Source organism: Paraburkholderia caledonica, assembly GCF_000383275.1.
In the GTDB taxonomy this organism is placed as follows: Bacteria; Pseudomonadota; Gammaproteobacteria; order Burkholderiales; family Burkholderiaceae; genus Paraburkholderia; species Paraburkholderia caledonica.
Map to the genome: position 1 here is coordinate 286,501 of NZ_KB911040.1, position 113,925 is coordinate 400,425.

Genomic DNA, 113,925 nt, shown 5'->3' on the forward strand with positions numbered 1-113,925 from the left:
TGTTGATCGAAAAGCCCACCATGCTCATGACCGCGAACGTGCCCAACAGCACCACCGGAACTGCGATGGTCGGGATCAGCGTGGCGCGCAGGTTCTGCAGGAACAGGTACATGACCAGGAACACCAGCACGATACCTTCGAGCAGTGTCTTGACCACTTCCTCGATCGACAGACGCACGAACGGCGTGGTGTCGTACGGATACTGGACGACCAGACCGTGCGGGAAGTACTTCGACAGTTCGGCGACCTTCGCTCGCACTGCCTTCGCCGTTGCGAGCGCATTCGCGCCGGTGGCGAGCTGGATACCGAAGCCGGCGGTAGGCTGCCCGTTGTACTTGGTGTCGAAGTTGTAGTTTTCGCCACCGAGCTCGACGCGCGCGACGTCCTTGATACGGACCTGCGAACCGTCGGGATTGACCTTCAGCAGCACGTTGCCGAACTGTTCAGGCGTATTGAGCAGCGTCGCTTCCGTGATGGTCGCCTGCAACACCTGCCCCGGCACCGACGGCGTGCCGCCGAGCGAGCCGCCGGCAACCTGTACGTTCTGCGCCTGCAGCGCGGTCTGCACGTCTACGGGAGTCAGGCCGAAGTTGGTCAGCTTGTTCGCGTCGAGCCAGATTCGCATTGCGTACTGCGAGCCGAACAGCGTGACCGTGCCCACGCCGTCGATACGGCTGACCGGGTCCTGAATGTTCGACGCCACGTAGTTCGCGAGGTCGTACTTGTTCATGCTGCCGTCTTCGGACACGAACGCCATGACCAGCAGGAAGCTGCTGCTCGACTTCGTGACCTTCGTACCCAGCTGCTGAACCGCTTGCGGCAGCAACGGAGTAGCGAGCTGCAGCTTGTTCTGCACCTGCACCTGCGCGATGTCAGGATTGGTGCCGGCCGCGAACGTCAGCGTGATGGTTGCGGTACCCGAGTCGTCCGAAGTGGACGACAGGTACAGCAAGTGGTCAAGACCACTCATCTGCTGCTCGATCACCTGCGTGACGGTGTTTTCCACCGTCTTCGCCGAAGCGCCCGGATACGTTGCGCTGATCTGCACAGCCGGCGGCGCGATGGTCGGATATTGCGCGATCGGCAATGTGAACACCGACGCGATACCCGCGAGCATCAAAATGATGGCGATCACCCATGCAAAAATCGGGCGATCAATGAAGAACTTTGCCATGTGGCGGGCTCCCTGTTATTACGCGCCCGATGCAGCGGAGGCAGGTTGAGCCGTCTGCGCACTGCCGCTGGCGGCCGGCGCACCTTGAGCGGCTGCGCCGGAGGCGGGTGTAGCGGGAAGTTGCGCGGCGACGGTCTTGACCTGCATGCCCGGTTTCGCCTTGTCGGTGCCCTGCACGATCACGCGGTCGCCGGGTTTCAGGCCGCTCTCGACCACCCAGTTCGAACCGTACGTGCCCGAGGTGACGAGCTGACGCAACGCGACCTTGTTGTCCTCACCGACGACGAGCGCAGTAGGCTGACCTTTCTGGTCGTGGGTGATACCGACTTGCGGCACGACGAGCGCGTTCTCGTTCACGCCTTCCTCGATCTTCGCGCGCACGAACATGCCCGGCAGCAGCACCTTGTCCTTGTTCTGGAAGATCGCGCGGACCGTGACGGAGCCCGTGCCCTGGTCGACCGTCACGTCGGTGAACTGCAGCTTGCCCTTTTCGGAATACGTACGGCCGTCTTCCAGAATCAGCGAAACCTTCGCGGCGTCTGGGCCGTTCGTCTTGAGACGCCCTTCCTGCATCTGGCGGCGCAACTTCAGACCTTCGAGGCTCGACTGCGTCAGGTCGACGTAGACCGGATCGAGTTGCTGCACGGTGGCGAGCAGGGTCGCGGCGCTCGCCTGAACATAAGCGCCCGGCGTGACTTGCGACACGCCGATCTGGCCCGTCACGGGCGAGGTCACGTCGGTATAGCCCAGGTTGATCTGCGCCGTCTCGACCGCGGCCTTGCCGGCGGCGACGTCGGCGGCAGCCTGGCCTTGCGCGGCTACTGCGTTGTCATAGTCCTGCTTGCTGACCGCGTTGGCGGCAACCAGCACCTTGAAGCGGCTTGCCTGCGCCGTGGTGGACGCGAGGTTGGCCTGCGCCTTGGCGAGCGTCGCCTTCGCGTTGTTCAGCGTGGCGATGTACGGCGCCGGATCGATCTTGTACAGGCGCTGGCCAGCCTTGACCTGGCCGCCTTCGGTGAATTCGCGGCGCAGCACGATGCCGTCCACCCGCGCGCGCACTTGCGCGACGAGGAAAGCACTGGTGCGGCCCGGTAATTCAGTGACGACAGGTACGGTAGTCGGCTGGACTGTGACGACGCCGACTTCGGGCGTCTGTTGCGGCGGGGCAGATTGTTTTGGTCCGCATGCTGCCAGCAATATGGCAGCCGTCGCGGCACTGATTAAGCGGAATGGAACCCGTTCGACGCGCATGGAGCGACCTCTGTCTATGACTGAGAATGAAAAAGTGCGCGCATCCCTACCCCGGGGACGACGGCGCACACATGCGTCTTGCGACGCTCGACCGAAAGCCCATGGTTGCCGGCAACAGTTGCGAGGCAACCTGAACCAAATGCGCCATACCGGGAAATGCCGCACCGCGCCGCCCGTTGAAGCACGGCGCGTAAGCGTTTTGAAGACAACAGTGACGGATATTAACCGGTCGTCACAGCTTGGGCTATCCGATCGTGGGGTGCTATTATATATACATTCACGAATGGATGTAAAAGTGCGTTACTTCTCTTGCGGGGCGGGGACCCGGAAGAAAGCTTCGCCAAACAGTTCAGGGCAAACGGATTGTCATCGAGCGTACTTAAAAAGGCTCGGGAAAACCCGCAATCAGGGCAAGTTATACAAATATGGTCAGAAGAACCAAAGAAGAAGCGCTGGAGACGCGCAACAGCATCCTCGACGCAGCCGAACGGGTCTTCTTCGAAAAGGGTGTTTCGCGCACTTCGCTCGCCGACATCGCACAGGCGGCCGGGGTCACGCGCGGCGCCATTTATTGGCATTTTTCCCACAAGAGCGATCTGTTCACCGAGATGTTCGACCGCGTGCTGCTGCCGCTGGACGAACTCAAGGCCGCGTCGCTGGACCCGAACGAGCCCGATCCGCTTGGGCGGTTGATGGAGATCTGCATCGTCTGTGTGCGCGATACCGCGACCGATCAGCGACGCCGTCGCGTGTTCGACATTCTGTTTCTGAAGTGCGAGCTGGTCGAAGAGATGGGACCGGTCATGGTCCGCTATCAGACCAATATGCGCGAGGCGCTGATCAAGATAGAAGGCGGCTTGCGCAACGCAATCTCGAAAGGGCAATTGCCGGAAGATCTCGATACGAAGCTCGCTGCTGCCATGGTGCATGCGTTCGTCGGCGGATCGCTGCGCGACATGCTGTTTCTACCCGATGCCACGGATTTCACCGCGCTCGGCGAGCGGATGGTTGAAGGCATTTTCGACGCATTGCGTCTGAGTCCGGCGCTGCGCAAGTCGACGTGACGCGGCGGCTGCGGGCGGCGCACGCGGTGTAGTTTGCGGCCGACTGAGCAGTGGCCGTCGTTGCCGCGGTTGTCGGCAAACTTCCCATTTCGCAAACGGCCGCGCCCGCCCTCGCAGCGCTCGTTGTCACGCTGGACCAGCGTTGGACCGCCATACGCCGCGGCCTGCAAAACGCGACCCTCGACTCGCGGCCTTTCAGCCGCGTCCCTCACGCCAGCATCAGCGATTCCGGCTGCGCGCCTTCTGATTCGACGCATAAATGTTGCCGCGCTCTAACGGCACTCCGCTACTGACGGCGGCAAGCCATTCGTCGGTGCTCGCCACCGCCGCAAAGCGCGATTGCAGCACCACACTGAATACGCGATGAATCTCTTCCGCGCTCGCAAAGCCCGCGCTGTTTTCATACGGCACGGAGCCGGTTGCATCGTGCAGGAATTCGACGGCGAGGCCCGCGTGGACCGCATGATTGATGGTGGATGCGTCGCAGTTATGCGTCATGTAACCCACGACCGTCACCGTGTCGATTTGCCGTGCTGTCAGCCAGTCGGCGAGGTCCGTGCCGGTGAACGCGCTCGGCAGCGACTTTTCCACATAATGATCGCGCTCACGGGAAGCGACCACCGGGTGCAGTTCGGCTCCCTCGCTCCGGCGCGCGAACAGCGGCGAAGTGGCCGGCGCGAAGTTCTGCACGATTACCACCGGCACGCCGGCGGTGCGCGCGGCGTCGATCGCGCGTCCAATGTTGGCTAGCGAGCTTTGGACGTCCGGATACTCGATCGGCAGATTGCCCGTTACGTATTCGTTCTGCACATCGATGACAATCAACGCACGGCGTGGTGTGGTCATGGCAAGACTCCTGTGAAAGATTGATGAGGTCGCGCGCCACAGCCCCGCGAGCTTCAGGCAAGCGAGGCCGCCGCGATGACGCATTGTTCGCCTACCGCCGTTTTGCCAACAGCGGCCCGATTGACAATCTTCGCTAGAATCGGGCCATCGTCGTCGCTCTCATAAGGTGCCTGACTCATGGCTACACCTGCAGCCTTTCCCGCTCCGGCCGCCGCAAAGCCCGGCGCACAGCGGTCGCACATCGTCGCCGTGATCGCGTTCGACCGCATCAGCCCATTCCACCTTTCCGTGCCATGCGTGGTGTTCGGCGAGGACCGCAGCGGCGCCGGCGTTCCCGGCTTCGACTTCCGCGTGTGCGCAGCCGAAACCGGCCCGCTGACGACGACCGCAGGATTCTCCATTGCCGTGACTCACGGACTCGAAGCGCTCGCCGAAGCCGACACGATCATCGTGCCTAGCTGGCGCGATCCCGCGGAGCCGCCGCCAGCCGCTTTGCTCGACGCACTGCGCGCGGCGCACGCACGCGGCGCGCAACTCGTCGGTCTATGCCTCGGCGCGTTCGTGCTGGCTGCCGCCGGCATTCTCGACGACCGCCCGGCCTCCACGCATTGGGCATGGGCTGACGACTTCGCGGCCCGTTACCCGCGTGTCCGGCTCGATCGCGACGTGCTTTATGTCGACGACGGGAACGTGCTGACATCGGCGGGCACGGCTGCCGGCCTCGATTGCTGTTTACATGTGCTGCGCAAGATGTGCGGCGCCGAGGTGGCGAACTTCGTCGCGCGGCGGCTCGTCGTATCGCCGCACCGGCAAGGCGGCCAGGCGCAATACATCCAGCAGCCGCTGCCGCCGAACGTCCGCGAAGACCGGCTCTCGGGTCTGCTCGATTGGGTGTGCGGCAACCTCGACGCGCCGCACACGCTCGACAGCCTCGCGGCGCGCGCGCTGATGAGCCGGCGCACCTTCACGCGGCGCTTCAGGCTCGCCACCGGCACGACCGTCGGCGCGTGGCTGCTCGCACAACGGCTCACGCGCGCGCAGCAGTTGCTGGAGAGTTCGGATCAGTCGGTGGAAGCGATTGCGGGCATCGCCGGGTTCGGGTCGGCGGCGTCACTGCGTCAGCATTTCGCCGACGCCTTTCGGACCTCGCCCTCGGCATGGCGAAGAGAATTTCGCGGCGCATGAAATACCGCGCCCACGCAATTGCCGCGTGACACGCACGCTACGAACGAAGAAAACGCCGCGTGACACATTGAAAGCGAAGCATGGCATCGACGTCGCGAAGCAACGCAGGGTGACAAGCGACGCGCTTTCGTAGTCGGTCACCGCGAATTCGTAGTCGCGCGCGCACGACACTCGACCCTACAGACTGCGCAACCGTTCCGCGCGCCGGTCGAGGCATGAAGAACAGCGAGAGCGCCGTCAGTGCTCGCTGATCCAGCGCGCTACATACAGCAGAAGCGCAACGAGAAAAATCATCGCAGCCCATGCCCAGTTCGGCATGGCATGCGGCGTCGGCTCGGGGTGCGAGACGCCGTGCGACACGCTGGCAGCGCGTCCGGCGAGCGGGTTGCCATGTTCGGCGCGGGTGCGACGCGAAACACCGCTCAGCGTGATAGGCCGCAAAAATACATGCTGACGACGCGCCGCCGAACCGCGCGCGCGGTTCGGTCCCTGCCCGTGCTTCGCACGCACGACCGCGCTGAATTCGGCGAAGAAATCGTCGGCGAGATGATGAAGCGCGTTTTCGAGCTGACGCGTGGGCAGTTCAGCGAGCGGCCCCGACGACGTCGCCCAGATCGTGTAGTCGATCCGCGTGCCGCGCTCCCTGCTGCCGAGCGCGCCCTCTTCCGCGCGCAGACGCACTTCGATTTGTCCGCGCAGTGAGCCGATACCTTCGGCGCGCGCCTTGAAATTGATCGTGCGGCGCTCCGCGTCGGCAGGGCCGGAATCTTGGCCCGCGACGTGCGCGCGTGCTTCGTAACGCGCACGCAGTGGCCCGAGTGGCACCGTCATAGCCAGCGCGTATTCGCCGTGCGAAAGGCGCGTGAACGACTCGCAGTTATCGAGGCTGGCGCGCAGGAGCGCGAGGTCTTGCAACGCGTCCCAGACATCGGACGGCGCAAGTGGAATCCGTAACGCGTCGTTCAGTTCCATCCCAGCCTCCGACAGACGCGCGACAGCGGATCAGGACGTCTGATCGATGCGGTCGACGCGCGATGAGTAAAACGCGAGATATCCCTGGATCGGGGCTGCCTGTTCGAATGGCGTCTCGTAAGTCCATACGGCGTTTTCGATCAAGCCGTCTTCGGTGCGCAGGTGGTAGTACGATGCGTCGCCCTTGAACGGACAGTGCGACGTGTGCGTGGAGCGTTCGAGCCGCGCCATGTTCACGTCGTCACGCGGGAAATAGAAAACGTCGGGCAGACCGGTTTCGGCGAGCGTGAGCGCCGCGTGCGTGTCGGCCATCGTCACGCCGCCATGAATCACCCGCACCCGGTGATGATTGCCCGTTATCGTAATGGCGTGCCCGCCGGAGGGTTTGTCCGGGTTTGCGTGAGGTGTCAAGGCATCGCTCATGTCTCGGCTCCATGAAAGTGTGCGGTCGTGCATACAGCAAAGCCACGGGACAGGCCCGTGGCTTCATTATCGGTCAAAGTCCTCGCGATTGCGCGGCCTCCGTGCTGCATGCCCGACAAGCCCCGGGTTTACTGCGTGTTCCAGTAGAACGCCGCTTTCGCCGTGCCCTTTGCGGGCACCGTCAATGCCTTCGACTGGTCGCGGTCCTTGTAGGTCGCATGCACCGTGTAGCGCCCCGGGCGCAGCCTCACGAGCATGTAGGGCCCGCGCGACGCGGTGCTCAACACCTCGCCGTTATGCGCGTCGACAATCCGCACGTGGACGTCGGCCAAGTAGTCCGAGCCCGGTCCGGTAAAGCGCAGCGACAACGGCCATTGGCTTTGCGCCTGCTGCAGTGCCTTGGACTCGTCCAGACCGACGCCGCCCGAGACGAACGACACGTCACCTTGTTGCTGGATTTGCGGCAGACCTCCGCCGTTGGCGTTGCCTGCGCTCGTCTGGTCGGCGGTGGTGCCGCCGGTTACTTCGCTCGCCTGCTGCGCGTATGCGCCGCCCGCCAGACCGAGAGTGAGCGCCACGCTGGCCGCGGCGGCTACGATCTTTCGCTGAGTGCGTTGGTTCTTCATCGGTTTGCTCCTTATTGACGTCCTTATCCGTTACCCGTCGATGGGACCGGATTCAACGTGGATGCAACTGCCGTGCCACGCGGCCGCTCGACAGCACGGCGAATCGCCCGCTTCGCACGTCGCACGCCGCAAAGCGCCCGGTTTGCGGCTTCCGGTACAGAAAGAAAAATGCCGGTCTGTCTGCAGTAAGTGCAAACAGACCGGCAAGCGTTACTCGATGCTCTTCATCGATCAGTCATGACTGACCGGACGTCGATCAACCCAGATCGACCGGCACGAAAATCTGCGCGTTGTCGCGCTGGATCAGCAACGCGATGCTATTGCCCGCGCCGGAGACCATCTGCTTCAACTGATCGACGCTCGTCACCGGCCGGCCGTTGACGGCGAGAATGACGTCGCCCGGTTGAATACCCGCGCTTTCTGCCGCGCCGCCCGACTGCTGCACGAGAAGACCGTGCGAGATCGAAGCACTGCTCTTTTCTTCCGGCGTCAGCGGACGCACGGCCACGCCCAGACGGCCTTGCAACTGCGCGGGCTGATCGGTTTTGTCCGAGGCCAGCTTTGCGTCCGACAACGAGCCGATCGTCACCTTCAGATCCTTCGTGCCCTTGTCACGCCACACCTGCACGGTGGCCGTGCTGCCGGGCGCGAGCCCTGCCACCTGTGAAGGCAGCGCCGACGAATCGCCCACCGGATCGCCGTTCACCGACAGAATCACGTCTCCCGGCTGCAACCCCGCCTTCGCGGCAGGCCCATCCGGATCGACCGAGCTGACGAGCGCGCCTTGCGGCTTCTGCATGCCGAACGAATTTGCCAGCGTCTGATTCATGCTTTGCACCGCGACGCCCAGGCGCCCACGGCTCACGTGACCCGTCTTGACGATGTCGTCCTTGACCTTGATCGCTTCATTGATCGGGATTGCGAACGAAAGCCCCTGGAAGCCGCCGGTCTGCGAGTAGATCATGGAGTTGATGCCGATCACCTCGCCTTGCAGATTGAACAGCGGCCCGCCGGAATTGCCGGGATTCACCGGCACGTCGGTCTGAATGAACGGCGTGTAGTTTTCGTTCGGCAGGGAACGCGATTTCGCGCTGATGATGCCGGAGGTCACCGTATTGTCGAAGCCGTACGGCGAGCCGATGGCGACCACCCATTGACCGACCTTGCTCTGACGCGGATCGCCGATCTTCACTGTCGGCAGACTGCTTGCGTCGATCTTCAGGACGGCGACGTCCGACTGCTTGTCGGCGCCGATCACCTTGGCTTTGAACTCGCGCTTGTCGGTCAGCCTCACAGTGACGACGTTTGCGCCGTCCACCACATGCGCGTTGGTCAGGATATAACCGTCGCTGCTGACGATAAACCCTGAACCGAGGCTCGCGCTCGACTCGTCGGGCGCATCGCCGCCGTCGCCGCCCTGCATGCCCGGCGCGCCGCCAAAGAAGTGCTTGTAGAACTGGTAGAACGGGTCGCTCGGATCGATCGGCAACTGATTGCCGCCGCTCATGCCGCCATTGCCGCCATTACTGCGCAGTGCCGCGCGCTTCACGACGTGCTTTGCACTGATGTTGACTACCGCCGGTCCGTACGTTTCGACGAGACCGGAGAAATCGGGAATGCCGGTTTTCGCGGCGGCTTCGGCAGGCATCATGGCCGCTTGCGCCGGTGAGATGACCTGGGGCGCGGGCACGTCGCGATGGCCCGCCACATAGCCGGCGGAAAGCGCAACGGCGACAGCCGCTGCAACAGCGCTGCGAGACAAGGTTTTCGCGTTCATCGTGTACTCCTGACTGGAGAAAGAAATTCGGATGTCAGGAAGCGTACGGGGCATCGCTTAAAAGAGTCTTAAGCAGCGACAGATCGTGTTTTGGCCTTCTTTTCAGGGTTTTTCCGCACCATGCAAATTGAAAGCATTGGTTCAGAAGCGCACGGTAACCTCAAGGCCGCCGGCCGGCGATTCGTCGAGCGACACCGTAGCGTGGTGTTGCGTCGCGATTCGCCGGACGATCGCAAGGCCGAGTCCGCTGCCGGCCACATCGGTACGCACGCGATTCTCGCCGGCGCCCGCACGATAGAAACGGTCGAAGACACGCTCGCGTTCGGCAGGCTCGATGCCGGGCCCGCTGTCGGCGATACGCACGACCGGATGACCCTGTTCGACATGCAGGCTCACGTCGACGCGCCCGCCTCGCGGCGTGTACTTGGTCGCGTTATCCACGAGATTGTTGAACATGACGCGCAGCGACTCGGGATCGCCGATCACGGTAGCCGCTTCGCTCGCCTCGATGCCGAGGTCCACGCCACGATTTTCAGCCAGCGGCGCATAGGTCACCACGCAGTCCTGCAGCAACGAGCGCAAGTCGACGGCCTCGGTCGCGCCGAGGCCGTCCGGTTCCGAGCGCGCGAGTGCGAGCAGTTGCTCGGCAAGGCGTGTCGCGCGCGTCACACCCGCTTGCAGGTCGGCGAGCGCTTCGCTGCGCGCCGCGTCGTCTTTCGCGCGCGCCACCAGTTGCGATTGAATCTGCACGGCGGCAAGCGGCGTGCGCAGTTCGTGCGCGGCGTCGGCGACGAACGCCTTCTGGATATCGAGCGCGGTGGCGAGCCGCTGCAACAGCCCGTTCAACGCGCGCACGAGCGGCTGCACTTCGAGCGGCAGGCGCTGATCGGGCAACGGATCGAGCGCCTCGGGATGACGCGCATCGAGCGCGCTCGTCACGCGCCGCAGCGGGCGCAACCCGCGTCCGATGATCACCCACACTGCGAGCCCGAGCGCCGGCAGCAGCACGATCAACGGCCACAACGTGCGCAACGCGACGTCGGCGGCAAGGCGGTTGCGCACCGACAGCGGCTGCGCCAACTGCACGACGTTATCGCCGACGATCGCCCCGTACACGCGCCAGTCGCCGCGATCCGTATGCTCGGTCGTGAAGCCCAGTTCAGCGCGCGGCGCGAGCGGCGCGCGAGGACGCGAGTAGTACATCAGCACGCCGTTGCGATTCCAGATCTGCAGCACGATGCCTTCGTCGCCGGTATCGCGCGAGCCGAGCACTTGTGAGAACGGTTCGGACGGCAGGGCCGCGGCGATCTGCTCCAACTGGTAGTCGAACAGTTCATTCGCTTCGGCAAGCGCCTGGCGGTAAATCAGCCAGCCCGCCACGCCGACGCCGAGTAACACGAGCGCAAGCAGCCACACCAGCAATTGACGGCGGATCGAACGCATCGGCTCAGGCTTCCTTGGCAATCATGTAGCCAAGGCCACGCACGTTGCGGATCAGGTCCGCGCCGAGCTTCTTGCGCAGCGCGTGAATGTAGACCTCGACTGTATTGCTGCCGATCTCCTCGCCCCAGCCGTACATTTTTTCTTCCAGCTGACTCTTCGAGAGGACGGCGCCGGGCCGGGCGAGCAGCGCTTCGAGCAGCGCAAACTCTCGCGCCGACAAGGCCACTGGCGCACCGTCGAGCGTGACCTGATGCGACGCGGGATCGAGCGTCAGATTGGCGTGGCGGATTGTCGAGTCGCTGCGGCCCGACTGGCGACGGATCAGTGCACGCATACGCGCGCCGAGTTCGTCGAGATCGAATGGCTTGACGAGGTAATCGTCCGCGCCGGCGTCGAGACCCTTCACGCGGTCGGCTACCGCGTCGCGCGCCGTGACGATCAGCACCGGCAAAGCGTGGCCGCGCGCGCGCAGCGTGCGCAATACGTCCAGACCGTCGCGCTTGGGCAGCCCGAGGTCGAGCAACACGAGGTCGTAGGGCTGGCTGCCCGCCGCGCTGAGCGCCGCTTCGCCGTCTTCCACCCAGTCGACCGCGAAGCCTTCGCCGCGCAGCGCCTTGCGGACGCCCTCGGCGATCATCCGGTCGTCTTCGACTAGCAAGATGCGCATGGTCCCGTTTCCTCAACATTCGATGATGCCGCATTCTAGCGCCCGCTCTGCGCGTGCGCGCCGTGTGGCGCTTTTTTCACCGCAGCGCGGCGGCATGTCACTACAATGGGCGCTTTGCGTCGCGCGGCGGTTTCGGGCTTGAGTCACGTAGTACGCGAGCAATGCGCGCCAGCTCGAATGCCTCAACGCCGCATGCGCAATGACGAACCCGCCGACGCGCTGCGAACCTTCGTGCGGCGCATCTCCACTGCTTTGAATCGCCGCGTGCTGCACGCCCTGACATTTTGCTTTCTCGCCCGTCCATGACGCACGCTTTCCTGTCTTTCGCCGCACGCCATCTTCATCGAGCGGCGCTGCGCTCGCGCTTAACGTCGTCGTTCATCGCACCCTTGTCCGCCTGCTGTGGTTCCGCCGCGCCGCGCCGCGCGGCGTCGCACGCGAGCGCATGGCTGCTCGTCTGTGCCGCGCTCGCCGGCGGCGCGTCGCTGCCGCTTGCTGCGCAGGCGCGCGTCAAGGCGGCCCATCCGAGCGTCAACGTCAGCACCGTGTTGCCGCAATCGGTGATGATCGGCTTGCAGCGCGCGCACGTGCCGTTGTCGTCGATCAGCGTGGTCATCGAAAAAGTCGGCGATCGCACGCCGATCGTCGCGCTGAATGCGGGCAAGCCGATGATGCCCGCCTCGACGATGAAGCTCGTCACCACCTACTCTGGTCTGTCGATTCTCGGCCCCGACTACCGCTGGCGCACCAACGCGTACGCCGACGGCACAGTCGACGCCAACGGCGTGCTGCATGGCAATCTGTACATTCAAGGTACGGGCGACCCGAAGCTCGTGCCCGAAGAACTCATCGACCTCGTGCAGAAGATCCACAAGGCGGGGATTCGCGGCATAGACGGCGCACTGGTGCTCGACAAGCGCTACTTCGATCCGTCGACGCGCGATCTGCCGCCGTTCGACGACGACGCGAGCGCGCCGTATAACGTCGGGCCCGACCCGCTGCTGTACGCATTCAAATCGCTGTCGTTCACGTTGACGCCTTCATCGGACGGCACCGTCACCATCGACGTACTGCCCGCGCTTGCACAGTTGCAGATCGAGAATCAGATGCGCGCGGTCAACGGCCCGTGCCGCGGCGAAGCGGCATCCGTGTCGCCCACCGTCACGCCGACGCCGAACGGCACGCTCGTCGCATCGTTCGCCGGCGACTATTCGGTGCGCTGCGGTCCGCGCACCGTCAACGTCGCGGTGCTGGACCACTCGGCGTTCTTCGCGGGCGGCTTCCTTGCTTTGTGGCAGCAGACGGGCGGCACCTTCAGCGGCGCGACGCGTGAAGGTGCCGTGCCCGTCGGCGCAAAACTCGTGGCCACGCATCAGGGGCCGGTGTTGTCGGATATCGTTCGCGACATCAACAAGTTCAGCAATAACACCATGGCGCGCAACCTGTTCCTGTCGATCGGAGCGGCCGAAGAAAAAGGGCCCGCGACGCCCGCCAAGTCCGCCCGCGCGATCGAGGCGTTCCTGCGGCGTGACAGCATCGACATGGAATATCTGACGCTCGACAACGGCTCGGGCCTCTCGCGCGAGGAGCACATCACCGCGCTGTCGCTCGCCGACCTGCTGCAACGCGCCAACGCGAGCCCTGTCGCCCAGGTGTTCGTGCAGTCGCTGCCCATTGCCGGTGTCGACGGCACCATGCGCAACCGGCTGACCAACCAGGGCGCGGGCGGTAACGCGCAAATCAAGACCGGCACCTTGCGCGACGTGCGGGCGATCGCCGGCTACGTGGCATCGGCGGACGGCAACAGCTACGTGGTGGTGAGCTTCATCAACGATCCGCACTCCGAGGCCGCGCGGGCAGCGCACGACGCGCTGCTCGAATGGGTGTATCAGGGACCGAGCTCTGGCTTCAGCAAGATCTCGGCGCCTGCCGCGGAATCGGCCGGCGTGACACCGCATGGCAAGCCCAGGAAAAACCCGCGCAAGCGCGAAGCGCATTGAGGATTCCTTCTAGCGAAGGCGGCGCGCGGTGAGACCTTAAGCGTGTACGCTGTCGAGCAGTGTTCGAGACGCGCTGCACGCTCGCACAGCAACACGACAAAACACCGCGGCATATCACGCGGCGACAAGGGACCACGGAGGAAGACACCATGCAATTCGACGCCGAATTGCTGCTGCTCGCCATGGCGCCAGTCTTTCTCGCATGTATCGGCTGGGAGGCGTGGCACCTGCGGCGAACGCGCCCCGGCGCGCGGCTCTATAGCTGGCGCGATACGCTGTGCAACGCAGCGCTCGCGCTCATGCAGCAAGCCGCCGACAAGCTCGCCTGGCTTGCGATCATCCCGGTCTATGCGTTCTTCTACGATCACTACCGCGTCTACACGTGGCACGCAGGCTGGCTTTCGTTTGCAGTGCTGTTCGTCGCGCAGGATCTGCTCTACTACGTGTTTCACCGTTGCAGCCACCGCGTGCGATGGCTGTGGGCCGCGCATGTCGTGCACCACTCGTCGGCACGGATGAATTTCTCGACCGCGTTCCGCCAGAGCCTGATGTATCCGGTGGCTGGCATGTGGCTCTTCTGGATTCCGCTCGCCGTACTCGGGTTTCCGCCGCAGCAGATCGTCGCTATTGTGCTGATCAACCTGGGCTTCCAGTTTTTCGTGCATACGCAGGCGATCGGTAAATTCGGCAGCAAGCTCGGCTGGCTCGAGTACGTATTCAACACGCCGTCGATTCACCGCGTGCATCACGCGCGCAATGACCGCTATATCGACCGCAACTACGCTGGCGTGCTCGTGGTGTGGGACCGGCTGTTCGGCAGCTACGTCGACGAGGACCCGCGCGAGCCGCCCGTGTACGGCATCGTGGAGCCGCTCGACACGTATAACCCGCTGAAGGTGACGTTCCACGAATGGGCGTCGATGGCGCGCGACTTCGCGAGCGTGCACGGCGCGCGCAACAAGCTGCGTGCACTTTTCGCACCGCCCGCGTGGGCGGCCGACTATCACGCGCGCAGCAGCGGCGGCTCAACGGCCACGCTTGCGCGCGCAACCATCGACGATAACAACGATACGGCCGCGTTTTCCGCACGACGCAGACCGTAGAAGATTCTGTAAGCTGTCGTCACGCCGCCGACGCGGTGGACGCGGCCTGCAATATATGGCGCAAGGGCCAAACATACGAGGAGATGTAGTCAACATGAAGCACACAGCATCGAGGAAACAGCATTGGTTGCGCCTCTCGCAAACCGCCATCGCGAGCGCGGCGTTTGCGCTGCTCGCCGCGTGCGGCGGTGGCAGCGACAATAACAACAACGCCAGCAGCACGCCTGCGGGCGGCGTCAAGTTGCAAGTCGTTTCGTTCGGCGACAGCCTCTCAGACGCCGGCACCTATTCGCCGGTGATTCAGGGCAGCTTCGGCGGCGGCCGCTTCACGACCAATCCGGGCGAAGTGTGGACGCAGAAAGTGGCCGAGTATTACGGCGACACCTTGAAGCCGGCATACCTCGGCGGCTTTGGCCAGCCGCTGGTCGCAACGGGCGGCTACGGTTATGCGCAGGGCGGCTCGGACGTCGTCAATGCTCAAGGCAAAGGCTGGGCGCCTAACAACATGGCGGCCACGACGGTGCCCATCGTGACCCAGGTCGCGAATTACCTCGGTGCCCATTCGAGCTTCAACCCGAATCAGCTCGTGCTCGTGAACGGTGGAGCGAACGACATCTTCCAGTTCGCGGAAAACACCGCTAACCTGACCGCGCTCGGCACCGCGCTACAGACGCAATACCCGCTGCTCGTGCAGGCAGGCAAGCTGCCGAACACGCAGGCAGGCCAGGTCGCGTTCATCGTCGGCTATCTGCAGCAGCTGTCTAACCCGCAGGTCGCTCAGGCCGCCGCCCAACTGGCCGCGCAAGTCAAAACCATTGTTGGCGCGGGTGCGACCCACGTGGTGGTCTCGACTGTGCCCGACATCGGCAATACGCCGCTAGGCGTTGCGTCCAACGCGAAGACACCGGGCTCCGCCGCGCTGCTGTCGGGAATCGCCGCCGCGTATAACTATCTCTTCGTTCAGAACCTCACGGCGCTCGGCCTCGTGGGCACGGGCAAAGTGATCGTGGTCGATGCGTTCGCGTGGCAGGATCAGCAGTTGCCGAACTACAAGGCGCTCGGCTTCACGGTGTCCAACACCGACACTGCGTGCAACCTGAGCGCGATGCAGGCCAACGCAACGGCCTACGCCCGAGCCAATCCCGCCGCGACGAACGGCCTGACTCCGGAGCAGTACGGCAGCCAGTTCGCCTCTTCGCTGTTCTGCTCGCCGCAAACCTACACGGTGGCCGGCGCCGACCAGACCTACATGTTCGCGGACACGGTCCACCCGAGCACGCACATGCACGCGTTGTTCGCGCAGTATGTCCAGCAGCAGATCGCGGCGACCGGGCTCGGTAAATAAGTGGAGTTTGGGAGACCGCGCGTGACGCGGTCTTTAGCTGCGAACGTTGGAATGCGAAACGCCTGGCTGATCGACTGTGTGAGCGTGTCGATTGCAGCCAGGCGTTTTCTTATTGCGCGCTTCTCCGCTACTTCGGAGCACGGCGCGGGATGCGAGAGTTCAGGCGTGGCTTTGCGCTTCGAACGCCGCTGCCGCGCGGCCCAGGCGGTCGTTCACGGCGATCCATTCGATCGTATCCGGCAACTTCTCGATCAAGATGCGCGTGACGTCCGCACGATCGAGCGCCCGCAGCAAGCCGTAAAGCTCGCGTGCATACACGTGCGGATCTTCCGGGGCCGCAATGAAATGCACGCCTTCGGCGTCGGCCCAATGCCCCGCACGCGAAGCGCGGGCAACCAGCGCAACGCGCTCGCCCGGCTCGCGGGCGGCCAGCACCGGCTCCAGCGCGGTGAACGACAACAGCGCCAACGGCGTGCGAGGCGCGTAGTGCGCCTTCAGCGTTCCGGACGCGCGCGGCGCCGTTGCGTCGGAGCCGTCGGGAAGGCGCGGCGCTTCACCGAGCACGTCGGCGATATCTTGCGGCGTGACGCGGCCCGGTCGCAGCAAAGCGGGAAAACCACGCGACAAATCGACGATTGTCGATTCGATGCCGACGTCGGACGCGCCGCCGTCGAGCACATGAATCGCGCTGCCGAACTCCTCGCGAACATGTTGTGCGGTGGTCGGACTCACGTGCCCAAAGCGATTCGCCGAGGGCGCCGCGACGCCGCCATGTCCGTCGCGCAACGCGCTGAACGCCTGCAGCAACGCTTGCGCTACGGGATGCGAAGGACAGCGCAGTCCGACCGAATCCTGCCCGCCGCTGACCGCCGAGGGTATGCGCGCGGCGCGCTTCAGGATGAGCGTGAGCGGCCCAGGCCAGAACGCGTCGATCAAACGCTGCGCTTCCTGAGGCAAATGCTCGACCCAGTAGTGCGGATCGCCTTGCGGAGCCAGATGCACGATCACCGGATGATTCGCCGGCCGGCCCTTCGCCGCATAAATGCGAGCCACCGCGTCTGGGTTCTCCGCGTCGCCGCCGAGCCCATAGACCGTCTCCGTAGGAAACGCGACGAGGCCGCCTGCGTCGAGCAGCGCCGCGGCGTGCTCGATTTGCGCGACGCTCACGGGCAGCGCATTGGCGGCGTCTGCGCCGGGTTGGGCGGGTTGCTGTTGATCGGGCATGGCTTGCGCGTCAGCTCGTGGCGATGTGCAGCAGCCGCGCGCAGTCGCGCCCCGCCGTGCGTGCTTCTTCGAGCGTCGCAGCCGTGAAATTCACATGGCCCATCTTGCGGCCGCAACGGGCCTCTTCCTTGCCGTACAGATGCAAACGCGCCGCCGGCATCGCCGCGACCTCGTGCCATGGCGGCGTGACCGACGCGCCCTTCGGGCCGTCCGGGAACCAGACGTCGCCGAGAATGTTCAGCATGACTGCCGGCGAATGCTGACGGGTGTCGCCAAGCGGCATACCGGTCATTGCACGTACCTGTTGTTCGAACTGGCTGGTCGCGCAGGCGTCGACGGTGTAATGCCCGGAGTTGTGCGGACGCGGCGCCATTTCATTGGCCACGAGCGAGCCGTCTTCGAGGATGAAGAATTCGACACACAGCACGCCGACATAGCCGAGCTTGTCCGCGATTTGAAGCGCGGCTTGTTGCGCCTGCTCGACGAGTGTGGCGCTTGCGTCCGGCGCCGGAACGATGGTGTGCGACAGCACGCCGTCGCGATGCGTGTTTTGCGCGAGCGGGTACACCACCGAAGCGCCGCTCGCCGCGCGCGCGATCAGCGCGGAAACTTCGAACTTCAGCGGCAAGCGCTTTTCCAGCACGCACGGCACGCCGGCGAGCGACGCATACGCCTCGCGCACTTCGGCGGCATTGCGCACGCGAACCTGGCCCTTGCCGTCATAACCCATGCGAGCCGTTTTGAGGATGCCGGGCAGCACGGCTTCGAGCTTCGCATCGTCAAGCGCGGCGAGCGCGTCCGACGATTCGATCACCACGTGCGGTGCGACCGTCACGCCCGACGACGCGATAAAGCGCTTCTCGGCAATGCGATCCTGAGCCACGGCGACGCATCGGCCGGCCGGGCTCACGAACGTGGTCTTTGCGAGGAAGTCGAGGCTCGCGGCCGGCACGTTCTCGAATTCGGTGGACACCGCCGCGCATAGCCGGGCGAGTTCGGTCAGCGACGCTTCATCGTCGTAGGCCGCGCGCAGATGGCGGTCGGCGACCGAGCCGGCCGGGCTGCTTTCATCCGGATCGAGCACGGCGACGCGATAGCCCATTGCCTGAGCGGCAAAGCAGAACATGCGGCCGAGCTGGCCGCCACCAACCATGCCGAGCCATGCGCCGGGCAAAATCGGTGAAACCGGTGTGTTGTCTGGGTTCATCTTAGTGGTCGGTCGCGACCGGGTGTGCCTGCAGTCCTGCAACTCCTGCAATGGCAACCGTCCGGCCGGTGGGTCTGACAGGGGACTTCGTGTATCAATCGAGCCGTTACTGAGGCCGTTTTCAGCAGGTGCATCGGCCCATTTCCCGGCGCGCGCTTACAGCGCCGGCAATACCATTGCGTGGGCCGCTTCGTTCTGGCGCACGCGGAACGCCGCAAGCTTCTCGGCATATTCGCCGCTCGTGCCGCTCAGGATCGAGACCGCGAACAGCGCCGCATTCGCCGCGCCCGCTTCGCCGATCGCAAACGTGGCGACGGGCACGCCTTTCGGCATCTGCACGATCGAGTGCAACGAGTCGACACCCTTCAGATACTTGCTCGCCACCGGCACGCCGAGCACCGGCACCGTGGTCTTGGCCGCCAGCATGCCCGGCAGATGCGCCGCGCCGCCCGCGCCCGCGATGATCGCCCGGATACCGCGCTCGCGCGCGCTTTCAGCATAGGCGAACATTTCGTCCGGCATGCGGTGCGCGGAGACGACCTTTGCCTCGTAGGGCACGCCGAATTCCTGCAGGATCGCGACGGCGTTCTTCATTACTTCCCAGTCGGAACTGGAGCCCATCAACACGCCGATAACCGGCGCGCCATGCGTGTGGGCGGTCTGTGCTTCACTCATCTTGCGGCTTCCTTTTCTCGAACGGCGCGGATCTGGTCAGCCGAGCTTCTGCCCGGTCAGGCGTTCGAGCGCTTCCTGGTATTTCTCGCCCGTCTTCTGGATAACGTCGTCCGGCAGCTTCGGCGCGGGCGGCTCTTTCGCCCAGTCCTGCGTTTCCAGCCAGTCGCGCACGAACTGCTTGTCGAACGACGGCGGATTGGTGCCGACCTGATACTGGTCGGCCGGCCAGAAGCGCGACGAATCGGCGGTGAGCGCCTCGTCCATCAGGTACAGCTTGCCGTGGTTGTCCAGACCGAACTCGAACTTCGTGTCGGCGATGATGATGCCGCGCGTGGCGGCGTAATCCGCAGCTTCCTTGTACAGCCTGATCGAAATGTCGCGGATCGTGGCCGACAGTTCGGTGCCGATGCGACGCTCCATGTCGTTGTACGTGATGTTTTCGTCGTGATGGCCCATCTCGGCCTTGGCTGCCGGCGTGAAGATCGGCTCAGGCAGTTTCTGCGCGTTTTGCAGACCAGCCGGCAATTCGACGCCACACACCGAACCCGTGGCCTGGTAATCTTTCCAGCCGCTGCCGGCCAGATAGCCGCGCACCACGGCTTCAACGAGGATCGGCTCGAGGCGCTTCACGACGACCGCGCGGCCCTTGACCTGCTCGACTTCGTCCGCCGCCACCACCGATTCCGGCGCCACGCCGGTCAGGTGATTCGGCACCACGTGCTTGAGCTTTTCGAACCAGAAGTTCGCCATTTCGTTGAGCACGCGCCCCTTATTCGGAATCGGCTCGCCCATGATGACGTCGAACGCCGACAGACGGTCGGTCGTGACGATCAGCAACTGGTCGTTGCCCACTGCATAGTTGTCGCGGACTTTTCCGCGGCCGAGCAGCGGCAGCGAGCGGAGCGTGGATTCGTAGAGGGTAGACATCGTCGTGGTTCGCTAAAAGTAAGGCAAAAAGTGTGACCGGAACAAAAGGGAAACGCCGTTCCCCGGATGATGCGGGAACGGCGATCTAACGACAACCTGGCCGGACGGCCAGGTGTAGAGCCTGCGCTAACGCAAATACCGCTTAGCGGACGACCTGCGCAAGCTCGCCCGACTTGTACTTCTCCGCGATTTTATCAAGCGAAACGGGCTTGATCTTGCCAGCCTGGCCTTCGCAGCCGAATTGCGTGTAGCGCTCGATACAGATCTTCATCGCAGCTTCACGCGCCGGCTTCAGGTAATCGCGCGGATCGAACTTGCCCGGATTGGTCGCCATGTAGCGGCGAATTGCGCCGGTGATCGCGAGACGCAGGTCGGTGTCGATGTTGACCTTTCGCACGCCGTGCTTGATGCCTTCCTGGATTTCCTCGACCGGCACGCCGTAGGTTTCCTTCATGTCGCCGCCGAATTCGCGGATTTCCGCGAGCAGTTCCTGCGGCACCGACGACGAACCGTGCATCACGAGGTGCGTGTTCGGAATGCGCTGGTGAATTTCCTTGATGCGCTGGATCGACAGAATGTCGCCCGTCGGCTTCTTGCTGAACTTGTATGCGCCGTGCGACGTGCCGATTGCGATTGCGAGCGCGTCGCACTGCGTCAGCTTGACGAAGTCGGCGGCCTGCTCAGGATCGGTCAGCAATTGCTCGCGGGTCATGGTGCCTTCCGCGCCGTGGCCGTCTTCCTTGTCGCCCTTCATGGTTTCCAGCGAGCCGAGCACGCCGAGTTCCGCTTCGACCGTCACGCCGATCGAATGCGCGGCTTCCACGACCTTGCGGGATACGTCGACGTTGTACTCGTACGAAGCGACCGTCTTGCCGTCGGCTTCGAGCGAGCCGTCCATCATCACGCTCGTGAAGCCGCTGCGGATCGCCGCCATACAGACCGCCGGCGACTGGCCGTGATCCTGGTGCATCACGACGGGAATGTGCGGATAGGACTCGACCGCTGCTTCGATCAGATGGCGCAGGAACGCTTCGCCCGCGTACTTACGCGCGCCAGCGGAAGCCTGCATGATGACCGGCGCATTGACCTTGTCGGCCGCCGCCATGATCGCCTGCACCTGCTCCAAGTTGTTCACGTTGAATGCCGGAAGGCCGTAGCCGTTTTCAGCGGCGTGGTCCAGCAGTTGACGCATTGATACGAGAGGCATGCTGTAACTCCTTAGATTGAAACGAATTCTTGTGCCGCCGGCATCTTGTGGGCGATCTTGTGTCGAAGCAAGCTGCATACCCGTGCGCACCCGTTCATTCACGCCACGCACGCAATCGCGGCGGGTGCACCGCCTCTCGCGGGGCCTGATAACCTGCTTCGTTCGATCCAGCCAGTACCGGTCATGCGAATCTGTCGATCGGAGTTCGCGCTTTAGCGCGTTACTCCGATCCCGTGCAAAGCTGTCGACCAGAGTCACGCTTTAGCGCGTTACTCCGGTCCCATGCAAAGCTGTCGACCAGAGTTCGCGCTTTAGCGCGTTACTCCGGTCCCATTCAGGGCGGTCGACCGGAGCGGGTGCAACCACTCACCCCGGTCCGCCGGGCATGCGATCAATACGGCTCGCCGACCCGCACGATCTTCAGCGTGTTCGTGCCGCCGGCCTGCCCCATCGGCTCGCCGACAGTCAGCACGACCATGTCGCCACGCGACGCGTACCCCTTGCTGACCACCGTCTCCAACGCCTGTTGCAACGCGGTGTCGCGGTCGGTGTTGGTGTCCAGATGCAGCGACGTCACGTTGCGGTACAGCGCCATTGCCCGCTCGCTGCCGACCCGCGGCGTGAGCGCGAAGATCGGCACGTGCGTCCAGTGACGCGACATCCACAGCGCGGTCGAACCCGATTCGGTCAACGCGACGATCGCCTTCGCGCCAAGGTGGAACGCCGTGAAGAGCGCGCCCATGGCGATCGACTGGTCGATGCGCGTAAACGTGCGATCGAGGAAATCCCGGTCCAGCTCCGACTGCTCGGACTTCTCGGCTTCGACGCAGATCGCGGCCATTGTCTCGATGGTCTGCACCGGATACTTGCCCGCAGCCGATTCCGCCGACAGCATCACCGCGTCCGTACCGTCCAGGACCGCATTCGCGACGTCCGACACTTCGGCGCGGGTCGGCACCGGCGCGTAGATCATCGACTCCATCATCTGCGTCGCGGTGATCACGAATTTGTTCGACTCGCGCGCCATACGAATCATCCGCTTTTGCAGCGCGGGGACTGCGGCATTCCCCACTTCCACGGCGAGATCGCCGCGCGCAACCATGATGCCGTCAGATGCGTCAAGAATGCCTTGCAGCGCAGGAATGGCTTCGGCGCGCTCGATCTTGGCGATCATCTTCGGCTTGATGCCGTAAGGTGCGCCGGCGATGTTCGCCAGCTGGCGAGCCATTTCCATGTCCGTCGCGTTCTTCGGGAACGACACCGCGACAAAATCGACGCCGAGCGACATGGCCGTGCGGATGTCTTCCATGTCCTTGGCGGTCAGCGCGGGCGCCGACAGACCGCCGCCCTGGCGGTTGATGCCCTTGTTGTTGGACAGGTCGCCGCCGATCTTCACGATCGTATGAATCTCGTTGCCGATCACGCGCTGAACGTTCAGCACGATCAGGCCGTCGTTGAGCAGCAGCACGTCGCCCGGCTTCAGGTCGCGCGGCAAGTCCTTGTAGTCGAGACCGGCGCGCTCCTGGTTGCCGAGCTCGCAGTCGGCGTCGAGGATGAACGGCTCACCCGCGACGAGCGAAACCTTGCCGTTTTCGAATTTGCCGACCCGGATCTTCGGGCCTTGCAGGTCCGCCATGATGGCGACCTCGCGGCCCGCCTGGCGAGCCGCCTCGCGCACGAATTCGGCGCGCTGGCGGTGGTCGTCGGCCGTGCCGTGCGAGAAATTGAGCCGCACCACGTCGGCGCCTGCCTGAATCATTTGCAGCAGGATCTCCGGCGTGCTGGAAGCCGGTCCGATGGTAGCGACAATCTTGGTGGCGCGATGCATGAGTCTCCTCGTCTGGATGGGATCGCTGGAAAGAGCGCTGCGAGTCGGATGCGGAGGCTGCGCACCGAAAGATGCTGCCAGGGGCTGCGCGCCGGTTGAAACCAGCGTCGCTTTATGGGGTGAAGCAGTGTTGGAAACCAGCACGCGAGGCGCCGGTGAGGGAGCGGGCGCGACTTGCGGATCGGGGAGCTCTGCTGGCAGGCCGGCCGATTCGCTAGCCTGGTCGCCGTCCAATCCCGCGGTGTCGCCTGCAGTGGTCGGCTCCGCGAGCTCGGGAGAAGTCCCGGATGTTTCTGGATGACTGTCAGCGTGTGCGGCTTCGCCGACAGCCGCAACCGCGGCGGCAACCGTGTCGGCAAGCGCCGACTCCGGGGTCGCCGTTGTCGCCGTTGCCACGTCGGAGCGCGTGGCGCGCTCCCCTGCCGCTGCTGTTGCGGTGTCGCGCGGCTTGCCGCGCTGACCGTCCGCTTTTGCAGATTTCGACGTTGGTGAGCGCGTCGCCACGTTAAGCCCGCGATTCCAGTACTTCAACGGCAGGCAGCTTCTTGCCTTCGAGGAACTCGAGGAAGGCGCCGCCGCCCGTCGAGATATAGCTCACCTTGTCGTGGATGCCGTACTTGGCAATCGCGGCAAGCGTATCGCCGCCGCCCGCAATCGAGAACGCGGACGATCTCGCGATGGCGTCGGCCAATGTCTTCGTGCCATTGCCGAACTGGTCGAATTCGAACACGCCGACCGGGCCGTTCCACACGATGGTGCCTGCTTTTTCCAGTTGCGCAGCGAGCGCCTGCGCAGTTTCCGGTCCGATGTCGAGGATCAGGTCGTCGTCTTCGACATCGGCGACGGCCTTGATTTCCGCTTTGGCGGTCGGCGAGAACTCTTTGGCGGTGACCACGTCGGTGGGGATCGGCACCGATGCGCCGCGTGCTTTCGCCGCGTCGATAATCGCCTTGGCCTCGTTCACCAGATCCGCTTCCGCCAGCGACTTGCCGATCTTCAGACCGGCCGCCAGCATGAACGTGTTGGCGATGCCGCCGCCCACGATCAACTGATCGACCTTCTCGGCCAGCGACTTCAGAATGGTCAGCTTGGTGGACACCTTCGAGCCCGCGACGATCGCAACGAGCGGACGCTTCGGCGCGCCGAGCGCCTTGCCGAGCGCTTCCAGCTCGGCGGCGAGCAGCGGGCCGGCGCAAGCGATCGGCGCATATTTCGCGATGCCGTGCGTGGTGGCTTCGGCGCGATGCGCGGTGCCGAACGCGTCGTTCACGTAGATGTCGCAGAGCTTCGCCATTTTCTGCGCGAGCTCGTCGGAGTCTTTCTTTTCGCCCTTGTTGACGCGGCAGTTCTCCAACAGCACAACCTCGCCCGGCGCGACGTTCACGCCGTTTTCCACCCAGTTCGCGACGAGTGGCACGTCGCGGCCAAGCAGTTCGGCGAAACGCTTTGCAACCGGCGCGAGAGAATCTTCGGGCTTGAAATCACCTTCGGTCGGACGTCCCAGGTGCGACGTGACCATCACGGCCGCGCCAGCGTCGAGCGCTGCCTTGACGGCCGGCACGGAGGCGCGGATGCGGGTGTCTTCGGTGATGTTGCCTTGATCGTCCTGCGGCACGTTCAGATCGGCGCGGATGAACACCCGTTTGCCGGACAGCTTGCCTTCGGCGATCAGATCGGAGAGACGCAATACCTTGTTCATGGGCGTTTGTGTGCGAGTTGATGAGAAGGCGGTGGCGGACGTCGCTCAGGGCTTTGGGCGCGGTGAACTCCAGCGCGTCGGCACGGCGGCTCCACAAAGTCGGGGGCCGGCGGCAAGGCCGCGGCGCAGGCGCCAGGCATCGGCGCGATCATCCCGGAAAGGGGCATTTTAACTGATCCGAACTGCCTTCTGACCCGCGAACAGGCGAATGTCCCGCATTTGGACGGCGCGCCGCATACCGCAGCGCAGCATCGGCCGCACGGGTGTTACAAGAAGAGCCGCAACATCGTGAACACCACCATTCCGACGACGATCGTACCGAGCATGGTGCGGCGCCACAAAAACCACCCGAGGCCGGCAAGCGTCGCATAGAACTCGTGGTTGGACGGCGCAAACGACAGGCCCTCGGGCGTTGCCAGTACGTCGGGCAGCACCACCGCTGCAAGCGCTGCGGCAGGCGCATAGCGCAGCATGCGCTGAACGCGCGCGGGCAAAACCGTGCGCTCGCCGCCGATTAGAAACATCGCGCGTGTCACCGCGGTGACGATGGTCATGCCGATAATTGCCAGCCAGATTTCCGTGGATGTCACCGCGAATCTCCCGCGCCGCCGCGAATGCGCCGTAAATCGGCGCGCTCGACCATCAGATCGGCAGCACTGCCCGCGATAATCGCCGCGATCACCGCGAGCGGCAGCGCGAGCCGGTACGGAAGATCGAACGCGAGAAGCGAGACGACGCCCGCGATGCCGACCGCCACCAGTGTGGAGCGGGTCGCGATTGCCGCCACCATGATTGGCAGCAGCGCAAGCGTGCCGGCGAGCGCCAGGCCCCAGTTGTCGGGAATCAGGCTCGCGAGCAGGATGCCCGCGATCGACGCGACCTGCCACGACAGCCAGCTGCTCACCGCCATGCCCCAGAAGTACGCCTCCTTGCCGGGCACGTAGCCGGTCGGGAAGTTCTTCTTTACGAACAGCAGATAGATCACGTCGCCGTTGAAGTAGCCAAGCGAGATGCGCCGCCACATCGACAGATAGGAAAAATGCGGCGCGAGGCCGACGCTGAAGATCACGAAACGCATGTTGACCATGGCGGCCGTGAGCAGCACGGTCCAGACCGGCAGCTTGGCGGCGAGAAGCGGCAGCACCGCCAACTGCGACGAACCGGCGTAGCACAGCAGCGACATGGCAAGCGCCTGCGGCAGCGTGAGCACGGACTTGCTCATTGCGATGCCGGTGACGAGACCCCACGAGCAGATCGCCATGAGCGTTGGCGAATAGTCGCGAGCGCCTTCACGGAAGGCACGGCGATCGATATCTGACAGACGAGCGAGCATGAGGCGAAAAAGCGCCGGCGCAGGTGGCCGCGATGAGGGAAATGGGCGCCAGGTCGTCAAGCACCCGCTGGCGCGTCCGGATGTGAATTATGCGTGTGCCGAATTATAGCGCCCGAAGTGCGTCCAAATGCCCGTTCCGTGTGCAAAAGACGCTAAAATGACGCTCTTCGCCGCACCCCACCGGAAGCCGCCGGCAAGTACCGGCGTTCCCGCCCCCTCGGGGGCCTGACGCGAGGCGACGGGCCTGGGGGCTCAGATAAACACGCACCTGCTGGAGAATCGTATGTCAATGGCCGACCGCGACGGCAAGATCTGGATGGATGGCAAGCTGATCGACTGGCGCGATGCCAAGATCCACGTGCTGACCCACACGCTGCATTACGGCATGGGCGTTTTCGAAGGCGTGCGCGCCTACAAAACAGCAGACGGCGGCACCGCGATTTTCCGTTTGCAGGAACACACCAAGCGTCTGCTGAACTCGGCCAAGATTTTCCAGATGGACGTGCCGTTCGACCACGAAACGCTCGCCGCCGCGCAGCGCGAGGTGGTCCGCGAGAACAAGCTCGAGTCGTGCTACCTGCGCCCCATCATCTGGGTCGGCTCGGAAAAGCTCGGCGTCTCGGCCAAGGGCAACACCATCCACGTGGCGATCGCGGCGTGGCCGTGGGGCGCTTACCTCGGCGAAGACGGCATTGCCAAGGGCATTCGCGTAAAGACTTCGTCGTTCACGCGGCATCATGTGAATGTGTCGATGGTCCGCGCGAAGGCGTCGGGCTGGTACGTGAACTCGATTCTCGCCAACCAGGAAGCCATCGCCGACGGCTACGACGAAGCGCTGCTGCTCGACGTCGACGGTTACGTGTCGGAAGGCTCCGGCGAAAACTTCTTCCTCGTGAACAACGGCAAGCTGTACACGCCGGACCTGTCGTCGTGCCTCGACGGCATCACGCGCGACACGGTCATCACGCTCGCCCGCGACATGGGCATTCCGGTCATTGAAAAGCGCATTACCCGCGACGAGGTCTATACCTGCGACGAAGCGTTCTTCACCGGCACCGCCGCGGAAGTCACGCCGATCCGTGAACTGGACAACCGCACGATCGGCGCGGGCGCGCGCGGCCCGATCACGGAGAAGCTGCAGTCGGGCTTCTTCGATATCGTCAACGGCAAGAGCGAGAAGTACGCGCACTGGCTGACCAAGATCTAACGCGCGCCGCACCTGGTTTCGGGCCGCCTTCGTTTGACGACGGTCCGGGACGGCGCGCCGCACGCACCCTGCATACAACGAGAAAGTCTCATGAGCGATATCAAGGAAATGCCGCTGGTCGAACTGACGGCAAAAGACCTCCCGGCGTACTGCCCGAATCCGGCCATGCCGCGCTGGAGCGCGCATCCCCGCGTCTTTATCGACGTCACGCACGGCGAAGCGCGCTGCCCCTATTGCAGCACCCGTTACAAGCTGCGCGACGGCGAAGTCATCAAGGGCCACTAAAGCTCGCGCTCTGACTCGCTCGTCTGCGGCGTTATGTGCGAAGTTGCCTGTCATTGCCTGTCCGACTGATCGCGTGAATTTGCAACGCGCGGTGTCGCGAGACTCTGCCTTGCATGCGTTGCCTCGGCGCGTTGCTTTCCGTTGCGCTCCATTGGCAGCGCGTTCGAGGCAACGCGAGCAGGCGGGCACGCAGGAAGGCAGCCAAGCGGCATGACAGCTATGACGGCATCGCGGCGCCTCGCTGACGGCTTCTCCTTTCACTTTTACCTATCCGAAGCGCCACGCGCATCGCGCGCGGCGCTTCGTTTCGACACCGGACAATCACTCTGATGCGTCGCGCGTTGGTTATCGCACCGAACTGGATCGGTGACGCATTGATGGCGCAGCCGCTGTTTGCGCGCCTCGTGAAACTGCATCCGCGCATCGCCATCGACGCGGTCGCGCCCTCCTGGGTCGCGCCCGTGCTCGAACGCATGCCGGAAATCCATGATGTCTACGCGACCGACCTCGCGCACGGCAAGCTGCAGATGCTGCGCCGCTGGCAACTCGCGAGCGACTTGCGCGACGTCGGCTACGACGCGGCGTACGTGTTGCCGAACTCGTTCAAGTCGGCGCTGATTCCGTGGATGGCGGGCATCCGCTTGCGGATCGGCTATACCGGCGAAAGCCGTTTCGGCCTGCTGAACGTGCGTCACGCGAATCCGCGCAAAGACGAGCGTCCGCCGATGGTCCGGCATTACGCCGCCCTCGCCTATGCTCCCGGCGCCAAAATCCCCGACGACCTGCCAATGCCGCGGCTCGACGCCGACCCGAACGAAGCGTCGCGCGTGTCGGCGCGCTTTAACCTCGACACGCGCGTGCCGCTGCTCGTGTTCTGTCCCGGCGCCGAGTACGGTCCGGCCAAACGCTGGCCGCCCGAGCATTTCGCGGCGCTCGCGCAAATGGTCGGACAGTCGTTCCCCTACACGCAGATCGTCGCGCTCGGCTCGCCGAAAGACGCGCCGCTTGCGCAGGCGATTGCCGAGAAAGCGCCCAACGTGCGCAATCTGTGCGGACAGACGGCGCTCGGCGAAGCATGTGCGCTGATCGCGCGAGCCAACGCGGTCGTCACGAACGATTCCGGGTTGATGCACGTCGCCGCGGCGCTGCGCCGGCCGCTCGTGGCCGTCTACGGTTCAACGGATCCGCGCCACACGCCGCCCTTGTCGGAGCTTGCGAAGGTACAATGGCTTCATCTCGAATGCAGCCCCTGTTTTCAGCGCGAGTGTCCGCTTGGTCATCTGAACTGTCTGAAGCAGTTGAGCGCCGAGCAGGTTTTCGGCGATCTGCGCGGCATGTTGCTCGCGCATCGCTGAGCCGGCTGACACTCGTACGCAGCACTCGCACGCAACACCGCACGCCCCTGAGCGCGTCGCGTCATGTTCACGCCTTGCGGCGCGGGCATTCTGGCGCCCGGGGCGATTGTCCGGTGCGCCGGACTGTCCCGCTGACCGCTGCCCTGCAACCGCGCGCCGCGCACAAGAGACTGACGAGCCATGCCACGTTTTGCCCATATCTTCGAAGCTGCCGCCGATACCCTCAACGCCTATTACCAGGCTGTCGCCGAGGTCAATATCGACAGCCTCATGGGCCTGTGGATCGATGAAGAGTTCGTGAGCTGCATCTGTGCAGACGGCTCGCATCTGCATGGCCTCGACAGCATTCGGGCCGGCTTGCAGATCCAGCTCGAAGCCGCGCCGGTCTCGATCGAGCCGCTCGATATCCGCGTGTACGACAGCCTGGGCACCGTCGTCTACGCGATCGCGGAAGCGCATCGCCCGGTCGATCCGAAAGCCTTGCCTGCAATGGTCTTCACCACCTACGTGATGGTTCACGAACGCGGCGAGTGGCGCATCGCGCACATTCACGCGAGCCCTATGCCGAACGAAGCAGCCAGCCAGTTCGCTACGAAGATGCGACATGGCCAAGGGTCGCTCCACTGACGCGCGGTCGGCAGCGCCGCACTCTCGCTCCACGGCCGGCATGAGCACGCCCCGCAGCAAGTCCTCGTCGGGAACGATGCAAGACGGATCCACGTCTTCGGGCGTGACGCGCGCCGAAGCTGCCGTCGAGGCAGCCATCGACCTGCTCTACCGCGCACCGCTCTGGCTGCCGAACAAACATGTGCAGACTATCGTGCCGTCGCTGTTTGCCCGGCGTCCGGCGGTGGCGTTTCGCCGTGAACGCTGGGATACGCCTGACGGCGATTTCATCGACGTCGACTGGGTCGTGCACGGCAGCGAGCCGCGCCCGACGCTTGCAACGGATACGGCAGCCGCAATTCCGGCCGACGACGCACCGTTGCTCGTTCTGTTCCACGGCCTGGAAGGCAGTTCGGCATCGCACTACGCATCCACGTTGATGGCGGCCGCACGCGAGTACGGCTGGCACGGCGTAGTACCGCATTTCCGCAGTTGCAGCGGCACGCTGAATCGCTTGCCGCGCTTTTATCATCTTGCCGATAGCAACGAAGTCGATTGGGTCCTGCGACGCCTGCGCGCTGTGCATCGCGGGCCGATCGCCGCGGCGGGCGTCTCGCTCGGCGGCAACGTGCTGCTGCGCTGGCTCGGCGAGCAGCGCGAGGACGCGGCGTCGATCGTCTCCGCCGCCGCCGCGATCTCCACGCCGATCGACGTGCACGCTGGCGGTCGAGCGTTGTCGCAGGGCTTCGGGCTCGTCTATACGCGCAACTTCCTGAAGACGCTCAAGCTGAAAGCTTCGCAGAAACTCGTGCAATTTCCGGGTCTTTTCGACCGCGACGCGATGCTTGCAAGCCGCACGATGTACGAGTTCGACAATGTCGTCACCGCGCCGCTGCACGGCTTTCGCAATACTGACCACTATTGGAGCGCGGCAACCACGCGACCGTTGTTGCCGCACATTCAGGTGCCCACGCTCGTGCTGAACGCGCGCAACGATCCGTTCCTGCCGGCCGAGGCGTTGCCGTCGCGGCATGAGGTGTCGGCGGCGGTGGAACTGGATCAGCCGCGGCACGGCGGCCACGCGGGCTTCATGACCGGACCGTTTCCGGGCCGCATCGACTGGTTGTCGCGGCGCGTGCTCGGCTACCTGGAGCAGCACGTCGATCATGGATGACATCGTCAAGCAGGCGTTGGCCAAGTGGCCGAACGTACCGAGTTGCACCGGCTGGCTGATGCTCGACCGGCGCGGCAACTGGCGTATGCGCGACGACGCCGCGCAGGCGAGCGGTTCGTCGGGCGTGCCGATCCGTCACGAGGCGTTGCTCGGCTTCATCAACCGCAATTACGAGCGCGACGAACGCGGGCAATGGTTCTTTCAGAACGGTCCGCAGCGCGTATATGTGGAGCTCGGCTACACGCCCTGGGTCGTGCGCCTGATAGTCGAACCCGACGGCACGCTGGCGCTGAAAGATCAGGCAGGCAACGATTTCGAGCCGTCGGCGGTATTGGCCGACGACGAAGGCAGCATTCTGTTCGCCGACACCTCCGCGCAGCCGCGAGTCGCCGTGTTGCACGATCACGATCTCGAAGTTTTCGCGGATCACGCAGTGCTCGCCGAAGAGTCGCTGAGCGGCGAATTTCACTGGAACGGCGGCGTGAAGCTGTCGCTGGAGCCCGTGCGTCGGGCGGATGTTGCGTCGCGCTTCGACTTTGTCCAAAGTCCGGCGACGAACGCTTGAGGCAGAACCCTTCGGCAATCCGCCGTGCAACTCGTGCGGCTCACGCGCGCACATTCAATTGACAGCCGCGCCTCTCACCATGCTCGCGTAGCGCGGAACCGCTCAACCCGCGCCTAGCCCTTCTCGTCGAGCCGCTCTTCCTGGTAGCGCTTCTCCATCTCATGCAGTCTGGCGTCGACGGTCGCGAGGTCGTAATAGCCGATCGTCTTCATATCGCGCGCGTCCTTCAGTTGCCGGATCGCCGACGGCCACGCGCCTTCGAGCGCAAACTTTTCGGCGAGCGCCCGGCGCCGCGTGAGCGCGTCGCCAGTCCCCACGCTTGCCTGCGCGAGATACAACCACCATGTGGGCTGATCGGGCTGCGCCTGCGTCTCTTTCTGCGCTAGCGCCTGGGCTTCGGTAAATCGCCGCAACGTCAGCAGCGTGCGTATGTGCATGTCGATAGCGGCATGCGACTGTGGCCAGCGCTTTTGCGCGAGGTCGGCGAGACGGACGGCTTCGTCGTCATGGCCCGCGCGCCGCGCAATGTCGGCGGCCAGCACGTCGAGGTTCGGCGAACTGCGGGCGGCGTCGCTGGTCGCCTGTGTGACCGCGGCAAACGCTGCGCGCGACGACGCCAGCGAAGCCGCCGCGTCGTCATAACGTTCGAGCAGCATCTGGCCGAACGCAATGCCGTACCAGTTAGCCGCGATGTTCAGCGCGGTGCGGTCCTCGATCTCCGAGCGCATCCGCGAGATCTCGTCCGCGTACTCGCTGCGGGAACGGTCCTGCAACAGACGCGCTCGCGCACGCACGAACCCGTATTCGGCGGCCTGATGCGGCTGACGGTAAGGCGCGCGGCGAGCGCGGTCCTCCATGTCGGCGATCCGCTCGCCGGTCAGCGGATGGGTGCGCGCATACGCCGGTATGCCGGTGTCGCTCATTGCCGCGCGGTCGAGCCGGCCGAAAAACGTAATCATCGAATACGGATCGTAGCCTGCGCCGGCGAGCAGGAGAAAGCCGACGCGGTCGGCTTCGTGCTCGGCGGATCGGGAGAAACGCAACTGGTTGTCGACGGCATAAGCCTGGCCGCCGAACGCGATCGCGCTGCCCAGGTCGCCGCTGTGCGCGAGCACGCCCGCGAGAACGCCGAACAGCATGCTGGCGAGCGCGGCGTAGGTGCTGCGCTCACCGGCGGTGATCATCCGCGAGATATGGCGCTGAAGGACGTGCCCCATTTCGTGACCGAGCACGGACGCGAGTTCAGACTCGGTTTGCGTGGCGACAATCAGCCCCGTGTTCACACCGATGAAACCGCCCGGCAGCGAGAAGGCGTTGATCTGCGTGTCGCGCACCGCGAACAGATCGAAGTCCGGGCGATAGCCGCCGATATAGAGCGCGTTGGCCGCCGCGGCGAGCTTCGCGGCGACTGAGTTGAGATAGTCGCGTACCAGCCAGTCGTCGAGATAGTCGGGGTCCCGGCGCAAGTCGCGCATGACGCGTTCGCCGAGCTTGCGCTCCGCCGGCGGCGTAAGCGAGCCCGAGCCGCCGCTGCCGAGGTCGGGTAGTTGCTGCGCGGCAATCGGCGCGCGCCAGCCGTCGTTGCTTCCGCCACCGGTCGAATTGCCGGCGCCGCGGTTCAAACCAAAATTGCCGGAAAAGCGGCTTTCCGCGCCGCCGTACACGCCGAACACGCCTTGGGCGATCTCAGGCGGCACCATCGGATTGGAGTAAGACTCCACCGGCCCGCTGACGAGCGGCGGCTCGGCGGACTGGGTGACGACAGGCGCGACGCCGGAGGCGGCCCGCGCTTGTGCGAACGCCTCGGGCGGCGCTGCAAGCGCGACACACAGCAACGCAGCAAGGAACCGGTTCGGACGCATTGCGAGTTCGTATGACGGAATCGGAAAGCGACGCCCTTCGCTCAGGGACAAGCAGTCTAAGATAAGCGGGCACGCCGCAATTGTAATCAGCCGTTGCGCGGATCCGTCCCGTTCGTGCAAGCCAGACGTCCGCGCTGCACTGCTATGATAGGCGCCCTCTGAAGGAGCCAACCATGCCTGAACTCACTCATTTCGACGCTGCCGGCGACGCGCACATGGTGGACGTCGGCGGCAAGCAGGAGACGAAGCGCATTGCCATCGCACGCGGTTCGATCCGCATGCTGCCGGAAACCTTCGCATTGATCCGCGACGGCAACGCCAAAAAGGGCGACGTGATCGGCGTAGCGCGCATTGCCGCGATCCAGGGCTCGAAGCGCACCGCCGACCTGATCCCGCTGTGTCATCCGCTTGCCCTCACGCGCGTCAAAGTGGATTTCGAACTCGACGACACGCTGCCGGGCGTGCATTGCACCGTGCAGGTCGAGACGCTGGGCAGAACCGGAGTTGAGATGGAGGCACTCACCGCCGTGCAGGTTGGGCTGCTGACGGTGTACGACATGTGCAAGGCGGTGGATCGCGGAATGACGATCACCGATGTGCGGGTGCTTGAGAAGCACGGCGGGAAGTCGGGGGATTGGGTGGCGGGCTGAATACCCACTCACGTCGTCCCCTCTTCGACTCAACTTAAAACGACAGCGCGGCTCAATCCTCCTCGCTGTCGTCGTCCGGCGCGACGTCGCCCGACGGCATGCCATAACGCTTGACCAGTTCGGCCTTGAAGCCGGCGAGCGTCTTCTGCTCATCGCAGAGCTGGTACAGGTAGCTCAATTGCGACGGCCAGTCCTTCAACTCCTGCGCGAAGATTTTGAGCCGCTCAACGGTGTCGAATGCCGCGGCCGTATCGCCGCTCAACGCCTGCAGCACCGCATAACGACGCAGCACGGTTTCGCCGGGCAACAGCGCCATCGCTTGGCGGTGCATCGCGAGCTTGCGTTGCAGATCCGTCGAATCCATCGGCAACAGCGTGGCCATACCGTATTCGCCCCATGCCTGGAACAGGAACGACGGATCGGCGCGATATTGTTCGGCCGGACGCGAGCCGTAATACAGCACCTCAGCGCGCGCGTAATCGCGATAAACCGGATACAGCGCAGCAATGCCACCGAACACGACCACCGCAAACGCGCCGAACGACAAGCGCGCGGGCACGAGACGCAGCGGGCGTGTCTCCAGCAGGCCGAACACGAACATGGCAGGCAGCAGGAAGAACATGTACTGCTGCGGATATTCCACGAGCGCATGCATGACGAGCACGCCGATCAGCGCGATGCCGAAAACACGCGCGGCGCTCTGCGGAGCGCGCACTACGCGCACCAGCCACGTAACGAGACCGAACAGCACGATCGCGAGGCCGATCAAGCCCGTCTTCGCGAGCAGGTCGATAAAAATGTCGTGTGAATTGTTGGCGATCTCGACGCCGCCGAGGGTCTTCGCGAACTGATACTGATAACTCGGAAACTCGCCCCAACCGACGCCCATCAGCGGATGAGTCCGAAACATCGTCCAGCCGTATTTCCAAAGTGCGAGCCGCGGCGCGATCTGGCCGGCATCTTTGAAGCGATCCGCCGCGGACTGCCCCAGCTCTAGGTGATAGCGCACGTTGGCCCATCGAATCAGCGCGTTGACGACAAAGAACATCACCCCCAACGCGATCGGAATAACCCACTGACGATGACTGCGGCGCAATTGCGGCTCGGCGCGAGTCTGCGCAAACGCCATCCAGAAACCGGCTACCACGATCACGCCCATTTGCAGCCACGGTCCGCGCGAGACGGTCAGCGCGAGTCCGACTGCGAATAGCGTCGACACCAATGCCCAGATGGCGACGGCGATCCGGCGCGTCTGGACGAGAAACAGTGCGCCCGCCATCGCGAACGCGATATAAGTGGCGAGGTGATTCGCCTGCGCCATGTTGCCGAACGGCCGACGCTCGACGGTCACGTTGTACGCGACGACCAGCGGCGATACTCGCGCCTCGAGATGAAAAAGCTGAATGACCTGGCAGAACACCGCGTAAAGACCGCCGACAACCAGCGCTGAGGCGGCCCACCGGAGCGCCGTCTCATTGAGCTTCGCGCGTACGAAACCGTAGCCCGCATGTGTCGCCATGAAAGCGGCGAGCAGAAAGCCGCCGCCGAGCCAGTTCATCGACGGCTGGGAGACCGGCAACACCGCCGACTGAGCGACCAGCAGCAAGCCGAACAGCAACGGCACGAGTGCGACGACAGGGGACGCAAAGGCGATACGCGGCCGCGAACTCGCGATCAGGAAGACGACGCCCGCGCCCACCAACAGGTACAGCGCGAGCGCGGTGAACTCCGCGTAGAACGTCGGAATCGGATAGGTATGGTTGACGACTGCATAGGGCAGCACCAACGCGAAAGCCAATAGAACGAGAGACAGGTAGCGCGCGAATGGGGTGGGCATCGAATAAGCGGTGGGCGTCAGCAACCGGCGCACTATACAAAAAAATCCTTGTGCTGTGCGCCGGCCCAGCCGAAATATCCCGAAAATCAGCGATTTACGCTCGAACCGCCCGCCATGCGCCCGTCCGTTGCATTACGTGCGGCACTCGGGCGGTGCAAGGTTCGACGACAGCGTAGGCGCGTTGACAGGACTCGGTCCCGCGCCTGGCGCCGGCAAAGACGAAGCCGTTTTACCGCCAGCGAAGCATTCCCACGCGAGCGCGCCTGCCTGCACCGAACCCTTTGTCAGCGCAACGCGTGCGGTGGGTGCATCGACGTTGTCGGGCACCGACGGTACGAGCGTGATCGTGTTGGAGCCGGACGGAGCCACACGTGTCGTGAAGGCGACGGTGATCTGACCCGTGTCGTCGTCGACATGGACGGACTCGACGTTGCGCGTCGCGGGCGGCGACGCATAGCCGCCGCTAAACGCGTTGCCGCTCGCCGCGTTTTCCGATACGGCGAGTCTCGCCGACGCCGCAAGCGACAAGCCCTCGCCGACACGGCTGCGCGCCAGATAGTCCTGATACGCGGGAATCGCGTAGGCCGCGATCACGCCGACAATCGCAAGCACGATCATCAGTTCGATCAGCGTAAAACCGAGACCGAGGCGCCGGCACGCGCGCGCAAATGTAGACGACCAGCGTGCTCGCGTGAGCCGCGACTGTGAGATCAGCGCGGACTGGGAATATGGGGAATAAGGCAAAGTGACGATCATCGGCAGGCTCCTGATACGAAAAACGCCTGCCCCACGGATCGGGAACAGGCGCTTCCATCGTAGCGAGCGACGCTCGTGTCACCCAGTCGGCCGAATGGCTAATGTTGAGCCGCCGCGCGATTCGCGTTGCGACGCTTGATCAGGTAGCCAAGGATCACGACGAACAGCGCACCGGCAATGCTCATCCCATATTCGGCTACCGGCGTATCGAGGACCGGCCAACGGTCGCCTGCCGGATCGTTGATGATAAGACCGCCCGCGATCCACCCGAGCAACGCAGCGCCGAGTGTAATCACGATCGGGTAACGGTCCAGCAGCTTCAGCACCAACTGGCTGCCCCACACGATCAACGGAATGCTCACCACCAACCCGAAAATCACGAGCGCGAGGCGATGCTGCGGGTCGGCGGCCTCGGCCGCGCCCGCAATGGCGATCACGTTGTCGAGACTCATGACGGCATCCGCGACGATGATCGTCTTGATTGCCGAGATCAGCTTGTCAGCGGGCTTCACGTTCTCGTGCGCGTCGTGCGCCGGCGCCATCAGGCGAACGCCGATCCACAACAGCAACAGCCCCCCCGCGAACTTCAGCAACGGCACGTCGAGCAGCGCGACCGCGAATGCAATCAATACGACACGCAACAGGATGGCGCCCGCCGTGCCCCACAGCACGCCCTTCGTGCGCTGGGCTGGCGGCAGATTGCGGCAGGCAAGCGCGATCACGACGGCGTTGTCGCCACCCAGCAGGATGTCTATGACGATGATCTGAATGACTGCGCCCCAATGGAGCGTGGCGAGGAACTCGAACATGAGCGAAAGGATAGAAGGGAACGGGAAGCGCGGCCAATAAAAAAGCGGAGGAGTGTTTAACTCCCCCGCTCTTGAAACCGCACGCTAACGAAAGGATCTCGTAAGCGTATCAAAAAAGGCGCTCTAACTGGGCGCCAGTTTCGATTTACAGCATGGCCTTCAGAAGACGCGCCATTTCCGACGGGTTCTTCGTGACCTTGATGCCGCATGCGTCCATGATTTCCAGCTTCGCTTCGGCCGTATCGGCACCGCCCGAGATCAGCGCGCCAGCGTGGCCCATGCGCTTGCCCGGAGGCGCCGTCACACCGGCGATAAAGCCAACCACCGGCTTCTTCATGTTGCCCTTGATCCACTCGGCCGCGTTCGCTTCGTCCGGACCGCCGATCTCGCCGATCATGATGACGGCGTCCGTTTCCGGATCGTCGTTGAACATCTTCATGACGTCGATGTGCTTCAGACCGTTGATCGGGTCGCCGCCGATGCCGACTGCCGACGACTGACCGAGGCCGATCGCCGTCAACTGGCCAACTGCTTCATACGTCAGCGTGCCCGAACGCGACACGACGCCGATGCGGCCCTTGCGGTGGATGTGGCCCGGCATGATGCCGATCTTCAGCTCGTCCGGCGTGATCGTGCCCGGGCAGTTCGGTCCGAGCAGCAGCGTCTTGCGGTTTTCGCGACGCATGCGGTCCTTGATCTCGATCATGTCGCGCACGGGAATGCCTTCCGTGATACAGATTGCGAGATCCAGGTCGGCTTCGACTGCTTCCCAGATTGCGGCAGCAGCGCCCGCCGGCGGCACGTAAATCACCGACACGGTCGCGCCCGTTTCAGCCTTGGCTTCAGCGACGCTCGCGTAGATAGGAATGCCTTCGAAGTCTTCACCGGCACGCTTCGGGTTCACGCCGGCAACGTACGCTTCGCGGCCGTTTGCGTATTCACGGCAAGCACGCGTGTGGAACTGACCGGTTTTGCCGGTGATGCCCTGCGTGATGACCTTGGTGTCTTTGTTAATCAGAATCGACATGTATTGACCTCTGTTCGTTTGGCGTCGCGCGGGAGCGCCACTGGACGACACGTTCGCCGCCAGCGTCGCTCGCGCGATGCCATTCGTAATCCTGGTTAATCCTGGTAAACGCGCTGTGGACTAGGCTTACGCCTTGCCCGAAGCGGCCGCGACGACCTTCTGAGCCGCTTCTTCCATGCTGTCAGCCGCGATGATCGGCAGACCGGATTCAGCGAGCATCTTCTTGCCCAGGTCTTCGTTCGTGCCCTTCATGCGGACCACGAGCGGCACCTTCAGCGACACGGCCTTCGACGCCGCGATCACGCCTTCCGCGATCACGTCGCAGCGCATGATGCCGCCGAAGATGTTGACCAGAATCGCGGTCAGGTTCGGGTTCTTCAGCATGATCTTGAACGCTTCCGTGACCTTCTCCGTCGTGGCGCCACCACCCACGTCGAGGAAGTTCGCCGGTTCGCCGCCGAACAGCTTGATGGTGTCCATCGTTGCCATTGCGAGGCCCGCGCCGTTCACCAGACAGCCGATGTTGCCGTCGAGCGAGATGTACGCCAGATCGAACTTCGACGCTTCGACTTCAGCCGGATCTTCTTCGTCCAGATCGCGATACGCGACGATTTCCGGATGACGGAACAGTGCGTTCGAATCGAAGTTGAATTTCGCGTCGAGCGCGATGACCTTGCCGTCGCCCGTCAGGATCAGCGGGTTGATTTCGGCGAGCGATGCGTCGGTTTCCCAGAATGCCTTGTAGAGGCCTTGCAGGATCGCGCGCGCTTGCGGTATCGATGCGTCGGGCACGCCGATTTTCTTCGCGAGGTCGTCAGCTTCGGCGTCCTTCAGGCCCGTCGACGGATCGACCGCAACCTTGTGGATCAGCTCGGGCGTCTTTTCCGCGACTTCTTCGACGTCCATGCCGCCTTCGCTCGATGCCATCACGACGATCTTCTGCGAAACACGATCGATCACGAGGCCGACATACAGTTCCTTCTTGATGTCCGCGCCTTCTTCGATCAACAGGCGATTCACCTTCTGGCCTTCCGGACCAGTCTGGTGCGTGACGAGTTGCATGCCGAGGATCTGGTTCGAGTATTCGCGAACCTGTTCCAGCGACTTGGCAACCTTCACGCCGCCACCCTTGCCACGGCCACCCGCGTGGATCTGAGCCTTCACGACCCAAACCGGGCCGCCGAGCTCTTCCGCGGCCTTGACCGCATCATCCACCGAGAAGACCGGCTTGCCGCGCGGTACCGCGACGCCGAATTTCCGCAGGATTTCCTTACCCTGGTACTCGTGAATCTTCATGCGTGATTCCCTTCAGTCTGAGAGTTGGATTGAACTTCGTTTCCGCTACCGTCCAACATGCCGGGCGCATTGCCCCTGCCTTCTTGGCGGGCCGCCCCGTTGTCTGGCGATGCCGGGCGGTCAGCTGGGCGTGGCGCATAGCCATACCAGCGCGGGTAAAACTTCTGCACTGCCTCCCCGTCGAAACGCAGCGCCTGGCAGCGTCCCAACTGGAATGGCGGTTTGTCGCTTAAACGTTCGGCGGTACCGTCGGCCGACTCATTTTCTGAACTGGCGCTCGCGCCTGCCGCCTTGTCACCGGTATCCCACACGTCGCCGGCGAACGCCTGGATAGCAGCGGTCGGCAGGATCGCGCACAACTCGGTGAGATGTGTGCAACCAGCCGTGCCGGCCAGCAAACGGGCAGCATCGCGACGGAAGTTGTGAAGGAGATTGAGCCCGATGAGGGCACGATAGGCAGGATTGCTGGCTTGGCATAGCCCGGGATAGGGCACCCAGTCGGACGACGCCTCGGCGTCGACGACATTGAGCTTGCGATCGATGGTGATGCGAAGCCAGAGTTCATGGATCGGTTGACCATTGGGCCGGACGCCCGACGCAAGCGCCACATCGCGTGGCTTTTCGTCGGTCAAGCACGCTTCCACATCCCACAGGCCATCGGCTCGCTCAAAAGCTTCCGCTCTGATTGCGCGGCGATGGCGCAATTGACGGGGCACTGGCGAGGAAAGCGGCATGCGGAAAGGAAAGGCCGAATTGGAAAACGCGTGAATTTTAGCATACTGGGTATTTGAGACAGCCCCGAATGCGGCGAAACGGCCTGCAGGCCGCCCAGAGCCGGTTTCGTGCTCGACGACCCTGTGCGCGCGGTCGCGGACTACGCCCCAGCTTGCGCCTATTCACCGCTCCATTCTTCGTCGATGCCCTTGAGGATTTTGCCGATCGTGGCGCCCGAGAAACCGCGCGATGCAAGAAAACGCGCCTGCTTCGCGCGCTCGGCCGATGTCTGCGGAAGTTCGCCGAACTTCTTGCGCCACACCGCTCGGGCGCGCGCAAGCTCCGTTTCGCGCAATTGGGCGCTCGCCTCTTCGACTAGCGTTTGGTCGACAGAATGCTGCTTCAATTCGCCGACGATCCGGCTCGTGCCCATTCGCGACGACCGGCGATGAATCAGACTTTCGGTGAAACGCGAATCGGACAGCCAGTTCTCGGCTTCCAGCGTATCGAGCAGCGTATCGAGCGAGTCGTTCTCTTCGACGAACGGCTTCAGCTTACGGGCAAGTTCGCTGCGGCTATATTCGCGACGAGACAGATAGCCGAGCGCGCGCCCCTTAAGCGAACGTGCGGGACGCTGGGATTTCTTCGCTTCGTTTTGTCCGGACTTCGCGTCGGCGGATGCTCGGCGTGAGTCACGTGAGCGGCTGTACGTGGGCTCGGTAGCCGTGGCATTTCCTGCAGTCTCGAATGGGTCCGAGAAATCTGCGGAATTTGGGCTAGCAGGCGGTTTTTGGAACTGGGCGCGCCGCGGGCCACGGCCAGCAGCGCGATCATGCGCGTCGAACGATTCGGACGGATCGACCGAATCGTTCTCGTCATTACGCGGGCCGCCCGCATTGCGTCCGGTATCGGACAGTGGCCGGCCCTTGCGTATCACGTAATGGTTACTCTTCTTCGCCCGCGACTTCTGCGCCCGCGCCGGTCACCGCTTCAGCCATTGCATTCACGCCGAGCGATTCGCGGATACGGTTCTCGATTTCACGAGCAATGTCCGGATTCTCGCGCAGGAATTCGCGCGCGTTGTCCTTACCCTGGCCGATACGCTCACCGTTATAGCTGTACCACGCGCCGGCCTTGTCGACGATCTTGGCTTGCACGCCCAAGTCGATGACTTCGCCCTGACGCGAAATACCCTCGCCATACAGGATGTCGAAAATCGCCTCGCGGAACGGTGGGGACACCTTGTTCTTGACCACCTTCACGCGGGTTTCGTTGCCAATCACTTCGTCGTTCTTCTTGATCGAACCAATGCGGCGAATATCCAGACGCACCGACGCGTAGAACTTCAGCGCGTTACCACCCGTAGTGGTTTCCGGGTTGCCGAACATCACGCCGATCTTCATGCGGATCTGGTTAATGAAGATCACGAGGCAGTTCGTGCGCTTGATCGTGCCGGTGAGTTTGCGCAGCGCCTGCGACATGAGACGCGCTTGCAGACCCGGCAGCGAATCGCCCATTTCGCCTTCAATTTCAGCCTTCGGCACGAGCGCCGCGACCGAGTCGATCACGATCATGTCGATCGAGCCCGAACGCACCAGTGCGTCGGCAATTTCCAGCGCCTGTTCACCCGTGTCCGGTTGCGAAACCAGCAGGTCGTTCACGTTCACGCCGAGCTTGCCCGCGTACTGGATGTCCAGCGCGTGTTCCGCGTCGATAAACGCTGCCGTGCCGCCCAGCTTTTGCATTTCAGCAATAACTTGCAGCGTCAACGTGGTTTTACCCGACGACTCCGGACCGTAAATTTCAACCACGCGGCCACGCGGCAAACCGCCGACGCCAAGTGCGATGTCGAGGCCGAGCGATCCCGTTGAAACGACCTGGATGTCTTCGACTACCTCACCTGCGCCGAGCCGCATGACCGACCCTTTGCCGAACTGCTTTTCGATCTGCGCGAGGGCGGCAGCGAGTGCCTTGCTCTTTTCAGCAGTCAGTCCAGCCGAGCCTTTCTTGCTTTCTTCCATGAATCGTCCTTTGCTATGATGAACGGCGTCTGAGGCAGATGTGCGGCCCACCTTTTGAAGGACAGCACACGAAACCCAGACACTGTATAAAAAAACAGTGGTTTTGGCAAGCGCGATTCTCATGCGAACGCGCATGTTTACCGCCGCGCTGCCCAAACCACCCACAATGATTTTCGGAGACCGCTGTGCGCCGCGGGGACACCCGAGGTGCCGGCCAAGCCTTGAGCTGGCGCACCATGCGAATTCTGATTGCCGAAGACGACAGCATACTCGCGGACGGTCTGGTTCGATCACTCCGCCAATCGGCCTATGCTGTCGATCACGTGAAGAGCGGCGTCGAGGCCGACACCGCGCTATCGATGCAAAGTTTCGACCTGCTGATTCTCGATCTCGGCCTGCCGCGCATGTCCGGACTCGAGGTGCTACGCCGCTTGCGCGCCCGCAACTCCAATCTGCCCGTACTGATCCTGACCGCCGCAGACAGCGTCGACGAACGGGTCAAAGGCCTCGATCTGGGCGCCGACGACTACATGGCCAAGCCATTCGCGCTCAACGAACTCGAAGCGCGTGTGCGCGCGCTGACGCGGCGCGGTGCGGGCGGCGGCCCGACGGTCGTGCGGCACGGTTCGCTGTCTTTCGACCAGGTGGGCCGGATCGCCTATATCAACGAGCAGGTGATCGAGCTTTCGGCGCGTGAACTCGGACTGCTCGAAGTACTGCTGCAGCGAATCGGGCGTCTCGTTTCGAAGGAGCAACTCGTCGATCATCTGTGCGAATGGGGTGAGGAAGTCAGCAACAACGCGATCGAGGTGTACGTGCACCGGCTGCGCAAGAAAATCGAGCCGAGCGGCGTACGCATCATTACCGTGCGCGGGCTCGGTTACTGTCTCGAGAAGGCGGTCGCGCCCGCAAACCTCAATACGACTGCCGCCGCGTCCGCGCCCGCCGAGCCCGAACCCGAGCCGCCTTCTTCGCCTTCGTCGCCGCAGTCAGACGGGATGCCGGCGAGCCACCACTACAAATAGAGCACACCCATGTCCGCACGCGCCGATCGCGCGACGGCCCGCGCGGCGGATCTCGACGAGGCGCGCGACGAGCGCTACGCCAATCCGTTCGCTCCGCCCGACGAAACCGAAGCCGCCGCCGAGGCCCGCCCGCGCTCGCTATTCGGCGAAATTCTCGACTGGATGCTCGCGCCGCTGTTGCTGCTGTGGCCGATGAGTCTCGCGGTGACGTATCTGGTCGCCAAGTCGATCGCGAACGGACCGTTCGACCGCGCGCTCGAAACCGATGCCTATGTGCTCGCGCGCCAGATCCACCCGGTCAACGGCGTGGCCGAACTGACGCTGCCCGACTCCACACGCGACTTTTTGCGCACGGACAACGTCGACAGTGTTTTCTATCAGGTGCTCGGCACACGAGGTGAACTGGTGGCCGGCGAGCGCGACATGCCGCTGCCGCACGAAGAAGACCGGCCGCAACCGGGGCTCGTCGCATTTCGCGACGACATGCTGCGCGGCAACGACATCCGCGTGGCTTATACGACGGTCGAGTTTCCGCAGACGCCCGGCGCGGAGCCCGTGCTCGTGCAGGTCGCCGAGACGCTCGACAAACGCAGTCAGCTTGCCAACGACATCATCAAAGGCGTGATCCTGCCGCAGTTCGTGATCCTGCCGCTCGCCATCCTGCTCGTGTGGTTCGGCCTGTCGCGTGGTCTCGCGCCGCTGCACGCATTGCAGGCGCATATCCGCGCGCGGCGCCCCGACGACCTGTCGCCGCTGGAAGCGCGTCGCGCGCCTCCGGAAATCGAGCCGCTCGTCACGTCGTTCAACGATCTGCTGACGCGCCTCGAACAGAACATGGAATTGCAGAAGCGCTTCATCGCCGACGCCGCGCATCAGATGAAAACGCCGCTTGCCGGCCTGCGGACCCAGGCGGAGCTGGCGTTGCGGCAGGACGCGTCGGCGGAAGTGCATCGCTCCCTCGAGCAGATTGCGACGAGTTCGGAACACGCCGCCCGCCTCGTCACGCAGTTGCTGGCGCTCGCTCGCGCGGAAAACCGCATGTCCGGACAGATTTTCACGCCGGTGGAAGTGACAGAAGTGGCCCGCAACGCCGTGCGCGACTGGGTGCAGGCCGCGTTCGCCAAACAAATGGATCTCGGCTACGAAGCGCCGGACGAGCCCGTCGAAGTCGAAGGCAATCCCGTCATGCTGCGCGAAATGTTGTCGAATCTCATCGACAACGCCATTCGCTACACGCCGGCGGGCGGCCGCATCACGGTCAGGGTGCGGCACGAGAAAGCCGCGCGGCTCGTGCATCTGGAAGTGGAAGATACAGGCCTCGGCATTCCAGTGGCCGAACGTTCGCGAGTGATCGAGCGGTTCTACCGGATTCTCGGCCGTGAGGGCGACGGCAGCGGCCTCGGGCTTGCGATCGTTCGCGAGATCGCGACGATGCACGGCGGCGAGCTGACTATCGACGACAACGTCTATCAAAACTCCCCGCGGCTCGCAGGCACGCTCGTACGTGTCAGTTTGCATGTGCTGGAACGGGGCAGGACTTACCCTAACGCGAACTGACCGCGACGGGCGCCAGATAGCTAGATAGGCGGCGTTCATGCCACGCGAAGCGACGTTGCATGCCAGTTGACGGATGTTCTCGACATTCCGCCGGCGCATCAAAAGCTGCGGCAGCAGCCGTTCATGTCAGAAGGCCGTAAGTTTTCACTCCAATAATCGGTTGCACGGGAACGCCGCGGGCCGGCGCACCGCGTGCATATCAATATTGGAGACGACATATGGCTACCGTTGGCGGACACATTTCGCCCGTGCCCATGACGCGCGATGAGAAGCGGGTGATCTTCGCATCGTCGCTAGGTACGGTTTTCGAGTGGTACGACTTCTATCTGGCCGGTTCGCTCGCGGCCTTCATCAGCAAGAGCTTTTTCTCGGGCGTCAATCCGACTGCGGGCTTCATCTTCACGCTGCTCAGTTTCGCCGCGGGCTTTGCAGTCCGGCCGTTCGGTGCGGTGGTGTTCGGACGGCTCGGCGATATGGTCGGCCGCAAGTACACGTTCCTCGTCACGATCGTGATCATGGGTCTGTCGACCTTCCTGGTCGGCTTCCTGCCCGGCTATGCGGCGATCGGCATTGCTTCGCCGGTGATTTTCATCGCGATGCGCATGCTGCAAGGCCTCGCACTCGGCGGCGAATATGGCGGCGCTGCAACCTATGTGGCCGAACACGCGCCGCCGGGACGTCGCGGCTTCTACACCGCGTGGATCCAGACGACTGCCACGCTCGGCCTGTTCCTCTCGCTGCTGGTCATTCTCGGCGTGCGCACGGCAATGGGCGAAGACGCGTTCGGCGCATGGGGCTGGCGGATTCCGTTCATCGCGTCGATCCTCCTGCTCGGTGTTTCGGTGTGGATCCGTCTGCAACTGCACGAATCGCCGGTGTTCGAGCGCATCAAGGCCGAAGGCAAGACGTCCAAGGCACCGCTTTCCGAGGCTTTCGGCCAGTGGAAGAACCTGAAGGTCGTGATCCTCGCGCTGATCGGGCTGACCGCCGGCCAGGCTGTGGTCTGGTACACGGGCCAGTTCTACACGCTGTTCTTCCTGACGCAGACGCTGAAGGTGGACGGCGCGACGGCCAACATCATGATCGCCATTGCGCTTCTGATCGGCACGCCCTTCTTCCTGTTCTTCGGCTCGCTGTCGGACCGGATCGGCCGCAAGCCGATCATCATGGCCGGCCTGCTGATCGCCGCACTCACGTACTTCCCGCTGTTCAAGGCGCTGACGCACTATGTCAACCCGGCGCTTGAAACGGCCACGGCGAAGGCGCCGATCGTTGTGATCGCAAACCCGGACGAATGCTCGTTCCAGTTCAATCCGGTCGGCACGTCGAAGTTCACGAGTTCGTGCGACATCGCGAAGAGTGCGCTTTCGAAGTCCGGCTTGAACTACGAAAACGTTGCGGCTCCGGTGGGCACGCTCGCGCAGATCAAGGTCGGCGATACGGTGGTCTCCACCTATGACGGCAAAGCCGCCGACGCCAAAGATCAGGGCAAGGTGTTCGACAAGTCGCTTTCGACGACGCTGAAGTCCGCCGGTTATCCGCCGAAGGCCGATTCTTCGCAGATCAACTGGCCGATGAGCGTGGTGATTCTGACGATCCTCGTGATCTACGTGACGATGGTCTATGGACCGATCGCGGCGATGCTGGTCGAGATGTTCCCCACGCGGATCCGCTATACGTCGATGTCGCTTCCGTATCACATCGGCAACGGCTGGTTCGGCGGCTTCCTGCCCGCCACGGCGTTTGCGATCGTCGCGGCGAAGGGCAATATCTACTCGGGCTTGTGGTATCCGATCGTGATCGCGCTCATTACCTTCGTGATCGGCATGCTGTTCGTCCGTGAAACCAAAGACTCGGACATCTACGCAAAGGATTGAGGAGCCTTGTCGAGGCGGCAACTGAAAAAGTTGGGCGCCGGGGGTTGACAGCCCTCGGTGCTATCCTCATAATCTCGCTTCTTTCGGCGAATTAGCTCAGTTGGTTAGAGCGACGGAATCATAATCCGCAGGTCCGGGGTTCGAGTCCCTGATTCGCCACCAGTTGCAAGAAAAAGCCGCTGATCCGCAAGGTTCAGCGGCTTTTTTGTTTTACACCCGCAACTTCAAGGAGGTTTCTTGATGACGTTCCGCACCGCCGCGCGCGCCGTGGCTGCCGTATCGATCGCGCTTCTCGGCGCCGCTTCCGCAACTGCCGTTCTGGCGCAAACATCGACCGACAATCAGTGGCGAGCAAGTCAGACCACGTTGTCGACACTCCTGCAAAACGGCTACAAGATCGTCGCCGTCGTCAATACGGCTCGCGGCGCGGGCGGTCCCGCCGACACCATTTTCGTGCAGCGCGATCAAAGCGCTTTCAAGTGCATCGATCCACAAGCGCCGGAAGCGGGCAAAATCGCGCCGGGCTGCTATGAACTTGCGCCGCCGTCAGGCACGGTTACAGGCTCCGAGGCGAAATAGCACGCGACCGGAAGCGGCTGCGCCAGTTGCGTCGTTCACACGCATAGCAGGCGATCACTTTCACGCCGGCCTAGCCGAAAATTCGCCAGCGGCTCGGACCGCGGCATGCCGGCATTGACTGCTGACACTCATCGCCGCGAAGCTGCCGGTCATTCGGTCACTGCTGACACTCCGCCAAACGCATAAGACGCAAGACGCGTCGACGGCACATGCGGCGATGAACCGTTCACGCCTCGATGCGGGCGCGCGTCACGCTGAGCAGGCGCGCCATTGCGTCGCGCGCCCTGTGCGCGTCGCGGTCGCGAATCGCCTCGAACACCGCAGTATGTTCGGCGAGCGAAGCGTTGAAGACGTCCGCACGTTTCGCATTCAGCCGAAGCTGTGCCTCGAGCGTGCGCTCGATCAGCGTGCCGAGCGGTATCAGCAATTCATTGCTGCACGCAATCAACACGCTCAGGTGAAATTGCAGGTCGGCACGCACCCATTCGTCGACGTTACGCGCACCGGCCATCGCGGCGTGAGCGGCCGCAAGTGCGCCGAATGTCTCGTCGGAATGCGAAGCGGCCGCGAGACCCGCGGCATACGGCTCGATCATCTCCCGCATTTCCTGCAGCTTGAGCGCGAACTGCATCGGCTCGGCGACGCGTGAATACCAGTCGAGCACATCGACATCGAGTAGATTCCACGCGTGCCGTGGGCGCACCCGCGTGCCCACGCGCGGGCGCGATTCGATCAACCCTTTCGATGTCAGCGTGCGCAGCGCCTCACGCAACACCGTGCGGCTCACGCCAAACGCGTCCATTAGCTCCGCCTCACGCGGCAGAATCGAATCGGGCGCGTAATCGCCGCGCAGAATCGCAGTAGCCAGCCTGTAGGCGACGCGCCCATGCAGATCGTGCTGAATAGGTTCCTCCTTGCGGCGAAGCCGCTCAACATGTGGCAAATAGTACTATTAATAGTACTGTAGCGGCCTTTTGTTGTAGCATGAAGATCCTCGAAAATTTGGCATGCGATCGGAGACGCACACTATGAAAATCACCAAGCTCGAAACTTTCATCGTTCCACCGCGCTGGTGCTTCCTGAAGATCGAGACCGACGAAGGCATCGTCGGCTGGGGCGAGCCGGTGGTCGAGGGCCGCGCGCATACGGTCGCGGCAGCGGTCGAGGAGTTGTCGGACTATCTGATCGGCAAAGACCCGCTTCTGATTGAAGACCACTGGCAGGTCATGTATCGCGCAGGGTTCTATCGCGGCGGTCCGATTACGATGAGCGCGATTGCCGGCGTCGACCAGGCGCTGTGGGACATCAAGGGCAAGCATCACGGCGTGCCGGTGCACGCGCTGCTCGGCGGCCAGGTGCGTGACCGGATCAAGGTGTATTCGTGGATCGGCGGCGACCGTCCGAGCGACGTCGCGAACAACGCGCGCGCCGTGGTTGAACGTGGATTCAAGGCCGTCAAGATGAACGGCTCAGAAGAGTTGCAGATCATTGACACCTTCGACAAGGTGCAAGGCGTCATCAACAACGTCGCGGCCGTGCGCGAGGCGGTAGGGCCGAACATCGGCATCGGCGTGGACTTTCATGGCCGCGTGCATAAGCCCATGGCCAAGGTGCTGGCGAAAGAACTCGACCCGTACAAACTGCTCTTCATCGAAGAGCCAGTGCTTTCGGAAAATGCAGAAGCGCTGCGCGACATCGTCAATCAGACGAACACGCCGATTGCACTCGGCGAGCGTCTCTATTCGCGCTGGGACTTCAAGCACATTCTGTCCGGCGGCTACGTCGACATCATCCAGCCGGACGCGTCGCACGCAGGCGGGATCACCGAGTGCCGCAAGATCGCGTCGATGGCCGAAGCCTACGACGTCGCGCTCGCGCTGCACTGTCCGCTCGGCCCGATTGCACTGGCAACCTGTCTGCAGATCGACGCCGTGAGCTACAACGCGTTTATCCAGGAACAAAGCCTCGGGATTCACTACAACCAGGGCAATGACCTGCTCGACTACATCAAGAACCCCGAAGTCTTCAAATACGAAGACGGCTTCGTGTCGATTCCGCAAGGTCCGGGCCTCGGAATCGAAGTGAACGAGGAGAAAGTACGCGAGATGGCGAAGGTCGGCCATCGCTGGCGCAATCCGGTCTGGCGTCACGCGGACGGCAGCGTCGCCGAGTGGTGATCGCTTCACTCGCTTGCTGACTAACGCCGCCTGCGGGCGGCGTTCTCTTTTGGGCGCCGCGACCGATCACAGCGCTGCGACTTGCGTCGCATCTGGCCTTGCCCGATAGGCTTGCTTGCCCTTTGTTCGCCATCAGACAGATGCATGGCCTGCTCCTTGCTGAAATGCGTCCGAACAACGAATGCATCGGGGAGTCTCATGGGCGAATTCATTCCGGATTATCTGCTGCGCGAGCAGGCGGCCGTCGGCGCGCTGGTGCTATTCGGCGTGCTTCGCGTGATCGGCGCGGCCGTTGCGTATGAACGCGGCTGGCGCATCGCGGCGATTGAAAAATGGTTTGTCGGCGCCGCCGTCGTGTATTGCGTCCCTCAGCTTTTCGATCTGCTCATGCATGTCTACGGCGCCCATGCGGCAGCAGCCGAACTCGAAGGCAAAGTAGCTGGCTGCGCAATCGCGCTATTTTGTGCGCCGATTCTCGGGCACCGGCTGGGTCTGGAATGAATTGGTCGATCGGGCGAATGCTCGACACGCGGTTGTTCACTCGAGTTGGTCATCGCGCCGCACGTTGAAACCGTGCGGCGCGTTCTCACGCGGATGCATAGACGTGTACGCCACAATACGGCCCGCGCGGTGACGCAGGTCCTCTCGCGTTTAGAACTCAGTTCACCATCGCGAACGCCGGCACGCTATGCGACAGCGCCGCGGCTGCGACGAGAACGCCGATCATGGCAAGCGCCTCCAGATAAAGCACGTTGGTGAACGTATGGGCGTCCATCGTCGATGCAGTACGGCGCAGACGCGGAAGCGCAAGGAAGCGATTGAGGCCGCCGAGCACGAGCGCGAGACCGACAAGCGAAAGCTTGAGGATCAAAACGTGGCCCCATGTGCTTGACCCAATCGCCTCGAATGAACCACCGGAGCCGCGCACCGCGTTGAAGATGCCGGAGAGCAGCACGAATCCCACCGCGACCACCGACACGTTCGATACCTGCGTCGCTGTGCGGATCAATATGCCGCGCGCGGTCGACAAGCCGAGCGCCGGCAACACCGCCAGTCCGGCCGTAATCGCGAGGCCGGCCCACACGCTGGTCACGAGCACGTGAAGCGTTTGCATTGCGATGGCCGCGGATGCCGGGCCCGCGTCCACCGCGTGCCCGAGCGACGCCTTGCCTGCGGCGATTGCAATCACCGCGAGCCACAGGAGCGCGTTGCGCAACATGCCGCTATGAGCCGTCATTGCCGTGCCCAGCAACACCAGTGCGCCCGCGAACGCAATGCTCCAGCCGTAGCCGACATGCGTTTGAGTAAGCACCGTCGGCACGAAGGCAAATGCGGCGGGAAGCGCAACGCCACTCATCGACGCCGCCTGATACAACAGCCAGCCGAGGTCTGCGAGCACCAGGACGACGCTCGCCGTCAGCATTGAACGTTGCGCGCGCAACCAGGCGGCACGCCCGGGCGCGACCTTCGCCTTGGCGTCGTTCGCGAGCCACGCGCCGAGCAGTGCCGAACCGACGGCAAACGCAAACGCGACATTCATGAGCGCGGCCATGGCGACCTGCCCGATCCACAATCCGTCGATGCTCATTTGACGATGAACGCAAAGTCGCCTTGCGTGCGATGACCGTCGGTGGCCACGGCGGTCCAGTGCACCGCGTAGCGTCCCGCGCCCAACTGCGGGAGAGTCAGATGCATGACGCGCGCGTCGTGCTTGTCGACTTCCGACGCTGCGGGCGCTGCTGCCTTGCCGTTCGCGTCGTTCAGCGCGATTTTGCTGAAGGCCGGCTCGAGCGGCTCGCTGAAGTGGAGGGTGATCTCTGCGGGTGCCGCGACTTCGGCGTTGGCTGCAGGTTCGCTGGAAACCAGATGCGCATGTGCGAATGCCGAGGACGTCATAACGAGCGCCGCGGCGCCGAGCGCGGACGAAAACCAGGCCGGGCTGAAAAGATTGATTAGCTTCATGTAAGGCCGATAGCAGATAAACGGGAAAACGGCGGGCGCCTGCCGGACCGGATGAACCGGGTCCCTGGCCGCGGACAGATCTCGTCCGCGGTTCGGCGCCCGGAAGTGTACGCTTCGATGGCACGCGCGCGGGTCGGTTCAACATCGAGCGGACAAAAGTTTGTCGGGTACAGCGATTGCAGCGGTGGACCACGCAGCGAAGTCTGAAAGTCGCGGCGGTTCCGTGCGGCGATGCGCGTCAAACTGTCGCACGCCCGTGACGGCCGTAAGCTTGTCGAATGTGGCAAATAGTCATCATCACCCTTCGATGATAGAATGCTGCGTCGCCGCAGCGCCGGCTGCCCTTCACACCGAGCCGCTCGAAGTTCGGTCAGGTCCCCGATTTTGATGGAGTTACGCGTGTCTTCAAGACGCATTTTCCGCCCGTTGCTTGCCCTTCTGCTGATCGGCTCCGCGGGTGTCTATAGCGCTGCGAAAGCGCAGACTCAACCGAAGGCCCCCGATACTATGGAAGCGCGCGTGCAAGGTTGCACGGCCTGCCACGGCACGCACGGTCAAGGTACTGACAACGACTACTTCCCGCGTCTCGCGGGCAAGCCGGCCGACTATCTGTACAACCAGTTGCAGAATTTCCGCGAAGGGCGCCGCAAGTACCCGCCCATGAATTACCTCGTCACGTATCTTTCCGACGACTACCTGCATCAGATCGCCACGTACTTCTCGAAGCAACGTCCGCCCTATCCGCAGCCGGCCAAGCCGACGGTGTCGTCGACCACGCTCGCTCGCGGCCAGCAGATCGTGCTGAACGGCGACGCGTCGAAGCAGATTCCGGCTTGCGCCGCCTGCCACGGCAAGGGTCTGACCGGTATGGAGCCGGCAATCCCGGGTCTCGTCGGTCTGCACTCCGACTACATCAGCGCGCAGCTCGGCGCATGGCGTTCGGGCACGCGCCACGCAATCGCACCTGATTGCATGCACACCATCGCCACGCGTCTCACAGACGAAGACGTGAACGCGGTCGCTGCCTGGCTTTCCACGCAACAGGCCCCACAAAACCCCGTGCCGGCTCCGGCCCGCTCGATGAAGACTCCGCTTGCCTGCGGCAGCGAACCGCAATAAGGCACCGGGAGAGACACTCAAATGAAACGCAAGTCTTTGTTCGCCCTCTCGGCAGTTGTCGTTGTTGCGACTGCTGCACTCGTTCCCGTCCTGTGGTCGGGCGGCGACAATCTGCACAACGGCTCGGCCGTGGCGGCAACGCCCGCCGACCAGGCTGCGCTCGTGAAGAAGGGCGAATACCTCGCCCGCGCCGGCGACTGTATCGCCTGCCACACGGTCCGCGGCGGCAAGCAGTTCGCCGGCGGCCTGCCCATGGCCACGCCGTTCGGCACGATGTTCACGCCGAACATCACGCCTGACGATCAGTACGGTATCGGCAAGTGGACGCAGGACGACTTCTACCGCGCCATGCACACCGGCCGCTCGAAAGACGGCAGCCTGCTCTATCCGGGCTTCCCGTTCACGAGCTACACGAAGGTCACGCGCGCCGACTCGGACGCGATCTATGCGTACCTGCGCTCGGTCACGCCCGTCAACGTGGCGAGCCGCCCGCACGAACTGAAGTTCCCGTTCAACCAGCGCAACATGCTGATCGGCTGGCGCACGCTGTTCTTCCGTGAAGGCGAGTACAAGGCGGACCCGACCAAGTCGGTCGAGTGGAACCGCGGCGCGTACCTGATCGAAGGCCTCGGCCATTGCGGCATGTGCCACACGTCGATCAACGCAATGGGCGGCCCGGTCAGCTCGGCGGCTTTTGCTGGCGGCCTGATTCCGCTGCAGAACTGGTACGCACCGTCGCTCACGTCGAACAAGGAAGCGGGCCTCGGCGACTGGGAAACGAAAGACATCGCCGATCTGCTGAAAACGGGTGTGTCGAACCGCGGTGCGGTTTTCGGCCCGATGGCCGAAGTGGTTCACAACAGCCTGCAGTACATGACCGATGCGGACATCAACGCAATGGCCACGTACCTGAAGACGATTCCGCAGAAGAGCGAAGCACCGGAACCGCTGCAACTGGAAACGTCCGAAAAGTTCGGCGGCGAACTGTTGAAGCAAGGTCAGAAGATCTACGCTGACAACTGCGCGAAGTGCCACGCGGACAACGGCCTCGGACAGCCGCCGGCCTTCCCGCCGCTCGCGAACAATCAGTCGATCCAGATGCCGTCGGCGGTCAACCCGATCCGCATGGTGCTGAACGGCGGTTATCCTCCGAGCACGGACGCGAATCCGCATCCGTACGGCATGCCGCCGTTCGCGCAATCGCTGTCGAATCAGGAAGTAGCAGCTGTCGTCACGTATATCCGTATGTCGTGGGGCAACCACGGCACGGCCGTGTCGCCGCAGCAAGTGTCGGATCTGCGTTCGGCGCCGCTCGACTAAGCAGCGTTCGATGCACCAGGGGCGCGGCCTGCGAAATTCGCGGCCGCGCCCTTCGTTTTTTGAGGACCGGTATCATGAGGCTTCGGCAACACATGCCTCAATGAAACCGTGCAGGAGGAAAGACCCGTGCATGTCGGTGAGCGTTTCAACAGCATTACCCACCTCGTCGGCGCCGTGCTGTCGGTGGCGGGGCTGGCTACGCTCGTGACGATGGGTGCGGTAGAGGGCGACGCATACAAGGTGGTCAGCTTCAGCGTGTACGGTGCGATGCTGTTCGTGCTGTATGCTATCTCGACGCTTTACCACAGCGTGCGCAGTCCCCGTATCAAGGCAGTGCTGCAGAAATGCGACCATTCGGCGATCTATCTGCTGATCGCCGGAAGCTACACTCCGTTCACGCTTGTCACGTTGCGCGGGCCGTGGGGATGGTCGCTATTCGGCGTAAGCTGGGGGCTTGCTGCTCTCGGCATCGTGCAGGAATTGACGCTCGGGCGACGCACCCGCAGCGTTTCGATGGTGCTGTATGTCCTGATGGGATGGCTCGCGCTCGTTGCCGTCCGCCCGCTGGTTCAAGCATTACCGGCTGCGGGCACTGCCTGGCTCGTGGCCGGCGGAGTCATCTACAGCGCCGGCATCTACTTCTTCATCAACGACGAGCGCATCCGGCACGGACATGGTATCTGGCACCTGTTCGTACTGGCGGGCAGTCTGTGTCAATTCGTCAGCGTTGCGCGCTATGTCGCGTAACGTCCACGGCGGCGAAATGCAACTTAAGGCCAGTCAACGTGTCTGCATAGCGCGTTGAAGCATTCGGCACGCATCCGAGCGTGCCGCCGATTTCTCTGCGAACGGAACTGGGCTACGGCCTTGATCTCGATCACGCCATGCGGCGTGTTCATGCCGCATTTGTGCCCGCTGGGGGCCCACGTGTGCCGCTCGCGAAACTGCATTGCAAAGAGTTTCTATGTCTTTTGATTCCCTCGGCTTGTCCGAACCCCTGGTCCGCGCTGTACACGAACTGGGCTACACCACTCCGACTCCCATCCAGACGCAAGCGATTCCCGCTGTGCTGAACGGCGGCGATCTGCTCGCTGGCGCGCAAACCGGCACCGGCAAGACGGCCGGTTTCACGCTGCCAATTCTGCAACGTCTCAATTCCATGCCGCCGCACGCATCCGCGTCTGGCAAGCGTGCAGTGCGCGCGCTGATCCTCACGCCTACGCGGGAACTGGCCGCGCAGGTCGAAGAAAGCGTGCGCGCTTACGGCAAGTATTTGAAGCTGAAGTCGACGGTGATGTTTGGCGGCGTCGGCATCAATCCGCAGATCGGTGCGCTCAGAAGCGGCGTGGACATCGTCGTCGCGACGCCTGGCCGATTGCTCGACCATATGCAGCAGAAGACCATCGACCTGTCGCATCTCGAGATTCTCGTGCTCGACGAGGCGGACCGTATGCTCGATATGGGCTTCATTCACGACATCAAACGCGTGCTGGCCAAGCTGCCGCCGAAGCGCCAGAACCTGCTCTTCTCGGCTACTTTCTCCGACGAGATCAAAACGCTCGCCGACAATCTGCTGGACTCGCCGGCGCTGATCGAAGTCGCGCGCCGCAACACGACCGCGGAAACAGTCGCACAGAAGATTCACCCGGTGGATCGCGACAAGAAGCGCGAGTTGCTCACGCACCTGATCAAGCAGCACAACTGGTTTCAAGTACTGGTATTCACGCGCACCAAGCACGGCGCCAATCGCCTTGCCGAACAGTTGACCAAAGACGGCATCAGCGCGCTGGCGATCCACGGCAACAAGAGCCAGTCGGCTCGTACGCGCGCGCTTGCCGAGTTCAAGGACGGCACGCTGCAGGTGCTGGTCGCCACCGACATCGCCGCGCGCGGTATCGACATCGATCAGTTGCCGCACGTCGTCAATTTCGATCTGCCCAACGTGCCGGAAGATTACGTCCACCGGATCGGCCGCACCGGTCGCGCGGGTGCGACGGGCGAGGCAATTTCGCTGGTGTGCGTCGACGAACTGCAATTGCTGAAGGACATTGAGAAGCTGATCAAGCGTCCGGTGCCGCAGGAAGTAATCGTCGGGTTCGAACCGGACCCGACCGCGAAGCCGGAACCGATTTTGCGCCGGGGCCAGGGCGGTGGCGGCGGCGGTCGTTCGCCGCGTCAACAAGGTCAAGGCGCTGCGAAGGCTGGCAACGGCGGTGCCGCGAAGCCAGCGCAGCGCTCGGGGCAACGCCCGGCGAACGGCCAGCAGCAGCCGAAGCCACAAGCCGCGAAGCCGGCCGGCAACGGTGGCCAGTCGCGCCGCGACGGTCAGCGTCAGGACGACCGTCCGCGCGCTGTTGCTCATGAAGGTAGCGGCGCGCAGCACGCGCCGCGCAAACCGCAGAGCGGCAATCCGGGTGCATTGCTCGGCGGCGCAAAGTCGCGCAACGATTCGCCGCGCGGGGGCAACCCGGCGCGCAGCGGCCAGCGTGGTCGTTGAGGTTGGAGGTTGAGGCTGCGGGCGGTTGAGGTTGCCGGGTGAAGGTTGCCGGCTCTCAGCTAGGCCGCCGACTACCGCCGTCAAGCCCGGCAGCCAGCTCAGATGCCATCTAGCCTCACCATCAGCCGCCACGCGCAAAGCGCACTATACGGGCCAAATGGCCCCAAAGCCCTCCTCGTCACCACGCAGCCAACACAGCCGCAGCACCGGCGCGGGGCCTCACCTCAGCCCCCCAACGCCGCAGCCCGTTTCAGCTGCTCGATCTGCCGCTCCCATCGATCGAGCACCTTCTCCGCCCCTTCTTCCAGTTCGAACGTAATGCCGCTTGTCAGGCGCGCGTAGCGCACGCTTTGCGTTTCGCCTGAATCGATCGTGCAGCTCATATAGACGAGACCGCTGTCGTCGCCATCGGCGGGCGGCAGCGGCGCGACAAGCAACTGCACCTGATAAAACGCCTCTTCCAGGACGAAGCTCAATGCCGCCCGCCCGCTTTGCGCGATTGCGCGCGCCGCCCGGGCTTGCGGCCAGAGCGCGATACACAGCGTGCGCGAATCGGGCGCATACAACTCGCCAGCGCCGAGCAGCGATGTGCGGATATGCTGATTCGCGTCGACGGTCAGCAGCGAGGCCGTGAAACCGGTCTTGCTCGCGAGCGACGAGCCGTCGAATAGCGCGCGAACCGCGTCGGGCCATTCGTCGAATGCAGTCTGTTCGAGCGGGCGCTGGGGCAAGGAGGAATCGCTCATCGCACGGGTCCGGTTAAGAGGCAAGCCTCCATGATGCCCTGAAACACAAATGGCCCGCATAGGCGGGCCATCTTCTACGCCGGCGAATTGCCGGGGTTCGCACTACCGGTTAACGGAAAAACACATGCTGCGTGATCTTGGCGAGCGGGTAATGCACCCCAGGCTGAATTTTCGCCGGCAAATCGAGCGGTTTGAGCAGCATTTTCACGCACATGTCGGCGGAAAGATTACGCCGCACGAGCGCATTAATCCGCGCGGCCCGCTCGCGGTTGTAAGCCTGGTCGCGCACCCGCTCCGGATAACGAATCGCGAACACATGACGCAACGCGATTTCCGAGTCTTCGTTCTTGATCTCCATTACACGACGCATTAACGCGCCCAGAACCGCGAGCCGGCCATTGCCTTCGATCTTGTTGTACTTCTTGAAGTACTTGAAAAAGTGTTTGTAATGACGGACTTCGTCGGTACGAATGTTGTCGGTAATCTCCTTGAGCACCGGTTCGTCCGAACACTCGCCAATCGCGCGATACAACGTGGCCGTGCCTGTTTCGACGACGCACCGGGCCACCATTTCAAGCGCGCGGGTTTTTTCGAAATCTTCCACTGAACACGTTAGCGAATATTCGTCCATGAAATTACGGAACGCCGTGTCCCAATCGTATTCTGGCCACACGTAAGCGATATACGTTTTGAGTGCGCGGCCGTGTTGCATTTCCTCGGGCTCCCACTCGTTGTTGAGCCACGCGGAAACTTCCGGATCGCCGTCGAAAAACTTGCTCAGATTACTGGTGTAAAGATCGGTGCCGCTTTCAATAAATGAAGCGGCACACAGCAGCAATAACAGGTCTTCGTTCGCGACCGCTTTCTGGCGATCAATGCGCGTGAGGTCTATGTCCTCGATCCGCCAGGGCATGACATGGTTCAGCTCTGTGTGCATCGTGTCTTGCTCCGAAAGCTGTATCGACTCGTGGAGCATGCTTGGAACCGCTGCTATCGCGCTACCTCGCGTTGCGGTTCGCCGTGTCGGATACAGCGCCGTGAATTAGAGTTAACCCCTTGTGTCTGCATCTTAGCCGCTGTTTCGCAACTCTGCAGACAACCCAGCACTGACCGTACCGATCGGCCAGGGTTCCAATTTCACGATAGACGAAAGTTTCGGTGAGGCAAGCTCGATTGCACGGCGCACGAAAAAGCCAGCTCAACGAGCTGGCTTTGCTTCGCAAAACGCGACAAACCGTGATTCGAACGCACGGTCGGGCGACGCAAGCCGGCGGACACAATAGGAAAGGCGAAACGCGGACGGAACAGAAAATCTTCGATTGCAGCGCGAGCGACGGCAAAACGCGAATTCATTTATCGCATGGAAATGCGCTGCCGCGCTGGATGCGTCGATGTGCGGCGCGCGCAGGCTTATGCATGTCGCACGACCTGGCAGACGACCCGCGCGATGGTCTTACAATACACGCACACTCGCATACGCATCCCGCCCGCGCCGACTGCGGCAGGCCGATAACAACTCATCACCGAGACCCATGACCCGAGACCCCCGCCTCACTCTCAATGCCCGGCAACAGGAACTGCTGGAGTGGGTGCAACGCGACGGCTTCGTGACCGTGGACGACCTCGCAGCACACTTCGACGTGACACCGCAGACAATCCGCCGCGACGTCAACTGGCTCGCCGACATGAATCTGCTGCGTCGTTATCACGGCGGCGCGAGCCTGCCGACCAGTTCCGAGAACGTCTCGTACACCGCGCGGCAGCGCATGTTCCACGACGAAAAAAGGCGCATCGCGGCGCTAGTGGCCACTCACATTCCCGACCAGGCGTCGCTCTTCATCAATCTCGGGACGACCACCGAGGAAGTCGCGCGCGCGCTCAACCGGCATCGCGGATTGCGCGTGATTACCAACAATCTGAACGTCGCGAGCATGATGAGCGGCTATCCCGACTGCGAAGTGCTGGTGACGGGCGGCATCGTGCGACCGTGGGACAAGGGCATCGTGGGCGAACTGGCGATCGACTTCATCCGCCAGTTCAAGGTGGATTTCGCGATCATCGGCACCTCGAGCATCGAGCCCGACGGAACCCTGCGCGATTTCGATACGCGCGAAGTGCGCGTGGCGGAAGCCATCATTCACCACGCACGCACCGTTTTTCTCGCCGCCGACAGTTCGAAATTCGGCCGCCCTGCGCTGGTTCGTCAGGGACATCTCGACCAGATCGACGCGCTCTTCACCGATGCCGCCCCGCCGCCTGACATGGCTGAGACGCTCACCGCCGCCAATTGCCAGGTGTACGTGGCCAGTTGACCAGGCAGTTGCGGACATGTTGCAGCGCACGCAAAACTTCAAGTGAAATCAAGGATTTGGCCGCGGCGAATAACCGCCTCTGTGGGGAGCGCTTGTCAAAGGGAAAATTTGCAGGGGCCAGTTTGGTGTTTAACGTTTGCTTGACTACACTCCAGTTCCCCGGCGTTCATTGCGTGCCCGCGTGCCGCCGGTGCTAAGTAAACCTGTCGTAGCTGCACCTCCCGCCCCATCTTTTTGCGGACCACCCGGCCATGGCTGTCGCCATGCATGCCAGTCGCCGTCGAGGCTGTCCGCGTTTGCTTGACATGGAGAGAAACGATGCTGAGTCCGCACGAATTCGCCACGTTGTTGCTCGTCAAGGACGCTCCCAATCAGGTGGACATGGAGCGAGAAGAACTCGACGCCCTCCTCGAACGCCAGCTCGTGCAACTGGAGCGGCTCGCCTCGGGCAATGAACAATGGCGTGTAACGGAATCCGGCGATAGCGCACTCCGAGCAATCAAACGCCTTTCCTGATAACAACCCGCGCATCGTCGGGCTGATTGCCGGTTCACGGCCGGTGCGGCTGCCAGCTCAGCTGCACGTACACGGCCAACCCTCGAGCCGACCAGGTCCGTTCTGTTTGTGTCAACGTGGGCGCCCGCAGCGGCGCCCACTTTCATTGCGACCGCGTCCTCCCGACCAATAAACCGCCGCGCCGCCGCCAGCTGACGACAAACCTCAACCGCTGCGCAACGTCGGATCCACTGCGGCGCGCCAGCTTATTGCTCGTGCGCGCTGCTCCGTAAAGAACGCAACCCACTGGTTGCGAATCTGCGGGTCGGTACTTGCTCCCTGGCTCGTGTAGCGCTGCGCGATTTCCGTCTGGAACGCGCAGTAATCTTCCTTCGACAACCGCCCGCGCCGGTTCGCCACATAAGCGTCGAACAACGTCGCATACACGCCTTGAGCGTCGTTGCCGTAATCGACCGTCTGGGCGCTGCACATCTGCTGCAACGACGCGAACGACGGCGCGCCCATCGTTCCGCTCAAGCTCGGCGAGGCGACGCACCCTGCGAGAAGCGCTGCCGCGCCGACCATGAAAAGTACACGCATGAAATCACCCTGAAATGGCTAGTGGCAAGAGTATCGTCCGTGGCCGTGTGTTGCGCTACTGCCTTGGCCTTTCGATAGAGGCGCACGTCAAATGCGCGAACTTTACTTTTTCGAATATGTTCATTAAAGTTCGAAAACGAACACTATCGATTCGATAGGTTTCGGACAAAACTTTCGGACGAGTCAGGAGACGCAGCAGGTGACGCAAGGCACGAGATACGATTTGCTCGTCGTGGGCGGCGGGATCAACGGCGCAGGCATCGCACGCGACGCGGCGGGCCGAGGCCTGTCCGTGCTGCTGTGCGAGCAGGACGACCTGGCAGCGCATACGTCCTCGGCGAGTACCAAACTGATCCACGGCGGTTTGCGCTATCTGGAATACCGCGAGTTCGGACTGGTGCGCAAAGCGTTGCAGGAGCGTGAGACGTTGCTGCGCGCCGCGCCGCACATCATGTGGCCGCTGCGCTTCGTGATGCCGCACATGCCCGATCTGCGTCCCGCCTGGCTGATTCGCGCCGGTCTTTTCCTTTACGATCATCTCGCCCGGCGCGAACTGCTGCCCGGCTCGCGCGGCATCGTGATGCGCGACCATCCGGCTGGCGTGCCGCTCGTCGAATCCATCAAGCGCGGCTTTGTGTACTCCGACGGCTGGGTCAACGACGCTCGCCTCGTCGTGCTGAATGCGCTCGACGCCGCCGAGCACGGCGCAAAGATTCTCACGCGCACCAGGCTGCTGAGCGCCGTGCGCGCAGGCGGCGAATGGCGAGCGCAACTCAGGCGCGCGGACGGCACGACCGTCGACGTGCGAGCAGCGTCGATCGCGAACGCCGCAGGCCCGTGGGTCGGCGAACTGCTTCAGGGCGCGCTCGGCCGCGCGGCGTCGCACAGCGTGCGGCTCGTCAAGGGCAGCCACATCGTCACGCGGCGCCTGTTCGAACACGACTACGCGTACATCTTCCAGAATCCGGACAAGCGGATCATCTTCGCGATTCCGTACGAGCACGACTACACGTTGATCGGCACAACCGATCTCGAATATCGCGGCGACCCCGCGAAAGTGGCAATCAGCGCCGACGAAACGCAGTACCTGTGCGACTCGATCAATCGCTACTTCAAGCAGAAGATCTCCCCGGCCGACGTGCGCTGGACCTACTCGGGCGTGCGGCCGCTGCTCGAGGAAGAAGGCGCGGACAATCCGTCGGCGGTGACGCGTGACTATTCGCTCGAACTGGATGCGCCGGCGGGCGAAGCGCCTCTGCTGTCCGTGTTCGGCGGCAAGATCACGACCTTTCGCAAGCTCGCCGAAGAAGCCGTCGACAAGCTCGCGCCTGCTCTCGGCAGCGACGCGCCGTCGTGGACGGCCGGCGCGCCGTTGCCCGGCGGCGATATCCCGCAGGCAAACTTCGAGCGCTTTCTCGCTGGACTGAAGCAGCAGCACGCGTGGTTGCCGGCGGACCTCGCGCATCGTCTCGCCCGTGCTTACGGCACGCGCGTGAAGAACGTGATCGGCGACGCACGCTCGCTCGCCGGTCTCGGCCAGGCATTCGCGCCGGGTCTCTACGAGGCCGAGCTGACGTATCTGCGCGACACCGAATGGGCACGCAGCGCGCACGACGTGCTGTGGCGCCGCTCGAAGCTCGGTCTTCACGTGGAGCCGGGCACGCTCGACTCGATTACACGCGACATCGACGCATGGTTCGCTCGCCAACCCGAGCGACAGAGCGCCTGACCTGATGGAAGTCCGCGCGCTCGCAGCGTAAAAAAACCGTTTCACCCCGCGGCTGCATCGAGCCGGCTGCACCGACCCGAGCGGTCGCGGCCGCTTGGAACGACAAGCCGTTCCCGTCGCCGGTAAGCTGTTACGGCGATTCATAAAACGCATGGAGAAGAGACAATGCAGGATCAGTACATCCTCGCGCTTGACCAGGGCACCACCAGTTCACGCGCGATGCTGTTCGACCGCCTCGGCAACGTCGTGTCGACGGCACAAAAGGAGTTTGAGCAGATCTACCCGCGTCCGGGCTGGGTCGAGCACAACCCGCAGGAAATCTGGTCGACGCAGGCGGGCGTCGCTGCCGAAGCCGTGACGCGCGCCGGGATGAACGGCACGTCGATCGCCGCGATCGGCATTACGAATCAGCGCGAAACCACGATTGTCTGGGACCGCGAGACCGGCCATCCGATCTACAACGCTATCGTGTGGCAAGACCGCCGCACCGCCGACTTCTGCGACCAGCTCAAGGAACAAGGCCTCGAAGCCAAAGTTCGCGCGAAAACCGGCTTGCCGATCGACTCGTATTTCTCGGCGACCAAAATCCGCTGGATTCTCGATAACGTGGAAGGTGCACGCGAAAAAGCGAAGCAAGGCCGCCTCGCGTTCGGCACCGTCGACAGTTGGCTCGTGTGGAATTTCACCAAGGGCGGCCTGCATGTCACCGACGTGACCAACGCGTCGCGCACCATGCTGTTCAACATCCACACACTGAAGTGGGACGACGAACTGCTCGACGCACTCGACATTCCGCGCAGCATGCTGCCTGAAGTGCGCCCTTCGTCCGAAGTGTATGGGCCTACCAAGACCACCGTATTCGCCTCGAAGATTCCGCTCGCGGGCATTGCCGGCGATCAGCACGCCGCGCTCTTCGGCCAGATGTGCACCGAATCGGGCATGGTGAAGAACACCTACGGCACCGGCTGCTTCCTGGTGATGAACACCGGCGACAAGCCGATTGAATCGAAGAACAATCTTGTCACCACGATTGCATGGCAGATCGGCGATCAGATCAACTACGCGCTCGAAGGCAGCATCTTCATTGGCGGTGCGGTCGTGCAATGGCTGCGCGACGGTCTGGGCATCATCAAGAACGCGGCTGAGATCGAAACGTTGGCGCGCGGCGTGCCGCATTGCGACGGCGTCTATCTGGTGCCCGCGTTCGCCGGGCTCGGCGCGCCGCACTGGAATGCGCGCGCCCGCGGCACGCTGTTCGGCGTGACGCGCGGCACGACGTCGGCGCATATCGCTCGCGCCGCGCTCGATTCGATCGCGTATCAGTCGCTCGACGTTCTGAAGGCCATGGAAGCCGACTCCGGCATTCGCATCGGCGAATTGCGTGTGGACGGCGGCGCCTGCGCGAACAACCTGCTGATGCAGTTCCAGGCCGACATCCTCGGTGTGGATGCGGTTCGCCCCAAAGTGTCGGAAACCACTGCGTTGGGCGCGGCGTATCTGGCGGGCCTCGCGGTCGGCTACTGGAAAGATGTGAACGAACTGCAAAGCCAGTGGAAGCTCGACCGCCGCTTCACGCCCGCGCTCGAACAGGCGGATGTCGAGGAATGTCTCGACGGCTGGAAGCGCGCGATTCGCGCCGCCAAAGCGTGGGCCGACACACCTTGAGAGCGGTGTTCGCGATGGACGCGGCTAAGCGTTCGCCATGAGGCAAGTACAACCCGGATGAACGCGGCCGCGACCGCAGCGCGACGAAAGCGCGATTCGATCGCGACATAACCGCAACGAATCAACAAAAAGCCAACGACGAGGCGGCAAACACCAGGCCACGAAACGCAACCAGGCCGCCCGTCCCGTGGTTTTCCTAACAACAATATTTCGGATACCAAACAATGTCACCATACATTGCGGAATTCATTGGCACGGCGCTCGTCGTGCTGCTCGGCGACGGTGCTGTCGCCAACGTGCTGCTCGCGCGCACCAAAGGCAAGGGCGCGGATCTGATCGTGATCGTGATGGGCTGGGCAATGGCCGTTTTCATCGCGGTCTACGTCACTGCATCGTACAGCGGCGCACACCTGAATCCGGTCGTGACGATCAGCCTTGCGCTCGCCGGCAAGTTCGCGTGGGCCAAGGTCCCCGGCTACATCGCGGCGCAAATGCTCGGCGGCATGGCCGGTGCGCTGCTCGTGTGGGTCGCGTATCGCCAGCACTTCGCGAAAGAAGGCGACGCCGACGTCAAGCTCGGCGTGTTCTGCACCGCGCCGGCGATTCGCAGCGTGCCTCACAACCTGCTGACCGAGATGATCGCAACCTTCGTGCTGATTCTCGGCGTGCTGTATCTGGCTTCGCCGCAAGTCGGTCTCGGTGCGCTCGACGCGCTGCCGGTCGGCCTGCTCGTGCTCGGCATCGGCATCTCGCTCGGCGGCCCGACCGGTTACGCGATGAGCCCTGCGCGCGATCTGTCGCCGCGTCTGATGCATGCGCTGCTGCCGATTCCCGGCAAGCGTGACAGCGACTGGCGCTATGCATGGATTCCGGTGTGCGGGCCGCTCGTCGGCGGCGCGGTGGCGGCGGCTCTTTATCTGTATCTGCATACGCGCTGATCTCGCCGCGCGTTGGTGAACAGCTGACGCGCGCGAGAGTCGCGGGCGATCGAATCGGTGGAATGCAGCGGAAAGCGGCCGCGTGACGCGAGCCGCGTCAAAGCACGTATCATGGCGCTTTCACCCGGCGCGCATGGGCTGGCCATTCCGGCCCACGCGCCCCCCTGCTTTCCGTTCCTTCAGGCATGATCGACCATCTCATTTGCGACTGCGACGGCGTACTCGTCGACAGCGAAGTCATTGCTGACCGCGTCATGTTCGAGACGCTATCGGCGACTTTCCCCGGCCTCGACTTCGAACCCATCGTCAAGACGGCCTTTGGCCAGCAAACGTCGCGCTTTCTCGAAGGCATCGAGAAAGCGTTCGACATCGCTCTGCCGCCCGATTTCCTGAACACGATTGAACACAATGTCGAACTCGCGCTGGCCGCGTCGCTCAGTCCGATCAACGGTGTTCGAACTGCGCTGCAACGCGTGACGCTGCCGGCCGCGGTCGTGTCGAACAGCCGCATGGCACGCGTGACGGCGTCGGTGCAGCGCGCCGGACTGCAGCAGATTTTCGGCGACCGCATTTTCAGCGCCGAACAGGTCGCACGTCCCAAACCTTTTCCCGATGTCTACCTGTTTGCTGCGCAGACGCTCGGCGTCGAGCCATCGCGATGCGTCGTCGTGGAAGACAGCGTGGCGGGTCTGAACGCGGCGCGCGCGGCGGGCATGAAGACGATCGCTTTCGTCGGCGCGAGCCATATTCCCGACGGCTACGCGGACGCGCTGCGCAAGATGGGCATGACGCGCATCATGAAACACATGGACGAATTGCCCGCGTTGCTCGAAGGGGGCGTGCGGGGAGAGTTCGGCGACGTGCAGTCGTAGCAACCGCCTGCGCCAAAGGTAGCGTTCAAAAACACAGGCCGACCGTATGCGGTCGGCCTCGTGCTTTGGGTACAACGCGCTGCAACAGAGCGGAAAGAGCCCTCCACAGAGCGACGTCGATGAGCGCGTTGATTCAACGCGCCGCCCGAACTACGTCGCTGGCTTCACGCTTCCTGCTCGACGCATTCACGCGCCTCAGCCAACGCGCGACGGAACTCGGCCAACTCGGCGACCGTCAGCATCGGCAGATTGTGTTGCGCGGCAAAGCGTTCGACGTCCGCGCCGCGCGTCATCGTGCCGTCGGCGTTCATCAATTCGCACAGTACGCCGGCCGGCTTCAGGCCCGCGAGAATCGCGAGATCCACCGTGCCCTCCGTATGTCCGCGACGCGCAAGCACGCCGCCAAGCATCGCACGCAACGGAAACACGTGGCCGGGGCTCACGATGTCGCCGGGCTTCGCCGCATCGGCAATGGCGGCGCGAATGGTCGTCACGCGGTCGAGTGCGGACACGCCGGTCGTCACACCTTCGCGTGCTTCGATCGAAACCGTGAACGCCGTGCCATGACGGCTCTCGTTGTTGGCGACCATCGGCGGAAGTTCGAGCGCGCGAATCTTCTCGTCGGGCAGGCACAGGCAGACGATCCCGCTGCATTCGCGAATCAGCAGCGCCATTGTTTCGACGGAAAGACGCTCGGCGGATACGATCAGGTCGGCCTCGTTCTCGCGGTCGTCGTCGTCTTGCAGCACGACGGCGCGGCCATCGCGCATTGCTTGCAGCGCGGCGGCGATACGCGGCGGAACGGATTCGGTGTCGAGCAGCGGGAGATCGGCGAATGCATCGTCCGCAATCGTCGACGGGGCAGGAAAAGTAGCAAAGGACATGTTGAAACGCTCATCGCAAGAGTGGGGCGAAAAACGTTTCAGGGCATTGCAAACAGACAAAGACGTGCCGCGAACCGCCTCTGCATAGTCGAGGCGTTCATGCACCGCCCGAACCTGCGAGCGGCGCCACGGAGACGAACATGACTATCTGCACATCTTCTTCCATCCGGACTGTGACCGTCGGCTCTGGCTTCTCACCAGATCTGCTGACCCCGCGGCGGCTTCCGGTTCGCTGAAAGCCAGACTAATGCGGGCGCTCGCGGGCTCGCCGGCTCACGCTCTCGCGTTGCCGGCATACCGCCGGTGGGGAATTTCACCCCGCCCTGAAGACGCACTGATTGCCGGATAACCGGCGGGCCAAGCATACAACAGTCGCGCGCGAAATGCAGTGCAACGCTACTGCGCAACGGGATTCGCGGTGAGCGCCGTGCTCACCCATATTTCGGACTTCGAGACGCTGACCAGCGAGACGACGCGACGTCCACGCGTTCGATCAAACCGGCGCGGCTTCGCGCGCCGTGTCCGGCTGCGAAGGCACGTCCCAACGGGGCGGCGTCTCGGCCTTCAACGTTACGCGAAACGCGCGCGCCTCGGTGTCGCCGGGATTGCGCAGGCTATGAGGCTGATCGGCGTCGAACACGATCGCGTCGCCTGTGGCCAGTAACTGACGTTGATCGTGCACGCTCACCTCGAGCGTGCCCTCACTGACAACCAAGTTCACCGTCGTGCCCGGCGCGCGGCGCGTGCCGGGTTCCGTGTGCAACGGCGCGATGCGCAGCTCGTGGAATTCGGCGGCGGTCGGTTCGGTATCGGGATAGAGCGGCCGAGCCGAAAATCGCCCGTTGGAACTGACCACGCGCGACGAGCGCTCCGCCGGCAAGTGTTCGAAGCCGTTGGTCGCGTGACGTCGCAGGAATGCCGCGACCGACACTTTCAACGCGGCAGCCACCTTGCAAAGCACCTTGATCGACGGCACGCTGCGCGCCGACTCGATCTGCGCGAGCATGGCGCGCGACACGCCGGATGCGCGTGCAAGAGCATCGAGCGACAACTGGCGCTCGGCACGCAAGCGCGCGAGATTCACGCCGACCAGATGTTCGAGTGCATCGAAGGGTTCAGCGGCACGCGGCGGCGCATCGGTATCAGCGGTGGGATCGCGAACCAGCGCAAGCGGGGAATGCATGATTGCCTCCAGAAGCGCCGCCGGACGGCGGGCAAGCAGTTAGTGGAAGCAAGATAGCATCGCGCCCCGCCGTGCCCAACGAAGTTATCTTCACACTGTTATCAGCATTGCGGAGGACGTTTCTCGCAAAGCTTGTGCGGATTTTTCATATGGGCGCGGCTTCGCTTTTCGTCAGAGCGCGCCCATACATCTCAGGCAGCGGTGTTTGCGTACCCGGAGCACTCAAGCCCGCTCGCGCACTTCCATGTCGCGTCGATTGACCGGCTGCGGCACCGGCCGATCCATGCGCGATGCCAACCAGGTCAGCAACAGAGCAACGACGCTCACGGCCGCGGCAACCCATGGCAACGTATCGAGCGAATGGCCATGATCGATCACGAGACCGCCCAGCCACGCGCCGCCCGCATTGCCGACATTGAACGCGCCGATGTTCAGCGTCGACGCGAGATTCGGCGCCTTGGCGGCCTTCTCGACCACGCGCATCTGCAACGGCGGCACGGTCGCGAAGGCGGCAATGCCCCACACGAACACCGTGATTGCCGCGGCCACCTGCGAATGACTGGTACGCGCGAAGATCGCCATCACCACCGCCAGCGCCGCGAGAATGCCCATCAACGAGGGCATCAGCGCACGGTCCGCGAGTTTGCCGCCGACTGTGTTGCCGATCGTCAGCCCCACGCCGAACAGCACCAGGATTAGCGTGACGGCACGCGGCGAGAAGCCGCTCACCTGCTCCAGAATCGGCGCGATATACGTGAACACGACAAACACGCCGCCGAAGCCGAGCACCGTCATTGCAAGCGCGGTCCAGACTTGCGGGTCCTTCAGCACGCGCACTTCATGACCGAGACTGGCAGGACCCGAATCGTGGCGATTCGGCACGAGTGCCGTCACGCCTGCGAGCGACAGCACGCCGAACCCGCTGACAATCCAGAAGGCCGCGCGCCAGCCGAACTCCTGGCCCACGAAAGTACCGAACGGAACGCCGAGCACGTTGGCAAGCGTGAGGCCGGTGAACATCAGCGCAATTGCGCTCGCGCGCTTCTCTAGCGGCACGAGCGACGCGGCCACCACTGCGCCAATGCCGAAAAACGAGCCGTGCGCGAACGACGTCACCACGCGCGCGATCATCAGCACAGAATAGTCCGACGCAATTGCACACAACGTATTGCCGACGATGAAAACGCCCATCAGCAACTGCAACGCGAGCTTGCGCGGCATCCGGCTCGTGACAACGGCGAGCAGCGGCGCGCCGACCGCGACGCCGAGCGCATACCCGCTCACCAGCAATCCCGCCGACGGAATCGACACCGAGAGATCGCGCGCGACCTCGGGCAGCAAGCCCATGATGACGAACTCGGTCGTCCCGATAGCGAAGGCGCTGATCGCGAGCGCGAGTAATGGAATTGGCACTGTTGTTCTCCAGGTTCTACGGTTGAGCGTGATGCAGCGCCGTCACGAACTCGACGACGACACTGGGCGTAAGCGCCACGAAAATCTGCATGGCGGCTTCTTGCGGGCCCATCGGCGGCACTTGCGCCGTCCGATAGTCGACGCCGGTTGCCCGCAGGCGCGCGAGCAGCGCCTGCCACTCGGCGGCGCTTTCCAGACGGAATGCAATGTGATCGATGCGCGGCGCGGCTCTCATGGAGGTGTCCGGCACCGTGCTCTCGACCAGATGGATCACCGGGCTGCCGTTGGCATACAGCCAGTAGCCGTCGACGGAAAACGCCGGACGGGCGCCTTGCGTCAACCCGACTACATCGACGAAGAAATGCCGGGCCGTGTCGAGATCGGCTGTGACGATAGTCGCGTGATCGAGTTGCATGGCTTCGGCCGGCTGACTGCGCCGCATCGGTTTTCGAGGCTTGAATTGTGAGCGCGACGCGTCAATTTGATAATTGGCGTAGCATTTGAAGCATTTTCAAATGCGATTTGAAGAATGCAATGGATAATCTTGGCGACATTCGTCTCTTCGTAGAGGCCGCGCAGCACGGCAGCCTGTCCGCGGCGGGCCGCAAGATGGGGCTGACGCCGGCCGCTGCGAGCGCGCGCCTCGCGAAACTCGAAGCCGGCCTGAAAGCGCGACTGTTCGAGCGCACCACCCGCCAGCTGCGACTCACCGACGAAGGCCGTCTCTACCTGAACTGCTGCCGCCAGGCGCTGCAATCGCTAGACGACGCAAAAGCCGCGCTGCAAGCGGGGCAAGGGGTGGTGCGCGGCAAGGTGCGTGTCTCGGCGACGTCGGACTTCGGCCGCAATCTGTTGATGCACTGGCTCGACGAGTTCAACGCGCTCTACCCGGAGGTGACGTTCGCCCTGACGCTGTCGGACTCGCTGTCGAACCTGGTGCAGGAGGACATCGATCTCGCGATCCGTTTCGGCGTGCCGCAAGACAGCTCGCTGGTCGCGCGCAAGCTGGCGCCCAACCGGCGCGTGCTTTGCGCATCGCCGGAATACATCGCACGCAAGGGCGAGCCCAAAGACCCGTACGATCTCGTCAATTTCGATTGCATCGTGCTTAGCACCGGCTCAGGTCCCGTGAACGAGTGGCGCTTCACGCGCGGCGACGAAGTGCAGCAGTACACCGTGCCGTTCGAAACCGCGCGCGAGACCAACGACGGCGCCGTCGCCCGCGAATGGGCGCTGCGCGGCTACGGCATCGCAATCAAGTCGATGTGGGACGTGCAAGCGGATCTGCGCGCCGACGGCCTGAAAATTTTGCTGCCGGAGTGGCGCTATCCCGACGCGCCGCTGCACGCGCTCTATCACCGCAACCGTTTCATGGCACCGCGCGTGCGCGTGCTGCTGGATTTCCTGAGCGAGCGATTCGCGCAAGTGTCCGACGAACTGGAAAGACTGCTGGGCTTGCCGCCCGACGTGCCCCAACCCGTGCGGCGGGCCGGAACGGGCGGACAAACCGTATCCGGCGAAGGGCTATAATGTTGCGTTACGCTGCGAGCGTGCGCGGCAAGCGGCTAGACATGAATGGGATTACGGTCCCTGCCCGCCCAAGTGCGCTGAAACTGCCGGCCGTTGAGGCCTCGCGCATGTTTTCGCATCTCCTTGACCCCTAATACGACGCCCCCAGATTAACCACTGCGACCGGCGAAATTCGATGACCAAGAAAGTTTATGTAAAGACCTTTGGCTGCCAGATGAACGAGTACGACTCCGACAAGATGGTCGACGTACTGGGCGCGGCTGAAGGGCTCATCAAGACGGACACGCCGGAAGACGCGGACGTCATTCTGTTCAACACCTGCTCGGTACGCGAGAAAGCTCAGGAAAAGGTCTTCTCCGACCTCGGCCGCGTCCGCGAACTGAAAGAAGCGAACCCGAACCTGATTATCGGCGTGGGTGGCTGTGTGGCGAGCCAGGAAGGCGCGTCGATCGTAGCGCGCGCGCCGTACGTCGATCTGGTGTTCGGACCGCAAACGCTGCACCGTCTGCCGCAAATGATCGACAAGCGCCGTGAAAGCGGCCGCGCACAGGTCGACATCACTTTCCCGGAAATCGAAAAATTCGACCATTTGCCGCCGGCTCGCGTCGACGGTCCGAGCGCGTTCGTATCGATCATGGAAGGCTGCAGCAAATACTGCAGCTATTGCGTCGTGCCCTATACGCGCGGTGAAGAAGTATCGCGTCCGCTCGACGACGTGCTCACCGAAATTGCGGGCCTCGCCGACCAGGGCGTGCGCGAAGTCACGCTGCTCGGTCAGAACGTGAACGCGTATCGTGGCGCGCTCACGCTGGGTTCGTCGGAGATCGCCGACTTTGCGACGCTGATCGAATACGTTGCGGATATTCCGGGAATCGAGCGGATTCGCTATACCACGTCGCATCCGAAAGAATTCACGCAGCGCCTGATCGACACGTACGCGAAGGTGCCCAAGCTCGTGAGTCACCTGCATCTGCCGGTGCAGCACGGCTCCGACCGGATTCTCATGGCGATGAAGCGCGGCTACACCGTGCTCGAATACAAGTCCGTGATTCGCAAATTGCGCGCTATTCGCCCGGACCTGTCGCTTTCCACGGACATGATCGTCGGCTTCCCCGGCGAGACGGAAGAAGATTTCGACAAGATGATGGCGCTCGTGCACGAGATGAAGTACGACACGAGCTTCTCGTTCATCTACAGTCCGCGCCCGGGCACGCCGGCTGCAAATCTGCACGACGACACGCCGCGCGAAGTGAAGCTGCGTCGCCTGCAACATCTGCAAGCCACGATCGAAGAAAACGTGCAGCGAATCAGCGATTCGATGGTCGGCAAGGTGGAGCGCATTCTGGTCGAACGCCCGGCGCGCAAGGATCCGAACGAACTTGCGGGCCGCACCGAGAACAACCGCGTAGTGAATTTCCCCGCGCCGTTGGCTTCGCATGCGCGGCTGACCGGTCAAATGGTCGACGTGAAAATCGTCAAAGCGTACCCACATTCACTGCGTGGGGAGCTCGTGCTTGTGCACGACAATGCAGCGGACAACGCAAGCGCTGTCACGCATTGACCGACTGACAACTGACGGAGCGGCGCGGCCGGGCCGCGCCACGCACCGCCCGACGCACCCGAGTACTGAAACCGACAGGATCGAATCACCGCCTTGAAAACCACTCAGCCGCATCTGGAATTCACCGCTCCGCGCGACGACAATGCGCGGCTCGCCAACCTCTGCGGACCGCTCGACGAAAACCTGCGGCAAATCGAGCAGGCGCTCGACGTGACGCTGCAACGCCGCGGACATCGCATTACGATTCGCGGGCGCGGCGCCAAGCTTGCGCTTACCGCTCTCGAAAACTTCTACAACAACGCGCGCGAGCCGCTGTCGGTCGACGACATTCAGCTTGCGCTCGTCGAAGTGCGCCACCCGGCACGGCATCGCACCAACGGCAACGGCAATGGTGACGAAGCGGGCGAGCCGGGCTTTCCCGGCAATCCCGACCATCCGTTCGACCAACCCGCCGACAGCGACGAAGACGACCTCGAAGAACTCGGCCCGAAACTGTACACACGGCGCGCCGATCTGCGCGGCCGCACGCCGGCGCAGCGCGAGTATCTGAAGCAGATCATTTCTCACGACGTCACGTTTGGCGTCGGTCCGGCCGGCACGGGCAAGACCTATCTCGCGGTCGCCTGCGCGGTTGACGCGCTCGAACGCGATCAGGTCAAGCGCATCGTCCTGACGCGCCCGGCCGTCGAAGCGGGCGAGCGTCTCGGCTTCCTGCCGGGCGATCTCGCGCAGAAGGTCGATCCGTATCTGCGTCCGCTGTACGACGCGCTCTACGATCTGCTGGGCTTCGACAAAACCGCCAAGATGTTCGAGCGGCAAATGATCGAAATCGCGCCGCTCGCGTACATGCGCGGCCGCACGCTGAATCACGCGTTCATCATTCTCGACGAAGCGCAGAACACCACGCCCGAGCAGATGAAGATGTTTCTCACGCGGATCGGCTTCGGCTCGAAGGCCGTGGTGACCGGCGACACGACTCAGGTCGACTTGCCGCGCGGGCACAAGAGCGGGCTCATCGAAGCGCAGCAGGTTCTGTCCGACGTACGCGGCATTGCGCTCACGCGCTTCACCAGCGCGGACGTGGTGCGGCATCCGCTCGTCGCACGAATTGTCGAGGCGTACGACGCGCATTCGCAGAAGACTGCCAACCCGGCGGATTCGCGTTAATGCGGCTCGACGCAACCGATAATCCGCTGAATGCGCGGCTCACGGACCGGCTGTGTTCCGCGCCTCGCTTCACGCATCACTTCGAACCAGCATGAGCCGCGCCCCTAAACTGACGCTCAACCTGCAATTCCCCGCGGCCAAGGCGTGGCCCGAGCACAAGGCGCTGCTGCCTCGCGCCACCGTGGCCAATTGGGTCAAGGCCGCGCTTTTCGCGGACGGCGAGCTGACCGTGCGTTTCGTCGACGCGGAAGAAGGCCGGACGTTGAACCGCACGTATCGCGGCAAGGATTATTCGACCAACGTGCTGACTTTCGCGTACGCGGAGTCGGCAGACGATCCGGTGACGGGCGATCTGATCCTGTGCTGCCCCGTCGTCGAGAAAGAAGCCGCCGAGCAGGGCAAACCGCTCCTTGCGCACTACGCGCATCTGCTCGTGCACGGCACGCTCCACGCTCAAGGCTACGACCACGAAGTCGAGGAAGAAGCCGAGGAAATGGAAGCGATCGAAACCGAAATTCTCGGCAAGCTCGGCTTTCCCGACCCTTATCGCTAACTGTCGCCCGGACCGAACCGTGAGCTCATTCTCCTCTGACGCCGACACCCGAACGCCCTGCCCGGACTATCCTCCCGCGCTCGGCGAGTCGCGGCTGCTGACGGACGAGGAGTTGCGCGCGTCGCTCGAATGCACGCTGCGCGATTGGGACCGACAGAGCGACTTATGGCTTTTCGGCTATGGCTCGCTGATCTGGAACCCCGGTCTGCCCACCGTCGAAGCCACGCGCTCGAAGGTGCACGGTTATCACCGGGGCCTGTATCTCTGGTCGCGCGTGAATCGCGGCACGCCGGAACAGCCGGGCCTCGTGCTCGCGCTCGATCGCGGCGGCTCCTGCACGGGCATTGCGTTTCGTCTCGCGGCGCAAGGCGCCATGCCGCATCTGGAAGCGCTCTGGCGCCGCGAGATGGCGATGGGCTCGTATCGGCCGGCATGGCTGCCGTGCGTGCTCGCCGACGGCCGGCGCGTCGACGCACTTGCGTTCGTGATGCGCCGCGACGTGCCGAGTTACACCGGCAAGCTGGGCGACGAAATTGTCAAAACGGTGTTCGGCTGCGCACGCGGCCGCTACGGCACGACACTCGACTATGTGAGCCGCACGGTTCACGCGCTGCGCGAAAGCGGCATGCCGGACCGGGCGCTGGAAGCGCTACTCCAGCGTTGTCAGGCCGGCAATGACGAGCCCGCGTCTGCCGGCGCTGAGGTGCGCGGGCAGACGCAAGCGGGTAAGTGAGGCTCAACAAAGCGTCAGTAAGCGCTCATTGAGCGCCGCGCCGTTTTTTGTTCCGAAACGCTTTTCACCCGGTAATCAGTTAGGATTGACCCATGGCCCGCGCCTTGCGGCGCAACGGTGTCAGCCCGGTTTCATTCATCGCCAGGTGCGGCGGGACACGGTCCTGCCATGTGCCTGGTGTATCCTTAATGCTCTGCAACAGCGCGCCCAGTCTTGCCGGGCGCACTACCATGAACGACACGTATCCCAGTCGACGCCACACCGACAAACCGCAGGAAAAACGCTCGCTGCTCGAGCGTCTTACCGATTTCATCTCGCCCGAGCCCGACTCGCGCGCCGAACTTCTGGAAATTCTGCAGGACGCGCACGAGCGCAACCTGATCGACGCCGACTCGCTGTCGATGATCGAAGGCGTATTCCAGGTCACCGAACTCAGCGCACGCGACATCATGGTGCCGCGCGCGCAAATGGACGCGATCAACATCGCGGACAATCCCGCCGAATTCATCCCTTACGTGCTGGAAAAAGCGCATTCGCGCTATCCGGTCTATGAAGGCAATCGCGACAACATCATCGGCGTGCTGCTGGCGAAAGACCTGCTGCGTTACTACGCGGAAGAAGAGTTCGATGTGCGCGGCATGTTGCGCCCCGCCGTCTTTATCCCCGAATCGAAGCGGCTGAATGTGTTGCTGCACGATTTCCGGGTGAATCGCAATCACCTCGCGGTGGTGGTAGACGAATACGGCGGCGTAGCCGGTCTCATCACTATCGAGGACGTGCTGGAACAGATCGTCGGCGATATTGAAGACGAATACGATTTCGACGAAGAAAGCGGCAACATCATCGCCTCGCCGGACGGACGCTTCCGTGTGCGGGCGCTGACCGAAATCGAGCAGTTCAACGAGGCATTCGGCACACACTACTCGGACGAAGAAGTCGACACGATTGGCGGACTCGTCACGCATCACTTCGGGCGCGTCCCGCATCGCGGCGAGAAGGTTCGCATCGACGATCTCATTTTCGAGATTCTGCGCGGCGACGCCCGCCAGGTTCACATGCTGCTCGTGCGGCGCGACCCGCTTGCCGGTCAGCGCGAGCGCGAAGCGCAGCACGTGCAGACCTGAGCGGCCCGACTGCTCCCGCTTCAAGCCGCGATGCCCAGCCGCCGATGCCCACCCGCCGGCTCCGCGGCCTGACTTTTCAATTTGCCACTCCTCACGCCGACCGCGCAACAATGGCCGACCCGATTACTTCCCGCTCCCGTCACGGCACGAGCGCTTCCGCCGCCAGACCCACGCGAGCGCGCACGCTTCCCCGCTGGCATTATCTCGTCGCGCTGGCGGCCGGCGCGGCGAACACGCTGTCGTTCGCACCCACGCCGCACGGCGGCTGGCTCGAACTTGTCATCTTCGTGTTTTTCTTTGGCTGGCTGACGCGTACCACGGGCTGGAAGAGTGCTGCCCTGACAGGCGGCGCGTTTGGCTTCGGCAACTTTGTGAGCGGCGTCTGGTGGTTGTACGTCAGCATGCATTTTTTCGGCGGCATGCCAGCGCCGCTTGCCGGCACGGCGCTCGTGCTGTTTTCGCTTTATCTCGCGCTGTATCCCGCTTTGGCCGCGGGCATCTGGTCGTTCTGCGCCGGTCATGCCCGCAACGGCTCGTCGAGTACCGATACGCCGTTCTCGCCAACATGGCATGGAGCGCTCGCGTTCGCGAGCGCATGGGCAATCGGAGAATGGTTGCGTGGCACGGTGTTCACCGGTTTTCCGTGGCTCGCTAGCGGCTACGCGCAAGTCGACGGCCCGTTCGCCGGATTTGCCCCACTTGCGGGCGTGTATGGCGTCGGTTGGGTGCTCGCGCTTGCAGCGGCGTTGATCGTGCAGGCAGTCGTTGCTCTGCTGCGCCGTCGGCGCGAGGCTCGCGAGGCTGCGTCCGGCGGCGAGGACACCCGCGGCGGCAACGCGCGGATTGCCGCGCCGGCCGGCGTCGCGCTGGCGTTGATCGCGGCAGGCCTGCTGCTGCCGCTCGCCAAGTGGACTGTTCCCGCCAACGCGCCGTTGACCGTGCGCCTGCTGCAAGGCGACGTCAAACAGGAAATGAAGTTCGAGGAAGCGGGCATGCGCGCCGCCATCGACCAGTATCAGCAGATGATCACCTCCAAGCCCGCCGACCTGATCGTCACGCCGGAGACGGCCATTCCCGTGCTGGCGCAGCAGTTGCCGGCGCCGTTCGCGTCGGCGGTGCGCAGCTTTTCGGACTCCACCGGCAGCGCGATCCTGTTTGGCGCAATCGGCGGCTCCGTCACGCCCGAAGGCCGCGTGGTCGACTACACGAACAGCCTGTTTGGCGTGACGCCCGGCACACGTGACATCTACCGCTACGACAAGCATCACCTGGTACCGTTCGGCGAGTTCGTGCCGTGGGGCTTTCGCTGGTTCGTCAACCTGATGAGCATTCCGCTCGGCGACTTCGCGCGCGGCGGTCCGGTGCAAAAGCCGTTCATCGTGCATAACCAGCCGGTCGCAGTCGACATTTGCTACGAAGACATTTTCGGCGAAGAAATTGCGCGGACCATCCGCGAAAGCGATACGCCGGCAGGCGTGCTGGTCAACTCGACCAATCTCGCGTGGTTCGGCGACACCATCGCGCTCGACCAGCACTTGCAGATAGCGCGCATGCGCTCGCTCGAAACCGGCCGCCCGATGCTGCGTGCGACCAACACGGGCATGACGGCCGCGATCGACGCCGACGGCAAGGTGCTCGGACGGCTCACGCCCTACACGATCGGTTCTCTCGACGTCACCGTGCAAGGCACGGCCGGCCGTACGCCCTATGTGACGAGCGGCAATAACACGGTACTCGCCGTTTCGTTATTCCTGCTCGCGTTCGGCTTTGCTTTCGGGCCGGGCAGGACTTTCCGGAAAAACGGTAAATCCGGGAACGGTGAGGCATAAGCAATAAAAAACGCGCGCTGCGGCATGGCCGCAAGCGCGCGTTTGTTGAACCACGCAAGCGTTATTGTTGAACCACGCAAGCGTTACTGATTCGAAGCAATACGCTGCTGGATATGCTGCGCGCGTGCAGGCGACGCCGGGTGCGAACTCAACATACTCGATTTTCCGCCGTCTATTTGCGCGAGTTTGTTGAACGCCGTGACAAGGCCCGACGGATCGAGATTTTTCTTTTTCTGCAAATCGAACGAATAGTCGTCGGCGGCACTTTCCTGAGTTTGCGAGAATTGCGCGTTAATCAGCTTCTCCGAGAAATCGCCCAATTGCGATCCGGACAGCGCACCCGCAACGCCGCCCGCAGAAGAAGCAACCGAACGCGCCGCGGATGTCGCATACGCAACCTGCATTGCCTTCTTCGTATGGCCAAGCGCCACGTGACCCATTTCATGGCCGACTACGCCGCGCACCTCGTTGTCGTTCATCATGTCCATCAGACCGCTGTACACGCGCACGCAACCGTTAGCCATTGCCCACGCGTTGACGTCCTTCGTCATGTACACCTTGTAATTCACCGGCGTGCCGTTGATGTTGTCGCCCAATTGCGCGGCAATCTTGTTTAGACGCTTCTGGTATTTGCTATTAGCGGGCGCGATCGTGTTTTCGCTGTCGAGTTGCGCGCACGATTTGTCGGTCAGCGTGCGCACGTCGGCGTCGGAAAGCGTAGCCGCTTGCGTGACCAGCTGACCGGATTGAACCAGTGCCGACGGATCAAGGCTGCTCACATTGGAGCACGCGGCAAACAGCGAGCAGGCAGAAGCGGCAATAACGAAGCGATACGGTTTCATCATGAAAGTCTCTTTGTGGTGTATTCGTTTTGACGACGCACATAACGCGTCGCCCATTCGCAATGGCCGCTTTCGACGCTGAAACATGCCGAATAAATAACCGCAGAACCATTGCCCCACGCGGCAGACGAAAAAAAAGCGCCTGACGGGAGGCGCTTTTTTACCACAAACGAAAGCATTAATTCATGACTTTGAAAGACTGATTAACGCAATTTTGCAAACTTGCTGTAATCGCGGGCACCGTGCTTTATCGGATCAGTCAGTTAACCGGCACAGTATCAATAAACGACGGACGCAACGAAAGCTTCTGAAAATGCTTGTCGAGATTCGGGTGCGACTCGCGCCAGTTCAGTTCCGGCATGCGAAAGTCGAGATAGCCCAACGCGCAACCCACGGCGATATCGGCGAGGGTGTAGTGATTGCCCGCACACCACGGCTTGCTGCCCAGCCCCTGAGACATGGCGACGAGCGATTCGTCGATCTTGCGTTGCTGCCGCGCCACCCACGCGTCGACCCGCTGCTCCGGCGCGCGCTGCGTGCTTTCAAGGCGGATCAGCACGGCGGCGTCGAGCAGGCCGTCGGCGAGCGCTTCCCAGCAACGCACCTCGATGCGCTCGCGCCCCGCTTGGGGAATCAGCTTGCCGACCGGCGACAGCGTGTCCACGTACTCGCAAATCACGCGTGAATCGAACACTGCTTCGCCGTCTTCCATCACGAGGCACGGGACTTTGCCGAGCGGATTGAAGGTGTGGATGCGGGTATCCGGCGCCCAGACGTTCTCGGGCACCAGCTCGTAGTCGATCTTCTTGTCGGCCAGCACGATGCGCGCTTTGCGCACGAACGGGCTGGCGAGCGAACCGATGAGTTTCATCATTGCCATCTGCCTTTTTCTGAATCCGGCGAAAGTATAAGTGCTTGGCGCCTTGCGCGAGCGGCCCGTGCGCTCTCTGCGAGCCGCATGCACGTTCGCTGTGGATGGATTGCAACATTGCCGCGCCGCCCGGGCGCCGTCTAGCCGGCCGAACGGCCAACGCGCCGGTCGTTCGGCGTCGGCATCGGCACGAAATCACTCTGTGCATTGGGCGCTACAATCGCACGATGAACCAGCCGACCGAACCCACCATTGCCATCGACGTCTACCGTACACGCCGCGAGCGCGTACTCGCCGCGCTGCGCGCGGCGGGCGGCGGCGTCGCCATCGTGCCGACCGCGCCCGAAGCGCTGCGTAACCGCGACGCGGATTATCCGTACCGGCACGACAGCTACTTCTACTATCTGACCGGCTTCACCGAGCCCGAAGCGCTGCTCGTGCTCGACGCAAGCGCCGCAACCGGCGAGCCCGCGTCCATCCTGTTCTGCCGCGAGAAAAATATCGAGCGCGAAACGTGGGAAGGCTTCCGTTTCGGGCCCGACGGCGCGCGGGTAGCCTTCGGATTCGACGCCGCGTTTCCGTTCGGCGAAATCGACGCGCACATGCCGAGGCTGCTCGCGGACAAGCCGTCGCTGCACTACGCGCTGGGCACGTCGGAGAAACTCGACGGCCAGGTGCGCAGCTGGCTGGAGGCCGTGCGCGCTCAAGGCCGCAGCGGCGTCGCGGCGCCCATGGCCGCGCGCGATCTCGTGCCGCTGCTCGACGACATGCGGCTCATCAAGGACGACCACGAACTGGCGATCATGCGCCGCGCCGGACAGATCTCCGCGCAGGCGCACCGCCGGGCGATGGCGGCGTGCCGCCCCGGCGTGCGCGAGTACGAACTCGAGGCGGAGCTGCTCTACACGTTCCGCAAATTCGGTGCGCAGGCGCCCGCCTATACGTCGATCGTCGCGGCCGGCGCCAATGCTTGCGTGCTGCACTATCCGGCCGGCAGCGCGATTGCGCAGGATGGCGACCTCATCCTGATCGACGCGGCCTGCGAACTGGACGGCTACGCATCCGACATCACGCGAACGTTCCCGGCAAGCGGGCGCTTCACGCCGGCGCAGCGCGAGCTTTACGACATCGTGCTCGCCGCGCAGCAGGCGGCTGTCGACGCGACGCGCGTCGGCGCCAGCTTCGACGATCCGCATCAGGCCGCCGTGCGCGTGCTGTCGCAAGGCTTGCTGGATACGGGCATTGTCGAGCGCAACAAGTTCGCTTCTGTCGACGACCTGATCGCCGAACGCGCCTACGCGCCGTTCTATATGCACCGCACCGGCCACTGGCTCGGCATGGACGTGCACGATGTCGGCGACTACCGTGAGCGCGGCGCGCCGCGCGACGAAACCGGCGCGTTGCCCTGGCGCACGTTGCAGGCTTCCATGACGCTGACCATCGAGCCCGGCTTGTATATCCGCCCGGCCGAAGGCGTGCCCGAGCGCTACTGGAACATCGGCATTCGCATCGAGGACGATGCGATCGTCACGCCCGCAGGCTGCGAACTGATGACGCGCGACGTGCCGGTCGCCGCCGACGAGATCGAAGCGCTGATGCGCGACGCCCGCGGCTCTTGAAACAAGGAAGTAACCCGCAATGAACGATGTCTCTCCGTCCACGGTGATCCTGAGGCCCGCCGCACTCGATCAGACATTCGACTTCGACGTGACGATCGTGGGCGCCGGGCCGGTGGGGCTCGCGCTGGCCGGTTGGCTAGCCCGCCGCAGCGCGACGCGCGCGCTCAAAGTCGGCCTCGTGGACGCCCGCGAGCCCGAAGATTCGATTGCCGATCCGCGCGCAATCGCCGTCTCGCACGGCAGCCGCATGATACTGGAGCCACTGCGCTGGCCCGCCGACGCCACCGCGATCCAACGCATCCACGTATCGCAGCGCGGTCGTTTCGGGCGCACGCTGATCGACCACGCTGAGCACGGCCTGCCGGCGCTCGGTTACGTGCTGCGCTATGGCTCGATCGTGCATGGCCTCGCCGAAGCCGTGCACGCGACGCCCGTGCACTGGTTCCGCTCGACCTCCGCCGCCGCGCCCATTCAGGAAGACGACGGCGTCACGCTGCCGATCGAAACCGCCGGCGTCACGCGCCGCCTGCGCACACGGATTCTCGTGAATGCGGAAGGTGGCCTGTTCGGCGACCAGAAAAGCGGGCACGGCGGCGCGAAGAGGCGCGCAGCCGCGGCGGTCGGCGCAAGCACCGAGAACGACACCGAAGCAGACGACGGGCGGGACCCCGAAGCGCACACGCGCACATCGGCGCCGAACGACGCGGGCGAGCATGCCGGCAAACGCTCGGACAAACAGGGCGCGCAGAGCACGCGCGACTACGGGCAAACAGCGCTGGTCGGCACGGTGACCGTGTCGGCGCCGCAGCCGCATGTCGCGTGGGAACGCTTCACGCCGGAAGGTCCGATCGCGTTGCTGCCGATGGGCGGCGTGCGTGGCGCGGACTACGCGCTCGTGTGGTGCTGCTCGCCGGACGAAGCCGCGCGCCGCGCGCAACTCTCCGACGACGATTTCCTGCACGAACTCGGCAGCGCGTTCGGCGGTCGCATGGGACGCTTCACGCACATCAAGGGGCGCGCATCGTTCCCGCTCGGCCTGAATGCCGTCGATACACTCGTCAAGGGTCGCGCTGTCGCAATCGGCAATGCAGCGCAAACGCTGCATCCGGTAGCAGGTCAAGGGCTCAATCTCGGCTTGCGCGACGCGCATGCGCTCGCCGACGCGTTGTCGGCGGAAGGTCCCACGCCGCTCGCGCTCGCGACGTTCGCGCAGCGCCGCGCGCTCGACCGCCGTATGACGATCGGTGCGACCGACACGCTCGCGCGTCTTTTCACCGTCGACTTCGCGCCGCTCGCGGTCATGCGCGGCCTCGCGCTGACCGCGCTCGAATTCGTGCCTCCCGTGAAAACCGCGCTTGCGCGTCAGATGATGTTCGGGCAGCGCCGCTGAGCATAGGCGCGCGGCTCGCGTGCCGGTTTATGCGCGGCTCGCGCGGCTCCGCTTTTGTCGGGCCTTCGCCGCCCGAGCCTAGTCCGGCGAGCAGTCAGAACTCTATGACGCCGACGACTTTCATAGAAGATTTAATGGGTTACAGCACTCGCAGGTCCGGTGCGGGCTATCCGTTAACGCTAAAATAGCGGTTTTCCCTCGCATTTCGCGAACGCTCCGATTGACAACACCGTGCAATCGGTCGCTGGCGCGTCCATGTCATGCCCACTCTTGGCTCGCACAATTTACGCAATAACCTGTTCGTCGCGCCTATGGCCGGCGTGACCGACCGTCCGTTCCGGCAGTTGTGCAAACGGCTGGGCGCGGGCTATGCCGTGTCCGAAATGGTCGCGTCGAACGCGCAGTTGTGGAAAAGCGAGAAGACCATGCGCCGCGCGAATCACGCGGGCGAAGTCGAGCCGATCGCCGTGCAGATCGCCGGCGCCGATCCCGCCATGATGGCCGAAGCGGCCCGCTACAACGTGGCGAACGGCGCGCAGATCATCGACATCAATATGGGCTGTCCGGCCAAAAAGGTTTGCAATGTGGCGGCCGGTTCGGCCCTGTTGCAGAACGAGCCGCTCGTGCAGCGCATTGTCGAGGCGGTGGTGAGCGCAGTGGGCGTCGGTCCCGACGCGGTGCCGGTCACGCTGAAAATCCGCACCGGCTGGGATCGCGAGAACAGGAATGCGCTGAATGTCGCGCGCCTTGCGGAAAACGCCGGCATTTCGATGCTGACTGTGCACGGCCGCACCCGCGCCGACCTGTATCACGGCGACGCCGAATACGAGACCATCGCCGCAGTCAAAGCGGCGGTGCGCATTCCGGTGGTGGCCAACGGCGACATAACGTCGCCGGAAAAAGCGCGCCATGTGCTTGCCGTCACGGGCGCGGACGCCATCATGATCGGCCGCGCGGCGCAGGGGCGCCCGTGGCTGTTCCGCGAGATCGAACATTTCCTGCAGACGGGCGCGTTGTTGCCGCCGCCGCGCATCGACGAAATCCAGCAGGTCATGAACGAACACCTGGAAGATCACTACGAGTTCTACGGGGAATTTACCGGCGTTCGCACTGCGCGCAAGCACATCGGCTGGTACACTCGCGGCCTTTCCGGCGCCAACGTGTTCCGGCATCGCATGAATACGCTGGACACCACGCGCGAACAACTCCTCGCCGTCAACGAGTTTTTCGACGCACAGAAGGCGATCTCCGACCGCCTCGTCTACGTCGACGAAACCGTCGGCAACTCCGGGCCCGACAACAAGGGCGAGGACCACACAGACCGACTAGCAGCATGAGCAAGAATAATATCGAACAATCTGTCCGCGACAGCCTGGGCGTGTACTTCCAGGATCTCGACGGCTCGAATCCGCACGACGTGTACGACATGGTGATTTCGTGCGTTGAAAAACCCCTGCTCGAAGTGGTGCTCGAGCAGGCCGGCGGCAATCAGTCGCTGGCCGCCGAGTATCTCGGCATCAACCGCAATACGCTGCGCAAGAAGCTGCAACAGCACGGTTTGTTGTAGCTCGAAGTAGTTTTCTCGCGCCCTGCCACGTTTCCCTTCGGCTTTTCGTCTTCATCATGATCAAGCAAGCGCTCATCTCCGTTTCCGACAAGTCCGGCATCGTCGACTTCGCCAAGTCGCTGTCGGACCTCGGTGTCAAGATCCTGTCGACCGGCGGCACCGCGAAACTGCTCGCGGACGCCGGCCTCTCCGTCACTGAAGTCGCCGACTACACGGGCTTCCCGGAAATGCTCGACGGGCGCGTGAAGACGCTGCATCCGAAGGTGCACGGCGGCATTCTCGCGCGCCGCGACCTGCCGGAACACATGGCAGCGCTCGAGAAGCACGACATTCCGACCATCGACCTGCTCGTTGTGAACCTGTACCCGTTCGTGCAGACGGTGTCGAAAGAAGAGTGCTCGCTGGAAGACGCGATCGAGAACATCGACATCGGCGGCCCGACCATGCTGCGCTCCGCTGCAAAGAATCATCGCGACGTGACCGTGGTGGTCGATCCGGCTGATTACGCGGTCGTGCTCGAGGAAATGCGCACGAACAGCAACACGGTGTCGTACAAGACGAACTTCCGGCTCGCGACCAAGGTGTTCGCACACACCGCGCAGTACGACGGCGCGATCACGAACTATCTGACGAGTCTCACAGACGAACTGCAGCACGCGTCGCGCAACGCTTATCCGGCGACCTTCAACCTCGCCTTCGACAAGGTGCAGGATTTGCGCTACGGCGAAAACCCGCATCAGAGCGCCGCGTTCTATCGCGACCTGTCGGTGCCGGCCGGCGCGCTCGCGAACTACAACCAGTTGCAAGGCAAGGAACTCTCGTACAACAACATCGCCGACTCCGACGCGGCGTGGGAATGCGTGAAGACCTTCGACGTGCCGGCCTGCGTGATCGTCAAGCACGCGAATCCGTGCGGCGTAGCGGTCGGCGCGGACGCGAACGAAGCCTACTCGAAGGCATTCCAGACCGATCCGACGTCGGCGTTCGGCGGCATCATCGCGTTCAATCGCGAAGTGGATGAAGCGGCGGCGCAAGCGGTGGCCAAGCAGTTCGTCGAAGTGCTGATCGCGCCGTCGTTCAGTGCCGAAGCGCGCCAGGTTTTCGCGGCGAAGCAGAACGTGCGCTTGCTTGAAATCGCACTGGGCGAAGGCCATAACGCGTTCGATCTGAAGCGCGTGGGCGGCGGCCTGCTGGTCCAATCACTCGATTCGAAGAACGTGCAGCCGCGCGAGTTGCGCGTGGTCACGAAGCGTCATCCGACGCCGAAGGAAATGGACGACCTGTTGTTCGCATGGCGCGTGGCGAAGTACGTGAAGTCGAACGCAATCGTGTTCTGCGGCAACGGTATGACGCTCGGCGTCGGCGCCGGCCAGATGAGCCGTGTGGACTCGGCGCGCATCGCGAGCATCAAGGCGCAGAACGCCGGTTTGAAGCTGAGCGGCTCGGCGGTCGCGTCGGACGCGTTCTTCCCGTTCCGCGACGGCCTCGACGTGGTCGTGGCAGCGGGCGCGACCTGCGTGATCCAGCCGGGCGGCTCGATGCGCGACGACGAGGTGGTGAGCGCCGCTGATGAACACAACATCGCGATGGTGTTGACCGGCGTGCGTCATTTCCGGCATTGATTCAGGTTTGACGAGCGGCGTGTCATTGCAACATCCGCAGTAGGCGACGATAGAACGGCCCGGTGGAATTTCCGCCGGGCCGTTTTGTTTTCGGACGCCCGGGCGACGCCGACTGAGTCGTTAGTCCGGGGGATCCTTACGCTCGTAGCCGTCCCTCACGTCCGGGTGCTGGCTGATGTAGGTGCCAAGGCCCTCGCCTCGCTTCGCGAGGCGCTTGAGCGCAGCAACATGTTTCGCGCCGACGCTCTCTTTCGAATACCAGTAGGTCGTGCCCGAGTTGAAGCGAGCGGCGACGAAGTTATCGCCGATTTCGTAAGCCACGACGCCCGATTTTCCGCTCCTGTTCCCATAGCGCTGCATGTGCGGTCGCCTCCCTATGTCCACGGCAGCAGTTTTTATTCCGCCTGCCCCGCCACATGCGGACCGCCGCGCGGCGTGTGTGTTGTAGTATCGCAGGCACCTGGTTTTAACCGCATCTGCGGCACTTCATGAGAATTCTCGGCATCGACCCCGGCTTGCGCGTGACCGGCTTCGGCGTGATCGATCAAAGCGGTCACACACTGAGCTATGTCGCGAGCGGCATCATCAAGACCGCGGACGCCGACTTGCCGTCGCGGCTCGGCACTATCTTCGAGGGTATCTCGACGCTGATTCGCCAGCACTCGCCAGATCAATCGGCGATCGAAAAGGTGTTCGTCAACGTCAATCCGCAATCTACGTTGCTGCTGGGCCAGGCGCGCGGCGCGGCCATCTGCGGACTCGTCGCGGGCGGCGTGCCGGTCGCCGAATACACTGCCCTGCAGTTGAAGCAGGCGGTAGTCGGTTATGGCCGCGCGACCAAGGAGCAGATGCAGCAGATGGTCGTGCGTCTGCTCAATCTTTCGGGCGTGCCGAGCACCGACGCCGCCGACGCGCTCGGCATGGCCATTTGTCATGCGCACGGCGGCACGACATTGAGCACGCTCGGTGGCATCGCGCCATCGCTTGCAAAGAAAGGACTGCGCGTGCGGCGCGGGCGTCTGGTTGGCTGATGTTGCCGCGGCGCCCGTCATTTTTTCGCTTGATGCGATGACTGGCCTTAAGCGGCGCACACGCCCTGCGCTACACTCGCCCTTTCTCTCGATTCTGAATTCGCCATGATCGGTCGCATTGCCGGCGTTCTGCTGGAAAAAAACCCGCCGCATTTGCTCGTCGACTGCAACGGTGTCGGTTACGAAGTCGATGTGCCCATGAGCACGTTCTACAACTTGCCGTCCACCGGCGAACGCGTGGTGCTGCTCACGCAAATGATCGTGCGAGAAGACGCGCATCTGCTCTACGGCTTCGGCACGACGGAGGAACGCTCCACTTTCCGCGAGTTGTTGAAAATCTCGGGAATCGGCGCGCGCATGGCGCTGGCCGTGCTGTCCGGCATGAGCGTGCACGAGCTTTCGCAAACCGTCACGCTGCAGGACGCCGCGCGCCTCACGCGCGTACCGGGCATCGGCAAGAAAACGGCAGAGCGACTGCTGCTCGAACTGAAGGGCAAGCTCGGTGCCGACCTCGGCGCGATGGCCGGCGCGGCGTCGGCATCGGATCACGCGTCCGACATTCTCAACGCGCTGCTCGCATTGGGCTACTCGGAGAAAGAAGCGTTGGCGGCGATCAAGAATGTGCCGGCCGGCACCGGCGTTTCGGAAGGGATCAAGCTCGCGCTCAAGGCATTGTCCAAGGCCTGAAGCTGACGCCCTGGCGGCGGCCTCGCCGTGCTCGGGCAATGACGCCCGCGTGATGTGAGGTCGTCTGTCGGCTCGACGCGCATCGGCCATTCGGCCGGGTTTCCCGACCGTCCTCGCGCGGTACAATGACCACATGATCGAAACCGACAAACTCGCCGCCGAGCGCATCATCGCGGCCACGCCCGTCTCGCCGAACGAAGAAGCGTTCGAACGAGCGTTGCGACCGCGCCAGCTCGAAGAATATGTCGGGCAGGAAAAAGTGCGCGGTCAGCTGGAAATCTTCATTGAGGCAGCCAAGCGCCGCTCCGAATCGCTCGACCACGTGTTGCTGTTTGGGCCGCCGGGCTTGGGCAAAACCACGCTCGCGCACATCATCGCGCGGGAAATGGGCGTGAATCTGCGGCAAACCTCCGGTCCGGTGCTGGAGCGTGCCGGCGACCTGGCCGCGCTGCTGACCAATCTCGAAGCCAACGACGTGTTGTTCATCGACGAAATTCACCGGCTTTCGCCGGTCGTCGAAGAAATTCTGTACCCCGCGTTGGAGGATTACCAGATCGACATCATGATCGGCGAAGGGCCGGCCGCGCGCAGCGTCAAGCTGGACTTGCAGCCGTTCACGCTGGTCGGTGCGACCACCCGCGCGGGCATGTTGACGAATCCGCTGCGCGATCGCTTCGGCATCGTTGCACGGCTGGAGTTTTATAACGCCGAGGAACTCGCACGCATCGTTACGCGTTCGGCTTCGCTGCTGAATGCGCAGATTCATCCTGACGGCGCGTTCGAAATCGCCAAGCGTGCGCGTGGCACGCCGCGTATCGCCAACCGGCTGCTGCGCCGCGTGCGCGATTTCGCCGAGGTTAAAGCCGACGGCAACATCACCGCTCAAGTCGCCGACGCGGCGCTCAGAATGCTCGACGTCGACGCGGTCGGCTTCGACCTGATGGACCGCAAGCTGCTGGAAGCGATTTTGCACAAGTTCGACGGCGGACCGGTCGGCGTCGACAACCTTGCAGCGGCGATTGGCGAAGAACGCGACACTATTGAAGACGTGCTCGAGCCGTATCTGATCCAGCAAGGCTTCCTGCAACGCACGCCGCGCGGCCGTGTGGCCACGCTGCTGACTTACCGGCACTTCGGGCTCGCTGCGCCGGACGCGTCCAGCACGTTGCCTGGGCTGTGGGACTCGGCTGCGACCTGAAGCCGGATCTCGGCGCGAGCGGCTATTCCTGGGCCGGTTGAGCAACCTGGCGCGCGTGCGGGTCGTCGCGGCCAGTAATCAGATTAACGGAATGAACGGCGTGTTCGAGCGCGCGCGTCGTCGGCTACCGCGGCGCGCGGCCTCGGATCTTCGCTCAACGGCGTGACACGAGTTCACGCGACGCGGCGCGAGTGATCAACGCCCCAGTTCCGGACCCTTCTTGAAGCTGTCGTCGGCGCCAGGCGCGTCGAGATGCGAGATGTCGCCCCACGACACCACCGTCGCACGGCCGTTGTCGAAGTCCACCACATTCACACTAGTGTTCAGCAGCGCGTAGTCACGCGGCGCATCGAGCGGTAAACCGCATGCGAAGCGACGCACACAATCGAGCACGCCACCGTGCGCGACGCAAGCAATTCGCCCACCCGGATGCGCGGCGACGAGCGGTTCGATCGCGTGCAGCACGCGGTGGTAGAACGCGCGCTGCGACTCGCCTCCGGGCGGCGTAAAGCCGGGGTCGCGGGTCTGCCAGTGTGCGTATTCGTCCGGGAAACGCGCGGCGATTTCATCGCTGTCGTGACCCTGGAACGCGCCGTATGAGCGCTCGCGCAAACCTTCGCGCAAATGCACCGGCAAACCTAGCGCGTCAGCGAAGGGTTGCGCGGTTTGCCGCGCGCGCTGCAGGTCGCTCGAATAGATCGCATCGAGCCGCGCGCCGTGCTTCACTTCATCGGCGATGCGGCGTGCAAGGCTTTGCGCCTGCGCAAGTCCTACCGCCGCGAGCGGAATGTCGATGTGCCCTTGAATGCGTTTGATGCGGTTCCAGTCGGTCTCGCCGTGCCGGATAAACAGAATCTGCGTGGTCATGGGATCCAGTTGGGCGCTGTTGGCCGGTTGTGCCGAACCGCTACGGTTGCAAGAACTGCGGGAAATTCAGGCGTTGGTCTGCAGCCAGAACGTGACCGGCCCGTCGTTGACGAGCGACACCTGCATCTCGGCGCCGAATTCGCCGGTCTCGACGATAGGATGCCTGGCGCGCGCCGCCGAAACAAAGTAGTCGAACAGACGCTTGCCCTCGTCTGGCGGCGCGGCCGGCGTGAAGCTCGGACGCAAGCCGCTGTTAGTGTCCGCGGCCAACGTGAACTGCGAAACCAGCAGCAGGCCGCCAGCGCGCCCGGCGCCGTCCAGGTTCTGCACAGAGAGATTCATCTTGCCTGCGGCGTCGCTAAACACGCGGTAGCCGAGCACTTTGGCGAGCAGCCGGTCGGCCGCCGCCTCGGTGTCGCCGCGCTCCGCGCACACGAGCGCGAGCAGGCCCGCGTCGATCGCGCCCGTCACGCGGTCGGCCACCCGCACTTCGGCGCGCCGCACGCGCTGGATCAACGCGATCATCGGGCCGGCTCCGGCTGCGAAGTTCGTTTCATTGCCCGCACACTTACGCAGTCAGCGTGACGCGCGCAAAGCGGCGCTTGCCGACCTGCACGACGTACTCGCCCGACTCGACCTTCAAGCCCTTGTCCGACACAGTCGCGCCGTCGATCTTCACACCGCCCTGCTCGATGTTGCGCAACGCTTCGCTCGTCGACGGCACGAGGTTGGCCTGCTTGAGCAATTGGCCGATGGCTAGCGGTGCGCCTGCCAGCGTCACGGCCGGAATATCGTCCGGCACGCCGCCCTTCGCGCGGTGGTTGAAGTCTTCCAGCGCACGCTGGGCATCGGCCTGCGAGTGAAAGCGCGCGACGATTTCCTGGCCCAGCATAACCTTGAAGTCGCGCGGATTGCGGCCGGCCTCGATCTCTTTCTTGAAGCCTGCGATTTCGTCCATTGGACGGAACGACAGCAGTTCGAAGTAACGCCACATCAACACGTCGGAAATGCTCATCAGCTTGCCGAACATCTCTGTCGGCTTTTCGCTGATGCCAATGTAGTTGTTCTTCGACTTCGACATCTTCTCGACACCGTCGAGCCCTTCGAGCAGCGGCATCGTCAAAATGCACTGCTGCTCCTGGCCGTACTGCTTCTGCAGTTCACGGCCGACCAGCAGGTTGAACTTCTGATCGGTGCCGCCGAGTTCCAGATCGGCATTCAGCGCGACCGAGTCATAACCCTGCATCAGCGGATATAGGAATTCGTGGATAGAAATCGGCACGCCGCTCTGAAAACGCTTGGTGAAATCTTCACGCTCGAGAATTCGCGCAACCGTGTAGCGCGACGCGAGCTTGATCATGCCGTCGGCGCCGAGCGGCATCGACCACTCGCTGTTGTAGCGGATCTCAGTCTTCTCGCGGTCGAGCACCAGCGCGGCCTGCTCGAAATAAGTCTTCGCGTTCGATTCGATCTGCTCGCGCGTGAGCGGCGGGCGCGTGGCATTGCGGCCCGACGGGTCGCCGATGAGCGACGTGAAGTCGCCAATCAGGAAAATGACCGTGTGACCGAGATCCTGCAACTGCCGCATCTTGTTCAGTACGACCGTGTGGCCGATATGGATGTCCGGCGCGGTCGGATCGAGCCCGAGCTTGATACGCAGCGGCGTGCCAGTCGCCGCGCTCTTCGCGAGCTTTTGCGCGAATTCTTCTTCGATCAGCAATTCGTCGACGCCTCGCTTGGTGACGGCGAGCGCGTGACGGACTTCGTCGGTGATCGGGAAGGCGGGGGCGGCGTTAGGCTTGGTGGACTCGGTGCTCATGCTGGAAACGGGAAGTCGCGGAAAAGGTAGATTGTCCCATAGATGCGCGCCGCCGCGCCCACCGGCAGGGGTGAGAGCGCGTTCTGGCGGTGCGGGTTGGACGTCGCATCCCGGCTGCAGCGCGTCCCTTCGCCCGGGACGCGCTTTATATTCGAGCGCGATTGCATCGATAATCTGCTAAAACCTTCGCAAAGCAGCGGCAATGAAAGAGCAACGAACCATGACCAGGAGCAGCAACGTGGCGCAAGACCCCGCAGACGGCGTCTACTTTGGATTGATGTCCGGCACCAGCATGGACGGTGTGGACGGCGTGGCTGTCCGGTTCGCGCAAGGGAAACCGCCCGTGGTGCTGGCCGAGGCGTTCGTCGGCTTTGCAGCCGGCTTGCGCGACGCGTTGTTCGCGCTGCAGCAGCCGGGCGAAAACGAGATCGAACGGGAAGCGCTGGCCGCCAATGCGCTCGCCACGCGCTATACCGTGTGTTGTCACGAGCTCTTACGAGGTTGCCACGTTTCCGCCGCCGAAGTGCGCGCGATCGGCGTGCATGGGCAGACGGTGCGGCACAGGCCGGAAAAAGGCTACACGCGGCAGATCAACAACCCGGCGCTGCTTGCCGAGATGATGCATATCGACGTGGTCGCCGACTTCCGCAGCAGGGACGTGGCCGCTGGCGGCCAGGGCGCGCCGCTCGTGCCGGCGTTTCATGCGACCATCTTCGGCGCGAAAGACGAGACGCGCGTGGTATGCAATCTTGGCGGCATCAGCAACATTACTATTCTGAATGCGACCGGCAGCGTGCGGGGCTTCGATTGCGGGCCGGCGAACGCGCTTCTCGACGAGTGGGCTCAGCGCCATCTCGGCAAGCCATTCGACGAAAACGGTCAGTTCGCGGCAAGCGGCCAGGTCGACCGGTCACTGCTGAACGCGCTGCTCGACGAACCGTATTTCGCACAGCAACCGCCCAAGAGCACCGGTCGCGACCTGTTCAATGCCGAGTGGCTCGATGCCAAACTGCGCCCGTTTGGCGAACTCGCGCCGGCCGACGTGCAAGCCACGCTGGTCGCGTTAACCGCTGTGACAGTCGCGCGCGAGGTCGAGCGGCACGCGCCGGACGCGCGAGCGGTCTACGTGTGCGGCGGCGGTGCGCGCAATCCGGCGATTTTGAAGGCGCTGCAGCAGGCACTGGAAGACAGCGGCGTAAGCGGCGTTCCCGTGATGACGACCGACGCCCTCGGCGTGCCGCCGAGCCAGGTCGAGCCGCTGGCCTTTGCGTGGCTCGCAATGCGCTGCGTCGCGCGCCTGCCGGGAAGTTTGCCGGCTGTTACCGGCGCGAGCGCGGAACGCGTGTTGGGCGCAATTTACCCGCGTTGACGCGGTGGCCATTGAGCGTGCGCGGTTGCAGAGGTCGCGCGGGAAGCGCGTCGCGTCGGCTTGCGCAGGCAATAAAAAACGGGGCGCGAAGCCCCGTTGCTTTCCAACGCTTTGTCTGTCCGTTTGTCAGACCGAGAACGACGAACCGCAACCGCACGTCGTGGTCGCGTTCGGGTTCTTGATCACGAACTGCGCGCCGTTGATGTCGTCCTTGTAGTCGATCTCAGCGCCGACCAGATACTGGTAGCTCATCGAGTCGATCAGCAATTGCACGCCGCTCTTGTTCATGACGGTGTCGTCTTCGTTGACGGCTTCGTCGAACGTAAAGCCGTACTGGAAGCCGGAACAGCCGCCGCCCTGCACGAAAACGCGCAGTTTCAGGTCCGCATTGCCTTCTTCTTCGATCAGTTGCTTGACCTTGTCAGCCGCTGCGTCGGTAAAGACGAAGGGGGCGGGCATCTCGGTCACGGGTGTGTCGGTGACTGCGTTCATTCGAACTCTCCAAAAAGCTTCTAACCGCTATTGTAGGGCTGATCTCAATATCGTGCCGAAGCCCACAAAATCAATGGGTCCTTACAGTCGCTTCGATCGACACTGCCGTTGCGCGCGGTCTGCCTGCATCGGCGCCGACGCGGGCGGAGCGGCGACCGAGCCGTTGCCCCAAGCGAGGCCGTAATCATAAAAAAAGCCGCCTTCGCGACAGCGTTGGCGGCTTTTGCTGCGTTCCGGCCCTGGAGCCGGTGCGCACCCGAAGCGATTAACGCTTCGAGAATTGCTTCCTGCGACGTGCCTTGTGGAAGCCGACCTTCTTACGTTCGACTTCACGAGCGTCACGCGTAACGAAGCCAGCCTTCGACAGTTCCGGCTTCAGCGTTGCGTCGTAGTCCATCAGCGCGCGGGTGATGCCGTGGCGAACTGCACCGGCTTGACCCGTTTCACCGCCACCGTTCACGTTGACCTTGATGTCGAACGTGACGCCGTGGTTCGTGAGTTCCAGCGGTTGACGAACGATCATCAGCGACGTTTCGCGCGAGAAGTAATCGGCGATAGGCTTGCCGTTCACAATGATCTCGCCCTTGCCTGCCTTGATGAACACGCGTGCGACGGCGCTCTTGCGGCGGCCCGTGCCGTAATTCCAGTTACCGATCATGTGGGCTCCCCTTAGATCTCGAGCGCTTTCGGCTGTTGCGCCGAATGCGGATGCGTTGCTTCAGCGTAGACCTTCAGCTTCTTGATCATCGCGTAGCCGAGCGGGCCCTTCGGCAGCATGCCTTTGACCGCTTTTTCGAGCGCACGGCCCGGGAAGCGTTCTTGCATCTTGCCGAACGTCGTTTCATAGATACCGCCCGGGTAGCCCGAGTGGCGATAGTACTTCTTGTCAGTAGCCTTGTTGCCCGTGACCTTCAGCTTGCCGGCGTTGATAACGATGATGAAATCACCGGTGTCGACGTGCGGAGTGAATTCAGGCTTGTGCTTGCCGCGAAGACGGTGTGCCACTTCGCTGGCGACACGCCCGAGAACCTTATCCGTCGCGTCAATCACGTACCATTCGCGCGTCACCTCATGGGCTTTTGCGGAAAACGTCTTCATGATCGATCCAAAAAAATTGCTGCGCCCAATGTGTTTTTTCCTGCTTGTAGTGTGCGCATCGAGGCGCGTGCAGGCTCTCCCTGTTCTTCCTCCGCGGGCGCGAATGCGGAAAAGCCCTGAATTATAAAGGAATTTGCGACGTCAAGTCAAAACGTGCTGGACTTGGTACCGAATGCGCCTCGTGGGCCTTCGGAGAGCTTGAAAACGCGGGCGAAAAAAAACCCGAACGAGCGGTTCGGGTTTAATCCACCAAAGGAGGAGGTGGAGGAGACAGCGGAGGTTGCGAACTGCCGCAACCGATGGAGCAATTATATGAAGCAAGCTTGTGCAACGCAAGAACATTTGCAATGTGAAATCGCATTTCATAATGCGGGTTATGGATGGCGAAAGAAGCGTCCGCCCAAGTAGCTACAGCGACAAGGCATACGCAGTTGAGGGGTGCAAGCCAGCGCTACTAGAGTAAATCCCCTAAACGCGGGGCAATCTGCCTAACCCCGTCCCAACATGCCGCGCTGCAACAAGTCAGACGTCAATTCGCATATTTGGCTCGCGAGTCGCCTCGGGCGGACGCTGGATCGCCGGGCTACAATGCCGTCTCGATATAGCGATGCGCGGTGGAGTACAGCATGGAATGCAAAGTGAGCTGGATGGGGCAAGACGGGATGGCGTTTGCTGCTGAGACGGGCAGCGGCCACCTGGTTGCGATGGACGGCGCGCCCGAGGGCGGCGGCCGCAATCTCGCACCGCGTCCGATGGAAATGGTTCTGCTCGGCACGGGCGGTTGCACCGCCTACGACGTCGTGATGATCCTGAAGAAAAGCCGCCAGGAAGTCGCCGGGTGCTCGGTGACGCTCAAGGCCGAGCGCGCCAGCGAAGATCCGAAAGTGTTCACGAAGATCCACTTCCACTTCACCGTGACCGGCAAGAATCTGAACCCGGCTACCGTGGAGCGCGCGATCAACCTGTCGCACGACAAATACTGCTCGGCGTCGATCATGATCGCGAAGACGGCCGAACTCACGCACTCGTTCGATATCGTGGCGAACTGAGCGCAGTGTCACGGCGAAAGCACGAGCCGCGCGGGCGGTCCTGACCGAAACCCCGCACGGAGAAACGAAAATGCCGGCGTTCTGAAAAGACGCCGGCATTTTTTATGAGGTGGCAAAGCAGGCCGATAAGCCGGATTCTGTGCACGCGCAACGTCCGAAGACGCGACGCGCGTGGCAGCCATTCCTCTAGGCGAGTCATTACTGACACGCTCAAGCTTCCTACCCGCAGACGAGACGGGGGCCCCGTCCTGCATCTCGAAGATGCGCGCCTGCCTACTTGGAATTGCTCCGGGTGGAGGTTACCGTGCCGGACTGCCTTGCAGCAGCCGCGGTGCGCTCTTACCGCACCGTTTCACCCTTACCTGATCCCGACTTGCGCCGGGCCATCGGCGGTTTGCTTTCTGTTGCCCTGTTCCGCGTGTCGCCACGGATGGCCGTTAGCCATCACCCTGCCCTGTGGAGTCCGGACTTTCCTCGCCCTCTTTGGCCGAAGCCGCTGAGGCCGCGACTGCCTGGCCTGCTTTGCTGGCGCCGATTTTAACATCCGCGCGCCGACCGGAGCGGAATACAGACTTGTCGTCGTAGAAGGCCGGTGTCTCGTTGTCGGGCCACCAGCCCGGAATTCCGAGCACCGGAAGCGGCGCGAACAGCCGGCTCGTCAGCGCGTCGGTGGTCAGCAACGCGGCGCTGACCGCCTCGTCCAGCCAGGCATCGCGGGCGGCGGCGTTCCATTCGAAGTACGCCGACGGTACGTCGACGATCCATGCATGCCCCGTGCAGCCCTTGAACGGCGCGATGAGTTTTTCCAGCAGCGCATGGCCGAAGCAGCGCACCTCGCAGCTCGAACCCCATGCGTCGCGCCGCTGGAGCAGCAACGTCTGCCAGTCGAAGCCGCGCAGCGCGGCGCTCAACGCTGGATCGCTGCACGCAAACAGCAGTGCGTTTTCGTCGAAGAGAGTCAGCGCATCGCGCACGCTGCCGCGCGTCGAGCCGACGCCGAGCAGGTCGATCGCCGCCGACTGCCGTGTATTGAGCGCGGCTTTGATGCGCGGGAAGGCGAACCACATCGACGCGTTGAAGAAGTCGTGCAAATTGTGGCGTGTCGGCACGCGGCCGGTCGACGCGATGTGCGCCTCGTACGCGGCGCCGGCCGGTAGTTCGTCCTGCGCGATGAACGCGAGGCGTTGGCCGCGGCCTGTGGTCTGACACGTGTTAGCGGCGTCGGCATTCATCTCGGCGAGCAACGCGGCGTAACTCGTGAGCGCGGCCCGCTGCCAGCGCTGGCCGCGTCCGGCGAATTGCGCGAACCACGGCCTTGACCAGTCGATAGCGGCGAAGCGCGCCCCGGCGCCCGCGCCCGGCACCGGTTCCGCACCCACCTGTGCTCCAGCGCCTTCGCCGTCGACCACACCCGAGCCCGCTTCACTCTGCATCTAGCAAAGCCTCAAATCAGCCGCCAACCGATCGACTCACCGCCACGCAGCGGCACGACAGGCGTGTCGCCGACTGGCAGTTCAGCAGGCAACGTCCACTCTTCGCGACGCAGCGTGACCTTCTCCTGGTTGCGCGGCAGACCATAAAAGTCCGCGCCGAAGAAGCTCGCGAAGCCTTCGAGCCTGTCGAGCGCGCCCGCCTGGTCGAAGGCTTCGGTGTACAGCTCCAGCGCGTGCAGCGCCGTATAGCAGCCGGCGCAGCCGCAAGCGTGCTCCTTCAAACCCTTCGGATGCGGCGCGCTGTCGGTACCCAGGAAAAAACGTGGATTGCCCGAGATTGCCGCTTCGACCAGCGCGACGCGATGCGTCTCGCGCTTGAGCACGGGCAGACAGTAATAATGCGGACGAATGCCGCCCTGGAAAATCGCGTTGCGGTTGTACAGCAAGTGGTGTGCGGTGATCGTCGCGCCGAGCAGGTTCGGCGCAACGCCGGCTTCGCGGATGTAGTCGACCGCGTCTTTGGTGGTGATGTGCTCAAACACCACTTTCAGCGCGGGGAAGTCGCGGCGCAACGGCGTCATGACCCGGTCGATGAACACCTTTTCGCGGTCGAACAGATCGATCGACGAGTCCGTCACTTCGCCATGCACGAGGAGCGGCATGCCGGTCTCCTGCATCACTTCAAGCGTTTTCGCGCACTTCATGATGTCGGTCACGCCGGCGTCCGAGTTGGTCGTAGCGCCGGCCGGGTAAAGCTTCACGCCATGCACGAAACCGCTGTCGCGCGCGCGGCGGATTTCGTCCGGCGGCGTGTTGTCCGTCAGATACAGCGTCATGAGCGGCTCGAATTTCGCGCCGGCCGGGATGGCGGCGACGATGCGCTCGCGGTACGCCTGCGCCATCGCCGTGGTCGTAACCGGCGGCTTCAGATTCGGCATGATGATCGCGCGAGCGAACTGGCGGGCTGTATCCGGCAACACGGCTGCAAGCATTGCGCCGTCGCGCACGTGCAAGTGCCAGTCGTCCGGGCGTGCGAGCGTGATCGAGTCGCGGGAATCAGGAGAAGCGTTGGAATCGGTCATGGCGAGAGGAGAGCGAGAGCGGAACAGGGGCAGCTGAAAATGCGAGCAATGCGCCAACAATGAGGTCAAACCGCCGTGTTGCGGCCTGAACACACGTCTATTTTGCTATTTGGCGTTTCTGGCTCGGTGATATGCTTGAACAATCATCATTGTAACGGCTCGCCCCGTTCACAGGCTTACCCGCAACATGTGCCAACTTCTCGGAATGAACTGCGCCGCGCCGACGGACGTCACGTTCTCGTTCACCGGCTTTGCGGCGCGCGGCGGCGTCACCGACCACCACGCCGACGGCTGGGGCATCGCCTTCTTCGAAGACAAAGCATGTCGCCTGTTCATCGACCATCAATCGTCGGCCACCTCGCCGATCGCCGAAATGGTCAAGCGCTATCCGATCAAGTCGAAGAACACCATCGCGCATATTCGTAAGGCGACGCAAGGGCACATCCTGCTTGAAAACTGCCACCCGTTCATGCGCGAACTGTGGGGGCGCCACTGGATTTTCGCGCACAACGGCGATCTGAAAGACTTTTCGCCGGTACTCTCGGGCGTCTATCAGCCAGTCGGCACGACGGACAGCGAGCTTGCTTTTTGCGCATTGCTCGAAGGCTTGCGCAAGGCGTTTCCCGGCGCGCAGCAACCGCCGCTCAATGAACTCTTCGCCGCGCTCGAAACACTTACGCGCGAGATTACGCAGTTCGGCGTGTTCAATTTTCTGATGTCGAATGGCCAGGCGCTGTTCGCGCATTGCTCCACGCATCTGCACTACATCGTGCGGCGCTGGCCTTTTTCGACCGCGCATCTGGTCGACGCCGACGTCTCGATCGACTTCGCCAAATACACCACGCCCGAAGACCGCGTTGCAGTGATCGCGACGCAGCCGCTGACCGACAACGAAGTGTGGAGCGCGTTCGAACCCGGCGATCTGTTGATGTTCCAGCACGGCGACGTAATTGGCCGCGTCAATGTGCCTGTGCCGGCTTCGGTGCTGGAAAAGCTGCGCAATCCCGCGCTGGATGCGTCCGCTTCGGCGAGCACGATCGCGGCGTCGGCGCCGGCCGCCCCCGCCGTGGAAGTCGAAGTCGATCTCGAAGCGGCGGACGACGCCGCGGCGTTCGAATCCTGATCACACCCGAATCAGCCGCGTTTCAGCCGCATTCCAGCAATAAAAAAGCCGCTCTTCCGAGCGGCTTTTTGTTGCGGCCCTTGCGGGCAGGTCGCGTGCGAAACGACGCGACACTCGCAATCTCAGTGCAGGATCTTCGCGAGAAAGTCCTTTGCGCGATCGGACTTCGGATTGGCGAAGAAGTCTTCCTTGCGGTCGTCTTCCACGATCAAGCCCTTGTCCATGAAGATCACGCGATGCGCGACCTTCTTCGCGAAACCCATTTCGTGCGTCACGCACATCATGGTCATGCCTTCCTGCGCAAGTTCGACCATCACGTCGAGCACTTCGTTGATCATTTCCGGGTCGAGTGCCGACGTGGGTTCGTCGAACAACATCGCGATCGGATCCATCGACAACGCGCGCGCAATCGCCACACGCTGCTGCTGACCGCCCGACAACTGGCCCGGGAATTTGTCCGCATGTGCGCGCAAACCGACGCGATCGAGCAACTTCAGCCCCTTCGCCGACGCTTCGTCTTTCGAGCGGCCGAGCACCTTGATTTGCGCGAGCGTGAGGTTTTGCACGATCGACAGATGGGGGAACAGTTCGAAGTGCTGGAACACCATGCCGACCTTCGAACGCAGCTTCGACAGATTGGTTTTCTTGTCAGTCAGCGATTGACCGTTGATGACGATCTCGCCCTTCTGAAATGGCTCGAGACCATTGACGGTCTTGATCAGCGTCGACTTGCCGGAACCCGACGGTCCGCACACCACGACCACTTCACCTTTTTTGACTTCCGTCGTGCAGTCCGTCAGTACCTGAAACTGGCCGTACCACTTCGAAACATTCTTGATAGAGATCATCTTGCGACCTTTTTCTGAAGACCTTTGACGAGGCTCGACGCGATCACGCAGATCACGAAATAACACGCGCCCGCGAACAGTACCATTTCGACATTCGTGCCGTCACGATCGCCAATATTCGTGGCGGTGCGGAAGAAGTCGGCGAGGCTGATCACGTAGACGAGCGACGTATCCTGAAAGAGTACGATGCCCTGCGTGAGCAGCAGCGGCACCATGGCACGGAACGCCTGCGGCAGCACCACGAGACGCATGGACTGCGCGTAGTTCATGCCGAGCGCGAACGACGCGTTGACCTGCCCGCGCGGCACGGACTGAATACCCGCGCGGATGATCTCGGAATAGTACGCCGCCTCGAACAGCGAGAAAGCGACCATTGCGGACGCGAGACGAATGTCGATATCCGGCGACAGACCCAGCACGTTCTGCAGCACCTGCGGCACGATCAGGAAGAACCACAGCAGAACCATCACCAGCGGGATCGAGCGGAAAATCGTCACGTAACCCTTCGCGAACCACTCGAAAGGCTTGAACGACGACAACCGCAACATGGCGAGGACCGTGCCCCAGACAATGCCGATCACGATCGCGATGAGCGTGATCTTGAACGTGACCACCGCGCCGGTCCACAGCGTGGGCAGTGCACCCGGAATACCGCTCCAGTCGAAGTGGTGCATCACTTGCCTCCGATATAGCCGGGCAACCGGGTCTTGGCTTCGACCCAGCGCATCAGTTGCATCACGACCAGATTGATCAGCACGTAGGCCAGCGTGACCGCGATAAACGACTCATACGTCTGCGACGTGTAGTCGACGAGTTGGCGTGCCTGAGCGGACAGATCCAGCAAACCGATTGTGGACGCCACCGCCGAGTTCTTGAAGATATTCAGGAACTCCGACGTGAGCGGCGGCACGATGATCCGATACGCGACGGGCAGCAGCACATAGCGGTACGTCTGCCATTGCGTGAAGCCCATTGCGAGACCCGCGGCGCGCTGGCCGCGCGGCAATGCGTTGATGCCCGAGCGCACCTGCTCGCACACGCGCGCGGCGGTAAAGAGCCCGAGACAGATGATCGACGACGAGAAGAACTGCGCGCCAGGCGGCAGTTGCTTGAACCAGGTGCCCATCGAGACCGGCAGCAATTCGGGTATCACCAGATACCAGATGAAGAATTGCACGATCAGCGGGATGTTGCGAAAAATCGCGACGTAGAGCGTGCCGATGCCCGACGCCCATTTGTTCGGTACCGTGCGCAGCACGCCGAACAACGAACCGACGATCAACGCGATCACCCATGCCGACAGCGACACGGTAATCGTCACCCAAAAGCCCGACAGCAGCCAGCCCAGATAGGTGGTCGGCTCGCCGGTGGAGACCGGACTCAGCAGAATGCCCCAGTTCCAGTGATATGACATGACCAAGACTCCAGCAAAAAGAAACGGAAGAAGCGCGTGGCCTCTTCCGTTTCGTTCAGCGTTTCAAAAAAACAGCTAAGGTTTAGTCGATCGCCTTGTCATTCGGGCTCTTGAAGAGCGCCTTGATGTCGTCGCTTTCCGGGAAGTTCAGGTTCAGGCCCTTCGGCGGAATCGGCGTTTCGAACCACTTCTTGTAAATCTGATCGGCTTCGCCCGAAGTTTCGACCTTCGCGATTGCGTCGTCGACAACCTTCTTGAACTCCGGATCGTTCTTGCGCAGCATGCAGCCGTAAGCTTCATGCGATTGCGGCGCGCCGACGATCACGAAATCGTTGGGCGTGTTCGATTTTGCGCGCTCGCCGGCGAGCAGCGCGTCGTCCATCATGAAGGCAGCAGCGCGACCGGTGGACAGCGTCAGGAACGACTCGCCGTGGTCCTTCGCGCTGATGATGTTCATGCCCATGCTCTTGTCCTGATTCATCTTGCGAAGCAGGCGCTCGGAGGTGGTGCCGGCGGTCGTGACGACCGTCTTGCCCTTCAGGTCGGCCCAGTCTTTGATGCCCGAATCTTTCTTGGTCATCAGACGCGTGCCGATCACGAAGATCGTGTTCGAGAACGCCACCTGTTGCTGGCGCTCTGCATTATTCGTGGTGGAGCCGCATTCCATGTCGACGGTGCCGTTCTGCACCAGCGGAATACGGTTTTGCGACGTGACCGGCGTCAGTTTCACCTTCAGGTTCGGCATGTTCAGCTTCTGCTTGACTGCGTCAACCACCTTCAGTGCGAATTCCTGCGAATAGCCAATGACGTTCTGCTTGTCGTCATAGTACGAAAACGGAATCGACGATTCGCGATGACCCAGCGAAATAACGCCCGTGTCCTTGATTTTCTTCAGCGTACCGGCGTCTTGCGCGTGCGCGCCAACCGTAAACAGTCCGAGAGTCGCGAGCAGCAGCGCAGCTTTTTTAACCTTCATGTTTGATCTCCTTGGCAAGAACCGGCGCCAGTTTAGCAAAGTAATTATTCTGAAAGTATGGCTATAAACCATTGTTGTTGCGCGCACGCCGCTATTGCCTGGCGGCGCTTCGCACAGTAGGCCGGGGTTTCGGCATATACAAAGGCGGGCGGCATCGTAACGATGCCGCCCGCCGGCCAAAACACGCGCTCTGGTGGATCGCGTTCGAGCATGCGCATTCACGTGAAATGCGCGACGGATCGGTAAGGTAACAGACCCGCCGTTTCCTGCAGTTACAACCCGCGATCAGGGGTACAGGCCGCGCATTTCGCGCGCTTGCAAAATCCGCTTACACGCGACGATAAACGCCGCCGTTCTCACCGACACGTTCTGCTCGCTCGACACCTGCCACACAGCGGCAAATGCTTCGCGCATCACGCGTTCGAGGCGCTGGTTAATCTCGTCTTCGGTCCAGAAAAAGCTCGAGAAGTCCTGCACCCACTCGAAGTAAGACACCGTAACGCCACCTGCGTTGGCCACCACGTCCGGAATGACGAGGATGCCGCGATCGTGCAGGATGTCGTCGGCCGCCGTCGTGGTCGGGCCGTTTGCGCCTTCCACGACGATCTTCGTCTTGATCTTGCCGGCGTTCTTTTCGGTAATCTGGTTTTCCAGCGCAGCCGGGATCAGGATGTCGGATTCGACGGTCCAGAATTCTTCATTCGTGACTGCGTCGGCTTCAGGGAAACCACCGACGCCGCCCGTCTTCGCGACGTGATCGAGCAACGCAACCGCGTCGATACCGGTCGACTTGTAGAGCGATCCCGTGTGATCCTGCACCGCGACCACCTTTGCGCCCGCTTCCTGGAACAGACGCGCGGCAATCCCGCCGACGTTGCCGAAACCTTGCACGGCAATGCGAGCTCCTTCGATGTCGAAGCCGATGCGGCGTGCCGCCTCGCAACCGACCACGAACACGCCGCGGCCCGTGGCTTCGCGGCGTCCGAGCGAACCGCCGAGCGTGATGGGCTTGCCGGTCACGACGCCGGTCGCCGTTTGGCCCTGGTTCATCGAATACGTGTCCATCATCCACGCCATGATCTGCTCGTTCGTGTTCACGTCCGGCGCGGGAATGTCGGTGTTCGGTCCGATAATGATGCCGATTTCGCTGGTATAGCGACGCGTCATGCGCTCCAGTTCGCCACGCGACAAAGTGCGCGGATCGACACGGATGCCGCCCTTCGCGCCGCCGTAAGGAACGTTCACCGCAGCGTTCTTCACCGACATCCACGCGGACAGCGCCATCACTTCCGACAGCGTCACGTCCTGGTGATAACGCACACCGCCCTTGCCGGGACCGCGCGACACGTTGTGCTGCACGCGGTAGCCCTCGAAGTGCGCGACGGTGCCGTTATCGAGTTCGATAGGCACGTCGACGATCAGGATGCGCTTGGGGCGCTTCAGGGTTTCGAGCCAGCGGGACAACGAGCCGAGGTACGGCGCGACGCGGTCGACCTGGCGCAGGTAGTTACCCCAAGGGCCGAGGTCTTCGCTATTCAGGTAGGAGGGAACGGACTGCAACGTTGAGGCAGATTGTGCGACTTGCTGCTGGGAAGACATGAACGCTCCGGCGTTGTTCGAATAGCAGCATTGTCGAAAAACGCCGTTTTGAAATCCAATGCCGTTTCCTTATCCGATTATGTTTTTTTTGCATAACCCGCGAAAAGCCGCAAATTTGCGTCGTAGGCAAGCAGGTTGGTAACGGGTCGCTTCAAGCGCTGCCGTGCGCGAGTTCTTCCGATACCACGTCCCACAACTGCCGCACGAGGATTTGCCGCGCGTCGTCGCTCTTCGCGGCCAGCTTGTCCCGGTACAGGCGAATTTCCATCGTCAGCGTGAGCTGGCCTTCGGGCGTGCCGCGCGTACCGCGGTCGAGCCGGATCAGCTTGCCGTCCGCGACCGCGTCTTCCACCGCGCTGTGCGGCAGGAAGGCGATGCCGTGACCGGCCAGCGCCATCGCCTTGAGGCCTTCCGCCATGTCGGTTTCGTAGAGCCGGTCGAGATAGAGGCGTTCGTGCGCGTTCGCGAGAATCACCTCGGTCATGCGTCCAAGATACGCGTTCGGCGTGTACGACAGGTACGGCGTGGGCGCTTCGGCTGTGCCCGGCAACGTATGACGCGGCCGGCCTGCGCGCCCCGGCGCGGAGAATGGGCTGATCGGCTCGTTGCCTAGCGTCAGCATGTCGTAGCGGCCGGGATCGAGCGCGACTGGGTGACTGGGATGGTGATAACCCATCATCAGATCGCAACCGCCTTCCACCAGCGACAGCGCCGCGTCGTGCACGTTGAGCGCGCGCAGCCGCGTATGGATCGGGCCCATTTGCGCCTCGATGCGTTGAAGCCAGCGCGGGAAGTACGTGAGCGACAGCGTGTGCGGCACGGCGAACTCGATGGTCGCTTGCGGCGTCGCTGTATGGCCACGCAGGAGCGCCCGGGCTTCGTGGAACTGCGAGAGCATCGCGAGCGCCTGCTCGTTGAAGACCTGCCCCGCCGCCGTGAGCCGCGTCGGATAAACCGAGCGGTCGATCAGTTCGGTGCCGAGCCACGCCTCGAGCGCCTGAATGCGCCGCGAGAACGCCGGCTGCGTGACATGACGCAACTCAGCCGAGCGGCTGAAACTGCGCGTTTCCGCGAGCGAAACGAAGTCTTCCAGCCATTTCAGTTCCATGCGAGGCCTGCTGCCGGCGAGAAAGAAGAAGTCAGCATTCTAGTGGGTGTCGCAGCGGCGCCGGCGTTGGCGGCGAATGCTTTATCGCAGCTTCGTCAAAAAATCGGATTTTGCCGATAGGCCCGCGCGCCGCGCATCGCTATCTTGCGTCGGCGCGCGACGCGGGCGGTCAACCCTCGTCGCGCTACACCGCCACCGCGGACACGGCCGGCACACATCGGTCGAACCATCTACTCACCTTGCCGCGCAACGCGGCCTCGCCCATGCCGCCACTCGTTTCGATCATCACGCCGACCGCCAATCGCGAACACCTGCTGCCTGCCATCACGCGCTGCGTGTTGCGCCAACGAGTCGACTGGGAATGGCTGATTCTCGATGACAGCGCCGTGCCGAGCGCGTATCTGCTGGCGCTGGCTTCACAGGACGCACGCGTTCGCTATTTCCATTCGCCGGCGCGAATGTCGATCGGCTCAAAGCGTAACTTTTTGATCGGCGAAGCGCGCGGTACGGTGATCGCCCATTTCGACGACGACGACCACTATGCGCCGCATTACCTCGCCCATATGGTCACGACGATGCGTGAAAACCGCGCCGATCTCGTCAAGCTGTCGGGCTTTTTCATGTATGCGCCGCACACGCGATTCTTCGGCTATATGGACCTCAACGCGAAAGTCGGCCTGCATTACGAACTGAGCGGCCAGTCGGTCAGTCATGTGGAGTTCCACGAAAAAATGCAGATAGGCGCGGACTTCGTGCTGTTCTATGGCTTCTCATACGTGTACGAAAAAGCGCTGGCTGCGGTGTCCGCCTTCGACGATATCGATTTGTGCGACGACGAGAGTTTTATCCGGCCCGTGGTTGAAGCAGGCCGCAAAGTCATTGCCGCGGACGATCCGCAGGCGAGTTGCCTGCATATCGTGCATCCGGGCTCGACGTCGCGCTGTTTCTCGCGCTACTCGATGCCTTCGTTCATCCTGCCTACGCTATTCCCTTGCTACGAAGGCTCGCCGGCTTGAGCGTTGCAGCCTTTGTCGCGGAACGTTCAATGAAGGCCGGCGGCCGGCGCTCCGGGCGGATGCTGCTCTAGTGGTAAAATTCGCGGTTCCCTTCCGTTCCGATCCGCTCACCGTGAGTTCAGTGAGCGCTCAACGCCTAGAGCCAGCCGCCATCATGTCCGACACCCGCCCCGACACCCTGTTCGCGCTGAATGCGCTTTCTCCGCTCGACGGACGCTATGCGTCGAAAACCGAAGCCCTGCGCGACTGGCTCTCGGAAGCCGCGTTCATGCGCAATCGCGTGACGGTCGAAATCCATTGGCTGATCGCCCTTTCGCGCGCGGGTTTCGCGGAAGTGCCGCGCTTCTCCGATGCCTCCGAGCAATTCCTGTTGCAACTGGCCGAGCGCTTCACCGCGCACGACGCCGCGCGCATCAAGGAAATCGAGCGCGTGACGAATCACGACGTGAAAGCGGTCGAGTACTGGCTGAAGGAATCGGTCAAAGGCCAGGAAGAACTGGAGCGCGCGAGCGAGTTCATCCACTTCGCGTGCACGTCGGAGGACATCAACAACACGTCGCACGGCCTGATGCTTGCGGGCGCCCGCGAACACGTCATTTTGCCGGCGTTGCGCACGGTGCATCAGAAGCTCGTTGCGCTCGCTCACGCGCAAGCGGAGCAGCCGATGCTCTCGCGCACGCACGGCCAGCCGGCTAGCCCAACCACGCTCGGCAAGGAGATCGCCAACGTGGCCGCGCGCCTCGAACGCGCGATCGACCGTATCGCGAAGGTCGAACTGCTCGGCAAGATGAACGGCGCGGTCGGCAACTTCAACGCGCATCTGTCGGCGTATCCGGAGTTCGACTGGGAAGCGTTCTCGCGTGAAGTGGTCGAACAGCGTCTGAAGCTCGCATTCAATCCGTACACGATCCAGATCGAGCCGCACGACTACATGGCCGAGCTGTTCGACGCGGTCGCGCGCGCAAATACGATCCTGCTGGATCTCGACCGCGACGTGTGGGGCTACATTTCGGTCGGCTACTTCAAGCAACGCACGAAGGCCGGCGAGATCGGTTCGTCGACGATGCCGCACAAGGTCAACCCGATCGACTTCGAAAACTCCGAAGGCAATCTGGGGCTCGCGAACGCCACGTTGCGACATCTCGCCGACAAGCTGCCGGTTTCGCGCTGGCAGCGCGACCTGACCGACTCCACGGTGCTGCGCAACATGGGTGTCGCGTTCGGTTACTCGCTGCTCGCGTACGACTCGCTGATCCGCGGTCTCGACAAGCTCGAAGTGAACGCACAGCGCCTGAACGAAGACCTCGACAATTGCTGGGAAGTGCTGGCCGAGCCGGTGCAAACGGTGATGCGCCGCTACGGCATTGAGAATCCGTATGAGCAGTTGAAGGAGTTGACGCGCGGCAAGGGCATCACGCGCGAGGCGTTGCAAACGTTCGTGGGTGGACTGGCTATCCCGCAAGACGCGAAAGACCGCCTGCTTGCCATGACGCCGGGTTCGTACATCGGCAAGGCGGTCGAACTGGCGAAGCGCATCCGCTAAGAGCCTTCGTCGTTCTGCAGGTCGAAAAAAAGCCGCTCGATCGAGCGGCTTTTTTCATCTCACCGGCAAACACTGCGCCGGAGCTTACCGTTGTTGGACCTGCTTCAACACCTCGTCCACGATCTGTTCCGGCGACAGTTCAATGCTCACCGTCACTGCTTCGTCTGGCCCCGGCTCTTCGAGCGTATCGAGCTGGCTCTGCAACAGCGACGGATCGAAGAAGTGCCCGGTACGCGTGGTCAGACGTTGTTCCAACACCTCGCGCGAGCCCTTCAGATAGACGAAGCACACGTCCTTGTCGCCGTCGCGCAGAATGTCGCGATACGAGCGTTTCAGCGACGAACATGTGAATACCGCTGTCTCGCCCGCCTTCTGCTTTTCTTCGATCGCGGCGCGGATAGTTTTGAGCCACGGCCACCGGTCTTCGTCGGTGAGCGGAATGCCGTGGTGCATCTTCTCCTTGTTGGCGGCGCTATGAAACGCGTCGCCGTCGGTGAACGCGCAGTGCAGGCGTTCCGCCAGCATCTCGCCAATTCTCGTTTTGCCGGCGCCCGACACGCCCATTGCGATCAAAATCATCAAAAACTCCTTACAGGACCGCCGCTAGCGCGAAGGTCAAGCCCAAACCCATCAACGAAATGATGGTCTCGAGGAGCGACCATGTCTTGAAGGTCTGCCCCACCGTCATACCGAAGTATTCCTTGATCAGCCAGAAACCGCCGTCGTTCACGTGCGAGAAAATCAGCGAGCCCGAGCCCGTTGCCAGCACGAGCAATTCCGGCTTCACCTGCACACCGCTTGCCGCCGCGATTGGCGCGACGATGCCGCAGGCAGTGGTCATTGCGACCGTCGCCGAACCCGTAGCAAGACGGATCAGCGCCGCGACCAGCCAGCCGAACAGCAACGGCGACAAGTGCGCTGCAGTGGCTGCAGCAACGATTTCCTTCGAAATGCCGCTATCCATCAGCACGCGCCCGAAACCGCCGCCCGCGCCGACGATCAGCGTGATGCCCGCGATCGGCGCAAGACATTCGCCGCAGAATTTCTGGATCTGATCGCGATTGAAGCCACGGCTTGCACCGAAGGTCCAGAAGCTGACCAGCACCGCGATCAGCAGCGCGACGTCAGAGTTGCCGACGAAATGCAGCAGGTCGTTCGGCAAGGTCTTCGGCGTGAACACGAGGTCTGCCCAGCTACCCACCAGCATCAGGATCACCGGCAGCAGAACCGTGAAGAGCGTGATGCCGAAGCTCGGCAGTTCGCGCTTCGGCGCTGTGTTCGTTGCACCGTTCTTCGCCGCGTCGTCGTGACCGAGGAATTGCGCGGCCAGCGCGTTTTCTTGCGGCAGCTTGACGTAGCGGCTGATCAGCAGCGCAAACAGCGGACCGGCGACAATAGCCGTCGGCACGCCGATAATCAGGCCATAGGCGATCGTCTTGCCGATATCGGCGTGATACTGCTGCACCGCGAGCATTGCGGCCGGATGCGGCGGAATCAGCCCGTGCACGACGGACAGACCCGCGACCATCGGCAGGCCGACCAGCAGCAGCGATTTATTGGTGCGTTTCGCGACGTTGAAGGCAATCGGAATCAGCAGAACGAAGCCGACTTCAAAGAACACCGGCAGACCGACGATGATCGCGACAACCATCATCGCCCAGTGAATATTCTTCTCGCCGAACCAGTTGATGAGCGTCGTGGCGATGCGTTCCGCGCCGCCCGATTCGGCCATCATCTTGCCAAGCATGGTGCCGAGGCCCACCACCACCGCGATGTGACCCAACGTGTTGCCGTTGCCCGTTTCGAACGATTTGACGATGGTCGCCATCGGCATGCCGGACGCGAGCCCGAGCAGCAGCGACACGATGATCAGAACGAGGAACGGATAGACCTTGTAGCGCGTGATCAACAAGATCAGCAAGGCAATGGCGATTACCCCGAATACCAGCAGCGTGCTGCCGTGAACAGCTTCCATGAAGCTCCTCCTTTTTGCGTTATTGATTGTGGGTGCGCAAGACAGCAGCCACCTCGTCTCATGGCGACGGCACGCATCAGAACTGTGCGAACCGCGCGGACGCTGAATTTTACTGTTTGTTGTCTCGAAATGCCCGCGAAACTAACGAGCATATTTGCAACGAAGCCTCGCCGCGACAGCCGGACCGGCTGTATCGACGAGGCTTTTGCTTTCCTGGCTCGTTGACCTGGCTAGATGCGGCGGATAAGAACTAGTGAGCGGGCGCGGCCAACTGGCTCGCGGCGCGCGCAAGACGCGTGACTTCTTCCCAGTTCTGCGCGGCCAATGCGGCTTTCGGCGTGAGCCATGATCCGCCGACGCACACCACGTTCGGCAGCGACAGGAAGTGCGTGGCCGTTTCCGCGGTGATGCCGCCGGTCGGGCAAAACTTCAGCGTCGGGAACGGGCCATGAAAAGCTTGCAGCATTGGCACACCTCCCGCTTGCTGCGCCGGGAAAAACTTCACGATCTCGTAACCGAGTTCGAGCGCGGTGATGATGTCGCTCGGCGTCATCACGCCAGGCAGAAGCGGCAATCCGGCGTCCTGCGCAGCTTTGTGCATGTCCTTCGTGAGGCCCGGCGAGACACCGAACTGCGCGCCTGCTTTCTTCGCCTGAGCGCAGTGCTCGGGTCGCGTGATCGTGCCGACGCCGACCACGATGTCATCGGCAAGGTGGCTCGCGCGCTCAATCGCTTCCAGGCCGGCAGCCGTGCGCAGCGTGATTTCGAGCACCTTCACGCCGCCCGCATGCAATGCGCGCGACACGTGTTCGCCCTGCTCGGCGGAATCGAACGCTAGCACCGGAATCACCGGACCGAGGCGCACGATATCGCTTACTGTTTTCGACGTCATTGTCAAACTCCTTGTTTCTGCCAGCTGCCGGTTGGCGCGCTTGGCTGGCTGGATTGATTGCCGGTTTTTTCTGACGACTCAGCTCGCCTGGCGAGTCCGCTGGTCAATCGGCTTAGCTGGACGTGCCGGGCAATCCGCTTCGTCAGCTGCCTGGTCAGTCCCGTTAGTTCCGTTAGTCCCGTTAGTCGCGTTGGTCGATCAACCTACCCGGTCCGGTTCGTACCTGTCTCGTCCGATTTGCTGCGCCACTCAACTCACGCGGCGGGTACCGCTTACCCCGCCTGCGTGGTGCTCGCAACAGTCACGCCCGACTCACCCACATGGTTCGCTGCAGGCGCGGTGTGCTCGCCGTGCGACGCCGCACGTTCGCCCACCATCGGCCCGAACACCGACGCGCCCTGCTCCGCAGGCGCTGCCGCCGCGCGAAACACACCAAACAGCTCGCGGCCGAAACCGACTTCGTTCTCCGCCTGATGCAGCGGCACGGCGTTCGGACGCGCAGCCCATTCGGCCGGGTCGATTTCGATGTCGAGCACGCCGGCTTCGGCGTCAATCACCAGCATGTCGCCGCTGCGCACCTTGCCGATCGGCCCTTGCAGCAGTGCTTCCGGCGACAGATGGATCACCGCGGGCACCTTACCCGACGCTCCAGACATGCGCCCGTCCGTGACCAGCGCGACATGGAAACCTTGATCCTGCAACACACCGAGCAGCGGCGTCAAACGATGCAGTTCCGGCATGCCGTTTGCCCGCGCGCCCTGGAAACGCACCACGGCAATGAAGTCACGCTTCAGCTCGCCGTTATCGAACGCTTCCTGCACGGCTTCCTGCGAGTCGAATACGATGGCCGGCGCCTTCACCTTGCGATGCTGCTGCGCGACGGCCGAGATCTTGATCACGCCGCGTCCGAGTTTGCCCTGCATCAAACGCAGGCCGCCGTCCGCCTGGAAAGGCTCCTTGATGCCGCGCAACACTGCCGTGTCTTCGCTGGCCTGAACGCCCGGCACCCATTGCAGCTTGCCGTCGAGCAGCTTCGGTTCTTCCGTGTAGTGATGAAGGCCCTTGCCCGCCACCGTGTTGACGTCTTCATGCAGCAATCCGCCTTCGAGCAGATTGCGCACCAGGAACGCGACGCCACCGGCGGCGTGGAAATGATTCACGTCGGCCTTGCCATTCGGATAGATCTTCGCGAGCAGCGGCACTGCTTGCGACAGCGTGTCGAAGTCGTCCCAATCGATCACGATGCCGGCGGCGCGGGCAATCGCGACGAGGTGCAGCGTGTGATTGGTCGAGCCGCCTGTCGCCAGCAAAGCGACGATACCGTTGACGATCGCTTTCTCGTCGATCACGTGACCAATCGGCATGTAATGACCGCGCTCGACGGTCAGATCAAGCACGCGGCGCGCGGCCTGCGCGGTCAACGCGTCGCGCAACGGCGTATGCGGATGCACGAAAGCCGAGCCGGGCAGATGCAGGCCCATGATTTCCATCAGCATCTGGTTGCTGTTCGCGGTGCCGTAGAACGTGCAGGTGCCGTGGCCGTGATAGGCGGCGGCTTCCGCTTCGAGTAGCGCGTCGCGACCGCATTGTCCGGTCGCGAACTGCTGGCGCGTCTTGGCTTTGTCGTCGTTCGAAAGACCGCTCGTCATGGGGCCGGCCGGCACGAAGATGGTCGGCAGATGGCCGAACTGCAGCGCGCCGATCAACAGGCCCGGCACGATCTTGTCGCAGATGCCGAGGCACAGCGCCGCGTCGAACATGTTGTGCGTAAGCGCAACCGCGGTGCTCATCGCGATGACTTCGCGCGAGAAGAGCGACAACTCCATGCCCGCGTTGCCTTGCGTAATGCCGTCGCACATGGCCGGCACGCCGCCCGCGAACTGCGCGACGCCGCCGTTCTCGCGCGCGGCCTGCTTGATGATGTCCGGGTAGTTTTTGTACGGCGCGTGAGCCGACAGCATCTCGTTGTAGGAGGAGACAATGCCGACGTTCGGTTCACGAATCTGCTTGATGACGAGCTTGTCATTGCCTTCCAGGCCCGCGAAACCGTGGGCCAGATTGGCGCAGGAAAGCGCGCCGCGCGCCGGGAACCTGCCCTGCGCCTCGTGAATGCGCGCGAGGTACGCCTCGCGAGTCGGCTTGCTGCGTTCGACCACGCGCTGCGTGACTTTTAACAATTGCGAATGCGGGGAAACCATCGGAGCTCCTTCGTCGCTGGCGGCAGGCGCGCGGACATGATGCGAGATAGATATCGCGGAGAGTCGAATCAACCAACGACGGCAATGTTAGTAGAAAAACTACACGTCCGCAATCGGATTCCCTGCTGCAATGCGACATCGGGAATTCCGCTCAACACCTTTCTGACAGCTGTTCCGCGACATTCAGCGAAGAGCTAAGGGATAACACCTACGGCACAGATGTAGTTTTTGTACATACTTGGCAATCAGTTATAGTCCACGCATTCTTCAGCATAGTGCGAGATTTCCGATGATGCTGTCCCAGGTGGAAGACATGCGCGAGCAGCTGCGCCCGTCCGAGCGCAAGCTAGCCGATTACGTGATCGAGGCGCCGCGCGAGGTGCTCGATCTCTCGATGACGGAAGTTGCCGCGCGTGCGGGCGTGAGCCAGCCGACCATCGCGCGTTTTTGTCATGCGCTCGGCTTCTCCGGATTCCGCGAGTTCAAGATCCGGCTCGCGCAAGGCATTGCGACTGAAGTACCTGCCGTTTATCGGGACGTGCGCGCGGACGAACCGGCGCCGGGCGTCGCCGCCAAGGTATTCGACCGGACGATCGGCGCGCTGATCCAGGTGCGCAACAATCTGTCGTCAGATAGTGTCGCGGCGGCAATCGACGTACTCGCGCAAGCGAAGCGGATCGAGTTCTACGGCGCCGGCGGTTCGGGTATCACCGCGCTCGACATGCAGCACAAGTTCTTCCGGCTAGGCATGCCTAGCGTCGCCTACTCGGATCCGCATACGTTCCTGATGTCGGCAGCGATGCTTGGCCAAGGCGACGTCGTGGTCGCGATTTCGAACACGGGGCGCACGCGCGATATCGTCGACGCAGCCAGGTCGGCGGTGGCCGGCGGCGCAAAAGTGATTGCCGTGACGCATGGCAACTCGCCGCTCGCGCGGATCGCGTCGGTAGGACTTTTCGCCAACATCGACGAAGACACCGATATCTTTTCGCCGATGACCTCGCGCACTTCGCATCTTGCGATCGGCGACATTCTCGCGGTGGGTGTGGCGCTGAAGCGCGGGCCGGAGCTTGCGGAGAAACTGGCCGATGCGAAGGAACTGATCGCGCGCAGAAGGATCGGGACAGACGGATGAGGGGTTGCGCAGGAGAGCAATCCGCTTTCGCTGTGTGTTGCTTTACTTGAATGCAAAACGGGCTCCCGAGGGAGCCCGTTTGTTTTGTGTCGCTCGAACGGACACATGGCGAATCACAAGTTTGCGTCGCCCGAGGTCAGCGCCATCAGCAAGCGGCCGCGAATGCGCGCGACCACCTCCGACCAGTCGCCGCCCGGAAGCCGACGGAACAGACGCATCGTCGGATACCACGGACTGTCATTGCGCGTGTAGTGCCAGCGCCAGTCGCCGAAGAACGGCAGCATCAACCACACCGGCTTGCCCATTGCAGCCGCCACATGCGCGACCGACGTATCGACGGTCAGCACGACGTCGAGCGCGGCGATCGCGTTGGCGGTTTCGTCCATGGTGCGCAGCGAAGCGCCGACATCGTGGAAGTTCGGCAGGCGCTTCGCGTAGTCCGCAGCTTCGTCGGCACCTGCGCCCTTCTGCAAAC

General features: G+C 63.0%; 107 protein-coding genes, 1 tRNA gene, 1 other RNA gene, 1 pseudogene and 1 riboswitch (2 of these 111 cut by a window edge). Of the genes and pseudogenes, 50 read left to right on the forward strand and 60 right to left on the reverse strand.

Annotation, left to right across the window (positions count from 1 at the left end; all coding sequences use genetic code 11):
* Positions 1-1,174, reverse strand: partial view of an efflux RND transporter permease subunit gene (locus H281_RS0121460; RefSeq protein WP_020069211.1) — the 5' end (the start) only. 2,048 nt of this gene lie to the left of the window's left edge; the window shows 1,174 of its 3,222 coding nt (coding positions 1-1,174); the start codon lies at positions 1,172-1,174; the stop codon falls past the left edge of the window.
* An 18-nt stretch (positions 1,175-1,192) separates the two neighbouring features.
* On the reverse strand, positions 1,193-2,425 hold the full coding sequence (locus tag H281_RS0121465) for an efflux RND transporter periplasmic adaptor subunit (RefSeq protein ID WP_027804824.1): 1,233 nt from the start codon (positions 2,423-2,425) through the stop codon (positions 1,193-1,195).
* 425 nt (positions 2,426-2,850) lie between these two features.
* On the opposite strand from H281_RS0121465, the gene H281_RS0121470 reads away from it, so the two are divergent.
* Positions 2,851-3,489, forward strand: coding sequence for a TetR family transcriptional regulator (locus tag H281_RS0121470; RefSeq protein ID WP_020069213.1), 639 nt, complete (start codon positions 2,851-2,853; stop codon positions 3,487-3,489).
* Between the two features lie 219 nt (positions 3,490-3,708).
* Here the strand turns inward: H281_RS0121470 and H281_RS0121475 are convergent, their stop codons facing one another.
* Positions 3,709-4,335 (reverse strand): cysteine hydrolase family protein, encoded by a 627-nt coding sequence (locus tag H281_RS0121475; RefSeq protein WP_020069214.1) that lies wholly within the window; start codon positions 4,333-4,335, stop codon positions 3,709-3,711.
* 177 nt (positions 4,336-4,512) lie between these two features.
* Here H281_RS0121475 and H281_RS0121485 point away from each other — a divergent pair, with 177 nt between their 5' ends.
* Complete coding sequence (locus H281_RS0121485; RefSeq protein WP_027804825.1) at positions 4,513-5,520, forward strand: helix-turn-helix domain-containing protein; 1,008 nt, start codon at positions 4,513-4,515, stop codon at positions 5,518-5,520.
* A 237-nt stretch (positions 5,521-5,757) separates the two neighbouring features.
* Here the strand turns inward: H281_RS0121485 and H281_RS0121495 are convergent, their stop codons facing one another.
* From H281_RS0121495 to H281_RS0121520, 6 genes are all read right to left on the reverse strand, one after another.
* Positions 5,758-6,492: a CoxG family protein gene (locus H281_RS0121495; RefSeq protein WP_020069218.1), complete on the reverse strand. Its 735-nt coding sequence runs from the start codon at positions 6,490-6,492 to the stop codon at positions 5,758-5,760.
* 30 nt (positions 6,493-6,522) lie between these two features.
* On the reverse strand, positions 6,523-6,915 hold the full coding sequence (locus H281_RS0121500) for a DUF427 domain-containing protein (protein WP_020069219.1): 393 nt from the start codon (positions 6,913-6,915) through the stop codon (positions 6,523-6,525).
* A gap of 128 nt (positions 6,916-7,043) precedes the next feature.
* Positions 7,044-7,541: a hypothetical protein gene (locus H281_RS0121505; RefSeq protein WP_020069220.1), complete on the reverse strand. Its 498-nt coding sequence runs from the start codon at positions 7,539-7,541 to the stop codon at positions 7,044-7,046.
* Between the two features lie 256 nt (positions 7,542-7,797).
* Positions 7,798-9,318: a DegQ family serine endoprotease gene (locus H281_RS0121510; protein ID WP_020069221.1), complete on the reverse strand. Its 1,521-nt coding sequence runs from the start codon at positions 9,316-9,318 to the stop codon at positions 7,798-7,800.
* 141 nt (positions 9,319-9,459) lie between these two features.
* On the reverse strand, positions 9,460-10,761 hold the full coding sequence (locus tag H281_RS0121515; protein ID WP_020069222.1) for an ATP-binding protein: 1,302 nt from the start codon (positions 10,759-10,761) through the stop codon (positions 9,460-9,462).
* A gap of 4 nt (positions 10,762-10,765) precedes the next feature.
* Entirely contained in the window at positions 10,766-11,428 is a 663-nt protein-coding gene (locus H281_RS0121520; RefSeq protein WP_020069223.1) for a response regulator, read from the reverse strand.
* Positions 11,429-11,730: 302 nt separating this feature from the next.
* Between H281_RS0121520 and dacB the strand changes: the two genes are divergently transcribed.
* The 3 genes from dacB to H281_RS0121540 all read left to right on the forward strand — a co-directional run bounded on the left by dacB (position 11,731) and on the right by H281_RS0121540 (position 15,876).
* Positions 11,731-13,428 (forward strand): D-alanyl-D-alanine carboxypeptidase/D-alanyl-D-alanine endopeptidase, encoded by a 1,698-nt coding sequence (gene dacB / locus H281_RS0121530; protein ID WP_020069225.1) that lies wholly within the window; start codon positions 11,731-11,733, stop codon positions 13,426-13,428.
* Between the two features lie 149 nt (positions 13,429-13,577).
* Positions 13,578-14,531 carry a sterol desaturase family protein gene (locus H281_RS0121535; protein ID WP_027804826.1) on the forward strand — a complete coding sequence of 318 codons (954 nt, stop codon included), beginning with the start codon at positions 13,578-13,580 and terminating at the stop codon, positions 14,529-14,531.
* A gap of 94 nt (positions 14,532-14,625) precedes the next feature.
* Entirely contained in the window at positions 14,626-15,876 is a 1,251-nt protein-coding gene (locus H281_RS0121540) for an SGNH/GDSL hydrolase family protein (protein WP_020069227.1), read from the forward strand.
* A 159-nt stretch (positions 15,877-16,035) separates the two neighbouring features.
* On the opposite strand, the gene H281_RS0121545 is transcribed toward H281_RS0121540, so the two are convergent.
* The 9 genes from H281_RS0121545 to H281_RS0121585 all read right to left on the reverse strand — a co-directional run bounded on the left by H281_RS0121545 (position 16,036) and on the right by H281_RS0121585 (position 25,976).
* Positions 16,036-17,100 carry an L-threonylcarbamoyladenylate synthase gene (locus tag H281_RS0121545; protein ID WP_020069228.1) on the reverse strand — a complete coding sequence of 355 codons (1,065 nt, stop codon included), beginning with the start codon at positions 17,098-17,100 and terminating at the stop codon, positions 16,036-16,038.
* 10 nt (positions 17,101-17,110) lie between these two features.
* Positions 17,111-18,307, reverse strand: coding sequence for a 5-(carboxyamino)imidazole ribonucleotide synthase (locus H281_RS0121550; RefSeq protein ID WP_020069229.1), 1,197 nt, complete (start codon positions 18,305-18,307; stop codon positions 17,111-17,113).
* Positions 18,308-18,463: 156 nt separating this feature from the next.
* Positions 18,464-18,982 (reverse strand): 5-(carboxyamino)imidazole ribonucleotide mutase, encoded by a 519-nt coding sequence (gene purE / locus H281_RS0121555; protein ID WP_020069230.1) that lies wholly within the window; start codon positions 18,980-18,982, stop codon positions 18,464-18,466.
* 36 nt (positions 18,983-19,018) lie between these two features.
* On the reverse strand, positions 19,019-19,909 hold the full coding sequence (locus H281_RS0121560) for a phosphoribosylaminoimidazolesuccinocarboxamide synthase (protein WP_020069231.1): 891 nt from the start codon (positions 19,907-19,909) through the stop codon (positions 19,019-19,021).
* Positions 19,910-20,051: 142 nt separating this feature from the next.
* Positions 20,052-21,116, reverse strand: a complete 1,065-nt coding sequence (gene fba / locus H281_RS0121565) for a class II fructose-bisphosphate aldolase (RefSeq protein ID WP_020069232.1) — start codon at positions 21,114-21,116, stop codon at positions 20,052-20,054.
* 391 nt (positions 21,117-21,507) lie between these two features.
* Positions 21,508-22,944 (reverse strand): pyruvate kinase, encoded by a 1,437-nt coding sequence (pyk, locus tag H281_RS0121570; protein ID WP_020069233.1) that lies wholly within the window; start codon positions 22,942-22,944, stop codon positions 21,508-21,510.
* Positions 22,945-23,449: 505 nt separating this feature from the next.
* Positions 23,450-24,643 (reverse strand): phosphoglycerate kinase, encoded by a 1,194-nt coding sequence (locus H281_RS0121575; protein ID WP_020069234.1) that lies wholly within the window; start codon positions 24,641-24,643, stop codon positions 23,450-23,452.
* Positions 24,644-24,909: 266 nt separating this feature from the next.
* Complete coding sequence (locus tag H281_RS0121580; RefSeq protein WP_020069235.1) at positions 24,910-25,233, reverse strand: AzlD domain-containing protein; 324 nt, start codon at positions 25,231-25,233, stop codon at positions 24,910-24,912.
* Positions 25,230-25,976: an AzlC family ABC transporter permease gene (locus H281_RS0121585; protein WP_020069236.1), complete on the reverse strand. Its 747-nt coding sequence runs from the start codon at positions 25,974-25,976 to the stop codon at positions 25,230-25,232. The genes H281_RS0121580 and H281_RS0121585 overlap by 4 nt, the downstream gene beginning before the upstream one ends.
* A 283-nt stretch (positions 25,977-26,259) precedes the next feature.
* Here H281_RS0121585 and H281_RS0121590 point away from each other — a divergent pair, with 283 nt between their 5' ends.
* From H281_RS0121590 to H281_RS0121620, 6 genes are all read left to right on the forward strand, one after another.
* Positions 26,260-27,183, forward strand: coding sequence for a branched-chain amino acid transaminase (locus H281_RS0121590; protein ID WP_020069237.1), 924 nt, complete (start codon positions 26,260-26,262; stop codon positions 27,181-27,183).
* Between the two features lie 90 nt (positions 27,184-27,273).
* The gene (locus H281_RS0121595) at positions 27,274-27,468 is read left to right on the forward strand and encodes a zinc-finger domain-containing protein (RefSeq protein WP_020069238.1); all 195 of its coding nucleotides are present in this window, start codon (positions 27,274-27,276) and stop codon (positions 27,466-27,468) included.
* A gap of 329 nt (positions 27,469-27,797) precedes the next feature.
* Complete coding sequence (gene waaF / locus H281_RS0121605) at positions 27,798-28,823, forward strand: lipopolysaccharide heptosyltransferase II (RefSeq protein WP_020069240.1); 1,026 nt, start codon at positions 27,798-27,800, stop codon at positions 28,821-28,823.
* Between the two features lie 180 nt (positions 28,824-29,003).
* Positions 29,004-29,450 (forward strand): nuclear transport factor 2 family protein, encoded by a 447-nt coding sequence (locus H281_RS0121610; RefSeq protein WP_020069241.1) that lies wholly within the window; start codon positions 29,004-29,006, stop codon positions 29,448-29,450.
* 40 nt (positions 29,451-29,490) lie between these two features.
* Complete coding sequence (locus H281_RS0121615) at positions 29,491-30,603, forward strand: YheT family hydrolase (RefSeq protein WP_027804827.1); 1,113 nt, start codon at positions 29,491-29,493, stop codon at positions 30,601-30,603.
* A complete protein-coding gene (locus tag H281_RS0121620; RefSeq protein ID WP_020069243.1) occupies positions 30,596-31,168 on the forward strand; it encodes a DUF2946 family protein in 573 nt (190 codons plus the stop codon). Before H281_RS0121615 ends, H281_RS0121620 begins: the two co-directional genes overlap by 8 nt.
* A gap of 113 nt (positions 31,169-31,281) precedes the next feature.
* Here the strand turns inward: H281_RS0121620 and H281_RS0121625 are convergent, their stop codons facing one another.
* Positions 31,282-33,030, reverse strand: coding sequence for a M48 family metalloprotease (locus tag H281_RS0121625; protein ID WP_020069244.1), 1,749 nt, complete (start codon positions 33,028-33,030; stop codon positions 31,282-31,284).
* Positions 33,031-33,203: 173 nt separating this feature from the next.
* On the opposite strand from H281_RS0121625, the gene moaC reads away from it, so the two are divergent.
* Positions 33,204-33,680, forward strand: a complete 477-nt coding sequence (moaC, locus tag H281_RS0121630; RefSeq protein WP_020069245.1) for a cyclic pyranopterin monophosphate synthase MoaC — start codon at positions 33,204-33,206, stop codon at positions 33,678-33,680.
* A gap of 52 nt (positions 33,681-33,732) precedes the next feature.
* On the opposite strand, the gene H281_RS0121635 is transcribed toward moaC, so the two are convergent.
* The 8 genes from H281_RS0121635 to recA form a co-directional block, all read right to left on the reverse strand.
* A complete protein-coding gene (locus tag H281_RS0121635; RefSeq protein WP_027804828.1) occupies positions 33,733-35,517 on the reverse strand; it encodes a PglL family O-oligosaccharyltransferase in 1,785 nt (594 codons plus the stop codon).
* A 132-nt stretch (positions 35,518-35,649) separates the two neighbouring features.
* Positions 35,650-36,273, reverse strand: coding sequence for a pilin (locus tag H281_RS0121640; protein ID WP_020069247.1), 624 nt, complete (start codon positions 36,271-36,273; stop codon positions 35,650-35,652).
* A gap of 98 nt (positions 36,274-36,371) precedes the next feature.
* Complete coding sequence (locus tag H281_RS0121645; RefSeq protein WP_020069248.1) at positions 36,372-37,082, reverse strand: TerC family protein; 711 nt, start codon at positions 37,080-37,082, stop codon at positions 36,372-36,374.
* A gap of 145 nt (positions 37,083-37,227) precedes the next feature.
* Positions 37,228-38,109, reverse strand: a complete 882-nt coding sequence (sucD, locus tag H281_RS0121650) for a succinate--CoA ligase subunit alpha (RefSeq protein ID WP_020069249.1) — start codon at positions 38,107-38,109, stop codon at positions 37,228-37,230.
* A 126-nt stretch (positions 38,110-38,235) separates the two neighbouring features.
* Positions 38,236-39,405 carry an ADP-forming succinate--CoA ligase subunit beta gene (gene sucC / locus H281_RS0121655; protein ID WP_020069250.1) on the reverse strand — a complete coding sequence of 390 codons (1,170 nt, stop codon included), beginning with the start codon at positions 39,403-39,405 and terminating at the stop codon, positions 38,236-38,238.
* Positions 39,402-40,139: a DUF2889 domain-containing protein gene (locus tag H281_RS0121660; RefSeq protein WP_027804829.1), complete on the reverse strand. Its 738-nt coding sequence runs from the start codon at positions 40,137-40,139 to the stop codon at positions 39,402-39,404. Before H281_RS0121660 ends, sucC begins: the two co-directional genes overlap by 4 nt.
* Before the next feature lie 158 nt (positions 40,140-40,297).
* Entirely contained in the window at positions 40,298-41,056 is a 759-nt protein-coding gene (gene recX / locus H281_RS0121665) for a recombination regulator RecX (protein WP_020069252.1), read from the reverse strand.
* A 7-nt stretch (positions 41,057-41,063) separates the two neighbouring features.
* The gene (gene recA / locus H281_RS0121670) at positions 41,064-42,140 is read right to left on the reverse strand and encodes a recombinase RecA (RefSeq protein ID WP_020069253.1); all 1,077 of its coding nucleotides are present in this window, start codon (positions 42,138-42,140) and stop codon (positions 41,064-41,066) included.
* Between the two features lie 236 nt (positions 42,141-42,376).
* On the opposite strand from recA, the gene H281_RS0121675 reads away from it, so the two are divergent.
* The 5 genes from H281_RS0121675 (at position 42,377) to H281_RS0121695 (ending at position 47,178) form a co-directional block, all read left to right on the forward strand.
* Positions 42,377-43,165 carry a response regulator transcription factor gene (locus H281_RS0121675; protein ID WP_020069254.1) on the forward strand — a complete coding sequence of 263 codons (789 nt, stop codon included), beginning with the start codon at positions 42,377-42,379 and terminating at the stop codon, positions 43,163-43,165.
* A gap of 9 nt (positions 43,166-43,174) precedes the next feature.
* A complete protein-coding gene (locus tag H281_RS0121680; RefSeq protein ID WP_020069255.1) occupies positions 43,175-44,722 on the forward strand; it encodes a sensor histidine kinase in 1,548 nt (515 codons plus the stop codon).
* Positions 44,723-44,940: 218 nt separating this feature from the next.
* Positions 44,941-46,599 (forward strand): MFS transporter, encoded by a 1,659-nt coding sequence (locus H281_RS0121685; RefSeq protein ID WP_020069256.1) that lies wholly within the window; start codon positions 44,941-44,943, stop codon positions 46,597-46,599.
* Between the two features lie 85 nt (positions 46,600-46,684).
* Positions 46,685-46,761, forward strand: a tRNA-Met gene (locus H281_RS0121690).
* 78 nt (positions 46,762-46,839) lie between these two features.
* Entirely contained in the window at positions 46,840-47,178 is a 339-nt protein-coding gene (locus H281_RS0121695; RefSeq protein WP_020069257.1) for a hypothetical protein, read from the forward strand.
* Positions 47,179-47,404: 226 nt separating this feature from the next.
* Here the strand turns inward: H281_RS0121695 and H281_RS0121700 are convergent, their stop codons facing one another.
* The gene (locus H281_RS0121700; protein ID WP_027804830.1) at positions 47,405-48,121 is read right to left on the reverse strand and encodes a FadR/GntR family transcriptional regulator; all 717 of its coding nucleotides are present in this window, start codon (positions 48,119-48,121) and stop codon (positions 47,405-47,407) included.
* 85 nt (positions 48,122-48,206) lie between these two features.
* On the opposite strand from H281_RS0121700, the gene dgoD reads away from it, so the two are divergent.
* A complete protein-coding gene (dgoD, locus tag H281_RS0121705; RefSeq protein ID WP_020069259.1) occupies positions 48,207-49,355 on the forward strand; it encodes a galactonate dehydratase in 1,149 nt (382 codons plus the stop codon).
* A 198-nt stretch (positions 49,356-49,553) separates the two neighbouring features.
* Positions 49,554-49,856: a hypothetical protein gene (locus H281_RS0121710; RefSeq protein ID WP_020069260.1), complete on the forward strand. Its 303-nt coding sequence runs from the start codon at positions 49,554-49,556 to the stop codon at positions 49,854-49,856.
* Between the two features lie 157 nt (positions 49,857-50,013).
* On the opposite strand, the gene H281_RS0121715 is transcribed toward H281_RS0121710, so the two are convergent.
* Both H281_RS0121715 and copC read right to left on the reverse strand, forming a co-directional pair.
* A complete protein-coding gene (locus H281_RS0121715; RefSeq protein ID WP_020069261.1) occupies positions 50,014-50,943 on the reverse strand; it encodes a CopD family protein in 930 nt (309 codons plus the stop codon).
* Positions 50,940-51,317 (reverse strand): copper homeostasis periplasmic binding protein CopC, encoded by a 378-nt coding sequence (gene copC, locus H281_RS0121720; protein ID WP_020069262.1) that lies wholly within the window; start codon positions 51,315-51,317, stop codon positions 50,940-50,942. The genes H281_RS0121715 and copC overlap by 4 nt, the downstream gene beginning before the upstream one ends.
* A 387-nt stretch (positions 51,318-51,704) precedes the next feature.
* Here copC and H281_RS0121725 point away from each other — a divergent pair, with 387 nt between their 5' ends.
* From H281_RS0121725 to H281_RS0121740, 4 genes are all read left to right on the forward strand, one after another.
* Positions 51,705-52,436 carry a c-type cytochrome gene (locus H281_RS0121725; RefSeq protein WP_033379637.1) on the forward strand — a complete coding sequence of 244 codons (732 nt, stop codon included), beginning with the start codon at positions 51,705-51,707 and terminating at the stop codon, positions 52,434-52,436.
* 21 nt (positions 52,437-52,457) lie between these two features.
* A complete protein-coding gene (locus H281_RS0121730) occupies positions 52,458-53,756 on the forward strand; it encodes a c-type cytochrome (protein ID WP_020069264.1) in 1,299 nt (432 codons plus the stop codon).
* 126 nt (positions 53,757-53,882) lie between these two features.
* Positions 53,883-54,503, forward strand: a complete 621-nt coding sequence (gene trhA, locus H281_RS0121735) for a PAQR family membrane homeostasis protein TrhA (protein WP_020069265.1) — start codon at positions 53,883-53,885, stop codon at positions 54,501-54,503.
* Positions 54,504-54,720: 217 nt separating this feature from the next.
* The gene (locus tag H281_RS0121740) at positions 54,721-56,253 is read left to right on the forward strand and encodes a DEAD/DEAH box helicase (RefSeq protein ID WP_020069266.1); all 1,533 of its coding nucleotides are present in this window, start codon (positions 54,721-54,723) and stop codon (positions 56,251-56,253) included.
* 224 nt (positions 56,254-56,477) lie between these two features.
* On the opposite strand, the gene H281_RS0121745 is transcribed toward H281_RS0121740, so the two are convergent.
* Both H281_RS0121745 and H281_RS0121750 read right to left on the reverse strand, forming a co-directional pair.
* Positions 56,478-56,999: a hypothetical protein gene (locus H281_RS0121745; RefSeq protein ID WP_020069267.1), complete on the reverse strand. Its 522-nt coding sequence runs from the start codon at positions 56,997-56,999 to the stop codon at positions 56,478-56,480.
* Positions 57,000-57,108: 109 nt separating this feature from the next.
* On the reverse strand, positions 57,109-57,936 hold the full coding sequence (locus H281_RS0121750; protein WP_027804831.1) for a ferritin-like domain-containing protein: 828 nt from the start codon (positions 57,934-57,936) through the stop codon (positions 57,109-57,111).
* A gap of 595 nt (positions 57,937-58,531) precedes the next feature.
* On the opposite strand from H281_RS0121750, the gene H281_RS0121760 reads away from it, so the two are divergent.
* Both H281_RS0121760 and H281_RS0121765 read left to right on the forward strand, forming a co-directional pair.
* Entirely contained in the window at positions 58,532-59,311 is a 780-nt protein-coding gene (locus H281_RS0121760; RefSeq protein WP_027804832.1) for a DeoR/GlpR family DNA-binding transcription regulator, read from the forward strand.
* A gap of 318 nt (positions 59,312-59,629) precedes the next feature.
* Positions 59,630-59,827, forward strand: coding sequence for a hypothetical protein (locus H281_RS0121765; protein ID WP_006049938.1), 198 nt, complete (start codon positions 59,630-59,632; stop codon positions 59,825-59,827).
* Positions 59,828-60,031: 204 nt separating this feature from the next.
* Here the strand turns inward: H281_RS0121765 and H281_RS0121770 are convergent, their stop codons facing one another.
* Entirely contained in the window at positions 60,032-60,406 is a 375-nt protein-coding gene (locus H281_RS0121770) for a hypothetical protein (RefSeq protein ID WP_027778850.1), read from the reverse strand.
* A 199-nt stretch (positions 60,407-60,605) separates the two neighbouring features.
* On the opposite strand from H281_RS0121770, the gene glpD reads away from it, so the two are divergent.
* The 4 genes from glpD (at position 60,606) to H281_RS0121790 (ending at position 65,610) form a co-directional block, all read left to right on the forward strand.
* Positions 60,606-62,135, forward strand: coding sequence for a glycerol-3-phosphate dehydrogenase (glpD, locus tag H281_RS0121775; RefSeq protein ID WP_020069272.1), 1,530 nt, complete (start codon positions 60,606-60,608; stop codon positions 62,133-62,135).
* A gap of 165 nt (positions 62,136-62,300) precedes the next feature.
* Positions 62,301-63,800, forward strand: coding sequence for a glycerol kinase GlpK (glpK, locus tag H281_RS0121780; protein WP_020069273.1), 1,500 nt, complete (start codon positions 62,301-62,303; stop codon positions 63,798-63,800).
* Between the two features lie 224 nt (positions 63,801-64,024).
* Complete coding sequence (locus H281_RS0121785; protein ID WP_020069274.1) at positions 64,025-64,738, forward strand: MIP/aquaporin family protein; 714 nt, start codon at positions 64,025-64,027, stop codon at positions 64,736-64,738.
* Between the two features lie 185 nt (positions 64,739-64,923).
* On the forward strand, positions 64,924-65,610 hold the full coding sequence (locus H281_RS0121790) for an HAD family hydrolase (RefSeq protein WP_020069275.1): 687 nt from the start codon (positions 64,924-64,926) through the stop codon (positions 65,608-65,610).
* Positions 65,611-65,774: 164 nt separating this feature from the next.
* On the opposite strand, the gene ribB is transcribed toward H281_RS0121790, so the two are convergent.
* The 4 genes from ribB to H281_RS0121810 all read right to left on the reverse strand — a co-directional run bounded on the left by ribB (position 65,775) and on the right by H281_RS0121810 (position 69,505).
* On the reverse strand, positions 65,775-66,494 hold the full coding sequence (ribB, locus tag H281_RS0121795) for a 3,4-dihydroxy-2-butanone-4-phosphate synthase (protein ID WP_020069276.1): 720 nt from the start codon (positions 66,492-66,494) through the stop codon (positions 65,775-65,777).
* Positions 66,495-66,644: 150 nt separating this feature from the next.
* Positions 66,645-66,829: riboswitch (FMN riboswitch) on the reverse strand.
* A gap of 158 nt (positions 66,830-66,987) precedes the next feature.
* Complete coding sequence (locus H281_RS0121800) at positions 66,988-67,677, reverse strand: helix-turn-helix domain-containing protein (protein WP_020069277.1); 690 nt, start codon at positions 67,675-67,677, stop codon at positions 66,988-66,990.
* A gap of 222 nt (positions 67,678-67,899) precedes the next feature.
* Complete coding sequence (locus H281_RS0121805; RefSeq protein ID WP_020069278.1) at positions 67,900-69,090, reverse strand: MFS transporter; 1,191 nt, start codon at positions 69,088-69,090, stop codon at positions 67,900-67,902.
* A gap of 16 nt (positions 69,091-69,106) precedes the next feature.
* Complete coding sequence (locus H281_RS0121810; protein WP_027804833.1) at positions 69,107-69,505, reverse strand: VOC family protein; 399 nt, start codon at positions 69,503-69,505, stop codon at positions 69,107-69,109.
* 119 nt (positions 69,506-69,624) lie between these two features.
* On the opposite strand from H281_RS0121810, the gene H281_RS0121815 reads away from it, so the two are divergent.
* The 7 genes from H281_RS0121815 to lnt all read left to right on the forward strand — a co-directional run bounded on the left by H281_RS0121815 (position 69,625) and on the right by lnt (position 77,587).
* The gene (locus tag H281_RS0121815; protein ID WP_020069280.1) at positions 69,625-70,620 is read left to right on the forward strand and encodes a LysR family transcriptional regulator; all 996 of its coding nucleotides are present in this window, start codon (positions 69,625-69,627) and stop codon (positions 70,618-70,620) included.
* 175 nt (positions 70,621-70,795) lie between these two features.
* A complete protein-coding gene (gene miaB / locus H281_RS0121825) occupies positions 70,796-72,181 on the forward strand; it encodes a tRNA (N6-isopentenyl adenosine(37)-C2)-methylthiotransferase MiaB (protein ID WP_020069282.1) in 1,386 nt (461 codons plus the stop codon).
* 93 nt (positions 72,182-72,274) lie between these two features.
* The gene (locus tag H281_RS0121830; protein WP_020069283.1) at positions 72,275-73,348 is read left to right on the forward strand and encodes a PhoH family protein; all 1,074 of its coding nucleotides are present in this window, start codon (positions 72,275-72,277) and stop codon (positions 73,346-73,348) included.
* A gap of 91 nt (positions 73,349-73,439) precedes the next feature.
* Complete coding sequence (ybeY, locus tag H281_RS0121840; protein WP_020069285.1) at positions 73,440-73,901, forward strand: rRNA maturation RNase YbeY; 462 nt, start codon at positions 73,440-73,442, stop codon at positions 73,899-73,901.
* A gap of 19 nt (positions 73,902-73,920) precedes the next feature.
* Entirely contained in the window at positions 73,921-74,634 is a 714-nt protein-coding gene (locus tag H281_RS0121845; RefSeq protein ID WP_020069286.1) for a gamma-glutamylcyclotransferase, read from the forward strand.
* 230 nt (positions 74,635-74,864) lie between these two features.
* Positions 74,865-75,758 (forward strand): HlyC/CorC family transporter, encoded by an 894-nt coding sequence (locus H281_RS0121850; RefSeq protein WP_020069287.1) that lies wholly within the window; start codon positions 74,865-74,867, stop codon positions 75,756-75,758.
* 110 nt (positions 75,759-75,868) lie between these two features.
* Entirely contained in the window at positions 75,869-77,587 is a 1,719-nt protein-coding gene (lnt, locus tag H281_RS0121855; protein WP_020069288.1) for an apolipoprotein N-acyltransferase, read from the forward strand.
* Positions 77,588-77,670: 83 nt separating this feature from the next.
* On the opposite strand, the gene loiP is transcribed toward lnt, so the two are convergent.
* Positions 77,671-78,429: a metalloprotease LoiP gene (loiP, locus tag H281_RS0121860; protein ID WP_027804834.1), complete on the reverse strand. Its 759-nt coding sequence runs from the start codon at positions 78,427-78,429 to the stop codon at positions 77,671-77,673.
* A 259-nt stretch (positions 78,430-78,688) separates the two neighbouring features.
* Positions 78,689-79,309, reverse strand: coding sequence for a glutathione S-transferase C-terminal domain-containing protein (locus H281_RS0121865; protein WP_027804835.1), 621 nt, complete (start codon positions 79,307-79,309; stop codon positions 78,689-78,691).
* A 218-nt stretch (positions 79,310-79,527) separates the two neighbouring features.
* On the opposite strand from H281_RS0121865, the gene H281_RS0121870 reads away from it, so the two are divergent.
* The 5 genes from H281_RS0121870 (at position 79,528) to purH (ending at position 85,498) form a co-directional block, all read left to right on the forward strand.
* Entirely contained in the window at positions 79,528-80,919 is a 1,392-nt protein-coding gene (locus tag H281_RS0121870) for an aminopeptidase P N-terminal domain-containing protein (RefSeq protein WP_027804836.1), read from the forward strand.
* A gap of 19 nt (positions 80,920-80,938) precedes the next feature.
* Positions 80,939-82,309 carry a UbiH/UbiF/VisC/COQ6 family ubiquinone biosynthesis hydroxylase gene (locus H281_RS0121875; protein ID WP_020069292.1) on the forward strand — a complete coding sequence of 457 codons (1,371 nt, stop codon included), beginning with the start codon at positions 80,939-80,941 and terminating at the stop codon, positions 82,307-82,309.
* Positions 82,310-82,569: 260 nt separating this feature from the next.
* Positions 82,570-83,646, forward strand: a complete 1,077-nt coding sequence (dusB, locus tag H281_RS0121880) for a tRNA dihydrouridine synthase DusB (protein ID WP_020069293.1) — start codon at positions 82,570-82,572, stop codon at positions 83,644-83,646.
* Positions 83,643-83,876 carry a Fis family transcriptional regulator gene (locus H281_RS0121885; protein WP_020069294.1) on the forward strand — a complete coding sequence of 78 codons (234 nt, stop codon included), beginning with the start codon at positions 83,643-83,645 and terminating at the stop codon, positions 83,874-83,876. Before dusB ends, H281_RS0121885 begins: the two co-directional genes overlap by 4 nt.
* A 56-nt stretch (positions 83,877-83,932) precedes the next feature.
* The gene (gene purH, locus H281_RS0121890; RefSeq protein ID WP_020069295.1) at positions 83,933-85,498 is read left to right on the forward strand and encodes a bifunctional phosphoribosylaminoimidazolecarboxamide formyltransferase/IMP cyclohydrolase; all 1,566 of its coding nucleotides are present in this window, start codon (positions 83,933-83,935) and stop codon (positions 85,496-85,498) included.
* Between the two features lie 120 nt (positions 85,499-85,618).
* Here purH and H281_RS0121895 read toward each other — a convergent pair whose 3' ends face one another.
* Positions 85,619-85,858: a hypothetical protein gene (locus tag H281_RS0121895; RefSeq protein WP_020069296.1), complete on the reverse strand. Its 240-nt coding sequence runs from the start codon at positions 85,856-85,858 to the stop codon at positions 85,619-85,621.
* 128 nt (positions 85,859-85,986) lie between these two features.
* Here H281_RS0121895 and ruvC point away from each other — a divergent pair, with 128 nt between their 5' ends.
* From ruvC to ruvB, 3 genes are all read left to right on the forward strand, one after another.
* Complete coding sequence (gene ruvC, locus H281_RS0121900; protein WP_020069297.1) at positions 85,987-86,529, forward strand: crossover junction endodeoxyribonuclease RuvC; 543 nt, start codon at positions 85,987-85,989, stop codon at positions 86,527-86,529.
* Between the two features lie 105 nt (positions 86,530-86,634).
* The gene (gene ruvA, locus H281_RS0121905) at positions 86,635-87,216 is read left to right on the forward strand and encodes a Holliday junction branch migration protein RuvA (protein ID WP_020069298.1); all 582 of its coding nucleotides are present in this window, start codon (positions 86,635-86,637) and stop codon (positions 87,214-87,216) included.
* A gap of 133 nt (positions 87,217-87,349) precedes the next feature.
* Positions 87,350-88,414: a Holliday junction branch migration DNA helicase RuvB gene (gene ruvB / locus H281_RS0121910; protein ID WP_020069299.1), complete on the forward strand. Its 1,065-nt coding sequence runs from the start codon at positions 87,350-87,352 to the stop codon at positions 88,412-88,414.
* A 195-nt stretch (positions 88,415-88,609) separates the two neighbouring features.
* Here the strand turns inward: ruvB and H281_RS0121915 are convergent, their stop codons facing one another.
* The 3 genes from H281_RS0121915 to tyrS all read right to left on the reverse strand — a co-directional run bounded on the left by H281_RS0121915 (position 88,610) and on the right by tyrS (position 91,100).
* Positions 88,610-89,281 carry a histidine phosphatase family protein gene (locus tag H281_RS0121915; protein WP_020069300.1) on the reverse strand — a complete coding sequence of 224 codons (672 nt, stop codon included), beginning with the start codon at positions 89,279-89,281 and terminating at the stop codon, positions 88,610-88,612.
* 66 nt (positions 89,282-89,347) lie between these two features.
* Positions 89,348-89,806, reverse strand: a complete 459-nt coding sequence (gene dtd, locus H281_RS0121920) for a D-aminoacyl-tRNA deacylase (RefSeq protein WP_020069301.1) — start codon at positions 89,804-89,806, stop codon at positions 89,348-89,350.
* 43 nt (positions 89,807-89,849) lie between these two features.
* Positions 89,850-91,100: a tyrosine--tRNA ligase gene (tyrS, locus tag H281_RS0121925; RefSeq protein ID WP_020069302.1), complete on the reverse strand. Its 1,251-nt coding sequence runs from the start codon at positions 91,098-91,100 to the stop codon at positions 89,850-89,852.
* Between the two features lie 202 nt (positions 91,101-91,302).
* Between tyrS and H281_RS0121930 the strand changes: the two genes are divergently transcribed.
* The gene (locus tag H281_RS0121930; protein WP_277394740.1) at positions 91,303-92,469 is read left to right on the forward strand and encodes an anhydro-N-acetylmuramic acid kinase; all 1,167 of its coding nucleotides are present in this window, start codon (positions 91,303-91,305) and stop codon (positions 92,467-92,469) included.
* A 126-nt stretch (positions 92,470-92,595) separates the two neighbouring features.
* On the opposite strand, the gene erpA is transcribed toward H281_RS0121930, so the two are convergent.
* The 3 genes from erpA to rplM form a co-directional block, all read right to left on the reverse strand.
* Positions 92,596-92,961: an iron-sulfur cluster insertion protein ErpA gene (gene erpA, locus H281_RS0121935; protein ID WP_007180424.1), complete on the reverse strand. Its 366-nt coding sequence runs from the start codon at positions 92,959-92,961 to the stop codon at positions 92,596-92,598.
* Between the two features lie 265 nt (positions 92,962-93,226).
* Positions 93,227-93,619, reverse strand: coding sequence for a 30S ribosomal protein S9 (rpsI, locus tag H281_RS0121940; protein ID WP_007180423.1), 393 nt, complete (start codon positions 93,617-93,619; stop codon positions 93,227-93,229).
* 11 nt (positions 93,620-93,630) lie between these two features.
* The gene (gene rplM, locus H281_RS0121945) at positions 93,631-94,059 is read right to left on the reverse strand and encodes a 50S ribosomal protein L13 (RefSeq protein ID WP_020069304.1); all 429 of its coding nucleotides are present in this window, start codon (positions 94,057-94,059) and stop codon (positions 93,631-93,633) included.
* 626 nt (positions 94,060-94,685) lie between these two features.
* Here rplM and H281_RS0121950 point away from each other — a divergent pair.
* Positions 94,686-95,108, forward strand: a complete 423-nt coding sequence (locus H281_RS0121950; RefSeq protein ID WP_020069305.1) for an OsmC family protein — start codon at positions 94,686-94,688, stop codon at positions 95,106-95,108.
* Between the two features lie 110 nt (positions 95,109-95,218).
* On the opposite strand, the gene rnpB is transcribed toward H281_RS0121950, so the two are convergent.
* From rnpB to pyrC, 3 genes and pseudogenes are all read right to left on the reverse strand, one after another.
* Positions 95,219-95,632, reverse strand: an RNA gene (gene rnpB, locus H281_RS35640) — RNase P RNA component class A.
* Between the two features lie 87 nt (positions 95,633-95,719).
* Positions 95,720-96,541, reverse strand: a pseudogene (locus H281_RS0121955) (DUF3025 domain-containing protein); the annotation flags it as partial.
* Between the two features lie 11 nt (positions 96,542-96,552).
* A complete protein-coding gene (gene pyrC, locus H281_RS0121960) occupies positions 96,553-97,623 on the reverse strand; it encodes a dihydroorotase (RefSeq protein ID WP_020069307.1) in 1,071 nt (356 codons plus the stop codon).
* 187 nt (positions 97,624-97,810) lie between these two features.
* On the opposite strand from pyrC, the gene H281_RS0121965 reads away from it, so the two are divergent.
* Positions 97,811-98,746, forward strand: coding sequence for a class II glutamine amidotransferase (locus H281_RS0121965; protein WP_027804837.1), 936 nt, complete (start codon positions 97,811-97,813; stop codon positions 98,744-98,746).
* A gap of 122 nt (positions 98,747-98,868) precedes the next feature.
* Here the strand turns inward: H281_RS0121965 and H281_RS0121970 are convergent, their stop codons facing one another.
* The 6 genes from H281_RS0121970 to H281_RS0121995 all read right to left on the reverse strand — a co-directional run bounded on the left by H281_RS0121970 (position 98,869) and on the right by H281_RS0121995 (position 104,691).
* On the reverse strand, positions 98,869-99,594 hold the full coding sequence (locus tag H281_RS0121970) for an amino acid ABC transporter ATP-binding protein (RefSeq protein WP_020069309.1): 726 nt from the start codon (positions 99,592-99,594) through the stop codon (positions 98,869-98,871).
* Positions 99,591-100,268 (reverse strand): glutamate/aspartate ABC transporter permease GltK, encoded by a 678-nt coding sequence (gltK, locus tag H281_RS0121975; RefSeq protein WP_020069310.1) that lies wholly within the window; start codon positions 100,266-100,268, stop codon positions 99,591-99,593. Before gltK ends, H281_RS0121970 begins: the two co-directional genes overlap by 4 nt.
* The gene (locus H281_RS0121980; RefSeq protein WP_020069311.1) at positions 100,268-101,008 is read right to left on the reverse strand and encodes an amino acid ABC transporter permease; all 741 of its coding nucleotides are present in this window, start codon (positions 101,006-101,008) and stop codon (positions 100,268-100,270) included. Before H281_RS0121980 ends, gltK begins: the two co-directional genes overlap by 1 nt.
* An 82-nt stretch (positions 101,009-101,090) precedes the next feature.
* Positions 101,091-101,984, reverse strand: coding sequence for a glutamate/aspartate ABC transporter substrate-binding protein (locus H281_RS0121985; protein ID WP_020069312.1), 894 nt, complete (start codon positions 101,982-101,984; stop codon positions 101,091-101,093).
* Between the two features lie 285 nt (positions 101,985-102,269).
* The gene (locus H281_RS0121990) at positions 102,270-103,583 is read right to left on the reverse strand and encodes a Glu/Leu/Phe/Val family dehydrogenase (RefSeq protein WP_020069313.1); all 1,314 of its coding nucleotides are present in this window, start codon (positions 103,581-103,583) and stop codon (positions 102,270-102,272) included.
* Between the two features lie 151 nt (positions 103,584-103,734).
* Complete coding sequence (locus H281_RS0121995) at positions 103,735-104,691, reverse strand: LysR family transcriptional regulator (protein WP_020069314.1); 957 nt, start codon at positions 104,689-104,691, stop codon at positions 103,735-103,737.
* 263 nt (positions 104,692-104,954) lie between these two features.
* On the opposite strand from H281_RS0121995, the gene H281_RS0122000 reads away from it, so the two are divergent.
* Together H281_RS0122000 and purB are read left to right on the forward strand one after the other, a co-directional pair.
* Positions 104,955-105,707 carry a glycosyltransferase family 2 protein gene (locus tag H281_RS0122000; protein ID WP_027804838.1) on the forward strand — a complete coding sequence of 251 codons (753 nt, stop codon included), beginning with the start codon at positions 104,955-104,957 and terminating at the stop codon, positions 105,705-105,707.
* A gap of 154 nt (positions 105,708-105,861) precedes the next feature.
* Positions 105,862-107,250 (forward strand): adenylosuccinate lyase, encoded by a 1,389-nt coding sequence (gene purB, locus H281_RS0122005; RefSeq protein WP_020069316.1) that lies wholly within the window; start codon positions 105,862-105,864, stop codon positions 107,248-107,250.
* An 84-nt stretch (positions 107,251-107,334) separates the two neighbouring features.
* On the opposite strand, the gene H281_RS0122010 is transcribed toward purB, so the two are convergent.
* From H281_RS0122010 to edd, 4 genes are all read right to left on the reverse strand, one after another.
* Positions 107,335-107,829: a gluconokinase gene (locus H281_RS0122010; RefSeq protein WP_020069317.1), complete on the reverse strand. Its 495-nt coding sequence runs from the start codon at positions 107,827-107,829 to the stop codon at positions 107,335-107,337.
* Positions 107,830-107,839: 10 nt separating this feature from the next.
* Complete coding sequence (locus tag H281_RS0122015) at positions 107,840-109,225, reverse strand: GntP family permease (RefSeq protein ID WP_020069318.1); 1,386 nt, start codon at positions 109,223-109,225, stop codon at positions 107,840-107,842.
* A gap of 250 nt (positions 109,226-109,475) precedes the next feature.
* Positions 109,476-110,117, reverse strand: a complete 642-nt coding sequence (eda, locus tag H281_RS0122020; protein WP_020069319.1) for a bifunctional 4-hydroxy-2-oxoglutarate aldolase/2-dehydro-3-deoxy-phosphogluconate aldolase — start codon at positions 110,115-110,117, stop codon at positions 109,476-109,478.
* Positions 110,118-110,389: 272 nt separating this feature from the next.
* On the reverse strand, positions 110,390-112,315 hold the full coding sequence (gene edd / locus H281_RS0122025) for a phosphogluconate dehydratase (RefSeq protein WP_020069320.1): 1,926 nt from the start codon (positions 112,313-112,315) through the stop codon (positions 110,390-110,392).
* A 289-nt stretch (positions 112,316-112,604) separates the two neighbouring features.
* On the opposite strand from edd, the gene H281_RS0122030 reads away from it, so the two are divergent.
* The gene (locus H281_RS0122030; protein WP_020069321.1) at positions 112,605-113,450 is read left to right on the forward strand and encodes a MurR/RpiR family transcriptional regulator; all 846 of its coding nucleotides are present in this window, start codon (positions 112,605-112,607) and stop codon (positions 113,448-113,450) included.
* Positions 113,451-113,563: 113 nt separating this feature from the next.
* Here the strand turns inward: H281_RS0122030 and H281_RS0122035 are convergent, their stop codons facing one another.
* On the reverse strand, positions 113,564-113,925 hold the final stretch of the coding sequence (locus tag H281_RS0122035; RefSeq protein WP_033379639.1) for a methyltransferase domain-containing protein. 1,399 nt of this gene lie beyond the right edge of the window; the window shows 362 of its 1,761 coding nt (coding positions 1,400-1,761); its start codon lies off the right edge, out of view — the gene reads right to left on this strand; the stop codon is at positions 113,564-113,566.

Bases quoted from the DNA above. Each gene is read 5' to 3' on its own strand.
- copC (WP_020069262.1), bottom strand. From the start codon at position 51,317: ATGAAGCTAATCAATCTTTTCAGCCCGGCCTGGTTTTCGTCCGCGCTC.
- H281_RS0122015 (WP_020069318.1), bottom strand. From the start codon at position 109,225: ATGGAAGCTGTTCACGGCAGCACGCTGCTGGTATTCGGGGTAATCGCC.
- H281_RS0121560 (WP_020069231.1), bottom strand. From the start codon at position 19,909: ATGTCTACCCTCTACGAATCCACGCTCCGCTCGCTGCCGCTGCTCGGC.
- H281_RS0121635 (WP_027804828.1), bottom strand. From the start codon at position 35,517: ATGCCCACCCCATTCGCGCGCTACCTGTCTCTCGTTCTATTGGCTTTC.
- H281_RS0121545 (WP_020069228.1), bottom strand. From the start codon at position 17,100: ATGCCCGATCAACAGCAACCCGCCCAACCCGGCGCAGACGCCGCCAAT.
- H281_RS0121695 (WP_020069257.1), top strand. From the start codon at position 46,840: ATGACGTTCCGCACCGCCGCGCGCGCCGTGGCTGCCGTATCGATCGCG.
- H281_RS0122000 (WP_027804838.1), top strand. From the start codon at position 104,955: ATGCCGCCACTCGTTTCGATCATCACGCCGACCGCCAATCGCGAACAC.
- H281_RS0121680 (WP_020069255.1), top strand. From the start codon at position 43,175: ATGTCCGCACGCGCCGATCGCGCGACGGCCCGCGCGGCGGATCTCGAC.
- H281_RS0121765 (WP_006049938.1), top strand. From the start codon at position 59,630: ATGCTGAGTCCGCACGAATTCGCCACGTTGTTGCTCGTCAAGGACGCT.
- H281_RS0121785 (WP_020069274.1), top strand. From the start codon at position 64,025: ATGTCACCATACATTGCGGAATTCATTGGCACGGCGCTCGTCGTGCTG.
- H281_RS0121540 (WP_020069227.1), top strand. From the start codon at position 14,626: ATGAAGCACACAGCATCGAGGAAACAGCATTGGTTGCGCCTCTCGCAA.
- H281_RS0121790 (WP_020069275.1), top strand. From the start codon at position 64,924: ATGATCGACCATCTCATTTGCGACTGCGACGGCGTACTCGTCGACAGC.
- H281_RS0121595 (WP_020069238.1), top strand. From the start codon at position 27,274: ATGAGCGATATCAAGGAAATGCCGCTGGTCGAACTGACGGCAAAAGAC.
- ruvC (WP_020069297.1), top strand. From the start codon at position 85,987: ATGAGAATTCTCGGCATCGACCCCGGCTTGCGCGTGACCGGCTTCGGC.
- H281_RS0121810 (WP_027804833.1), bottom strand. From the start codon at position 69,505: ATGCAACTCGATCACGCGACTATCGTCACAGCCGATCTCGACACGGCC.
- H281_RS0121760 (WP_027804832.1), top strand. From the start codon at position 58,532: ATGACCCGAGACCCCCGCCTCACTCTCAATGCCCGGCAACAGGAACTG.
- H281_RS0121515 (WP_020069222.1), bottom strand. From the start codon at position 10,761: ATGCGTTCGATCCGCCGTCAATTGCTGGTGTGGCTGCTTGCGCTCGTG.
- H281_RS0121505 (WP_020069220.1), bottom strand. From the start codon at position 7,541: ATGAAGAACCAACGCACTCAGCGAAAGATCGTAGCCGCCGCGGCCAGC.
- pyk (WP_020069233.1), bottom strand. From the start codon at position 22,944: ATGCATCGCGCCACCAAGATTGTCGCTACCATCGGACCGGCTTCCAGC.
- H281_RS0121895 (WP_020069296.1), bottom strand. From the start codon at position 85,858: ATGCAGCGCTATGGGAACAGGAGCGGAAAATCGGGCGTCGTGGCTTAC.
- H281_RS0121995 (WP_020069314.1), bottom strand. From the start codon at position 104,691: ATGGAACTGAAATGGCTGGAAGACTTCGTTTCGCTCGCGGAAACGCGC.
- H281_RS0121850 (WP_020069287.1), top strand. From the start codon at position 74,865: ATGAACGACACGTATCCCAGTCGACGCCACACCGACAAACCGCAGGAA.
- H281_RS0121645 (WP_020069248.1), bottom strand. From the start codon at position 37,082: ATGTTCGAGTTCCTCGCCACGCTCCATTGGGGCGCAGTCATTCAGATC.
- H281_RS0121915 (WP_020069300.1), bottom strand. From the start codon at position 89,281: ATGACCACGCAGATTCTGTTTATCCGGCACGGCGAGACCGACTGGAAC.
- H281_RS0121950 (WP_020069305.1), top strand. From the start codon at position 94,686: ATGGAATGCAAAGTGAGCTGGATGGGGCAAGACGGGATGGCGTTTGCT.
- H281_RS0121470 (WP_020069213.1), top strand. From the start codon at position 2,851: ATGGTCAGAAGAACCAAAGAAGAAGCGCTGGAGACGCGCAACAGCATC.
- H281_RS0121800 (WP_020069277.1), bottom strand. From the start codon at position 67,677: ATGCATTCCCCGCTTGCGCTGGTTCGCGATCCCACCGCTGATACCGAT.
- rplM (WP_020069304.1), bottom strand. From the start codon at position 94,059: ATGAAGACGTTTTCCGCAAAAGCCCATGAGGTGACGCGCGAATGGTAC.
- purH (WP_020069295.1), top strand. From the start codon at position 83,933: ATGATCAAGCAAGCGCTCATCTCCGTTTCCGACAAGTCCGGCATCGTC.
- H281_RS0121985 (WP_020069312.1), bottom strand. From the start codon at position 101,984: ATGAAGGTTAAAAAAGCTGCGCTGCTGCTCGCGACTCTCGGACTGTTT.
- H281_RS0121500 (WP_020069219.1), bottom strand. From the start codon at position 6,915: ATGAGCGATGCCTTGACACCTCACGCAAACCCGGACAAACCCTCCGGC.
- H281_RS0121730 (WP_020069264.1), top strand. From the start codon at position 52,458: ATGAAACGCAAGTCTTTGTTCGCCCTCTCGGCAGTTGTCGTTGTTGCG.
- H281_RS0121510 (WP_020069221.1), bottom strand. From the start codon at position 9,318: ATGAACGCGAAAACCTTGTCTCGCAGCGCTGTTGCAGCGGCTGTCGCC.
- dusB (WP_020069293.1), top strand. From the start codon at position 82,570: ATGCCCACTCTTGGCTCGCACAATTTACGCAATAACCTGTTCGTCGCG.
- H281_RS0121770 (WP_027778850.1), bottom strand. From the start codon at position 60,406: ATGCGTGTACTTTTCATGGTCGGCGCGGCAGCGCTTCTCGCAGGGTGC.
- H281_RS0121575 (WP_020069234.1), bottom strand. From the start codon at position 24,643: ATGAACAAGGTATTGCGTCTCTCCGATCTGATCGCCGAAGGCAAGCTG.
- H281_RS0121980 (WP_020069311.1), bottom strand. From the start codon at position 101,008: ATGTCATATCACTGGAACTGGGGCATTCTGCTGAGTCCGGTCTCCACC.
- ruvB (WP_020069299.1), top strand. From the start codon at position 87,350: ATGATCGAAACCGACAAACTCGCCGCCGAGCGCATCATCGCGGCCACG.
- H281_RS0121585 (WP_020069236.1), bottom strand. From the start codon at position 25,976: ATGCTCGCTCGTCTGTCAGATATCGATCGCCGTGCCTTCCGTGAAGGC.
- dacB (WP_020069225.1), top strand. From the start codon at position 11,731: ATGACGCACGCTTTCCTGTCTTTCGCCGCACGCCATCTTCATCGAGCG.
- moaC (WP_020069245.1), top strand. From the start codon at position 33,204: ATGCCTGAACTCACTCATTTCGACGCTGCCGGCGACGCGCACATGGTG.
- H281_RS0121875 (WP_020069292.1), top strand. From the start codon at position 80,939: ATGAACGATGTCTCTCCGTCCACGGTGATCCTGAGGCCCGCCGCACTC.
- waaF (WP_020069240.1), top strand. From the start codon at position 27,798: ATGCGTCGCGCGTTGGTTATCGCACCGAACTGGATCGGTGACGCATTG.
- H281_RS0121495 (WP_020069218.1), bottom strand. From the start codon at position 6,492: ATGGAACTGAACGACGCGTTACGGATTCCACTTGCGCCGTCCGATGTC.
- H281_RS0121675 (WP_020069254.1), top strand. From the start codon at position 42,377: ATGCGAATTCTGATTGCCGAAGACGACAGCATACTCGCGGACGGTCTG.
- tyrS (WP_020069302.1), bottom strand. From the start codon at position 91,100: ATGAGCACCGAGTCCACCAAGCCTAACGCCGCCCCCGCCTTCCCGATC.
- H281_RS0121815 (WP_020069280.1), top strand. From the start codon at position 69,625: ATGGATAATCTTGGCGACATTCGTCTCTTCGTAGAGGCCGCGCAGCAC.
- lnt (WP_020069288.1), top strand. From the start codon at position 75,869: ATGGCCGACCCGATTACTTCCCGCTCCCGTCACGGCACGAGCGCTTCC.
- H281_RS0121485 (WP_027804825.1), top strand. From the start codon at position 4,513: ATGGCTACACCTGCAGCCTTTCCCGCTCCGGCCGCCGCAAAGCCCGGC.
- H281_RS0121865 (WP_027804835.1), bottom strand. From the start codon at position 79,309: ATGGCAATGATGAAACTCATCGGTTCGCTCGCCAGCCCGTTCGTGCGC.
- H281_RS0121885 (WP_020069294.1), top strand. From the start codon at position 83,643: ATGAGCAAGAATAATATCGAACAATCTGTCCGCGACAGCCTGGGCGTG.
- edd (WP_020069320.1), bottom strand. From the start codon at position 112,315: ATGGTTTCCCCGCATTCGCAATTGTTAAAAGTCACGCAGCGCGTGGTC.
- recA (WP_020069253.1), bottom strand. From the start codon at position 42,140: ATGGAAGAAAGCAAGAAAGGCTCGGCTGGACTGACTGCTGAAAAGAGC.
- dgoD (WP_020069259.1), top strand. From the start codon at position 48,207: ATGAAAATCACCAAGCTCGAAACTTTCATCGTTCCACCGCGCTGGTGC.
- pyrC (WP_020069307.1), bottom strand. From the start codon at position 97,623: ATGACCGATTCCAACGCTTCTCCTGATTCCCGCGACTCGATCACGCTC.
- sucC (WP_020069250.1), bottom strand. From the start codon at position 39,405: ATGAAGATTCACGAGTACCAGGGTAAGGAAATCCTGCGGAAATTCGGC.
- H281_RS0121725 (WP_033379637.1), top strand. From the start codon at position 51,705: ATGGAGTTACGCGTGTCTTCAAGACGCATTTTCCGCCCGTTGCTTGCC.
- H281_RS0121465 (WP_027804824.1), bottom strand. From the start codon at position 2,425: ATGCGCGTCGAACGGGTTCCATTCCGCTTAATCAGTGCCGCGACGGCT.
- gltK (WP_020069310.1), bottom strand. From the start codon at position 100,268: ATGCACCACTTCGACTGGAGCGGTATTCCGGGTGCACTGCCCACGCTG.
- H281_RS0121590 (WP_020069237.1), top strand. From the start codon at position 26,260: ATGTCAATGGCCGACCGCGACGGCAAGATCTGGATGGATGGCAAGCTG.
- H281_RS0121535 (WP_027804826.1), top strand. From the start codon at position 13,578: ATGCAATTCGACGCCGAATTGCTGCTGCTCGCCATGGCGCCAGTCTTT.
- purE (WP_020069230.1), bottom strand. From the start codon at position 18,982: ATGAGTGAAGCACAGACCGCCCACACGCATGGCGCGCCGGTTATCGGC.
- H281_RS0121475 (WP_020069214.1), bottom strand. From the start codon at position 4,335: ATGACCACACCACGCCGTGCGTTGATTGTCATCGATGTGCAGAACGAA.
- H281_RS0121610 (WP_020069241.1), top strand. From the start codon at position 29,004: ATGCCACGTTTTGCCCATATCTTCGAAGCTGCCGCCGATACCCTCAAC.
- H281_RS0122030 (WP_020069321.1), top strand. From the start codon at position 112,605: ATGATGCTGTCCCAGGTGGAAGACATGCGCGAGCAGCTGCGCCCGTCC.
- H281_RS0121750 (WP_027804831.1), bottom strand. From the start codon at position 57,936: ATGCACACAGAGCTGAACCATGTCATGCCCTGGCGGATCGAGGACATA.
- glpK (WP_020069273.1), top strand. From the start codon at position 62,301: ATGCAGGATCAGTACATCCTCGCGCTTGACCAGGGCACCACCAGTTCA.
- fba (WP_020069232.1), bottom strand. From the start codon at position 21,116: ATGCCTCTCGTATCAATGCGTCAACTGCTGGACCACGCCGCTGAAAAC.
- H281_RS0121615 (WP_027804827.1), top strand. From the start codon at position 29,491: ATGAGCACGCCCCGCAGCAAGTCCTCGTCGGGAACGATGCAAGACGGA.
- eda (WP_020069319.1), bottom strand. From the start codon at position 110,117: ATGACGTCGAAAACAGTAAGCGATATCGTGCGCCTCGGTCCGGTGATT.
- miaB (WP_020069282.1), top strand. From the start codon at position 70,796: ATGACCAAGAAAGTTTATGTAAAGACCTTTGGCTGCCAGATGAACGAG.
- H281_RS0121745 (WP_020069267.1), bottom strand. From the start codon at position 56,999: ATGAGCGATTCCTCCTTGCCCCAGCGCCCGCTCGAACAGACTGCATTC.
- ybeY (WP_020069285.1), top strand. From the start codon at position 73,440: ATGAGCCGCGCCCCTAAACTGACGCTCAACCTGCAATTCCCCGCGGCC.
- dtd (WP_020069301.1), bottom strand. From the start codon at position 89,806: ATGATCGCGTTGATCCAGCGCGTGCGGCGCGCCGAAGTGCGGGTGGCC.
- purB (WP_020069316.1), top strand. From the start codon at position 105,862: ATGTCCGACACCCGCCCCGACACCCTGTTCGCGCTGAATGCGCTTTCT.
- H281_RS0121970 (WP_020069309.1), bottom strand. From the start codon at position 99,594: ATGATCTCTATCAAGAATGTTTCGAAGTGGTACGGCCAGTTTCAGGTA.
- H281_RS0121660 (WP_027804829.1), bottom strand. From the start codon at position 40,139: ATGCCGCTTTCCTCGCCAGTGCCCCGTCAATTGCGCCATCGCCGCGCA.
- H281_RS0121930 (WP_277394740.1), top strand. From the start codon at position 91,303: ATGAAAGAGCAACGAACCATGACCAGGAGCAGCAACGTGGCGCAAGAC.
- rpsI (WP_007180423.1), bottom strand. From the start codon at position 93,619: ATGATCGGTAACTGGAATTACGGCACGGGCCGCCGCAAGAGCGCCGTC.
- H281_RS0121685 (WP_020069256.1), top strand. From the start codon at position 44,941: ATGGCTACCGTTGGCGGACACATTTCGCCCGTGCCCATGACGCGCGAT.
- ruvA (WP_020069298.1), top strand. From the start codon at position 86,635: ATGATCGGTCGCATTGCCGGCGTTCTGCTGGAAAAAAACCCGCCGCAT.
- H281_RS0121640 (WP_020069247.1), bottom strand. From the start codon at position 36,273: ATGATCGTCACTTTGCCTTATTCCCCATATTCCCAGTCCGCGCTGATC.
- loiP (WP_027804834.1), bottom strand. From the start codon at position 78,429: ATGAAACCGTATCGCTTCGTTATTGCCGCTTCTGCCTGCTCGCTGTTT.
- ribB (WP_020069276.1), bottom strand. From the start codon at position 66,494: ATGTCCTTTGCTACTTTTCCTGCCCCGTCGACGATTGCGGACGATGCA.
- H281_RS0121620 (WP_020069243.1), top strand. From the start codon at position 30,596: ATGGATGACATCGTCAAGCAGGCGTTGGCCAAGTGGCCGAACGTACCG.
- H281_RS0121715 (WP_020069261.1), bottom strand. From the start codon at position 50,943: ATGAGCATCGACGGATTGTGGATCGGGCAGGTCGCCATGGCCGCGCTC.
- H281_RS0122010 (WP_020069317.1), bottom strand. From the start codon at position 107,829: ATGATTTTGATCGCAATGGGCGTGTCGGGCGCCGGCAAAACGAGAATT.
- H281_RS0121990 (WP_020069313.1), bottom strand. From the start codon at position 103,583: ATGTCTTCCCAGCAGCAAGTCGCACAATCTGCCTCAACGTTGCAGTCC.
- H281_RS0121520 (WP_020069223.1), bottom strand. From the start codon at position 11,428: ATGCGCATCTTGCTAGTCGAAGACGACCGGATGATCGCCGAGGGCGTC.
- H281_RS0121740 (WP_020069266.1), top strand. From the start codon at position 54,721: ATGTCTTTTGATTCCCTCGGCTTGTCCGAACCCCTGGTCCGCGCTGTA.
- H281_RS0121710 (WP_020069260.1), top strand. From the start codon at position 49,554: ATGGGCGAATTCATTCCGGATTATCTGCTGCGCGAGCAGGCGGCCGTC.
- H281_RS0121965 (WP_027804837.1), top strand. From the start codon at position 97,811: ATGTGCCAACTTCTCGGAATGAACTGCGCCGCGCCGACGGACGTCACG.
- erpA (WP_007180424.1), bottom strand. From the start codon at position 92,961: ATGAACGCAGTCACCGACACACCCGTGACCGAGATGCCCGCCCCCTTC.
- sucD (WP_020069249.1), bottom strand. From the start codon at position 38,109: ATGTCGATTCTGATTAACAAAGACACCAAGGTCATCACGCAGGGCATC.
- H281_RS0121870 (WP_027804836.1), top strand. From the start codon at position 79,528: ATGAACCAGCCGACCGAACCCACCATTGCCATCGACGTCTACCGTACA.
- H281_RS0121625 (WP_020069244.1), bottom strand. From the start codon at position 33,030: ATGCGTCCGAACCGGTTCCTTGCTGCGTTGCTGTGTGTCGCGCTTGCA.
- H281_RS0121550 (WP_020069229.1), bottom strand. From the start codon at position 18,307: ATGAACCCAGACAACACACCGGTTTCACCGATTTTGCCCGGCGCATGG.